The sequence below is a fragment of the Thermobifida alba genome (genome assembly GCF_023208015.1).
GTDB lineage: Bacteria > Actinomycetota > Actinomycetes > Streptosporangiales > Streptosporangiaceae > Thermobifida > Thermobifida alba.
Genome location: NZ_CP051627.1, coordinates 1421400 through 1536742, shown reverse-complemented (window position 1 = coordinate 1536742; position 115343 = coordinate 1421400). Strand labels below are relative to the sequence as shown.

78 protein-coding genes, 4 pseudogenes and 5 CRISPR repeat arrays (2 of these 87 cut by a window edge) are annotated in these 115343 nt (G+C 70.4%); of the genes and pseudogenes, 38 read left to right on the top strand and 44 right to left on the bottom strand.

Features of this window, described 5'->3' with window-relative positions; translation table 11 throughout:
* The 4 genes from FOF52_RS06830 to FOF52_RS06815 all read right to left on the bottom strand — a co-directional run.
* Positions 1-3966, bottom strand: partial view of a TIGR02680 family protein gene (locus FOF52_RS06830; protein ID WP_248592991.1) — the 5' portion only. The gene continues 246 nt to the left of window position 1, outside the view; 3966 of the gene's 4212 nt are visible here — the first part of the coding sequence; the start codon lies at positions 3964-3966; the stop codon falls past the left edge of the window.
* The gene (locus tag FOF52_RS06825; RefSeq protein ID WP_248592990.1) at positions 3963-5300 is read right to left on the bottom strand and encodes a TIGR02678 family protein; all 1338 of its coding nucleotides are present in this window, start codon (positions 5298-5300) and stop codon (positions 3963-3965) included. Before FOF52_RS06825 ends, FOF52_RS06830 begins: the two co-directional genes overlap by 4 nt.
* Positions 5297-6892 carry a TIGR02677 family protein gene (locus FOF52_RS06820; RefSeq protein WP_068755520.1) on the bottom strand — a complete coding sequence of 532 codons (1596 nt, stop codon included), beginning with the start codon at positions 6890-6892 and terminating at the stop codon, positions 5297-5299. The genes FOF52_RS06825 and FOF52_RS06820 overlap by 4 nt, the downstream gene beginning before the upstream one ends.
* A gap of 210 nt (positions 6893-7102) precedes the next feature.
* Positions 7103-8356, bottom strand: a complete 1254-nt coding sequence (locus tag FOF52_RS06815; protein ID WP_248592989.1) for an ROK family transcriptional regulator — start codon at positions 8354-8356, stop codon at positions 7103-7105.
* A 151-nt stretch (positions 8357-8507) separates the two neighbouring features.
* On the opposite strand from FOF52_RS06815, the gene xylB reads away from it, so the two are divergent.
* Complete coding sequence (gene xylB, locus FOF52_RS06810; protein ID WP_248592988.1) at positions 8508-9896, top strand: xylulokinase; 1389 nt, start codon at positions 8508-8510, stop codon at positions 9894-9896.
* A 35-nt stretch (positions 9897-9931) separates the two neighbouring features.
* Positions 9932-11089, top strand: a complete 1158-nt coding sequence (gene xylA, locus FOF52_RS06805; RefSeq protein WP_248593768.1) for a xylose isomerase — start codon at positions 9932-9934, stop codon at positions 11087-11089.
* An 81-nt stretch (positions 11090-11170) separates the two neighbouring features.
* Here xylA and FOF52_RS06800 read toward each other — a convergent pair.
* Positions 11171-12257 (bottom strand): annotated as a pseudogene (locus tag FOF52_RS06800) (LacI family DNA-binding transcriptional regulator).
* A gap of 553 nt (positions 12258-12810) precedes the next feature.
* Between FOF52_RS06800 and FOF52_RS22135 the strand changes: the two are divergent.
* Positions 12811-13041 (top strand): annotated as a pseudogene (locus FOF52_RS22135) (FGGY-family carbohydrate kinase); the annotation flags it as partial.
* Positions 13042-13294: 253 nt separating this feature from the next.
* Here the strand turns inward: FOF52_RS22135 and FOF52_RS06790 are convergent.
* The 4 genes from FOF52_RS06790 to FOF52_RS06775 form a co-directional block, all read right to left on the bottom strand.
* Positions 13295-13846, bottom strand: a complete 552-nt coding sequence (locus FOF52_RS06790) for a TIGR03086 family metal-binding protein (protein WP_248592987.1) — start codon at positions 13844-13846, stop codon at positions 13295-13297.
* A 76-nt stretch (positions 13847-13922) separates the two neighbouring features.
* Complete coding sequence (locus FOF52_RS06785; protein ID WP_248592986.1) at positions 13923-14732, bottom strand: SDR family oxidoreductase; 810 nt, start codon at positions 14730-14732, stop codon at positions 13923-13925.
* Positions 14733-14845: 113 nt separating this feature from the next.
* Positions 14846-17290 (bottom strand): FtsX-like permease family protein, encoded by a 2445-nt coding sequence (locus FOF52_RS06780; protein WP_248592985.1) that lies wholly within the window; start codon positions 17288-17290, stop codon positions 14846-14848.
* Positions 17290-18039, bottom strand: coding sequence for an ABC transporter ATP-binding protein (locus FOF52_RS06775; RefSeq protein WP_248592984.1), 750 nt, complete (start codon positions 18037-18039; stop codon positions 17290-17292). The genes FOF52_RS06780 and FOF52_RS06775 overlap by 1 nt, the downstream gene beginning before the upstream one ends.
* A 470-nt stretch (positions 18040-18509) precedes the next feature.
* Here FOF52_RS06775 and FOF52_RS06770 point away from each other — a divergent pair, with 470 nt between their 5' ends.
* The 3 genes from FOF52_RS06770 (at position 18510) to FOF52_RS06760 (ending at position 21618) form a co-directional block, all read left to right on the top strand.
* A complete protein-coding gene (locus tag FOF52_RS06770) occupies positions 18510-19283 on the top strand; it encodes an SDR family NAD(P)-dependent oxidoreductase (protein ID WP_248592983.1) in 774 nt (257 codons plus the stop codon).
* An 83-nt stretch (positions 19284-19366) separates the two neighbouring features.
* Complete coding sequence (locus FOF52_RS06765) at positions 19367-20554, top strand: acyl-CoA dehydrogenase family protein (protein ID WP_248592982.1); 1188 nt, start codon at positions 19367-19369, stop codon at positions 20552-20554.
* Positions 20551-21618, top strand: a complete 1068-nt coding sequence (locus FOF52_RS06760; protein WP_248592981.1) for a phosphotransferase family protein — start codon at positions 20551-20553, stop codon at positions 21616-21618. Before FOF52_RS06765 ends, FOF52_RS06760 begins: the two co-directional genes overlap by 4 nt.
* A gap of 75 nt (positions 21619-21693) precedes the next feature.
* On the opposite strand, the gene FOF52_RS06755 is transcribed toward FOF52_RS06760, so the two are convergent.
* From FOF52_RS06755 to FOF52_RS06715, 9 genes are all read right to left on the bottom strand, one after another.
* Positions 21694-22320, bottom strand: a complete 627-nt coding sequence (locus FOF52_RS06755) for a TetR/AcrR family transcriptional regulator (protein WP_248592980.1) — start codon at positions 22318-22320, stop codon at positions 21694-21696.
* A 450-nt stretch (positions 22321-22770) separates the two neighbouring features.
* Positions 22771-23583, bottom strand: coding sequence for an ABC transporter permease (locus FOF52_RS06750; protein WP_248592979.1), 813 nt, complete (start codon positions 23581-23583; stop codon positions 22771-22773).
* A complete protein-coding gene (locus FOF52_RS06745; protein WP_248592978.1) occupies positions 23580-24542 on the bottom strand; it encodes an ATP-binding cassette domain-containing protein in 963 nt (320 codons plus the stop codon). The genes FOF52_RS06750 and FOF52_RS06745 overlap by 4 nt, the downstream gene beginning before the upstream one ends.
* A 1562-nt stretch (positions 24543-26104) precedes the next feature.
* Complete coding sequence (locus tag FOF52_RS06740) at positions 26105-26524, bottom strand: hypothetical protein (protein ID WP_248592977.1); 420 nt, start codon at positions 26522-26524, stop codon at positions 26105-26107.
* Positions 26525-26564: 40 nt separating this feature from the next.
* Positions 26565-27074 carry a polymorphic toxin-type HINT domain-containing protein gene (locus tag FOF52_RS06735; RefSeq protein ID WP_282573917.1) on the bottom strand — a complete coding sequence of 170 codons (510 nt, stop codon included), beginning with the start codon at positions 27072-27074 and terminating at the stop codon, positions 26565-26567.
* A 157-nt stretch (positions 27075-27231) separates the two neighbouring features.
* Entirely contained in the window at positions 27232-28863 is a 1632-nt protein-coding gene (locus FOF52_RS06730; RefSeq protein WP_248592975.1) for a pyruvate, phosphate dikinase, read from the bottom strand.
* Positions 28860-29486: a transcriptional regulator gene (locus FOF52_RS06725; RefSeq protein WP_248592974.1), complete on the bottom strand. Its 627-nt coding sequence runs from the start codon at positions 29484-29486 to the stop codon at positions 28860-28862. The genes FOF52_RS06730 and FOF52_RS06725 overlap by 4 nt, the downstream gene beginning before the upstream one ends.
* Positions 29483-30586 carry a TetR/AcrR family transcriptional regulator gene (locus FOF52_RS06720; RefSeq protein ID WP_248592973.1) on the bottom strand — a complete coding sequence of 368 codons (1104 nt, stop codon included), beginning with the start codon at positions 30584-30586 and terminating at the stop codon, positions 29483-29485. Before FOF52_RS06720 ends, FOF52_RS06725 begins: the two co-directional genes overlap by 4 nt.
* 103 nt (positions 30587-30689) lie before the next feature.
* Positions 30690-31103, bottom strand: a complete 414-nt coding sequence (locus FOF52_RS06715; protein WP_248592972.1) for a hypothetical protein — start codon at positions 31101-31103, stop codon at positions 30690-30692.
* 515 nt (positions 31104-31618) lie between these two features.
* Between FOF52_RS06715 and FOF52_RS06710 the strand changes: the two genes are divergently transcribed.
* The 9 genes from FOF52_RS06710 (at position 31619) to cas3 (ending at position 46953) form a co-directional block, all read left to right on the top strand.
* A complete protein-coding gene (locus FOF52_RS06710; RefSeq protein WP_248592971.1) occupies positions 31619-32080 on the top strand; it encodes a carboxymuconolactone decarboxylase family protein in 462 nt (153 codons plus the stop codon).
* A 103-nt stretch (positions 32081-32183) separates the two neighbouring features.
* On the top strand, positions 32184-33107 hold the full coding sequence (locus FOF52_RS06705) for an RNA polymerase sigma-70 factor (RefSeq protein WP_248592970.1): 924 nt from the start codon (positions 32184-32186) through the stop codon (positions 33105-33107).
* Positions 33108-33654: 547 nt separating this feature from the next.
* Complete coding sequence (locus FOF52_RS06700) at positions 33655-34143, top strand: hypothetical protein (protein WP_248592969.1); 489 nt, start codon at positions 33655-33657, stop codon at positions 34141-34143.
* A gap of 334 nt (positions 34144-34477) precedes the next feature.
* Entirely contained in the window at positions 34478-34909 is a 432-nt protein-coding gene (locus FOF52_RS06695) for a PPOX class F420-dependent oxidoreductase (RefSeq protein WP_248592968.1), read from the top strand.
* Between the two features lie 1137 nt (positions 34910-36046).
* On the top strand, positions 36047-36511 hold the full coding sequence (locus tag FOF52_RS06690) for an Hsp20/alpha crystallin family protein (protein ID WP_248592967.1): 465 nt from the start codon (positions 36047-36049) through the stop codon (positions 36509-36511).
* Between the two features lie 925 nt (positions 36512-37436).
* A complete protein-coding gene (locus tag FOF52_RS06685; protein ID WP_282573916.1) occupies positions 37437-39152 on the top strand; it encodes a serine/threonine-protein kinase in 1716 nt (571 codons plus the stop codon).
* Positions 39153-39384: 232 nt separating this feature from the next.
* Complete coding sequence (locus FOF52_RS06680) at positions 39385-39846, top strand: hypothetical protein (protein WP_248592966.1); 462 nt, start codon at positions 39385-39387, stop codon at positions 39844-39846.
* 363 nt (positions 39847-40209) lie between these two features.
* Positions 40210-40881 carry a DUF6221 family protein gene (locus FOF52_RS06675; RefSeq protein ID WP_248592965.1) on the top strand — a complete coding sequence of 224 codons (672 nt, stop codon included), beginning with the start codon at positions 40210-40212 and terminating at the stop codon, positions 40879-40881.
* Between the two features lie 111 nt (positions 40882-40992).
* A CRISPR array of direct repeats spans positions 40993-43950; the repeat unit is 29 nt; unit sequence CGGTCCATCCCCACGTGCGTGGGGCTCAC.
* Positions 43951-44115: 165 nt separating this feature from the next.
* On the top strand, positions 44116-46953 hold the full coding sequence (gene cas3 / locus FOF52_RS06670) for a CRISPR-associated helicase Cas3' (RefSeq protein WP_248592964.1): 2838 nt from the start codon (positions 44116-44118) through the stop codon (positions 46951-46953).
* A 21-nt stretch (positions 46954-46974) separates the two neighbouring features.
* On the opposite strand, the gene FOF52_RS06665 is transcribed toward cas3, so the two are convergent.
* Positions 46975-47283 (bottom strand): ATP-binding protein, encoded by a 309-nt coding sequence (locus FOF52_RS06665; protein ID WP_248592963.1) that lies wholly within the window; start codon positions 47281-47283, stop codon positions 46975-46977.
* A 653-nt stretch (positions 47284-47936) separates the two neighbouring features.
* Between FOF52_RS06665 and casA the strand changes: the two genes are divergently transcribed.
* From casA to FOF52_RS06625, 8 genes are all read left to right on the top strand, one after another.
* The gene (casA, locus tag FOF52_RS06660; RefSeq protein WP_248592962.1) at positions 47937-49553 is read left to right on the top strand and encodes a type I-E CRISPR-associated protein Cse1/CasA; all 1617 of its coding nucleotides are present in this window, start codon (positions 47937-47939) and stop codon (positions 49551-49553) included.
* A complete protein-coding gene (gene casB / locus FOF52_RS06655) occupies positions 49550-50266 on the top strand; it encodes a type I-E CRISPR-associated protein Cse2/CasB (RefSeq protein WP_248592961.1) in 717 nt (238 codons plus the stop codon). The genes casA and casB overlap by 4 nt, the downstream gene beginning before the upstream one ends.
* A complete protein-coding gene (gene cas7e / locus FOF52_RS06650; RefSeq protein ID WP_248592960.1) occupies positions 50263-51381 on the top strand; it encodes a type I-E CRISPR-associated protein Cas7/Cse4/CasC in 1119 nt (372 codons plus the stop codon). Before casB ends, cas7e begins: the two co-directional genes overlap by 4 nt.
* Positions 51378-52142: a type I-E CRISPR-associated protein Cas5/CasD gene (cas5e, locus tag FOF52_RS06645; protein WP_248592959.1), complete on the top strand. Its 765-nt coding sequence runs from the start codon at positions 51378-51380 to the stop codon at positions 52140-52142. Before cas7e ends, cas5e begins: the two co-directional genes overlap by 4 nt.
* A complete protein-coding gene (gene cas6e / locus FOF52_RS06640; RefSeq protein WP_248592958.1) occupies positions 52139-52825 on the top strand; it encodes a type I-E CRISPR-associated protein Cas6/Cse3/CasE in 687 nt (228 codons plus the stop codon). Before cas5e ends, cas6e begins: the two co-directional genes overlap by 4 nt.
* Before the next feature lies 1 nt (position 52826).
* Positions 52827-53831 (top strand): type I-E CRISPR-associated endonuclease Cas1e, encoded by a 1005-nt coding sequence (gene cas1e, locus FOF52_RS06635; RefSeq protein WP_248592957.1) that lies wholly within the window; start codon positions 52827-52829, stop codon positions 53829-53831.
* Positions 53831-54160: a type I-E CRISPR-associated endoribonuclease Cas2e gene (gene cas2e / locus FOF52_RS06630; protein ID WP_248592956.1), complete on the top strand. Its 330-nt coding sequence runs from the start codon at positions 53831-53833 to the stop codon at positions 54158-54160. The genes cas1e and cas2e overlap by 1 nt, the downstream gene beginning before the upstream one ends.
* A 39-nt stretch (positions 54161-54199) precedes the next feature.
* Positions 54200-55143: a CRISPR direct-repeat array (repeat unit 29 nt; unit sequence GTGAGCCCCACGCACGTGGGGATGGACCG).
* 156 nt (positions 55144-55299) lie between these two features.
* Entirely contained in the window at positions 55300-55764 is a 465-nt protein-coding gene (locus tag FOF52_RS06625; protein WP_248592955.1) for a DUF1801 domain-containing protein, read from the top strand.
* A 263-nt stretch (positions 55765-56027) separates the two neighbouring features.
* Here the strand turns inward: FOF52_RS06625 and FOF52_RS06620 are convergent, their stop codons facing one another.
* The 5 genes from FOF52_RS06620 to FOF52_RS06600 form a co-directional block, all read right to left on the bottom strand.
* Positions 56028-57776 (bottom strand): serine/threonine-protein kinase, encoded by a 1749-nt coding sequence (locus FOF52_RS06620; RefSeq protein ID WP_248592954.1) that lies wholly within the window; start codon positions 57774-57776, stop codon positions 56028-56030.
* Between the two features lie 243 nt (positions 57777-58019).
* Complete coding sequence (locus tag FOF52_RS06615) at positions 58020-58406, bottom strand: VOC family protein (protein ID WP_248592953.1); 387 nt, start codon at positions 58404-58406, stop codon at positions 58020-58022.
* On the bottom strand, positions 58403-58696 hold the full coding sequence (locus FOF52_RS06610) for an ArsR/SmtB family transcription factor (RefSeq protein WP_248592952.1): 294 nt from the start codon (positions 58694-58696) through the stop codon (positions 58403-58405). Before FOF52_RS06610 ends, FOF52_RS06615 begins: the two co-directional genes overlap by 4 nt.
* A 726-nt stretch (positions 58697-59422) precedes the next feature.
* Positions 59423-62734 (bottom strand): type ISP restriction/modification enzyme, encoded by a 3312-nt coding sequence (locus tag FOF52_RS06605; RefSeq protein WP_248592951.1) that lies wholly within the window; start codon positions 62732-62734, stop codon positions 59423-59425.
* Between the two features lie 158 nt (positions 62735-62892).
* The gene (locus FOF52_RS06600) at positions 62893-63321 is read right to left on the bottom strand and encodes a hypothetical protein (RefSeq protein ID WP_248592950.1); all 429 of its coding nucleotides are present in this window, start codon (positions 63319-63321) and stop codon (positions 62893-62895) included.
* Between the two features lie 1008 nt (positions 63322-64329).
* On the opposite strand from FOF52_RS06600, the gene FOF52_RS06595 reads away from it, so the two are divergent.
* On the top strand, positions 64330-66420 hold the full coding sequence (locus FOF52_RS06595) for a heavy metal translocating P-type ATPase (protein WP_425265531.1): 2091 nt from the start codon (positions 64330-64332) through the stop codon (positions 66418-66420).
* Between the two features lie 1319 nt (positions 66421-67739).
* On the opposite strand, the gene FOF52_RS06590 is transcribed toward FOF52_RS06595, so the two are convergent.
* From FOF52_RS06590 to FOF52_RS06580, 3 genes are all read right to left on the bottom strand, one after another.
* Positions 67740-68348, bottom strand: a complete 609-nt coding sequence (locus tag FOF52_RS06590; RefSeq protein WP_248592949.1) for a DUF305 domain-containing protein — start codon at positions 68346-68348, stop codon at positions 67740-67742.
* A gap of 127 nt (positions 68349-68475) precedes the next feature.
* A complete protein-coding gene (locus FOF52_RS06585; RefSeq protein WP_248592948.1) occupies positions 68476-68871 on the bottom strand; it encodes a DUF6153 family protein in 396 nt (131 codons plus the stop codon).
* A gap of 2054 nt (positions 68872-70925) precedes the next feature.
* Entirely contained in the window at positions 70926-72503 is a 1578-nt protein-coding gene (locus tag FOF52_RS06580) for an MFS transporter (protein ID WP_248592947.1), read from the bottom strand.
* Between the two features lie 116 nt (positions 72504-72619).
* On the opposite strand from FOF52_RS06580, the gene FOF52_RS06575 reads away from it, so the two are divergent.
* On the top strand, positions 72620-75352 hold the full coding sequence (locus tag FOF52_RS06575) for an AfsR/SARP family transcriptional regulator (RefSeq protein ID WP_248592946.1): 2733 nt from the start codon (positions 72620-72622) through the stop codon (positions 75350-75352).
* Positions 75353-75556: 204 nt separating this feature from the next.
* On the opposite strand, the gene FOF52_RS06570 is transcribed toward FOF52_RS06575, so the two are convergent.
* From FOF52_RS06570 to FOF52_RS06555, 4 genes are all read right to left on the bottom strand, one after another.
* Positions 75557-75952, bottom strand: a complete 396-nt coding sequence (locus FOF52_RS06570; RefSeq protein ID WP_248592945.1) for a hypothetical protein — start codon at positions 75950-75952, stop codon at positions 75557-75559.
* Positions 75953-76008: 56 nt separating this feature from the next.
* Positions 76009-76479: an acyl-CoA dehydrogenase family protein gene (locus tag FOF52_RS06565; RefSeq protein ID WP_248592944.1), complete on the bottom strand. Its 471-nt coding sequence runs from the start codon at positions 76477-76479 to the stop codon at positions 76009-76011.
* 744 nt (positions 76480-77223) lie between these two features.
* Positions 77224-77745: a flavin reductase family protein gene (locus tag FOF52_RS06560; RefSeq protein WP_248592943.1), complete on the bottom strand. Its 522-nt coding sequence runs from the start codon at positions 77743-77745 to the stop codon at positions 77224-77226.
* A gap of 237 nt (positions 77746-77982) precedes the next feature.
* On the bottom strand, positions 77983-78441 hold the full coding sequence (locus tag FOF52_RS06555; RefSeq protein ID WP_248592942.1) for a TetR/AcrR family transcriptional regulator: 459 nt from the start codon (positions 78439-78441) through the stop codon (positions 77983-77985).
* Between the two features lie 743 nt (positions 78442-79184).
* A CRISPR array of direct repeats spans positions 79185-80259; the repeat unit is 29 nt; unit sequence CGGTCCATCCCCACGTGCGTGGGGCTCAC.
* A 29-nt stretch (positions 80260-80288) separates the two neighbouring features.
* Here FOF52_RS06555 and FOF52_RS06550 point away from each other — a divergent pair.
* Positions 80289-80543, top strand: coding sequence for a hypothetical protein (locus FOF52_RS06550; protein WP_248592941.1), 255 nt, complete (start codon positions 80289-80291; stop codon positions 80541-80543).
* A gap of 2114 nt (positions 80544-82657) precedes the next feature.
* On the opposite strand, the gene FOF52_RS06545 is transcribed toward FOF52_RS06550, so the two are convergent.
* On the bottom strand, positions 82658-83014 hold the full coding sequence (locus tag FOF52_RS06545; protein ID WP_248592940.1) for a hypothetical protein: 357 nt from the start codon (positions 83012-83014) through the stop codon (positions 82658-82660).
* Between the two features lie 48 nt (positions 83015-83062).
* Positions 83063-84975: a CRISPR direct-repeat array (repeat unit 29 nt; unit sequence CGGTCCATCCCCACGTGCGTGGGGCTCAC).
* 659 nt (positions 84976-85634) lie between these two features.
* Here FOF52_RS06545 and FOF52_RS06540 point away from each other — a divergent pair.
* The gene (locus FOF52_RS06540) at positions 85635-86375 is read left to right on the top strand and encodes a metal-dependent hydrolase (RefSeq protein WP_248593766.1); all 741 of its coding nucleotides are present in this window, start codon (positions 85635-85637) and stop codon (positions 86373-86375) included.
* Positions 86376-86768: 393 nt separating this feature from the next.
* The gene (locus FOF52_RS06535; RefSeq protein WP_248592939.1) at positions 86769-87905 is read left to right on the top strand and encodes a methyltransferase domain-containing protein; all 1137 of its coding nucleotides are present in this window, start codon (positions 86769-86771) and stop codon (positions 87903-87905) included.
* A 271-nt stretch (positions 87906-88176) separates the two neighbouring features.
* On the opposite strand, the gene FOF52_RS06530 is transcribed toward FOF52_RS06535, so the two are convergent.
* Together FOF52_RS06530 and FOF52_RS06525 are read right to left on the bottom strand one after the other, a co-directional pair.
* Positions 88177-88719, bottom strand: coding sequence for a dihydrofolate reductase family protein (locus FOF52_RS06530; protein WP_248592938.1), 543 nt, complete (start codon positions 88717-88719; stop codon positions 88177-88179).
* Between the two features lie 602 nt (positions 88720-89321).
* The gene (locus FOF52_RS06525) at positions 89322-89651 is read right to left on the bottom strand and encodes a histone-like nucleoid-structuring protein Lsr2 (protein ID WP_248592937.1); all 330 of its coding nucleotides are present in this window, start codon (positions 89649-89651) and stop codon (positions 89322-89324) included.
* 1689 nt (positions 89652-91340) lie between these two features.
* Between FOF52_RS06525 and FOF52_RS06520 the strand changes: the two genes are divergently transcribed.
* The 4 genes from FOF52_RS06520 (at position 91341) to FOF52_RS06505 (ending at position 102691) form a co-directional block, all read left to right on the top strand.
* Entirely contained in the window at positions 91341-92126 is a 786-nt protein-coding gene (locus FOF52_RS06520; protein WP_248592936.1) for a hypothetical protein, read from the top strand.
* Positions 92127-92225: 99 nt separating this feature from the next.
* Entirely contained in the window at positions 92226-94808 is a 2583-nt protein-coding gene (locus FOF52_RS06515; RefSeq protein ID WP_248592935.1) for a LamG-like jellyroll fold domain-containing protein, read from the top strand.
* Between the two features lie 79 nt (positions 94809-94887).
* Positions 94888-101982 carry an RHS repeat-associated core domain-containing protein gene (locus FOF52_RS06510; RefSeq protein WP_248592934.1) on the top strand — a complete coding sequence of 2365 codons (7095 nt, stop codon included), beginning with the start codon at positions 94888-94890 and terminating at the stop codon, positions 101980-101982.
* Between the two features lie 16 nt (positions 101983-101998).
* Positions 101999-102691 carry an Imm52 family immunity protein gene (locus FOF52_RS06505; RefSeq protein ID WP_248592933.1) on the top strand — a complete coding sequence of 231 codons (693 nt, stop codon included), beginning with the start codon at positions 101999-102001 and terminating at the stop codon, positions 102689-102691.
* A gap of 282 nt (positions 102692-102973) precedes the next feature.
* Here the strand turns inward: FOF52_RS06505 and FOF52_RS06500 are convergent, their stop codons facing one another.
* A complete protein-coding gene (locus FOF52_RS06500) occupies positions 102974-103342 on the bottom strand; it encodes a hypothetical protein (RefSeq protein WP_248592932.1) in 369 nt (122 codons plus the stop codon).
* Positions 103343-104624: 1282 nt separating this feature from the next.
* On the opposite strand from FOF52_RS06500, the gene FOF52_RS06495 reads away from it, so the two are divergent.
* Positions 104625-105509, top strand: coding sequence for an AAA family ATPase (locus FOF52_RS06495; RefSeq protein ID WP_248592931.1), 885 nt, complete (start codon positions 104625-104627; stop codon positions 105507-105509).
* A complete protein-coding gene (locus FOF52_RS06490) occupies positions 105478-105618 on the top strand; it encodes a hypothetical protein (protein ID WP_248592930.1) in 141 nt (46 codons plus the stop codon). Before FOF52_RS06495 ends, FOF52_RS06490 begins: the two co-directional genes overlap by 32 nt.
* Before the next feature lie 323 nt (positions 105619-105941).
* Positions 105942-107191: a CRISPR direct-repeat array (repeat unit 28 nt; unit sequence GTGCTCCCCGCGCACGCGGGGATGGTCC).
* Positions 107192-107209: 18 nt separating this feature from the next.
* Here the strand turns inward: FOF52_RS06490 and FOF52_RS22130 are convergent.
* Positions 107210-107430 (bottom strand): annotated as a pseudogene (locus FOF52_RS22130) (C40 family peptidase); the annotation flags it as partial.
* A gap of 253 nt (positions 107431-107683) precedes the next feature.
* Between FOF52_RS22130 and FOF52_RS06485 the strand changes: the two are divergent.
* The gene (locus FOF52_RS06485) at positions 107684-107950 is read left to right on the top strand and encodes a hypothetical protein (RefSeq protein WP_248592929.1); all 267 of its coding nucleotides are present in this window, start codon (positions 107684-107686) and stop codon (positions 107948-107950) included.
* On the opposite strand, the gene FOF52_RS06480 is transcribed toward FOF52_RS06485, so the two are convergent.
* The 7 genes and pseudogenes from FOF52_RS06480 to FOF52_RS06450 form a co-directional block, all read right to left on the bottom strand.
* Positions 107919-108191 (bottom strand): hypothetical protein, encoded by a 273-nt coding sequence (locus FOF52_RS06480; RefSeq protein ID WP_248592928.1) that lies wholly within the window; start codon positions 108189-108191, stop codon positions 107919-107921. The two genes, FOF52_RS06485 and FOF52_RS06480, sit on opposite strands and share 32 nt — an antisense overlap.
* 333 nt (positions 108192-108524) lie before the next feature.
* Entirely contained in the window at positions 108525-108854 is a 330-nt protein-coding gene (locus tag FOF52_RS06475; RefSeq protein WP_248592927.1) for an Imm51 family immunity protein, read from the bottom strand.
* A 212-nt stretch (positions 108855-109066) separates the two neighbouring features.
* Positions 109067-109363, bottom strand: a complete 297-nt coding sequence (locus FOF52_RS06470; RefSeq protein WP_248592926.1) for a hypothetical protein — start codon at positions 109361-109363, stop codon at positions 109067-109069.
* Positions 109364-109464: 101 nt separating this feature from the next.
* Positions 109465-110274: a hypothetical protein gene (locus FOF52_RS06465; protein ID WP_248592925.1), complete on the bottom strand. Its 810-nt coding sequence runs from the start codon at positions 110272-110274 to the stop codon at positions 109465-109467.
* 157 nt (positions 110275-110431) lie between these two features.
* Positions 110432-110899 (bottom strand): hypothetical protein, encoded by a 468-nt coding sequence (locus tag FOF52_RS06460; RefSeq protein WP_248592924.1) that lies wholly within the window; start codon positions 110897-110899, stop codon positions 110432-110434.
* Positions 110900-111064: a hypothetical protein gene (locus FOF52_RS06455; protein WP_248593989.1), complete on the bottom strand. Its 165-nt coding sequence runs from the start codon at positions 111062-111064 to the stop codon at positions 110900-110902. It abuts the gene before it with no gap.
* A 582-nt stretch (positions 111065-111646) separates the two neighbouring features.
* Positions 111647-111943: pseudogene (locus tag FOF52_RS06450) on the bottom strand (hypothetical protein); the annotation flags it as partial.
* A 679-nt stretch (positions 111944-112622) separates the two neighbouring features.
* On the opposite strand from FOF52_RS06450, the gene FOF52_RS06445 reads away from it, so the two are divergent.
* Both FOF52_RS06445 and FOF52_RS06440 read left to right on the top strand, forming a co-directional pair.
* A complete protein-coding gene (locus FOF52_RS06445; RefSeq protein WP_248592923.1) occupies positions 112623-112817 on the top strand; it encodes a hypothetical protein in 195 nt (64 codons plus the stop codon).
* 101 nt (positions 112818-112918) lie between these two features.
* Entirely contained in the window at positions 112919-113248 is a 330-nt protein-coding gene (locus FOF52_RS06440; RefSeq protein ID WP_248592922.1) for a hypothetical protein, read from the top strand.
* 399 nt (positions 113249-113647) lie between these two features.
* Here the strand turns inward: FOF52_RS06440 and FOF52_RS06435 are convergent, their stop codons facing one another.
* A complete protein-coding gene (locus FOF52_RS06435; protein WP_248592921.1) occupies positions 113648-113920 on the bottom strand; it encodes a contact-dependent growth inhibition system immunity protein in 273 nt (90 codons plus the stop codon).
* Positions 113921-114721: 801 nt separating this feature from the next.
* Between FOF52_RS06435 and FOF52_RS06430 the strand changes: the two genes are divergently transcribed.
* Positions 114722-115343: the start of an ElyC/SanA/YdcF family protein gene (locus FOF52_RS06430; RefSeq protein WP_248592920.1), read on the top strand. Its footprint extends 1031 nt past the window's final position; only the first 622 of its 1653 coding nucleotides appear in the window; the start codon lies at positions 114722-114724; the stop codon falls past the right edge of the window.

Sequence of the window (115343 nt, the reverse complement as noted above, 5' to 3'; positions counted from 1 at the left end):
GTGCGGCGCGGTCTCGGCCAGCGAGGTGAAGTGCGACGCCGCCGCCGCGAACAGCAGCAGGTAGCTGATCACCCGCTGTTCCCCCTGGCTGAGCGCGATGCGGTGGTTGAACGCGCGGCGGCTCTTGCCGTCCGCGCCGAGTACGTAGGGGTGGAACTCGAACCAGGTGCGGTAGTCCAGGGCCGCCCGCAGGTGCACCCCGTATCCGGCGGTGGGATCGTCGCGGCGGATCGTCTCGATGTGCCGCCGCAGCGCGTCGCGCAGCCGTGCGGCGTCGTCCGGGTGGCGGGTGGCGGAGGTCTCGTCCAGCAGTGCGACGGCGAGTTGGACGTCGGGAGAGGCGCCAGGAGAGAGCTTCCACTCCACGGTGGCTCCCATGCCGTGCGAGGAGCGCACGTCCTGCAGGGTCCGGTTCATCCGCTGCACCGCCTGGCGGGCCTGGAGCAGTTGGTGGGTCAGATGGTCACCCAGTTCGCCGAGCAGGTACCGCTGGAACACCTCCTGTTCCCGGGCGGAGACGCGGTCCCGGTCGGCTGCGAGGTTGGCTTCGAGCCGCTGTCCCACGGTCGCGATGTCGTGGGTTCCGGTGTCGTCGGCCAGCTCCCACATCTGGATGTCGCCGTGCGCCAGGCGGAACGTGGCGTCATAACCGCCGGCGAGCCGGTCCTTGAGTTCGTTGCCCCGGTTGAGCAGCGTGTTCGCGGAGACGTCGGACTTGGGCGGGCCGAGTGCCGCGGCGACCTCGTCGGCGAGTCGTGCCAGTGCTGCGATGCGGTCGCGTACCGGCCCCTCCTGGGCGGCGTCGAACCGGTCGACCATGTCGGTCGCACCGGTGATGCCCGCGGCGGCGGCCAGGCCGGGCGAACCGAGGGGGCCGAGCAGGCGACCGGCCGCCTCGACGGTGGCCGCCTCCTGCTGCGCGCGGGCCTCGGTGGCGCGCCGGTGTTCGACCTCGGCGGCGATCCGGCGGTCGTGAAGGTCCTGGACGTGCCTGGTCAGCCGGGGCAGGCGCTGCTCGGCGGCACCGATGCGCCTGCGCAACTCGGCTTCCCGCTGCCGCAGCTCCTCCTCGCCCGCACCCAGGGAATCGCGGAGAACAGCGAGCTTCCGCTGTTCGGTGGTGAGGCGGTCGAACGCGGAGGTGTAGTCGTCCACGGCGTGCTGCACCGTCTCACCCGTTGCGGCCAGGGCGGAGCGGGACGCCTCGAACTTCTCGACCGCCCCGGCCAGGCGTTCCACGTCGTCGACGAAACGGGCCAGTGTCCCCTGGAATCTCTCCAGCGCCACAGCCAGGCGGTCCAGTCCGTCCGCCTCCTCGGGGAGCCGTTCAGAGCTCGCCTTGGCGCGCGCTCTGGCGTGTGCGGCGGTGGCCTCGGCCCGGGTGGTCTCAGCCCGGCGGCGGGCCGTGCGCAGCTTTTCGGCGGCTGTTGCGATGTCGTCCTCGGTGAGCCGGTGGGCCTCCCAGGCGCTGACGAACGCGCGGCTGGACGGCAGAGCGCCCAGCGCCCGCCGCAGTCCTTCCCGGCGTTCGTCGATCGCGGCCAACTGGTCGGCGAACGCCTCGGCTGCGGCCCGGGCCTCCTCCAGCCGCGCGGTGAGGTCGGCGATCCGGCGGCGGCGGGTTTCGGCGCGCACCCCCGCGCCGACGTACTCGGCCTGCTGTTTGCCGTGCGTCCCACGCAGCGGGCCCAGTCGCCAGCGGCCGTCCAGAGCCACCCAGTGCTCAGCGGCCGTCTCGGTGTCGGCGAGCGCGATCGTGCGCAGCACGCCGGCGACGGCGGTCTCGGACACCGTTTCGGTGGCGACGGGGCGAAGCACGTCGGCGAGACTGGGACCGTCCACCGGCCGCCCCGGGACGGCGAGGAGATCGCGAGTGCGGGAGTCGCGCAGCCGCCCCGCCGGGTCCAACCACGCGGACAGCAGTCCGCTCGCCTGGAGAGCCGCTTCGAGCCCGGCGCGTTCGGCCGCGTCGAGGTGGTCGGCGAAGTCGACCAGCCGGTACAGCGCGGCCCCTGCGTCCTCGGGGCGTGGTGCCACGGCCCAGTCCGGGCGGGGTGGTTCCGGGTCGGCGCGCCGCTGCCACTCGGCGAGTTCCCGTTCCAGGTCGGCGGCCCGCTGCGCTGCCGCCTGACCTGCGGCGCCAACCCGGTCGCGTTCGGTGTCGAGCTCGGCCAGGCGCGGGGCCAGCAGGAGGCGGGCGGCCTCGGCGACCTGTTCGGGCGTTTCGGGGCCGGGGACGCGGTCGGCGACGCTGCCTTCGGTCTCTGCGCCGACCGCGGCGAGGGCCACGACGGGGCGGCTCTCCTGCGACGGGGTCTCGGGGAGCGCCGCGGCCCAGGAGCGGACGGCTTCGGCGTACCGCTCGGCGTGCTCCAGCAGCGCGGCGGCGTGTTCGGTGTGCCGTTCGTGGGCCCGCGCCAGTTCGTCCTCGCAGCGGTCGGCTTCGGCCTCGGCGCCACGGGCCACGTGCCAGGCCTGCTCGGCCCGTTGGAAGAGACTGCGGACGTCGGCGACGGTGCGGACGTGGTTGCGTCTGATCTGCTCCACACCGTGCAGCTTGGCGGCCGTGTCCCGCAGGTGTCCGGCCAGCCCGTCAGGCAGGGCGGCGAGCCGAGGACGGGCGATCTCGACCCGTTCGCCGTCGGGGGAAGTCAGCGGGGTGCTGGGGACGGCGGTGGACGTGTCGCGGACCGGTTGGGGGAGAGTGCCCAGCAGCGTCCCGTCGATGCCGCAGTGGTGCGCGGCGTCACGGAGGCCGCGCTGCCGGTCCCGGAGGTCGACAAGGGCCTTGGCGATCGTGGTGAATTCCTCGGTGAGCCGCTCCGCCTGACCGCGTTCGGTGGTGAGGGTGCGGTGCAGTCCCTGCCAGGTGTTCACCGCGCCGGTGTGCAGCGCCCGCACGGTTTCCTGCTTCTCGCGCAGGTCGCCGAGGGCCTGGTAGGCCGAACTGTTGACCAGGGTGGCCAGGTCGCCGCGGGCCGTTTCCAGTTGGGCGGCGACCGTTTCCGCCTCGGCCGCCGCCTCCCGTTCCCGCTCGACCAGTTCGGCGTGTTCGCGTTGCCGGTCTCCTGCCGCGCGCCGTCGCTGCGCCAGCTCCCCGAGGAAGCCGCGGACGTCGTCGACCCGCCCGCGCAGCACTCCGTGCAGGTAGCGGCGGTAGTCGCGGAGGAACTGTGCCACGGCCGTGGTGGTCTGCTCCAGCCGGGCCAGTTCGTCGCGGACGCTGTCCAGGTCGTTGAGGTTGCGGGCGACGGTGTCGATGATCTCGTCGTCGAGCGGGGGAAGGGATTCGTCGAGGATCTTGGTGAGTTCTCCGGCGAGCACCCGGTCGCCGACCGTCGGCTTGCGCAACTGGTAGAGCAGGTGCAGGAGATTGTGGTACTTGCCGCTGTCCTGCACACCGAACAGGCGGCGCATCACCTCGGCGCGGTAGGCGCTCGCCTGGGTGAAGTGGCAGCCCTCGCCGACGGTCTCCCGGAGTTCCCGGACGGTGGGCCTGCGGGTGCGGTCGTGCAGGGGCAGTCGGGGGCCGACGGGGATGTCGGTGATGAAGTACTCGGCGTCGGCGCGTTTCGCGCTCTGCGACGCGGTGATCGCTGCGCCGAGGGTCAGCAGGTGCTCCCGGCCCTCGGGGTCGGTGCGGTGGAACTCCACCCACAGGTAGCCGAGGCGGTTGACGCTGTCCCGGTAACCGTCGAGCATCAGCCACTTCAGCGTGGTCTTGCCGCTTCCGGTGGAGTCGATGGACCGGGTACGGCCGTCCAGCAGGAACGGCAGCAGCATCTCCAGCGCCTTGGACTTGCCCGCGCCGTTGGTGCCGCGCAGCAGCAGCCGTCCCGTGCCGAAGTGGAACACCTGGTCGTACTGCCACACGTTGTGGATACCGGCCCGGTGCAGGCGGAACCGGTGCGGGAAGCCGAGCGGGCGCGGGGCGGGCAGTGGGCGGACGGCTCCGGTGTCGCTCATCGGGCACCGCCTTTCGGGGAGGGGGTGGTGTGTCGGCGTGGCCGGTCGGTGCGGCCGGACGTGGTGGGGCGGTAGCGTGCCGCGGCGGCGAGGAGCACCCAGTGGCCTGCCTCGGGCCGGGGCGGTGGTGTGGCGAGCTGTCCGCGTGCGTTGCTCACGTCGGTGACCTGGCGATTGGGGTGTTCCGCGGCGGTGTCCCGCTCGCGAGCGGCGCGTTCGGCCCGAGTGGGGGCCACGGGGGCCATGAGCCGCATGTCGCACAGCAGGCGGCACACGTCGGCGCGGAGCGTGCTCACGTCGGTGACGTAGCTTTTGGCCCAGGCCGAGGCGTACTCGGCCGCGAGGTCGGTCAGGATCGCGTCGAGGCGTTCGGTGGGGACGGCCACCCCGATGACGAGTGTGCCGCCCGTGGCGGGATGGCCGGCCTGTTCGGGGCGCTCGGTCTCCAGCAGCCGTTCGACGAGCAGCAGCGCGGCCTGGGCGACCGTGCCCGTTCCGGGGAAGTCGATGTCGCTGAAGTCGTCCTGGTCACGGACCAGGGCGACCCCCTCGGCGCGGATCTCCAGGTCGGCGCCGAGGATCTCGTGGAAGTTGAGCTGTTCGCGGCGCTGGTTCCGGCGCAGCCAGGCGCGTTCGGCCTCGTCGAGGTCGTCCAGGTAGACGACGGGGGTTTCCACGATGCGCCGCCGTACCGCGAGCCGGGGGCTGTCGCGGTCCGGACGTTCGGCGGCGCGGAGGAACTCCTCGGGAGTGCGGGAAGCGCCGAGCGGGCCGCTGACGATGCGGCGTGCGAGGTCGGTGTCGATGGTGAGCAGGGCTTCGCGCTCGTCGTCGGCGAGCAGTGCGTCGACGCTGCCCTCGGTCTCGGTCAGCACGTCCCATTCGATGAGTGTGCGCAGCGCGGCGGTCAGGTGCCGTTTCTGGGCGCCGTCGGGGTCGCCGAGGTCGATCGCGGCGTCGGCCGCGGCGAGTCGGATCTCGGCGACGAGTTCGGACAGCAGCATCTGCTCGGGGGCGGTGACGGTGGCTGCGAGCGCGAGCACCAGGTAGGTGTAGGTGCGCGGGGAGAAGACGGTTCCGGTGGTGGCGCGGGTGAGCCTGCGGCCGCAGTCCGGGCCCAGACCGGGCTTGTGCAGGCGGGCGAAGCGGCCTTCGACGACCAGCCGGTAGCCGAGGAACTGGTGGAACTCGCTTTTGAGTTCGTCGGCATACCTGCGGACCAGGGCGAACCCCTCGGGGTCGCGCCGCGCGGTGAGGAGCGGGGTGCGCAGCAGCAGCCGCATCGCTTCGCGGATCTCGACCTTGGCGGCGCGGTCGTCGGCCAGTGGTTTCATGATCCGGTCGCCTCCCGGGTTCTGGAGGAGCTGAGGTGGACGGTGCAGCCCTCCAGGACGAGGTCGCCGCCGCGGCTGTGCACGACCGTGGTCCGGTCGGCCTGCTCACGCACTTCCAGGCTGAGGCGCAGACCGGCGTCGGCGGTGCGGAACACGCGGGAACCCGGTTCTCCCGACGGCTGGGCCATGGCGCGTCCGAGCAGTTCGTTGAAGAGTTCGAACGCTGCGGCGGAGAAGACGACCGTGTCCTCCCGGCCCGCGGCCGCAACCAGTTCGGCGGCTCCGGCCGCGCGCCGCTCCTCCCGTTCCCGGGCGGTGCGCAGCAGGTCCCGGCGTGCTTGCGTGTAGTCCTCGCCTTCGCGCCGCACCGCGCCCCGGGGCCTGCGGTCGCCGCGTTCGCGGATGCTGACGGGGACGTCGACGGGGTCGTCGTGCCACCAACTGGTGGAGCTGGTGGCGGTGTCCCGGTCACCGCGGGCGCCGCCGAGGTGGCGGACCCCGTACATGCCGAACGCGGCGGCGACGAGGTCGTGAGCCTGGGAGTCGTCGGCGGCGTCGACCCACCGGGCGAGCCGGAGCAGGTCGTTGCGGCGAGACAGTTCTCCCATGGCGGAGGAGCGCAGCATCCGCTTGGCGTTTCCCAGCAGCGACTGCAGCGCCTTCATGGTGGCCAGGCGCAGTTGGCCGACGCCGCTGCCCCGTCCGCCGGAGTCGATGAACCAGCCGCGCAGTTCCTGCCAGTCGCGCAGGTGCCGTCCGCTGCTGCGGCGGATGCGGACGTCGGAGTCGCCGAGAGCGCTCAGTCCTTGGTCGGCGGCGTCGATGCGGGCCAGCAGGTCGGGCAGCACCGGCCACAGCCCGTCGAGCGCTTCGCGGATCACCGGGGTCTGGCGGGCCACGTCCTCGGTGATGGTCTCGGCGTAGTCGAGCAGCACGTCCTTGAAGACGCGGAACTCGGTGTCGCCGAGGTCGAAGCGGTTGAGGACGTGGCCGAGGTAGGCGTAGAACTCGCGGACCGATTCCACGAACCGCTCGAACTGGGCGAAGATCGTGGAGACGCGGCCCAGGGCGTCCTGTCCGGCGACACCGCCGGGCTCCTGGGCGAGGTCGCGGAGGGCGGTGAGCCCCTCGGCGACCAGCCCCAGCAGTTCCCGGCTCACCTCGCGGACGGAGTCGGCGGCGAGGAGTTCGTCGCTGTGCCGCTGCACCATCTCCCCTGCGGGGGAGAGCTGGTAGCGGCCCCGACTGCGCTGGTACTCGGTGACGGTCGCGGCGCGCACCGGCCGTGCGCTCGGCAGCAGCGCACCCCAGGCACGGAGCTGGTCAAGGCGCAGCGCGACCAGGTCGACAGGCTTGGGGTCCCCGCTGTGCGCGAGTTTCTCGGCGACTTCGTGCGCGGACAGGTCGGCCAGCAGCGTGCCGGTGAAGACCCGCATGACAGCGATGTAGTCGGCCCGTTCCGGCACGGTGAGGTAGGTGTAGGCGGTCAGCCGTGCGTAGTCGGGCGGCGCGGCTCCGGACGGCCCGGTGGGGGAGGCGCCGTCACCGCCCGGACCGGAGGGCTCGGGTCCGGCGCCGTGGGGTTCGTCCATGTTCCGCACGATAAGCAACCAGACCGACTCTTTTGCGGGAAACCGGTGACTGGCCGGAAGCGGTCACGGTCCGGGGCTGCCCCGGGCGTGGGCGGGCCGCCTTCCCCACCGGCCCCGAGGGATGAACGGCCGGCGGCCCGCACCGGTATGGCCCTAGGGACAGGCCCGACGCGTGACCATGGCCCCCGGACCATGCCGGTGCGGGCCGGGTCAGGCCGCGTTGCTGCCCGGGGGCAGGGGGAGCGAACCGGTGTCCAGGGCGTCGATGAGGGCCATGGCCCCGCCGCGGGCGGCGGCGCTCAGCCCCAGGGTGGACGGCTCGATGCGGCAGTTGCCGCTGTCGGGGGCGAAGGAGTGCGCGGCCATCGCCTCGCGGCACGGCGGCAGCAGCCAGGGCGACAGCGGCACGAAGTAGCCGCCGAGGATGATGGCGCTGGGGTTGAGCAGGTTGACCAGGGTCGCCGCGGCGCGGCCCAGCCACTCCCCGGCGCTGGTCAGCGCGTCCAGCGCGGTGGGGTCGTCGGCTTCGGCGCGGCGCGCGGTCTCGGCCACCAGCGACTCCACGACGCTGCCGCGCACCGGTCCGTCGGGCACCAGGTCGGGGACGGCGCGGCGCAGGATGGAGTCGAGTCCGGCGAGCGCCTCCAGGCAGCCGCGCTGTCCGCAGGCGCACCGCGGCCCGTCCTTGAGCAGCGGGATGTGCCCGATCTCCCCGGCGAATCCGCTCGCCCCGCGCAGCGGTTCGCCGTTCATGAGCACGCCCGCGCCGATGCCGACCTCGCCGGTCAGGTACACCAGGTCCATGGTGCGGGCCAGGTGCCCGCCCCGGTACTCGGCGACCGCGCCCAGGTTGGCGTCGTTGTCGACCAGCACGGGCGCCCCGGCCAGCGCGGTGTCGGCCAGCAGGCCGGTCAGCCGCTGCTTCAGGGGGAAGTCGCGCCAGCCCAGGTTGGGGGCGTTGGTGACGGTTCCGGCGGCGACGTCGACGAGCGCGGGCACGCCCACGCTCACCCCCAGCAGCGGGCGGTCGCGCAGCAGCGGGTCGGCGGTGGCCTCCAGCAGCAGGTCGCGCAGCCGGGCCGCGCACTCCTCGGGGCCGGCGGCGCGGGCGTCGAAGGCCACGTGGCGGGTGATCACCTCGCGTTCCAGCAGGTCCACGGTGGCCAGGGCGAGGTAGTCGACGTTGACTTCCAGGCCGATCGCGACCAGGGTGGAGCCGTTGATGGTCAGCATCATGCCGGGGCGGCCCACCCGGCGCTGGTTGACCAGCCCGGTCTCGCACACCAGGCCCCGGTCGATCAGTTCGGCGACCAGGCTGGAGACGGTGGCCTTGGTCAGTCCGGTCGACGCGGCGACCACCGCCCGTGAACAGGGTGCGCTGGTGCGGATCGTGCGCAGCACGATGCCCAGGTTGGTCTCCCTGACGGCCTGGAATCCGGCCGGTCCCTCGGTAGCGCCCACCATGCGGCGGCTCCCCTCCCGCTCCACGCCCTCCACGGCGTTTCTCCGTGTTTTCCCACCAGTCTCCTGGTTACCGCCCCGCCGAGGATTGACAACCAATTCGTTCAAACACAAAACTAATAGATGTCCAGCCGTCCCACCAAAGAGAGGCAGCATGCCGCTCGTCGCCGGAGTCGACTCCTCCACCCAGGCCACCAAGATCGTCGTGCGCGACGCCGACACCGGAGCCCTCGTCCGGCAGGCCCGCGCCCCCCACCCCGACGGAACCGAGGTCAACCCCCAGGCGTGGTGGCAGGCCCTGCTCCAGGCCGCCTCGGGGGGCCTCCTCGACGACGTCGCCGCCCTCTCCGTCGCTGCCCAGCAGCACGGCATGGTCGCGCTCGACGCCGACGGCGTGCCCGTGCGCGACGCGCTGCTGTGGAACGACACCCGCTCCGCGGGCGCGGCATCCGACCTCGTCGCCGAACTCGGCGGCCCCGCCGAGTGGAGCCGGGCCGTCGGCTCGGTGCCGGTGGCCAGCTTCACCGTCACCAAGCTGCGCTGGCTCGCCCAGCACGAACCCGGCAACGCCGCGCGCGCCGAGAGCATCCTGCTGCCGCACGACTGGCTCACCCAGCGGCTGACCGGTGTGGCCGAGCCCGTCACCGACCGCGGTGACGCCTCCGGCACCGGCTACTACGACCCCGCCACCGGCGCCTACCGCACCGACCTGCTCACCCTGGCCTTCGGCCGGGAGCTGCGCACGCCCCGCGTGGCCGGCCCCGCCGAGACGGTCGGCGAGGTCAGGGCCCAAGGACTGCCGTCCATCGGCGTGGTCGGCGTGGGAACGGGCGACAACATGGCCGCCGCACTGGCCCTGGACGCCCGCCCCGGCGACGTCGTGGTCTCCGTCGGCACCTCCGGCACCGCCTTCGCCGTCGCCGAGAAGCCCACCGCCGACCCCAGCGGCGCCGTCGCCGGGTTCGCCGACGCCACCGGCCGCTTCCTGCCGCTGGTGTGCACCCTCAACGCCGCCCGCGTCCTGGACGCCGGGGCCGCAACGCTGGGCGTGTCCCACGCCGAGTTCGACCGGCTGGCGCTGTCGGCCGAGCCCGGTGCGGGCGGCCTGGTGCTGCTGCCCTACCTGGACGGCGAGCGCACCCCCGACCTGCCCGAGGCCACCGGTCGCCTGGACGGGCTGACCCGCGCCAACCTGACCCCCGCCAACCTGGCCCGCGCCTTCGTCGAGGGCATGCTGTGCGGCCTGGCCGACGCCGTGGACGCCCTGGTCGACCAGGGCGTGCCGGTCAACCGCGTGCTGCTCATCGGCGGCGGCGCCCGCTCGGCCGCGGTCCGCGCCATCGCCCCGCAGGTCCTGGGCCGCCCCGTCACCGTGCCCGCCGAGGGCGAGTACGTCGCCGACGGCGCCGCCCGCCAGGCCGCCTGGGCGCTGTCGGGCCGGCCGACCCCGCCCGAGTGGGAGAACGCCGTCACCGCCGTGAGCGAGGCCGACCCCACCCCGCAGGTGCGGGAGCGCTACGCCGCCGCCCGCGACCGGCTCTGAACCGCAAGTCCCGTACAACCATGAAAGAGGCACAGATGAGCAACTACCAGCCCACTCCCGAGGACCGGTTCAGCTTCGGGCTGTGGACCGTGGGATGGCGCGGCCACAACACCTTCGGGGAGGCCGTGCGTCCCGCGCTCGACCCGGTCGACGCGGTGTGGAAGCTGAGCGAGCTGGGCGCCTACGGCATCACCTTCCACGACGACGACCTCGTCCCGCACGGCAGCAGCGCCGCCGAACGCGACGCGATCATCAAGCGCTTCACCGGGGCGCTGGAGGACAGCGGCCTGTCCGTTCCCATGGTCACCACCAACCTGTTCAGCCACCCGGTGTTCCGCGACGGCGGCTTCACCTCCAACAGCCGCGACGTGCGCCGCTACGCCCTGCGCAAGGTGATGCGCAACATCGACCTGGCCGCCGAGCTGGGCGCGCGCACCTACGTGTGCTGGGGCGGCATGGACGGCGCCGAGTACGAGTCGGCCAAGGACGTCGCCGCAGCCCTGGACCGGCTGCGCGAGGCGTTCAACGTGCTGTGCGAATACGTCCGCGCCAAGGGCTACGACCTGCGGTTCGCCATCGAGCCCAAGCCCAACGAGCCGCGCGGCGACGTGCTGCTGCCCACCATCGGGCACGCCATCGCCTTCATCAACGAGCTGGAGCACCCCGAGATGGTCGGGCTCAACCCCGAGGTCGGCCACGAGCAGATGGCCGGGCTCAGCTTCACCCAGGGGGTGGCCCAGGCGCTGTGGCACGGCAAGCTGTTCCACATCGACCTCAACGGCCAGCGCGGCGTCAAGTACGACCAGGACCTGCGCTTCGGCGCCGGCGACGTGCGCGACGCGTTCTTCCTGGTCAACCTGCTGGAGAGCAGCGGCTACGACGGTCCGCGGCACTTCGACTTCAAGACCCCGCGCACCGAGGACATGGACGGGGTGTGGGAGGCGGCGCGCAACTGCATGCGCAACTACCTGATCATGAAGGAGAAGGCGGCGGCCTTCCGCGCCGACCCCGAGGTGCGGGCGGCCATGGAGGCCTCCCGGGTCTTCGAGCTGCAGCAGCCCACCCTCGACGAGGGCGAGAGCCTGGAGGACCTGCTCGCCGAGGACATCGACCTGGACGCGGTGACGCAGCGCGGCTACCACTTCGAGCGTCTCGACCAGCTCGCCCTGGACCACCTCCTGGGCGTGCGCTGACCCTGCTCGGCCCCTGACGGTGGGCGGCCGCGCGGCCGCCCACCGCTCTCCGCCGCGGGGGCGCGGAGAGGGGGCGGCGGGTCAGTCCCGGCGGGCGGCCGTGGACCCGCGCACCACGAGCCGGGGGTGAACACCAGGCGTCCGCGGGGGCGGCCGGGGTCGTCGATCCCGGCCGCCAGCAGACGCATCGCCGCCCGGCCGATCCCGTAGGCGGGCTGGGCGACGGTGGTCAGCCCGGGATGGACCAGGGCGGCCACGTCGGTGTCGTCGTAGCCCACCACCGACAGGTCCTCGGGCACGTTCAGCCCCCGGGCGCCCAGCCCCTTGAGCACAGGCCGAGCGCGAGCTGGTCGTTGGCGCAGAACACCGCCTGCGGGCGGCGGGGGCCGCCGCCCGCACCTCGTCGACGGCCTTCTCCCCGGAGTCGGCGGTCAGCGACGGGGTCTGCACCACCCGCACCGCGTCCTCCGCGGTCACGCCGTTCTCCGCGAGGGCGTCACGCAGCCCGGCCGGGCGGATGCGGCACTGCTCCAGCGCCGGCGGCCCGCTCACGAACGCGATCCGCTCGTGTCCGAGGCCGACCAGGCGGCGTCCGGCGGCCAGGGCGCCGCCGCGGTGGTCCACGCACACGCTGCTGCCCACCTCGGTCGCGACGTCGCCGCGGTCCAGCAGCACCCACGGGATGCCGCGCTCCCGCAGCCACAGCAGGTCGGTGAAGTCGTCGTCGACCGGCAGCACCACGGCCCCGGCCGCGCGGTGCCCGGCCGGCACGCGCAGCGACCGCCGCTGCCGCTCGGGGCTCTCGGCCGAGTTCAGCAGTCAGGCCGTACTCGGCGGCCTGGTCCTCCACGCCCAGCGCGACCGTGGTGAAGAACGGGTTGGTGACGTCCGGCACGAGCAGACCGACCGAGTCGCTGCAGCCGGCGCGCAGGCTGCGGCCGGAGGAGTCGCACACGTAGTCCAGCTCCCGGATCGCCTGCTCGACCCGCAGCCGGGTGGCCTCGGCCACCCGCTCGGGGCGGTTGAGGACGTTGGACACGGTCGCCGCGGAAAGCTCCGAACCGTCAGGGAGGACGCCGTGGCCCCGCGCCCGTCGACAACGCCGGGTCCTGGTCGTGGACGGGCCCGCCGCCGCGCTGTCGGGAGTGGAGGTGCAGCGGCTGTTCACCGCGGCGCGTTCGCTGCGCGGCTCCGGTACGGCGATCCGGTCCGTCTCCCACCGCTTCGGCGAGGGCCTCGCCCTGTGCGACCGCGCCACCGGGCTGCTGCCGGTCGTCTCGGTGGTCCTGCCCACCGTCGCGGCCCGCCTCCGGCGCCGCCGGAGCACGGCCCCGCCGACCGGCCGGGCCGCCACCCCTCCACCCCACCCGCACCACACAAGAGGTGAACTGGTGTCCGGTGCCCGACCGGTCCTCGGCGGCCCGCCACCTCAGCGACTCCGACCACAGGGGCAGGGGCGCCCTCAACCAGATGTGCGAGTACGTTGCCGACGGCACCGTCGAGGGGGTCGCGCTGTGGAACCCCAAGGACATGGCCTCCCCCGGGTACGCGGGCGCGGTACTGGTCGTCGGGCAGATCACCGGCGAGGCGGGCCAGACCTTCACCGCGCCGGACACCCGGGCGGCTACGAGATCGGTGAGAACGGCGAGATCGTCCTGGGCGAGCCCACCCGCTTCAATGCCGACAGCATCGACGACCCGCGTTTCCTGCCGCCCGGCGACATGCCCGCCCGCATCGCCGCCTACTGCCGCGACACCGGGCAGCAGCCCCCGCGCAACCGTGCGGCACCGCTGCGCTGCATCCTGGAGAGCCTGGCGCTGGCGCACCGCCGCGTCATCCGCACCGCGGCCCGGCTGAGCGGGCGGGACGTGTCGGTGGTGCACGTGGTGGGCGGGGGAGCGCGCAACGCGCTGCTGTGCCGGCTGACCACCGACGCGGTGGGCCTGCCGGTGCTGGCCGGGCCGGTGGAGGCCACCGCCGTCGGCAACCTGCTGGTCCAGGCGCGCGCCGCCGGACTCCTCGGCGACCTCGCCGCGATGCGCGCCCTCAGCGCCGCCACCCAGCCGGTGCGCCGGTACGACTCCTCCGGCGACGAAGCGGCCTGGGCGGCGGCCGCGGCCCGGCTCGGCGGGGGCGACCAGCCCGCCGCCGCCCCGACCGCACCGGGAGGCACACCGGCGGCCGGGGCGGTGCGGAGAGGACCGGTCAGGGGGTGCGGCCCAGGAACGCCAGCAGCCGGTCTTGGGCGGGGGCGTCGGCGGGCACCTCGACCGCGGGCCCGCAGACGCCCTCCGCGCGCAGGCTGTCGCCCAACGCTACGACGTCGGCGTACACGCGGGCGACCTCCGCGTCCGGCAGCGTCTCGTCCTGCCCGGTGGCACGCGCGATGTCCCAGCCGTGCACGAGCAGGTCGATGCCGAGGAAGCGGTCCACGGTCGCCTCCAGCCTGGTGCGGCCGAAGAACCCGTCGTACTCCAGGGCGGCGCGCGCCGGGTCGGCGAGGATCTCCCGCAGCGCGTCGCGCGCCTCGGCCCACGCCGCGGCCGGGTCCTCCGCCACCGACCCGGCCAGTTCGACGGTCAGGCCCACGTACCCGGGCATGGCCGCGCAGGTCTCGACCACGTGCCGCAGCACGTCTCGGGCGCTCCACCCGGCGCACGGCGACGGGGCGTCCCACGCCCCGGGGGAGGGGACGCCGGCGACACGGCGGGTGAACTCGGCGGCCAGGAAGTCGTAGCGTTTCAGTACCTGTGTCATGGGGTCGAGCCTGCCGGGGCCGGGGGCGTGCTGTCGTGTACGGATCGGACACGTGCGCCGGCCCCCGGCCCGGGCTTCACAGGCCGTGCCTGCGGGAGACCAGGCGCAGCACCGCGGAGTGGGGCAGCAGGCGGCGCAGCGGGAACACCACGGGCGCGTTGCTGCCCACCGCGTACAGCGGGCGCGGGTGGCGGGCCGAGACCGCCCGCAGCACGGTCTTCGCGACCCGTTCGGCGGAGATGCCGCGGGCCTCGTTGGCGTTGAGCGCCCGGAGCATGGTGTGGAACTCGGCCGTATACGGCGAGCCCTCACGCAGGTAGACGGTGCGGCGCTGGCTGATGCCGGTGTTGATCGACCCCGGCTCCACGGTCGTGACGGCCACCCCGTAGGGGGCCACCTCGCGGCGCGCGGCGTCGGCGAACCCGCGCAGCGCGGCCTTGGCGGCCACGTAGGAGGAGCGGTAGGCCAGCGGGAAGCTCGCCAGCATCGACCCGACCATCACCACCCGCCCGTACCCGCGCTCCCGCATCCCCGGCAGCAGCAGCTGGGTCAGCCGCACCGCCCCGAACACGTTGACGCGGAACAGCCGCTCCACCGCGTCGGCGGGCAGCTCCTCCAGGGGGCCGCTCTGGCTCTCCCCGGCATTGTTCACCAGCACGTCCACCGCACCGGCGGCCCGCGCGCACGCCTCCACCGACGCGGTGTCGGCCAGGTCGAGCGGCAGGTACTCCACCCCCGGCACGGGGTCGGGCACGGCCTCGGGGGTGCGGCTGGTGCCGTACACGCGCAGGCCCCGGGCGGCCAGCGCGGCGGCGACGGCCGCACCGATTCCCGAGGAGGCACCGGTGACCAGCGCGGTCCGGGCACGCAGAGCGGTGTGGGGCATGGAGGTGTCCTTTCGCGCGGCGGTGGGGACGGATTCTCGCCTCGCGCCCTTCCTACCGCCCCCACCGCCCCGCAGACCAGGGCGGGGCCGTGGAAGGGACGGCCCCGCCCCGGTCAGTCGCCGCCCAATCCCTCGGCGGGGGCGATCCGTGCCGCCCGCCGGGCGGGGAACAGGGTCGCCGCCAGTCCGACGACCAGGGCGGCCACGAGGACGAGCAGCAGGTCGCCCCAGGGGACCGCCACGACGAGGGGCGCGGTCTCCCCGATGACCGCCCCCACCCCCGCCAGGCCGTACGGAACACCGATCACGAGCCCCAGCACGGCGCCCAGCAGGGCGATGACCGCGGCCTCGACCGCGAGGGTGGCCCGCAGGCCTTCCCGGGTCAGCCCCAGCGCCCGCAGCAGGGCCAGCTCACGGGTCCGTTCCAGGACGGACAGGCTCAGGGTGTTGGCCACCCCGAGGCTGGCGATGAGCACGGTGACCAGGAGCATCGCCAGCGACAGGTTGACCAGGACGTCGAGGACCCCGGTGATGTCACCCCGTTCGCTGAGGGCTCCGCTCACGGCGATCTCGGGGTCCGCGCCGGCGACCCGGTTCATCTGCTCGGCGAGCACGTCCCTGTCGACGCCCGGGGCGGCGATGCCCCACACCATGCCCCGCTCCTCCCCGGGCAGCAGGGAGTCCAGGACGTCGGCGCGCACCACCGGACTCGCGGTGCCGGAAGCGGTGGCGAGGGTGGAGGCGTGCAGGGTGAAGCGGTGGGCCTCACCGTTGACGGTGAGGTCGACGCTGTCCCCGGACTCGGCGCCCAGCGCGGTCAGCTGGTCCCCCGACACCAGCATCACCGGTGCCCGGGAGTCGTCGGCGGTCAACGCCTCGGCTCCGGCGGCCCGCGCCAGTTCCGGGGAGATCCCCACCAGAGTGGTTTCTCCCAGGCCCCCGACACTCGCCCGCTGTGTGCGCGGCGCCTCCACCAGTTCCAGTCCGTCGATGCCGCGGACCATGTCCACGGTGTCGGGGGAGACCGAGCCGTGGGCCACCCGGGCGCTCACGTCCACCGGGAAACGCTCGTCGAGGTCGCCGTCGATGGTGGCGCGCCCGGTGCTGGCGGCCGTGGCCAGGGCGGTGATCAGTCCGAAGCCGAGCACCAGGGTGAGCGTGGCCGTGGCGGCCCTGCCGATGCTGCGCCGCAGGTTGGCCCCGGCCAGCTCCGCGACGCCTCCCCCGCGCCGCAGCAGACGGTCGACGCCCCCGAGGAGACGGGCGATCGCGTAGCGGAGGAACAGCAGCAGGCCGACCGCGCCGAGGAAACCGCCCGCGACGGCCACGGGCAGGCTCGCCGCCGCCGTGCCGGCCACCATCGCCGCCACGCCGCTCCCGGCCGCGACGAGTCCCACCGCGTGGACGGCACGGAAACGGACGTCGCTGGAAAGCGACGCCGACCGGAGCGCTTCGACCGGTGCGGTCGCCGCCGCCGTGCGCGCCGGGAACCACGCGGCGCACACGGTCGTGGCCACGCCCGCCAGGAACGCCCCGGCCAGGGCCGAGGCGCTCACGTGCAGCCCGTCCCCGGTCAGCCCCATCAGCGACGCGCCCGCGTACCCCACGCCCACGCCCGCGGCCACGCCGACCGCCGAGCCGAGGGAGCCGACGATCAGCGCCTCGGCGAGGACCAGGTTCCTCACCTGGGAGCGGTCCGCGCCCACCAGCCTCAGGAGCGCGGTGTCGCGGCGCCGCTGGGACAGCAGGATGGTGAAGGTGTTGGCGATGACCAGCGCGGCCGCGAGCAGGGCGATGAGGGCGAAGGTGAGCAGGAGGAGGTCCAGCTGCTGGGAGCCGCCCGCGAACCGGTCCGCCGCCAGTCGGGCCTGTTCCTGTGCGGTCATTGGGAACAGGCTGTCGGGGAGGACCGCGTCCAGGCTCTCCACCACCGCCTCGGGGGAGGCCCCGTCGGCGACGCGGGCCGTGACGCCCAGCGGGCTCTGGTCGGCGAAGAAGTCCTCGGACGAGTAGAACTGGTACTGCACCCCGGTCAGGGGTCGGAATCCGAGGTCGGCCACGCCGACCACGGTCACCTCGGTCTCCGCGCCGCCGTCGGAGCGGAGGCGCACGGTGTCGCCCACCGCGAGTCCCGCGGAGTCCAGGGTGGGCGCGTCGGCCACCACCTCGGTGGCGTCGGTGGGCCATGTCCCTTCGGCCAGGTCGAACCAGCGGAGTTCGGGCCGTTCGGAGACGCTGTAGACGGTGGTGGTGGCACGCAGGCCGTCGGTGACGAGCTGGACGGTGTCGGCGTGGACCGGCGCGGTGGCCGTGACGTCGGGATGGTCGAGGACCAGTGCGGGCCAGTCGGCGCCGGGGTCGGCGGCGGCAGGGTCGCGGTCCACGACCACGTCGGCCGCTGTCAGCGGGGCCGCGGCGATCGCGCGCAGGCCGGCGGAGGAGGTGGCGGCGAACACGGCGGTGGCCGCCAGGAACAGTGTGCCCAGGGCGATCGCGGACAGGACCGCGGACAGGCGGGCGGGGCGGGCGCTGACCTGCGCCCAGGCGTAGCCGAACATCAGCCCTCCATCCGGGCCATGGCATCCAGGACGGCGGGGGCGGTCGGCTGTTCGACGGTGCCCCGGACTGCGCCGTCGGACAGCAGCAGCACCCGGTCGGCGTGGGCGGCGGCGACGGGGTCGTGGGTGACCATGACGACGGTCTGCTCCAGCCGGGTGCTCGCCTGCCGTAGCCGGTCGAGGACCTCGCGGCTGGCGGAGACGTCCAGGGCGCCGGTCGGTTCGTCGGCGAAGACCACCGCCGGTCTGGTCAGCAGGGCGCGGGCGATCGCGACACGCTGCTGCTGGCCGCCGGACAGCTCGGCGGGGCGGTGCCGGAGCCGGTCCTGGATGCGCAGGGAGTGCACGATCTCGTCGAAGAACTCCCTGTCGGGGCGGCGGCCGGCGAGCGTGAGGGGGAGCAGGATGTTCTGCTCGGCGTTGAGGGCCGGCAGCAGGTTGAACGCCTGGAAGATGAAGCCGATGCGCCTGCGCCGCAGGCGGGTCAGTTGCCGGTCGTCGAGTTCGGTGAGGTCGACTCCCTCGATCACCACCCGGCCCGAGGTGGGGGTGTCCAGTCCGGCGAGGAGGTTCATCAGGGTGGACTTGCCGGAGCCGGAGGGGCCCATGACGGCGACGAACTCGCCGCGGCGGAAACCGAGGGTCACTCCGGCCACGGCGGTGACCGCTGTTTCTCCTGCCCCGAACCGTTTGACGAGGTCGACCGTTTCGAGGGCGGGGTCCTTTCGCCCGGGGATCGATGGGGTCATGGCGCCTTCCCGTTGCTGGACTCGGTGGAGGGCCACGCTAGGAAGGCGCGGTGCCCGGCCGACAGTGCCGACCGTTGGGGAGGGCCCCTGACGATCGTCAGGGGTGTCGTTGAAAGCTCGGTGTCCCGCGGGGGACGGCCGGTCCGGCCGGGGCGGGGCCGGGCGGGTTCGGTCGCGGTGCTCGGGCGGGAAGCGGCCGGCCGCGCGGGGGAGGCCGACACGGAAAGCCCGCCCGCAAAGGCCGCGGGCCGTGTTCCCGTCCGCGGCGTCCCGGCGAGCGGCGGCTCCAGGAGAGCCATAACCGACCGCCCGGACGGTCTACGGCGACCGCCCGTCGGCCGTTCCCGAATCGCGCTCCCCGGCCAGGAGAGGCAGCGCAGACGGCCCCCTCTGTTGCCACCCTCCACCGGGGCCTCGTATCGTGGTGTCGCCCGACCGGTCGGTCGAGAGAGTGGTGGTGAGGACTGGTGATGGTGCAAAGTGCCGCAGCGGAGCCCGCCGGGATGCGGGCGTGGGTCACCGGCGCGAGCCGCGGGCTCGGCCGCTCCATCGCCGTCGGGCTGGCCGCCGCCGGCTACGACGTCGCGGTGACCGCACGCTCGGGCGAGGCCCTGACCGAGGTCACGGCGGAGATCGAGGAGCGGGGCGCCAGGGCGCTGCCCCTGCCGGCCGACGTCAGCGACCCGGACTCGGTGCGCACGGCCGCCGGGCAGCTCGAACGCTCCTGGGGAGGACTGGACACGTGCGTCGCCGCGGCCGGGGTCTCCCCCTACCTCAAGGACGCGGTCGACATCACCGACGAGGAGTGGCGCACCGTCCTCGGCGTCAACCTGGACGGCACCTTCTGGACGGTCCGGGAGGCCGCCCGGATCATGCGCGCCACCAACACCCCGGGGTCGATCACCGTCGTCTCGTCGATCCACGCCCGGGCGGCGGGCTCGCGCCTGGGCGCCTACTCGGCGAGCAAGGGAGCGGTGGAGGCCCTGGTCAGGAACCTCGCCGTGGACTGGGCCGAGTTCGGGATCCGCGTCAACGCACTCGCCCCCGGCTACTTCGAGACCGACATGACCGCGGGCCTGCGCAACAGCAGGCGCTTCGCCTCCGCACTCCTGCAGCGGGTCCCGATGGGCCGCTTCGGAGACCCCGCAGAACTCGTCCCCGCCGCGGTGTTCCTCGCCTCCCCGGCCTCGTCCTACGTCACCGGATCGGTCCTGGCCGTCGACGGCGGGTGGACGGCGGCCTAGCGGCCCCGCGCGCACCGGACCCCGAACCGAGCAGACCGGGCACCCGGCCCCGGACAGGCGGAAAAGGAAGGACAGGGAGCACCATGGGATTCGACCTGGAACTGGATGAGCGGACCGTGCAGTGGCGGGACCGGATCCGGGAGTTCGTCGAGGAGTTCGTCATCCCCCGGGAGCAGCAGGCGTTCGCCCTCGGACTGACCGAGGAGCTGCGGACGGAACTGCAGGAGGAGGCCCGCCGACGGGGGATCTTCGCACCCCAGGCGGCCGCGGAGTGGGGCGGCGGCGGTTTCCGGCTGGACGAGGCCGCGGTCCTGCTGGAGGAGGCGGGCACCAGCCTGCTGGGGCCGCTGGCCCTCAACTGCGCCGCCCCCGACGAGGGCAACATCCACATGCTCACCCAGATCGCCACCCCCCAGCAGCAGGAGCAGTACCTCAGACCCCTGGTCGCCGGCCGGGTGCGCTCCTGCTTCGCGATGACCGAACCCGCCCCCGGCGCCGGCTCCGACCCCGCGGCCCTGCAGACCCGGGCCGAACGCGCCGGCCGGGGCTGGGTGATCAACGGCCGCAAGCACCTCATCACCGGCGCCGACGGCGCGGCCTTCGCGATCGTCATGGCCGCCGGGGGCCACGACGACGGCACCGGCGCGACCATGTTCCTGGTCGACATGGACACCGAAGGCGTGCGGATCACCGGACACGCCTCCACCATCGACCGGATGATGATCGGCGGCCACTGCCAGCTGGAGTTGCGCGACGTGTTCGTCCCCGACGAACGGGTGCTGGGCGAGGCGGGCCGGGGGTTCGCCTACGCCCAGGTGCGCCTGGCCCCGGCCCGCCTGACCCACTGCATGCGCTGGCTGGGCGCGGCCCGGCGGACCCACGAGATCGCAGTGGCCCGCGCGGCGGAGCGGGAGATGTTCGGCTCCCGGCTGGCCGAGTTGGGCATGGCCCAGGCGCTGATCGCCGAGAACGAGATCGACCTGCACGCCGCCCGCGCCCTGCTGTGGCAGACCTGCTGGCTGCTGGCCACCGGCGACCGCGGCTCGGAGTCCTCCAGCCGCACCAAGGTGTTCGTCAGCGAGGCCGTGGGCCGGATCGTGGACCGCTCCGTGCAGCTGTGCGGCGGTCTGGGCACCACCGACGACCTGGTCGTCGGCCGCGTCTACGCCGAGGTCCGCGCCTTCCGGATCTACGACGGCTCCACCGAGACCCACAAGATGTCCATCGCCAAACGCGCCGTCCGCCGCATCACCGCAGGAGCACACGCATGACCACCGACCAGCACACCCGCCGGCCGACCGAGGTCGCCGGACTGCCCCGCGAACAGGTCGCCGCCTGGCTGCGCGAGGCCGTGCCCTCCCTGGACCTGGGACCGCACTGGACGGCCGAGATCATCACCGGCGGCCTGTCCAACATCACCTACCGGCTGCACACCGCCGACGGCACGGTGATCCTGCGCCGCCCGCCGCTGGCGGGCGCCCTGCCCAGCGCCCACGACATGGTGCGCGAGTACACCGTGCAGGCGGCACTGGCGGCCACCCCCACCCCGGTGCCCCGCATGCTGGGCCTGTGCACGGACCAGAACGTCATCGGCGCGCCGTTCTACGTGATGGAGGACGTCGCCGGACAGGTGCTGCGCTCGGCCGCCCAGACCGGCTCCCTCACCGAAGACGTCCGCGCCGCGGTCTCCACCGCGCTCGTCGACGCCCTGGCCACCCTGCACCGGGTCGACCCCGAAGAGGTGGGCCTCGGCGGGTTCGGCCGCCCGGCCGGGTACACCGCCCGCCAGATCCGGCGCTGGGCGCAGCAGTGGGAACGCTCCGCGACCCGCGAACTCCCCGATATGGAGAAGCTGTTCGCCCTGCTCGACGAACGCGTGCCCGAGCAGACCGACAGCGCGATCGTCCACGGCGACTTCCGGCTGGACAACACGGTCATCGACGTCTCCGGGCCGAGTCCTCGCATCGCCGCGATCCTCGACTGGGAGCTGTCCACCCTCGGCGACCCGCTGGCCGACCTGGGCCTGTTCCTCACCTACTGGTACGACAGCCATCTGTCCGAGGACCCGGCCTTCGAGCCGACCGCCCACCTGACCGACCACCCCGGCTTCCCCGCCGCGGAGGAGATGGCCGAACGCTACGCGCGCTCCTCCGGCCGCGACCTGTCGCAGCTCTCCTTCTACCGGGCGTTCGGGGCGATGAAGCTGGCGGTCATCCTCGAAGGGGTGCACGCCCGCTACCTCAGCGGGAAGACCGTGGGCGAGGGCTACGGCCAGGTCGCCCGCGCCGTTCCCGTCCTGACCGCACGCGCCCTGTCGTTCCTGCGGCAGCGGTGACGGACTCCGGGTGGGGAGCGGCCCGCACCCCGACAGCGGCCCCTCCCCACCCGCGGGGCCGGCGGCCCGCGGCCGCTACGGACGTCCCGCGCCCACGCCGTGGACGAGGTAGTCCCAGAAGACGTAGGCGAGGTCGCGGGTCCGCATGGTCCCGTCCTTGCGGTACCACTGGTAGGCCCAGTTGCACATGCCGAACAGGGCCAGCGCGGCGGTCCTCGGGTCCACGTCCCGGAACAGCCCCTCGGCGGTGCCCGCGGCGAACGTCTCCTCCACCATCGTCTGGTAGCGGTCCCGTTTCAGGCGGATCTCGGCCTGTTCCCTCTCCGGCAGTTCCCGGTGGTTCTCGAAGAACACGCGGACATGGCCGCGGTGGGTCTCCATCAGTTCGAGGATGTCCGCCATCACTTCGAGGACCAGCTGGTCGGGCCGCAGCCGCGCCGCGAGGCGGTTCTCGTGCCGGCTCAGGAGCTGGTCGATGAACTCCTCGTGGATCCGGCACAGGATCTCGTCCTTGCTCGTGAAGTAGTGGTAGAGCGTCGGCTTGGCGATTCCCGCGGCACGGGCGATGTCCTGCATGGACGTGTTGACGTACCCGTTGCGGTCGAAAAGGTCGGCCGCCGTGGCGACGATGTCGCGGCGCCGTTGGTCGGTCGACAGGTGGCGTCGCTCCTGCCGGTCCCGGGCGGTGTCGGCCTTGTTCACGGGCTGTTCCTTCTCGACGTTGCGGTTCTCGGTGCTCAGGGTCCGTCCCCGGTTCCCACCGGGGCGGTGGTCGGCCGGCGCGGAAGTCCCCCGTGGACCGGTCCGCCCAGCCACCCGGTGGGGCAGCGGCGGGCGCGGATGCCCCGCCGACGCGCACAGGGGGCTCCCCGCCGTGCGCGGGGAGCCGCGCGGACGGGGGGACGGGTCCTGGTCGAAGACTACCAACACTTGTCGACCGCCCGGTCGGTCGATGTTCCGGCGGGGCGGAGGCGCGACACCTCCGCCGAGGCCACGCGGCCCGGGGCGGCGAAGCACCCGGGGCAGGGGACCGGGCCGCTCCCCGGACCGGCCCGTTCTCCCCGCCGGGTGCCCGGACGCCGCGGCCCGGCCAGGGGCTCGACGCCGCCCCGACGACTGCTCCGCACCGCCGGAACCGCCCCGGGGACCGGGTCACTCCCGGCGGCTGTAGGCGTACACGGCCAGTGGGCAGAACACGAGGAAGAGGGCCGCGCACCAGAGCAGCGTGGCGGTGACGGCGCCGCCGACCGGGGTGCCGTTGAGAAGGGCACGGCAGGCGTCCATGACGTGGGTGACGGGGTTGACCCCGGCCCAGGCGCGCAGCCACGGGGGCAGGGTCTCCACGGGAGCGGCGAGGCTGGTGCCCAGTTGCAGCGGCAGGAAGCTGATGAAGCTGACGGCCAGGACGGTGTCGGCGTTCCTGGCCAGGACGCCGACGAACACGGTGACCCAACTGAGGCAGAAGCCGAAACCGACGGCCAGCGCGGCGGCGGCGAGCGCGGCGGTGAGGCCGCCGTGGCTGCGGAAGCCGAGCAGCATGCCGATGCCGAACAGCAGGGCGACGGCGAGCAGGTAGCGGACGAGGTCGGCCAGCACGGAGCCGAGCAGGGGCGCCAGGCGGCTGATGGGCAGGCTGCGGAACCGGTCGGTGACGCCCTTCGTGAGGTCGATGGTGAGGCTGGTGCCGGTCGAGACCATTCCGGCCAGTCCGGCGCCCATGACGAGGATGCCGGGGAAGAGGTACTGGACGTAGTCGGCGGTGGAGCCGGCGACCGAGCCCTCGAACAGGAAGAGGAACAGCACCAGGAACAGGGCGGGGGTGACGACCCCGTTGACGATCGGGCCGGGGTTGCGGGCGCTCTTGGCCAGACTGCGGCGGGCCAGCACGAGGCTGTGCCGGAGCCAGGCCGGCGGCCGGAAACGGGACCGCAGCGGTTCGGTGACGGGTGCGGTGGTGCTCATCATGCGGCCTTCGGTGCGTCGTCGGTGGGGGCGGGGGATGCGGTCAGGGCGAGGAAGACCTCGTCGAGGCTGGGCAGGCGGAGCGACAGTTCGCAGACGCCGATGCGGTGCTCGCGCAGCCGGGCGGCGACCTCGAAGAAGTGCGCGCGGTCGGTCACGGGCGCGACGAGCCCGTGACGGGTGGAGCGCTCCGGGGGCCGTCCGGTGACGTCGGCCAGGATCGCGGCGGCCGTGTCGGCCTCGGCGGGGTCGTCCAGACGCACGGCGACGGTGTGTCCGCCGACCCGGCGCTTCAGGTCCGCGGGGGTGCCCGAGGCGATGGTGCGGCTCCGGTCGAGGACGGCGATGACATCGGCGAGGGCGTCGGCCTCTTCCAGGTACTGGGTGGTCAGCAGGACGGTGACGCCGTCGGCGCGCAGGCCGCGGATCATCTGCCACAGTTCGTCGCGTTTGCCGGGGTCCAGTCCCACGGAGGGTTCGTCGAGGAAGACGACCTCGGGGCGGCCGACCATGCTCGCGGCCAGGTCGAGGCGTCGGCGCATGCCGCCGGAGTAGCCGGCCACCGGCCTGTCGGCCGCGTCCTCCAGGCCGAACCGGGCCAGCAGGTCGGCGGCGCGCCGGAGCGCCTGGCGGCGGGGCAGGTCGAGGAGTCGGCCGATCATGACCAGGTTCGCCAGGCCGGTCAGTTCCTCGTCCACGCTGGTGTGCTGGCCCGACAGTGCGATGCGCCGACGGACCTGTCCCGGCTGGCGGGCCACGTCGAAGCCGGCGAAGCGGGCCCGTCCGCCGTCGGGGCGCAGCAGGGTCGCGAGGATGCGGATCAGGGTGGTCTTGCCCGCGCCGTTGGGGCCCAGCAGGCCGAGCACCTGTCCGCGCGGGATGGCCAGGCTGACGCCGTCGAGCGCGGTGACCCTGCCGAATCTTCTGGTCAGGTTCTCGGTTTCCAGTCCGTGGTCGCTCACCGTCACCGTTCCTCGTCTCGGATCCAACCGGATTTCAGATGTTAGCAGTATCTGAATGATGAGAGTATCTCGATGGTGAGAGTATTGACGGGGGTCGGTGGTTCGACCGGTGCAGGAGCGGCAGGGAGAGTTGGCGGACGCAGCCTGCGGCACCGGCCACGAGGACAGCAGCACAGCCCTCCTCGCCAGCAGTCCTGTCACCACGGCCGATGCCCGGCCCGCACCGGCGCGGTGCCGGACCGGGGGACGCAGTCCCGGCGCGGTCCGGTCGCTGCGGTCGGACACGGCTCCAACGGGCGAGTGAACGGTGCGAGAAACCGGAGGTCTCGTGGAAGAAGGTTGACGGGAGTGGTCCGAGGCGTGGTGAACGGGAAGTGGTTTCGAGACCATCGCCCCTGCCCCGCAGTTGCCTGCCACCGCGTCCACCGGTCGCGGTCACTCGAAGCACGGTCGTCGGCTCGGGCGCCAGACCGCGCCGACTCGGACAGCTCCTCCTCGCGGTCCTCCGCCACGGGAGCAGTGGGCGACCGCGGAGGACGGGGCAGGGCAGCGGTATCGCCTCCCGGACTCCGGTCGTCAACGCCTGTCCGGAACGGGTGTGGTCCTGCGGTGCCGACGCTTCGCTGCTCGGGCGTTGCGAAGGAACCGCGGACAGACGCAGCTCGTCAACGGGAGCTTGTGCCGTGCCCCAGCCGTCGTGTGACAGGGGCCGGTGCCTTCTGCGTGTCTGCCGGTCATGGACGGGGGAGTCCGTCGGGCTGGCTGTGTGGGGGCACGGCCCGGGGGTTGTCGGACGTGGTTCGGTGTGCTCGTAGGAGACGACACGGGGTGGGGGAACTCCCGCAGCATTCCGGCACCGCCGCGCTTGATCGCGTGCCTGTTGTGATCAGAGCCTGTGTGGTCGGTGACCTGACCGGTCCGGGAGCTCTGTGCGGAGCATCGAATTCCGGTCCTTGACTGGCCGGAAGGTTGTGCATGTTGCGGGGCGGACGGTTCTCATCGTCCCTGGTGTCGTCGGCGGTCAACCGCTGTGCGGCCGGTGGACCGGAGCCGTCGGAGGCGGACCCGGTCCACCGCTCTTCCCGGGTGGTAACCGATCCTCGTCGCGACGTCTGCTCCACCGATCGCGGCATGGTGGGTGGGCAGAGCGGCGGCGGGGCTGTGCGCCCTGCTGGTTCTCGACCAACCGGACGCCGAAGGCGGTCTGGACGTACGGATGTTCGGCGTCCTCACACGGAAACCGCCCAGAGGGTCGACAGGTCCGGGCTTCGCCGAGGAACCAGAGGGCACTGCTGTAGCGGAGACCGATCGGCCCGATGGCCCCTCACCGCCGCACCACTGACCTGTCGACTGCTGCCGTGCGGAGTAAAAACACCGGGGCGGGGAGCAGTCCCGCCCCGGTTCTGCGCTCCGGTCGCCGCGGTCCCGGTGGGACACGGCGTGGCAGTCCACCGTGAACGGTGCCCGCCACTCGACCGGTCATCCGGGAGGAAGCGGGTTCCAGGGCGCGGACGCGGCCCGGCCGAGAGGGCTCCGCCCCGGCGGGGGCACGGCTTGCCCTCCTACGGACCTCCCGCCTCAAGACAGGTGAGGAGCGTGTCGAACTCGGCCGGGGAGAAGCCCGTACGGGTTTGCAACTCGCTGTCCCCCAGACCGTCCCGGACCGCCACCGCCCCTGCGAGGATCCCGTCCAGGACCGCGGTCGGCAGGGACAGCAGCACCGAGTCCGCGTCCAGGCGCACCAGGCGTACCGCCTCCTCCCCACCGCCGGGAGGAGGACTCGGGTGGCTGTCCTGGCTGTGCCGCAACTGTTCGCGGACACCGCGCAGCGGTCCGCGTACCTCCCGCAGCCTTCCCAGGGCCGTTTGGGCCGGGGAAGTGAGAAACCGGTAGCCGGCCATGTTCTCCGTCTCCGCTGCGAGACGGTAGAGCAGGGAGAAACCGCCACGGGTGAGGAGAACGGCGGTGTGCTCTTCTTCCACTGCGGGCCCGCTACTCCAGTTCCTCGAAATACGTTCTCCCTCAGAGGGGCAGAGGGAGTGAACACGGTGCCGCCGTGAGGCGAGCCCGCATCCTCGATGACGACGACTCCCCGCTCAGGGCCCAGTAAGCGGTACGCCCGTTCCGCAACCCGTACCGTACCCCCAGGCCCGGGATCTCCTGGTTGAGGACGTCATCGACGTACTCCGCGAGTTCGGTGTGGGCAATGCCTCTGACGTAGTGGTCCGTGGCGCCCTGGTCGAAGCGCTCGTTGGCGTGCTCCGCGATCGCCCCCGCTTCAGGACAGAGGCCGCCGACACTGTCGTTGTGGACGGGCAGGTCGGCGTTTCCGGCGGCGACGCGGTAGGTGTGCAGGCCGTCGACGGTGAGGTTGTGCACCCGCTGGTTCTCGGCCGTCCGGACGGTGACGGCGCTGACCTGGACCCAGGGGCCCGCGCTGGTGCGTAGCCAGGTGCCCGGTTCCAGGTCGACCGCGTCCACCCACCGAGCGAGTTCCGGTGCCCAGAAGGGTGGGGCGTCGGTGGTCCCCACGAGGCCGTCGCGGTCGAAGCCCCTGCCCGCATCCGGCGGGCTGCTGCTCCCGGCAGCGGTGCCGGGAGCAGCCTGCGACGCCTGGGACGGGGCCGGCCGAGCCGGGGCGGACAGGAGTCGGGCGCGGCGGCCCCGGCCACCGCTCGGCCCGCGGGGCTCAGTCGGACTGCTGGCCGCGGAGCACGGCACGGGCCGCTTCGAGGCGCTGGACCTCGTCGCGGTCGGAGGGGCCGCCCGACACCTCGTCGGCCCAGGCGAGCAGTTGCCGCAGGGGCGCCTCGGCGCCGTCGGCGACGATGAGTGGACGGCCGAGCACCACCTGCCCGCTGCTGCCGTCGACGGCCACGACGGTCCCCTCCTCGATCGTGCGTCCCGCGACGTGGATCGCGGCACGGGCGGGGTCCACGAGGAGACCGCCGACACCGACGACGGCGGGCCTGCCCATCGCCCGGGCCACGACCGCGGCGTGGCTGGCCGCTCCGCCGCGCGCGGTGACGACCCCCGCGGCCGCGGCCAGGCCGTTCATGTCGTCGGGGGAGGTCTCCGGACGCACGAGGACGACCGGGCCCTCGGCGGCCATGCGGATCGCCGCGCTGGTGGTGGTCGCGACCCTGCCGACGGCCACCCCGGGACTGGCGCCCGTACCGCGGGCGAGGACACTCGTCTCCGCCGACGGTGCGATACGCGGTGTGCGGGCGTGCCGCAGCTGCTCGGGCGAGACCCTCAGCAGCGCCTCGCGCCGGGTGATCACGCCTTCATTGGCGAGGTCGGTCGCCAGGCGCACGGCGGCGGCGCCGACGAACCGGCCGGGACGGGCCTGCAGCAGCCACAGCCGACCGGACTGGAAGGTGAACTCCAGGTAGCAGGCGTCGCGGTAGTGGCGCTCGACGCGGCGCAGCGCATCGAGGAGCGCGGCCCACACCGCCGGTTCCCGCGCGCCGAGTTCCCGCAGGGGCAGGGGCCGGGACCGGCCCGAGACGACGTCCTCGCCCTGGCGGGTGAACAGGACGTCCCCGAAGGGGGTGTTCTCCCCGGTGTCGGGGTTGCGGCTGAACGCGACCCCGGTGCCGCTGCGCTCGTCGCGGTTGCCGAACACCATGGCCTGCACGATGACGGCGGTGCCCAGGCCGTGGTCGATGCCGTGGATCTCGCGGTAGGTCCGCGCGCGGGGCGTGTTCCAGGAGGCGAGGACGGCCTCGACGGCCAACGCCAGCTGTTCGGCCGCGTCGTCGGGGATCGCGCGCCCGTACCGCCGCTCGACGTCGTGTTCGACCGCGGCGACGGTGCGGGCCAGGTCCGCTGCCGTGGCCGCGGCGCCGCACTCCGCGGCCGTGCCGGGGCCGGGGGCGGGCAGGCCGGTGAGTGCCGAGGTGAAGGTCGACAGCAGCCGCAGCCGCGAGTCCAACGCGAAACGCTCGTCCCGGTGCTCGGCGGCCAGCGCCGCGGTGGCGCGGCGGGTGAGCCCGAGGTTGAGGACGGTGTGCATCATGCCGGGCAGCGGCACGCTCGCCCCGGAGCGCACCGACACCGCCAGCGGCGGTACGCCGCCGAACCGGCGCCCGGTCGCGGCCTCCAGTTCGCCCACGGCGGCGGCCAGCTCCGCACGCAGCCCGTCCGGAAGACGCCCCCGGTCGAGGAACGCCCGGCAGGCGGCGGTGGTGACGACGAACCCGGGCGGCACCGGCAGGCCCAGACGGTGGAGCGCCACCAGCCCGTGGGCCTTGGCCCCCAGGAGTTCCACCGGATCGTCGAGCCGCGCGTCCAGCGGACGGGTCCACCTCCTCCTCATCGGGGGATGCCGAGGGTGGCGAGGAGGTCTTCGTGGAGCTCGGCCCACACGGTGTGGTACGAGTCGGTGGTGTCGGCGACGCAGGCGACCTCGCCGCCGCGGGCGCGCTCCAGGGCGTCGGTGAGGCGGACGCGGTACCGGCCGAAACGGGGCAGCGCGGCCTCCAGGTCCGCACAGACCGGCACGGCCCGCTCGTGCAGCGCGGCGAACCGGTCCAGGACGCGGGCGTCGTAGGCGGGGTCGCTGTGGTCGTTGACGGTCGCCGTGCCGTCGACGGGCCGCAGCTGCCAGGCCGTGCACAGGTCGAGCAGTTCGGGGTTGAGCACCAGGAAACGCTCGTACCCCGCGGTCACCGCCTCGCGGGCACCGGCCGAGTCCAGCTCCTCGGCGATGCGCCGGGCGTCGGCGGCGCGGCCCTCCCCGGTCAGCACCCAGGCGCCGAACACGCCGGACACATACGTGATGAGGCCCTGGCGTGCGAGGTCGATCAGTTCGGACTCGGCCTCGGCGACATCCAGGCCGGTGGCCGCGGCCACGCGGGCGGCACCGGAAGAGCCCCCGCAGCGCAGGGCGTGGAGAACCAGCAGGTCCTGGGCCGTGCGCGGGCTGTTGGGCGGGGTCACGTCCCCACCTCGCGCGGGTGCGTGTCGTGGTCGGTGCCGCTGGTGGCGGCCGCGTGGGCGGCGCCGCGCCCGCCGGCGCGGGCGACGACGGCACCGTCGCGGACGCGCACGGCCGCTTCGGTGCCGTCGCCGACGTCGGTGAGGCCGACCGCCTCGGCCAGTCGGGCGGTGTCGTCGACGACCAGCCGCAGGGGCTCCCAGGTCCGGGGAGGAAACACGCGCCGCAGACAGGTGATGAGGTCGCCGGTCCTGAGCCGCACCAGAGCGCCGGTCTCGGCCGGGTCGCCGGTGACGGCGGCGACCGTGACCTGCTCACCGGGGCGGGCCGAGCGGACGGCCTCCTCGGCGGCGGCCAGGCGTTGGGCGCCCAGGACGACGACCAGGCCGTCGGCGCCCAGGTCGACGGGGGAGCCGGTGATACGGTCCACCAGGCCCGTGGGCGGGGTCCAGGGGTCCTGGCAGGGGGTGGCGGGGGTGACGTAGGGCAGGTGGGGCGGCGCCCAGGTGTCGGACAGGTCGAGGTGCGCCAGGTGGGCGCAGGCGCGGGCCCGGTCGAAGGGGTCGCCGAAGCCCGGCGCCAGCTCGGCCAGAAGCCCGGATCCGCCCAGCAGGGTCACCGCGATTTCGGCCAGCCGCACGAGCCGTGCCGGCCGCTCGGGCGAGCACGCCTCCAGGCCGAGGGCGAGCAGCAGCGCTTCCAGCCGCGCGAGCTGGGCGAGGACGGCGCGGTGCCGGTCGTCGTCGACGACGCCCACCAGTGAGCGCAGGTGCAGGCGGCCGCCCGCCGCGGTGTCCTCGGTCAGGGGCAGCCGCTCCAGCCAGACCCGGGCGAAGGAACCCAGCGCATCGCCCACCGACCCCGGGAGGACGGTGGCGTCGGCCCCGCCGGCCGTCTCGACGAGGTCGAGGAGCACCGCCAGGTACAGGGCGCGCTTGCTCGGGAAGTTCGAGTACACCGCGCCGCGGGTCAGTTCGGCCCGTTCGGCGATCCGGTCGACCTTGGCCTGGCCGTATCCGTGCTCGACGAACTCCTGCCTCGCCGCCGCCAGCACCGAGGCGCGGGTGCGTGCCTGCTGCTGGGCCCGTGTCAGCCGAGCCATCACCGTTCCTTCCTCCGACGACACCCACGACGATACTCGAAGAATCTGGATGATGTCACCATTCGGATGGTGGAGGCAGGCGAAGGCGCGGGGCCGGAGGGGCTCACCAGAGGTCGTAGTGCTTTCCGTTCCACGGTAGGTCGGCGTCGTCGACGTGCACGCGCCAGCGCGCCCCGGCCAGGCTCCGGCGCATCTGCGCCAGCGCGTCAGCCAGGTGCTCCAGCTGCACGAACATGGGGTCCAGGCCGCAGTCGAGGTGGGAGAGTTTGCTGGCCCCGGACAGGAGCTCCCCGGGGTTCAGGTGGGCGGGGCCGTACAGGTGCAGGCCCTCGTACAGTTCGCTGACGTCGGTCAGCGACGGCGGCACCTCGCCGCTGCGGTGCCAGTGCGGCAGCCGTTCGGTCAGGGCCTCGGCCAGGCGCCGGTTCGCGTCCTCGGCGATCCGCTCGACGAGGACCTGCTCGCGCGCGTCCAGCCCCCGGTCGCGGTAGGCGGTGTAGTACAGCGACACTCCCACGGAAAACCTCCTCCGACCGACGCGGTCCGGGCGGGCCCCGGTCCCGCCCGCTGCGGTCTGCGCACCACCCTGACACGGCAGTCGGACACTTTCTCCCGTCCCGCAGGACCGGCGCCCGGATGCGAGCCCCTGGGGACGGGCTCTCGGCGAAGCAGCGGAGTGGACCGGTGGGCGGTGACCGTCCTCACCGCCCCCGGTTCGGGAGCGGCCCGCGCACCGGCCTGCCCCGCCGTTGACGGTCGGCGCGCACCCCCGGCGGGACCACAGCAGCCGGTGGTCGACACCGCCGCAGCCCGGGGGCGACCGCACCGCCGCGGAACCCTCCGGTGGTGCGGTGCGGACCGGCAGGACCGCGGCCGGTGCGAAGAGGGGGAGCGGGCCGGCGCCTGTGCACCCGCCCTGTTCCCCAACCGCCCACAACGGGGAGACTCAGGTCACATCCACCGGTGTCACAGGGCCCCGGGCCACCTCGTCCCAGGGGGTGGAGCCGCCGACGAGCACGGAGGAACCCCCTCATGGAAGCGCGACCGAACGACTTCGCCGGCCCGATCGTCCACCATGTCACGGCGGCGGGCCGTGCCGTCGGGGACTCGCCGCTGCCGGCCACGGCGCAGGAACCGGTGGCGCTGCGCGTGAGCCAGCCCGACGGCTGCGCGTTCTGCGTCGACAGGCACACCAAGGAGACCGCCGCAGCAGGCGGAACCCCGGTGCGGCCGAACCCGGTGGCGGCGTGGCGGGAGGCCACGGTCTTCGGCGGGGCCGAACGCGCCGCACCGGAACTGGCGGAGCAGGGCGCCCGCATCGCGGACACGGCCACCGGGGGCACCGACGAGGTGGGGGAACGCGCCACCCGGCACCACGACGAAGAACAGCTCACCGCCCCGATGGCCCTGGCCGCCTTCGGGAACACGGTGAACCGGCCCGACGCCCTCACCCGGCCGCCCGCCGGACACGACGAACCCGGACAGTCCCACTGACGCCACGACCACGGGCCGCCGGCCCCGAAGCCGCGCCCCAGCCCGCCCGCTCCGGCGGGCGCCAACGGACAGCACCCCGAACCGGGGGAGAGGAGGCCGGGTGATGACCAAGGCCGAGGACTTCGAGGAGCTGCGGCCGCTGCTGTTCTCGATCGCCTACCGGATCCTGGGCAGCGTGAGCGAAGCCGAGGACGCGGTGCAGGAGACGTGGCTGCGTTTCGATCGCTCAACGACCCGCCCCGCCTCGACCAAGGCCTTCCTGGCGGCCACGGTGACCCGGATCTCCATCGACGTGCTGCGCTCGGCGCGGAAGCGGCGGGAGGAGTACGTCGGCCCGTGGCTCCCCGAACCGCTGCTCGCCGACCCCTACCAGGACCCGCAGCGGTCGGCGGAGCTGGCCGACTCGGTCTCCATGGCGGCGCTTCTGCTGCTGGAGCGGCTCACTCCACGGGAGCGGGCGGTGTTCCTGCTGCGCGAGGTGTTCGCCTTCGGATTCGACGAGATCGCCGAGGCGGTGGGCCGCTCGGAGGCGGCCTGCCGCCAGCTGCTGGTGCGGGCCCGGCGACACATGCGCGCGGGACGGCCGAGGTTCGCCGCGGACCGCCGGGAGCAGCGGGAACTGGCGGCACGGTTCTTCGGCGCGCTGCACCACGGCGACGTGGACGGGCTGCGGGAACTGCTGGCCGCCGACGTGCACCTGGCCGGGGACGGCGGCGGCAGGGCCCCGCAACTGGCCAGGACCGTCACGGGCGCACAGAACGTGGCCCGACTGCTGGGCGCGGCCTTCCCGTGGCTGGCCCGAAGCGGCGTGACGATGCAGCAGCACGAGATCAACGGCCAGCCCGGCGCGGTCTTCTCCGAGCGGGACGGAAAGGTCCTGTGCGTCCTGGTCCTGGACGTGCTCGACGGAAAGATCCAGGCCATCCGCGGAGTGATCAACCCCGGCAAACTCGCCCACCTCGGACCGGTCGCCGACGCCTGGGCCGTCGACCGCGAGGTGCGGCAGGCCCGTCGACGGACCGACTGACCCCGACGGCCGTTTGTGGGGCCCGTCCCCGCCGCCGAGAGGGCGCTCCCCGGTCCGGCGGCCCGCACGGCATCGCCCGCCCCCGGTCGAGAAGCACCCCCAAAGCCGCAGCCGTTGCCGCCACCGCCGGCTGGTCTTGCGGCGCAGCCGGGGCACCGTTCCGATGCCGGGCGTGGGCGTGCTGTCGGCGGGCCCGAACCGGGACCGGTCCGACCCGGCCCGGGCCGGCCCCCATCCGCCACCGGCCCCTTCCGCGGTGCGAGTCGCCGCGTACCTGCCCCCAGGGGCCGACAGAGCCGAAAGAGAGGGGAGGAGAGCAGTCACGCCCATCCCGGGGCAGCGTGCGTGCTCGACCCCACCCCACCGCAGAAGCCCCGGGGGTCGGCCGCCCCCGGGAAGCACGGAGGCGACTCCCGTGCCCCGCGCCGCGCCCGCTGTGCCGCCCACCGCGCAGCGGGCGCAGAAGCCACCGCGGAGATGACGATTTCCGGGGTACCGGCGTTTCCCACGGGAATCTCCACTGCCATGCAACGAGGGGGGCGCGCACATGACGGCGACGGTGTGGACACGTCGACTGCAGATCCTGGTGTTCTCCTGCTCACTGGTCTTTGCCGTCGGCACCGTCCTGCACGGCTTCGTGATCATGAACCCCCGGACCGTGGAGGCGACGATGCGGCTGGCCGGCATGGCGCCGGGCGAGGCCGCCGAGGCGGCGCCGGGGTTCCTGACCGGTTTCCGCACCGTCGGCGCGCTGTACGTGGCGGGCAACGCGGTGGGCATGCTGGCGCTGCGCGGCAGTGCCTGGGTGTTCTGGGTGGTGCTCGTGGTGAACGCGACACAGGCGGCGGGCCCGTTCGGCCTGATCCCCCGCGAGATGTTCCGTGCGGCGGCCGACACCTACGGCCCGGTCGGGCTGCTGCCGTCGCTGGTCACCGACGGCGGCGCACTCCTCCTCACCCTCGTGCTGCTGGGCTTCTGGGTCAGGTACCGCCACCCCTGGGCCCGTGTCCCGGCCACGACACCGGGGGACAGCTGAGGGGGCGCGGGCCGGAACCGGCCACCGGTAGCGGTGCCACCGGACTGTCCTCGCCGCCACCCGAGACGCTTTCCCGCGTCGGCCCTGACCAGCCCCGCCACCCGCCCCGAGCCCTCCCGGCGGGAAACCCCGACCGCGAGCGCTCGCCCCCGCAGTGTCCTTCTTCCCGTGGGCCGCGGTGTGGGGGATACTCGGCGGTGGGTCCGCACGGTGCCGCGGCCCGCCGTCTGCACCGCCGGGCCCGCCCACGAACCCCGGGGAGACGGCCGGGACACCTCGTCGGCTCCGTATCCGCCGGGACCGTCCGGCAACCGTTCGAGAGAGGATCTGCGACGTGACCGACGCACCGTTCGACCCGCGAGCGCTGCTCGCGGAGAGCCGACTCGGTGTCCTCGCGACCATCAAGTCGGACGGCCGTCCCCAACTCTCCCCCGTCACGCCCTTCTACGACCTGCAGGCCGACACCGTCTACATCTCCACGGCCGAAGGACGGGCCAAGACGGCGAACCTGCGCCGGGACCCGCGGGCCGCACTGGAGGTCACCAGCCCCGACGGCTGGTCGTGGGCCACCGCCGAGGGCACCGTGACCCTCACCGGCCCGGGAAGCGACCCCCACGGTGCCGAGGTCGAGGCCCTGGTGGACTACTACCGTGCCGCCGCCGGGGAGCATCCGGACTGGGAGGAGTACCGGGCAGCGATGGTCGCCGAGCGCAGAGTGCTCGTGGTGATGCAGGTCGAGCACGTCTACGGCGCCAGGGTCCGCTGACGGCGTTCCCGGCGCCGCCGCGCCGCGCGCCAGGGGGCAGGGGCGTCCGGCCGTGCGGCGGTTCGGGCGCGGTCGTGCCCCACCGGCCGCCCACTCCGATGATCCGCTGGGCCGCGCCGTCGACAGCGGCCGCACGGCGCGGGGCCGTGCACCCGCAGACGGCGGAACGTCGGCCCGTTCACAGCGCAGATGACGGTCCCCGGACGCAGCGGCCGGGAAACGGAGCCGGACACGCCCGATCCGCTACCGGCGAGTCCACCGGGACCCGCGGGGGATTCGGCGGCGGACACCACGACGTTCCCTGCACGGACGCTCCTCCACTCCGGCCCCCGCCCAACCACCGTCGGGGCGGCGTGCGGTGCGTCGGCCCCGCACCACCCCTGCCAGGCCTACGGCACCGACGCCCTCCGCAGCCTCGACGAGGAGGACGTGCAGATCCGCAGCCCGACCGACCCCGTCCCGAAGGGGCCACGGCAACCGCCGGGACCGGCCCGCAGGACGCCCGCCTGAAAGCATCCGCGCCACTGGTGAAGGCGGTCGAAGAAACCATCAGGTGCTACGACCGGCCGCCCCTGCGACCGATGACGGTCGAGACGGAACGGTTCGGCCTGCCGCTGGACGCCGGGGACTGGAGCGAGGCGCTCCACGCGGCGACACCGGGCACCCCGCACCACGGAACGAGGCACGCGAGCAGATCCCGGAAGAACCGGTCACGATCCTGGCCGCCAGGAACGACGATGACGGCGTTGCGTCCGGCCTTCTCTGCAGTTCACTGCTGCGCCGCACGGAACGGGGCAGGACACTCGACCGCGCCTGGCCGCTGCCGGGGGCGACCGACATCGTCGCGGAGGCCGGTGCCCGCCTCCCCGCGCAGGTGCGCTCCCCGGCGCAGCCCCGGAGAGAGCCGAAGACTGCAACGCCTGCACCCGCGTCCCGGCCGGTGACGTGACCGGTGCGGTGGGCGGGGCGCGGACCCCGGGCGCTCCGACAGCACCCAAAACGTGTGAAAACAGACACACTCAACAAACTTGAGTTTACGAGACTCAACAGGGGGAATGTCAGGCAGTGCAAGGAGCCACAGTCCCGCTGGACACGCCACCAACCCGGTGGCCCACGAGTTCCGAGGAGGTACCGACCATGGCACTGCCCGTCGTCCGTTCCTCTCAGACCCCGACCCACTGGGACCCCTTCCGCGAACTGAGCGACCTTCACGCGCAGATGCACCGGTGGATGGACGCGGTGTTCGACCGGACCGCCGCCGTCGGCACCGACCACTCGCTCTGGTCGCCGCCGGCCGACCTGTCCGAAACCGAGGACGCCTACACCGTCGAGCTCGAACTCCCGGGTGTCGCCCGCGACGACATCACCATCGACCTGTCCGGCACCGAACTGGTCATCGAAGGCGAGCGCAAGGAACGCGAGCGCGAGGGCTGGTTCCGCTACCGCACCCGCAGCGTCGGCCGGTTCTACTACGCGGTCACCCTGCCCCGGGGCATCGACCCCGACGGCGTGGAGGCGACCCTGTCCAAGGGCGTGCTGACCGTCCGCGTCCCCAAGAGCCAGGCCCTCAAGCCGCGCCGGATCGCCATCACCGAACGCTGATCCGGTCCCGCCCACCGGTCCACCCACGGCGCCGCACCGCGCGGCGCCGCGTGAGGGCCCGCACTCCGGTCGTGTCCGGAGTGCGGGCCCTCACGCGTTCCCGGCCCCGCCGGTCCCGGAAGACGGTGACTCCCATCTGTTGGAGGGGAGGCCGACTCCACCGGCGATGTCCCTGCGGGAAAGGTTCCGCGCCCGGCCGGTACGAGCGCGTGCAACCGGGACAGCCCTGGCACGGCCCACCCGACTCGGCCATGACGGCCGAAGCGGCCGGGGACATCACCGCCCGGACACCCCGGTGCTGGCCCGGCCGATGAGCGAAGGCGGTCCGGCACAGGCCTTCCCGCCGGGGCGGTCGTACGTTCCAGCGGCGGTCAACAGAGCACCGTGCCCAGGAGACGACGGGGGCGTCGACGCCGTCGCCGCGTCACCCGTGATGGAAGCGGTCGGCCGCCTCCTCACAGGGCAGACCAGGACGGTCGGTGCCATCTCTACAGGCAGGATGTTCGACCCGTCCGGCTTTCTGCATGCTGTCCACGCACACCTCGAACCCGCGTCTGGAACGGGACAGACCGGTGGAGACGGCCGGGGCCACCGCACCGGAGAGACGGAACCGGGCGTCGCTTCCCTGACGGAGGCGGCACCTTGGGCAAGGGAGAACTCGACCATCGGCCCGGTGCCCGGAGCATGAACAAGAAGACCGCCTCTCACCGACGACGGCAGGCCACCATCGGGCCGCGAGGAAAACACAGCCAGGCCAGCGAAAAGCAATTCGACCACGGGGCCGGAGAAACAGCGGGAGAAGAAACCGAGCCCGCTGCCAGAAGACGCACACCGGGCGCAATGCGGACAGGCCCGCATCCGTGATTCCCGGACAGGTTCCTTTTTGGGACCATTGAGTCCCCGCTCCCTGTACGGAAAGGGCGTCATGGCCCACCCCTTGCGCAACGGCGACCCTGCCCGGATCGGCCCCTACCGACTGCACTCCCGGTTAGGGGGCGGTGGGATGGGACAGGTGTTCCTGGGTCGATCACGTGGTGGGCGTTGGGTGGCGGTGAAGGTGGTGCGCCCCGAACTCGCCGACGATCCGGAGTTCCGGCGACGTTTCGCCGCCGAAGTCGAAGCCGCCCGCCGAGTAGGGGGCTTCTACACGGCCCCGGTGGTGGACGCCGACACCGAGGCCGATCCACCGTGGCTGGCCGCCGCCTACATCCCCGGCCCCAGCCTGCAGGCCGCCGTGACCGACCACGGCCCCCTCCCGCTGGAGTCGGTGGTGGTATTGGGCACCGGGCTGGCCGAGGGACTGACCGCGGTCCACGCCAGCGGCCTGGTCCACCGCGACCTCAAACCCGGCAACGTCATCCTGGCCGCCGACGGACCCCGCCTCATCGACTTCGGCATCGCCCGCGCCCTGGACACCACCAGCCACACCCACACCGCCACCGTGCTGGGCACCGCCGCATACATGTCCCCCGAACAGGCCCGCGCCGAAAAGGTCGGCCCGCCCTCGGACGTGTTCTCCCTCGGCTGCGTCCTCACCTTCGCCGCCACCGGCCGCAGCCCCTTCGGCGAAGGCCCCCTGCACGCGGTGGTCTACCGGGTCGTGCACGCCGAACCGGACCTGTCCGACCTGCCCGCGCCCCTGGTCGCCCCGATCACCGCCTGTCTGGCCAAGGACCCTGTCGAGCGGCCCTCCCCGCAGGACCTGCTGGCCGATTTGACCGCACTGGCCGCCCCCGAGCCGTCCCACCCCGAGAGGCGCTGGCTGCCCGAACCGGTCACCGAGATCATCACCCACCGCGCCACCCTGCTGCTGCCTCGAAACGACACCGGACCGGCCACCGGCGCAGCCAACCTCCCCACCAAAGAATCCCGACACCGACCCGCAGCGGACCAGGAGAAACAGGAGCAACCGGGCCGGGTGAGCCTGGTGATCGGCAACCTCGGCCCGACCGGCCTGGAGTTGGCCGTGGACGACGCCGCCCTGGGCACGGTCCCCGCATACGAGACCCGCACCTTCCCCCTCACCCCGGGCGTCCACTCCCTGCTGGTGCAGAGCACCAGACACCGCGGCGTCGTCCGACGCATCGAAGCAGCCGACGGCGCCACCGTCAGAATGGCCTACGACCTTCCCAGGAAGCGCGGTGCCGCGCCGCAAGCGGTTCAGGCCGTGACGTTCACTCCGAGTTGGACATCGAGAATGGAACTGATGTTCAAAGGGACGGCGGTGTCGGCCATCATCCTGTCGGCAGCGTCCCTCCTGCTGCTAGGAGGGCTGATGCCGTTCATGACCCTGGTGGCCAGCCTGGTCCTGGGCATCCTGACCACCCTGCTCAACATGGTGTCCTCTCGTCGGCTCACCTTGAACAACAGCGGAATTGTGTTCCCCTTCTCCTCCGAAGCCAATAAGCCGGTCAGGTGGGACAGTGTCGGACAGGTCAGTGTGATCGAAGAGAAACGGGGTTCCGTACTCGTCCTCTGGCCCCGTGGAGCCGACCACTGGCTGGAGGGGGCGAACAGCCCGGACGGCACCATCAGGTACCAGATCGACCGCCTCGGTTTCGTGAGCAGCGAGAAGAGGCGTCGACGGTTCCACGCGGCACTGCGTTGGTTCGCCGCTGACGCCTATTTCGAACAACTGTAATTCCCTCACCGCACACGCCGTTGGGGCAGGCGCGGGCGGTGAACCTTTTTCCCTTCCGCCCTGGCAGAGGCAGCGGGTTTCAGAAAGTCCTGTGGGGCAGGGGTCGCCGGATGCGGCAAAGTGGGTGGCGCAGCGGAACGGGGATGGCTAGCGTGAAGTTTCCACCGCCCGGACAAGACCGCATGGAAAGCATCGCGGCACACAACCGAATGCACGAAGGGGTCCGCAGGGGATGGACGGCAGTGAACTGGTGGCGGCCGGGACCACGGCCCTGGTCCAGTCCATGACCAGCACAACCTGGGAGACGGTGCGGCAGCGGATGGCCGCCCTGTTCGGCCACAACCGCCAAACCGTCGAGGCCGAACTGCAACAGACCCGCGACGAACTCACCAGCAACGAGAGCACGCCCGCCGAGGTCGAGAACGAATGGCGACCCAAACTGCGCCGCCTGCTCAAACACAACCCCGAGGCCGCCCGGGAACTCCGCAAGATCCTCGCCGACCTCGACTCCGTTTCAGGACCGGTGGTCAACACGGTCGGCGACGTGAGCGGAACCGTGGTCCAGGCCCACAGCATCTCCGGCGGGGTCAGAACCATCGTCTACCACGGCGACCACATCGACCAACGTGGTGCCCGGGCACGGGGCAACGTGATTGGAGTGCAGCACCACCACGAACCGGGCGGAAAGAGCTGAAAGCGCGGGCCGGGACAAGCCCAAGAAGAGGACGAAGAAACCGAAGACCGCCCTGAGGAACAGGGAAGCAGACCAACAGAAGGCGACGCGTCGTCGGCCAGTCGGGCGGTGTCCCCCACCGACGCCTGGGTCTTCGTCCCGTGCCACATCGCTGAGGCAGCAGCCAGCCCCGATCAGATCCACGACCCCGCGGATCCGGCCGGGGCCCACGTCATCCCCCAACGCCTCCCCGCGGACACGTGGTCCCGACATCCAGGAAGGCGACTCCGAAAGCGCGGAGCACACCAAGCCCTCCACAAGACCGGAACGGAACAGTCCGCGACACCGCGTCACACCGCGCCCGCAAACTCCCGGAGCCCAGTCGTGACCGGGCGTGCCGGTTGCAAAGTCGGCCGCACCCTCTACCATGCAGACCGGTCCCGAACCGTCCGACAGCGCCTCGCCGACCGGTCCCTATCCCGAGGCCATCCAGGCGGTGAACGCTGCCGACCGTGTCCGGGAGTCGCGGCCGACCGCCCACGACAGGGGAGGCCGCAACCCGCGCCTGCGAACTCAACCGCACACGACTATGCCGCAGGAGAACGGAGCACAACCCTGATCAAGTTCATCGAAGCCCGCCTCGACGAAGACGAGCGGGTAGCGCGCGCTGCCATCGATCCCGACCGGCCCGGCACGCACTGGCGGTGGATCAATCCGGACGATGACACCCCCGCCACACCCGACAGGAACGGATACCTGCGCGTCGCATCACTGCGCACCGTCGAACGCTATCTGACCAAACCCCTCAAAGACCTCCCAGAAATACCCCCCTTCAATCTCCCCGCGTTCGTCATCGACGAAGCCACCGAGGTCATGCCAGGAGCCGCGGACTACATCGCCCGATGGGCCCCGGCTCGAACGCTGCAGGAGATCGAGGCGAAGCGGCGCATGCTGAAGGAGTTGGACCTGACCTCCCAGACCCAACAGCACCTGCTGAAACTCCTGGCACTGCCCTACGCCGACCATCCCGACTACCGGCAGGAATGGAAGCCCTGACCCAAGGGCCCGAAACATTCGCCGGATCGGGGGCAGGCCGGCTTCGGTAGGCGGCCTGCCCCGCAGAACCCCCTGCTGACTGCACAGACAGGCACGTTCACCCCTTGGCGTCGGTCCATCCCCACGTGCGTGGGGCTCACGTGCGTCGTGTTCACCGGCGCGTCCTCCGTCCCGGTCCATCCCCACGTGCGTGGGGCTCACAGCTACCTCGCAGACAACGGTTTCGGCGCCGCCGGTCCATCCCCACGTGCGTGGGGCTCACGTCAGGCAGTCAGAAAGGCGGCTCTGCCGCCGCGGTCCATCCCCACGTGCGTGGGGCTCACAAAATCCCCACAGCGCCCGGACTGGGGGAGCACGGTCCATCCCCACGTGCGTGGGGCTCACGTCGACCTGCCCGAGTCCGCGAACCTTCACGTCGGTCCATCCCCACGTGCGTGGGGCTCACTAGCCGTCGACGAACATCTGCTGGGTCGTGGCCGGTCCATCCCCACGTGCGTGGGGCTCACCAGTTCGACGCCGACGACCTCGACGAGGACGGCGGTCCATCCCCACGTGCGTGGGGCTCACCATCTCCAACCGCACACCGTCGGGCACGGGGTACGGTCCATCCCCACGTGCGTGGGGCTCACCGCGCGGGTCTCGGCGGTGCGGGCCATCTCCGCGGTCCATCCCCACGTGCGTGGGGCTTACCCTGTATGCGCTGGGCCGCCCCAGCCGCGACGCGGTCCATCCCCACGTGCGTGGGGCTCACGTCAGGCAGTCAGAAAGGCGGCTCTGCCGCCGCGGTCCATCCCCACGTGCGTGGGGCTCACGGTGTCCGCGCGATTCGGGAGCGACGTCCCCGCGGTCCATCCCCACGTGCGTGGGGCTCACGAGGCCAGTATTTTCTCTGCGCATCCAGTGATCGGTCCATCCCCACGTGCGTGGGGCTCACACAAACCCCGCCTCCGCCAACAACCGGATACCCGGTCCATCCCCACGTGCGTGGGGCTCACGAGGGCTCCGTCGAGTTTGCGACGCACCCAGGAGGTCCATCCCCACGTGCGTGGGGCTCACTGACCAGCGAGTTTAGGGCGCGGTAGAAACTGCGGTCCATCCCCACGTGCGTGGGGCTCACGACCGGCGCGGGCAAGACCACCCTGATCGAGACGGTCCATCCCCACGTGCGTGGGGCTCACGGAGACACCCAGCGCTCTCACCGAGGTGCCTGAGGTCCATCCCCACGTGCGTGGGGCTCACCCAGCGCCCGAATCATCGCGTTGACGTCCGTACGGTCCATCCCCACGTGCGTGGGGCTCACTCGGTCAGCACGGTCAGGGCGCGCTCCCGCTCCGGTCCATCCCCACGTGCGTGGGGCTCACGGTGCGCATGGCGCGGGCGCGTTCGGCGATGGCCGGTCCATCCCCACGTGCGTGGGGCTCACCCCACGCACCGGTAGGACGGGACCTTGCCGTTCGGTCCATCCCCACGTGCGTGGGGCTCACTCCCGTCCTCGTGGTGGTCGGTAGTAACTGGGCGGTCCATCCCCACGTGCGTGGGGCTCACGTACCGACCACTGCCACGGCGGACACCGCCACCGGTCCATCCCCACGTGCGTGGGGCTCACAGCGAAAGCCCCCCAGAAACGCGTCTGAGGGGCGGTCCATCCCCACGTGCGTGGGGCTCACACGGCGACCACTACCGTCACGGTGGCGCGGCCCGGTCCATCCCCACGTGCGTGGGGCTCACTCTAAGGGGCTTCACGAAGTTCTTGATTCCGTAGGTCCATCCCCACGTGCGTGGGGCTCACCCACCCCCGACGGGCGGGCGGCGTGGCCACGGCGGTCCATCCCCACGTGCGTGGGGCTCACTGTGTGATGCGCACCCCCCGCCCCGGGGGGCGGTCCATCCCCACGTGCGTGGGGCTCACACGACACATGTCGGAACTGATTCAGTTGTACACGGTCCATCCCCACGTGCGTGGGGCTCACCCCTTACCATCCAGGTAGATCACGGCGGTCGGCGGTCCATCCCCACGTGCGTGGGGCTCACCACGTTCGGGGAGTCGTCGATGACCATCGGCGCGGTCCATCCCCACGTGCGTGGGGCTCACCGGGGGTCTGGTGGAGCAGCATGATGTTCCTCCGGTCCATCCCCACGTGCGTGGGGCTCACCAGGTTTGCAGGCCGCAGGCGCACTGGGAACTCGGTCCATCCCCACGTGCGTGGGGCTCACCGGACATAGGCCCCGAGTCCGGGGCCTCGGGTCGGTCCATCCCCACGTGCGTGGGGCTCACGCGGAGGGCCGCCTGCGCCGCCACGCCGTCCGCGGTCCATCCCCACGTGCGTGGGGCTCACCACCGCGAGCAGCCCGTTGAAATCCGAGACCAGGGTCCATCCCCACGTGCGTGGGGCTCACCCGCCAACGCCCCCCAGACCGACACCTGGGGGGCGGTCCATCCCCACGTGCGTGGGGCTCACAGTACCGGTAGGTTTTCGTTACCGACACAGTCCGGTCCATCCCCACGTGCGTGGGGCTCACCCCCAGTGTTTTGGCAGGCACCCCAAGCGTTGCGGTCCATCCCCACGTGCGTGGGGCTCACTAGGTCCCGAGTCCGGGGCCGGTGCGGGTTCTCGGTCCATCCCCACGTGCGTGGGGCTCACTGTGGTGTCTTCTGTGCTGCCTGCGTGTGTGCCGGTCCATCCCCACGTGCGTGGGGCTCACGAACCGTCACTGCCCACCCGGGGACTCCTCCACGGTCCATCCCCACGTGCGTGGGGCTCACCCTCCCCACGGCCCTGGGTACCAGGGGAGGCCCGGTCCATCCCCACGTGCGTGGGGCTCACGGGCGCGGGTGAGGGGCCGGGCGGGGTGGGTGCGGTCCATCCCCACGTGCGTGGGGCTCACCCACGGCTGACGCACCTGACCTGGACGGCCTACGGTCCATCCCCACGTGCGTGGGGCTCACAGTGTCCGTTTCGTATGCAACACTGGGACCGCCGGTCCATCCCCACGTGCGTGGGGCTCACTCAGCGATCGCGAGGAGGAGCAGCCGCTCCTCCGGTCCATCCCCACGTGCGTGGGGCTCACAGAAGCTGACCTGCGGTTTTGCGGCACGTTATCTCCGCGTTACCTATCCTGCGGGCAGCCTTCTCACTGGCACCACTTTAGGCCATTTTCGTGAAAGCGCCCCGCTCGCGGCGGTTTGCTCGCTACGTTCTGCGCGTACCGAGACAGCAGAATGGGGGAGGAAACGTGCCCGAGCACGACCCCGCAGACGGGAAGCGCGGCGCCCCGTCGGTCGACTTGAGGTTCTGGGCCAAGGAACGCGGACTCCGGGGGAAGGTGTACCCGCTCGCCTGCCATTCCCTGGACACCGCCGCTGCGGCACTCGTCTTGTGGCGCGAGTACCTGTCTCCTGGGCTGCGGAAGACGATCGCCTCGGCCATGGAGACGGACGAGGAGCACGCGGGGCGCTGCATCGCTTTCTGGGCGGGGCTGCACGACATCGGGAAACTGACCCGCGAGTTCCAGCAGCAGATCGCCGTGGACCTGTCCGACTATCCCGGAGAGGAACTCAGCGGCGAACGACGGTCCCACGCCGCAGCCACCGGACAGTGGCTGCCGTTCGTGCTGTCCTCGGTCGGCTACCCGCCCACGGGACAGGCCGCGTGGCTGGCCGCCCAGCTGCTCGGCGGCCACCACGGTCGTTTCCACGAACACCCCACTGCCCACAGTCGCAGTCCGCTGGTGGAACTCGGCTTCTCCTCCGCCCGGTGGGAGGAGCAGCGTCGCGCACTGCTGCACGCGGTCTTTGACGCGACAGGCTGCCCCGGAGCACCGGACATGCTGGACGGGCCGACGGCCGCGGTCGTGTGCGGGCTGGTCATCCTCGCCGACTGGCTGGTCAGCCAGGAGGACTTCATCCTGGAACGCCTCGGCTCCCTTCCCGCCGACGGTTCTGTGTCCGCGCTGCGCACCCACTTCGAGGAGTCGCAGCGACGAGTCCCCGCTCTGCTGGACGCCGCCGGCCTGCGGCCGATCACGGTTCCCCCGGCCACGTTCGCCAAGTCGTTTCCCCACATCGACGAACCCAACGGCCTGCAGACCTCGCTGGCCGAACACCTGCCGTCGCTGTGCACCGGCCCGGGGCTGGTGCTGATCACCGCCCCCATGGGCGAGGGCAAGACCGAGGCCGCCTACCACGTGGCGGACCTGCTCGGTGCGGCGACCGGACGCCCAGGCCGTTTCCTGGCGCTGCCCACCACAGCCACCGCCGACCAGATGCACTCCCGTTTCAAGGAGTACGCGCGGCACCGCACGAAGGGCACCGATCCGGCCCGTCCCTCAACCCTGGCCCTGCTGCACTCGATGGCGTGGCTGAATCCCGACTACGCCCCCGCCGACGCGCCGGGAGTGTCGACCGTCCTCTCCGACGGCGCCGACCACCGCGATCCGTTCGCCGCGACCGAATGGCTGATGGGCCGCAAACGCGGTCTGCTCGCCTCTTGGGCGGTGGGCACGATCGACCAGGCGCTCATGGCGGTGCTGCGCGCCAAGCACAACGCGCTGCGCCTGTTCGGGCTCGCCGGGAAGGTGGTCGTCGTCGACGAGGCGCACGCGGTCGACCCCTACATGCAGCTCCTCCTGGAGCAGCTGCTGCGCTGGCTGGGCACGCTCGACACGCCTGTCGTGCTGCTGTCGGCGACCCTGCACCACAGCATCGCGAACTCGCTGGTCAAGGCGTACCTGGAGGGCGCCCGGGGATACCGCTGGCGCAGGTCTGAGCCGCAGCCCGTCCCCGAGGTCTCCTACCCCGGCTGGCTGCACGCCGACGCCCGTACCGGGAAGGTGACCCGCAGCGCCGACGTCGATCCCGTGCCCATCACCACGACTCCACGCGAGCCGCTGGCGGTGCGGCTCGTCGACATACCAGTCAGGAACGGAAGCCCCGACCGGTCGGAGGCGCTGCGCAGGGAGCTGACCCCGCTGCTGGAGGGAGGCGGCTGCGCGGCGGTCATCTGCACCACGGTCGCCGAGGCCCAGGAGGTCTACGACCTGCTCGCGGGCTGGTTCGCGGAGCGGGGCGGCAACGCCCCCGAGCTCCACCTGCTGCACTCGCGGTTCCCCAACCGGCAGCGCACCGAGATCACCGAGACCGTCGTCGACCTGTTCGGCAAGGACGGCGCGAAGCACGGGAAACGGCCGACGCACGGCGCCGTTCTGGTGGCCACGCAAGTCGTGGAACAGTCCCTCGACCTCGACCTGGACCTGATGGTCAGCGACATCGCGCCGGTGTCGCTGCTGCTGCAACGCGCGGGCCGCTGCTGGCGGCACGAGCACCTGGACGTCGTCGAACGTCCCGCGTGGGCCGAGCGTCCCGAACTCGTGGTGCTCACTCCCGAGCAGGACGCCGAGGCCGACGGTCCGCCGCGGTTCCCCCGTTCCTGGCAGGCGGTGTACCCGCTGTCGCTGCTCCAGCGCACGCATGCGCTGCTGCGCCGCCGGGACGGGGAACCGGTGCGGATTCCCGAGGACGTGCAGTCACTGGTGGACGACGTGTACGACGACGACTCGCTCGCCGAGGACCTGGACGCCGACCTGGAACGCATGGGGGACGAGCTGGCCAAGCGCGGCCTGGCCCGCAACGCGGTCATCCCCGACGTGGACGAGGTCGAGGACAGTCTGCACGGGCTCACCCAGTTCGACTTCGACGTGGACGAGCACCTGCTCGCGACCCGGTTCGGTGCCGGTTCGGTGCGGGTGCTGTGCTACTACGTCGACGCGGCGGGGCAGCGCTGGCTCGACCGCGACTGCACGGTCGAACTTCCCGAGAAGGGGACGGGCCAAGGCGGCCGGTTCACCGTGGCGGACTGCCGTGACCTGGTGGCCCGGACGGTTCCGGTGCGCATGGGGCTCTGGTTCGACCGGCTGTCCGAGGCCTACCGGTCGCCCGAGGCGTGGCGGGAGTCGTTCCACCTGCGCGACCTGGTGCTCATCCCCCAGCAGGTGACGGAGGAGGGCACCGTGCTCCCCACCGAGGCGGGCGGGCGCGAGTGGCTGCTCGATCCGCGTAAGGGGCTGGTCTTCTAGCCAACGATCTTGGCACTGCGGTCAGAATCGCTGGCCTTTCTGACCGCAGTGCCAAAAACGTGCGGGCCTTGTGGTGGAGAGTTGGTCGGCGAGGTGCACGCCGCGGGTGTTGGTGCACACCCGGACGGTGAACGTCTCACCGGGGTCGCCGGAGTGGGTGTGGCGCAGGGTGTTGGTGGCCAGTTCCGAGGTGATCAGGACGGCCCGGTCCACCACCTCGTCCGGGGCGGTGGCCTGCGGGCACAGGCAGGCGGATCGCCGCGGCGACGAACCGGCGGGCGGCGGCCACACGGGCCGGGACGCCGGAAAGGACGTGGACGCGACGGTCACCGGGCCGTCCCCGGCACGGAGCACAGCACGTGGGCGAGTCCCCGGGAGGTGCGCCGGGGCGGGGGAGATGATCCACGTGGTTCCGATGTCGACCGAGTTCCACCCCGAACTCATGGCGGGATTCCAAGTGATCACGGTTCCCGATCGAGGCAGATCCCTGTCCAGAGACACGGATCTCCGGAACAGCGGTCGATACACCCGACGAGCTGCACCACTATGCGCACCCCTTCGGGGAGCTGCGCTCCCACCCGATGCGTCGCGCAGGCTGATCGAAAGGATCAGAGGAGAGTTCTCGTGAACTTCCTCGCCGACCTGAAGAACGACCGGCCATGCCCCTGTTCCCCGTGGCTCCAGGCGCATGATCGGTAGACGAGTGTGACCCTGGGGACAGGCTCTCTGCCCAGATCTGGAACGGCACGATTAACCAAACGGAGGGCCCTGGCAGTGGCGTCAGGGCTTTCCTGTTCTTTGCAGTCCGTTTTCGTTCTGAAACGAACGTGCAAGGGGTCGCATTTAGTCAATTGAGGGGATTTTTCGCAGATCTCCCTCGCCTGCTCCGCAGCCCTGACATTCTTGTCACCGCAGGCGGCTACCGTGCCGTCCATCTCGTCCGATCCAGCCGACCGTGCCCGTCGGCTGTCCCGTATGTCCCTGTGGGAGGAGCCATTTCCTCACCGCCGTCATTCGACCTGACCGCCGCGCCGTGGCTCGTCGCGCGCGGCCGCGACGTCCTGGCCGCGCCTGAGATGCTGGGGCTGCGCGACGTCCTCGTCCGCTCCCACGAACTCGCCGACGTGGAGCTCCCGCTTCCCCCCGCCTCGGCCGTGCTGTGGCGACTGCTCGCACTGGTCACCGCCCGGATCACCGGACTCGACCAGGCGCTGGGCAAGAACCCGAAGTCGAGGTGGCAGGCCCGCCGCAGCCGGCTCCTCGGCGAGGGCCGCCTCGACCCCGCAGCGGTCGACGCGTACTTCGCCGAGCATGCGGGCCGCTTCGACCTGTTCCACCCGGAACGCCCCTGGTTGCAGGACCCGCGCCTGCGTGAGGAGTGCCCGAAGAGCTCGGGCGTCAACAAACTGGCGTGGGGGCGCACCGCCGGACAGAACCAGGTGTGGCTCGGCGGCCACCACCACGACCTCGACCCCCGTCCGCTCGACACCGCCGAGGCGGCCTGGCACCTGCTGGCGACCCTGGGCTACGGGCCGTCGGGAATGTGCTCGACCCGTGTTGTCCGAGGAAGAAGCGAACGCAACGTCACCGCCGGTCCGCTGCGCGGCACCGTCTCCTACCACCCGCTGGGCCGCACCCTGTTCGAGAGCCTGATTCTCAACATCCCCTATCCCGGCACCGGCGAGGCCGACCTCGCCCCGTGGGAGCGGCCCGACCTCAACGACCCGCTCGGCCTCCCGGAGGAGCCCACCGGCCTGGCCGGGCTTCTGGTCAACCAGTTCCGCCACGCCGTCCTGCTGCAGCCCTCGCCCGACGGCTCGCAGGTGGTGGACGCCTGGGTGACCTGGGCATGGCGGGAACGCGGCGCCCCACCGGAACTCGACCCCTACTTCATCCACCAGACCAGCAAGGAGGGACGGGTCTACCCGCGCCCCGCCCAGGCCGAGCGCGCCGTGTGGCGCGACCTCGACTCCCTGCTGCGCCACGGCGAGGACGGCAACTACCGGCCCCGCATCCTGGACCACTGCACCCGCATGGCACAGGTTCCCCAGGAGGTGCTGGACGCGCTGCGGCTGCGCGCCTTCGGGTTCGACCAGGACGGCCAGACCCGCGACAAGCAGTGGTTCACCGCCACCACCCCCGCCGTGCTGCGCTGGCTGGTGGACAGCGAGACCGACGACACCGAGAACGCCCGCACCGTGCGCCGCATCGGCCTGGCCCGCAAGGCCGCCGAGGCGCTCGGTCGACGCTTGGAGAAGGCGTTCAAGGAGGCGTGGAAGGAGAGCAACAGCCCCGGCTCCAGTAGTTCTTCTGGCGGTGGCGCCAAGACCGAGACCGGTGTCGGGCCGTGGGTCCGGCACGGCATGAGCCGCTACTGGTCGCAGGCGGAGCCGGTCTTCTGGGACGTCGTCTACGACCGGCCCGCCCGCGGCTACACCCCGGGCACGGCGGGGCCCGGCAATGCCTTCAACCTGGTGGCGCTGGCCGCCTACGACGAGGTGACCGGCCCCTACTGCGAACGTCCGCGCGTGGCCGAGGTCGTGGAGCGGCACCGCAGCGCCCTGTTCGACCACTGGACACCGCGACAGGAGGCCGCGTGAACGGTAACTACGTACTCCAACAAGCCGACGCCCTGGTGGAGCGGGTGAGCAAACTCGTCGTCGAGGAACCGGCGGCACGGGCCGCACTGCGGCGCGGCGTGGGACTGACACCCGACGATCCGCGCATGCTGGCCGCACACCGTGTGGTCGCGCCCCACGTTCCCGTTCCCCGAAGCGACGAGGACCGCCGCGGTCCCGTGTCCGCGTGGGAAGCCCAGGCCGTGGAGCGCGCCTTCTACGCGGTGGCGGCGATCATGGCCGCCCAGCCCAGAAACGCCCGAGACCAGGGCGCGGAGACCGCCGAGGAGGAGCGGGACAGCGCGGCGGCCGCCGAGACGCCCCCCGCCGAGCAGGGCGGCGGCAGCGCGGACGAGAAACCGCGGCAGCGACCCAACCTGGGAGTCTCTCTCGCGGAAGCGGTCTTCAAGAGAGGCCTCAACGCCGACACCACCGAGCAGCGCCTGCACCTGCTGGCCCGCCAGAACCTCGACGGCGTCCACCGCCACCTGCCGCGCCTGGTGCTGCACCTGCGCGGCGACGACGTCCACGTCGACTGGGGCCTGCTCACCCGCGACCTGGCCCGCTGGGGCCGCACCCCCCGACAGGTCGCCAAGGAGTGGGTGCAGAGCTACCACCGCACCCTGGAGACCCTGCGCCGCGAAGCGGACCGAGCCAAGAACGACGACACCACCGAGGGGACCGAAGCAGCATGACCTACCTGGACATCCACGCCATTCAGACCCTGCCCTACTCCAACATCAACCGCGACGACCTGGGCTCCCCCAAGACGCTCGTGTACGGCGGCAAGGAACGCACCCGCGTGTCCAGCCAGAGCTGGAAGCGCGCGGTCCGCCACGAGGTGGAGGCCCGCCTCGGCGACAGGGCCATCCGCACCCGCCGCATCATCAGCACGATCGCCGAACGGCTCCGGGAGCGCGGCTGGGAGGCCGAGCTCGCCGAAGCCGGGGCCCGCCAGGTCGTGCTGTCGGTCGGCAAGAGCGGCATCAAGCTGGAGAAGGAGAAGGACGGCGAGCTGCCCGCCACCTCCGTCCTGTTCTACCTGCCGCTTCCCGCGATCGACGAACTGGCCGCCATCGCCGAGGAGCACCGGGACGCCGTCGCCAAGGAGGCGGCCAAGAAGACCCCCAAGGGGGTGCTGCCCGCCGACCGCATCACCGAGGTCCTCAAGAGCCGCAACGTCTCGGTCAACCTGTTCGGCCGGATGCTCGCCGAACTGCCCTCCACCGAGGTGGACGGCGCGGTGCAGTTCGCGCACGCGTTCACCGTGCACGGCACCGCCGTGGAAGTCGACTTCTTCACCGCCGTGGACGACGTGCCCAAGGACAACGACCGCGGCAGCGGCCACATGAACGCCGGGCAGTTCAGCGCCGGAACGTTCTACCGCTACGCCAACGTCAACCTCGACCAGCTGGTGGACAACACCGGCGACGCCGAGGCGGCCCGCACCGCGATCACCGAGTTCCTGCGTGCCTTTGTGAGCACCGTGCCGTCGGGCAAGCAGAACGCGACCGCCGCCATGACCCTGCCCGACCTCGTCCACGTCGCCGTGCGCTCTGATCGGCCCGTCTCGTTCGCGCCCGCGTTCGAGACCGCGCTGTACGGCAGCGACGGCTACACCGCCCGCGCCTGCCAGGAACTGGACCGCTACGCCGGGCGGCTCCGCGAGGTGTGGCCCGACGACGCGGTCCGCGGCTACGCGACCGTGGAGGACAAGAGCGACTTCGCCGCACTGGGCGGGCGGCACGACTCCTACCCGGAGCTCATCGAGGCGATGGTCGCGGCCGCCTTCGCCGGGGAGCGGGCGTGAACGGGTTCCTGATGCGGCTGGCCGGGCCCATGCAGAGCTGGGGCGAGCACAGCGTTTTCGGGGAACGCGACACCCTGCCCTACCCGAGCCGCTCCGGTCTGGTCGGCATGTTCGCCGCAGCCCAGGGGGTGCGCCGCGGCGACCCCCTGGACCGCTACGCGGAGTTGGACCTCACCGTCCGCGTCGACCGGGCCGGGGTGCGGCTCAGCGACTTCCACACGATCGGCGGCGGCCTACCCAGGGAACGCACCGTGCCCACGGCTGAGGGAAAACGGCGCCCTGAGGGGCAGACGACCATCGTCACCCGCCGCTCCTACCTGGCCGACGCGGTGTTCACCGTCGCCGTCACCGGACCGGGCGCGGACGAGGTCGCCGACGCGCTGGCCGCACCGCACTGGCAGCCCTACCTGGGACGGCGTGCGTTCGTTCCCGACCCGTTGCTGGTGCTGCGCCGCCGCGTCGCCGACCCGGTACGGGAACTGGTACAGGCGGTCCCGCTGCCCCACCGCAGGGTGGAGGAGGGAACGACGACCGTGGTCGTGGACACGATCCACGAACACGGCGAGCACACGAACGCACGCGGTACCGCCGTACTCAGCGACGTCCCGCTCTCGTTCGAGAGCGGGAGCCGCCGCTACGCCCGGCGACAGATCAGCGTGGTCCCCACCGAGGTCCCCTCGGCGCTGGTGGCCGGCCCCGGCAGGGACTACCAGGAAAAACTCTTCGCATACGTCGGACAGTACGCCGGGGAGGCGGCATGACGTGGCTCACCAAGATCGTCCCCGACCTGCGGCACCGCCAGACACGGGCCGACTTCCGCACGGCCGGTGACCTGCACCGCACACTGATCCGGCTCTCCGCCGACCTCGGCGAGGAACGGGTCGCCAACCCCAGCCAGCAGTCGGGCCTGCTGTTCCGGATCGAAGAGACCCGGACCGGTCTGCACCTGCTCGTGCAGAGCCGCTCCCCGCTGCGGCTCGACCGGCTCGGCCCCGGATACCACGACGTCCAGACGCGTGACCTCGATCCCTTCCTGGCCCGGCTGGAGAAGGGCGGCCACGTCCGCTACCGGATCGTGGCCAGCCCCACCAAACGGCTCGGCAGGTCCGAGAACAACACCAGGCGCCTCGGCCTGGAAGAGCCGCCACCGAAACCGAAGGAGTACACCTGGGCGCTTCGCGGAGCGGACGCCGACCAGTGGTGGCACTCCCGGGCCGCCGCCAACGGCTTGGACCTGCGCAGCGCCTACGCGCAGGCGCTCGACGACGCCCGCGACCCCGGCACCGCCCACCGCCGCCGCAAGATCCGGCACCCGGCCGTGCGCTTCGAGGGCAGCGCCGTCATCGCCGACGCCGACGCGGTGCGTGCCGCCGTGCTCAACGGCATCGGGCGCGGCAAGTCCTACGGCTGCGGACTGCTCAGCCTCGCCCTGGTCGAGGAGTGAGATGAGCACCGACAACGCCCGCAAGGCGCTGGCCCGTCCGACACTGGCGATGCTGCCGCGCGTGTCGGACGGGCTGTCCTTCCTGTTCGTGGACATCTGCCGGGTGGTGCAGACCGACACCGGGGTGTGCGCGGAGGTCGAAACCGACGCCGGAGCCGTGCACCGAGTCCCCATCCCCACCGCGTCGCTGGCATGTGTCCTGCTGGGGCCGGGCACCTCGATCACCAGCCCGGCCATGGCGACCTTCATGCGCCACAACACCACGGTCGTGAACTGCGGTGCGGGCGGCATCCTCAACTACGGGAGTTTCCCCGCCCCCAACCGCACCACGAAGTGGATCGACCGGCAGGCCCGCGCCTACTCCGACGACCAGCGCCGCCTGGAGATCGCCACCCGGATGTACGAGATGCGGTTCGGCGCGGAACCGCCTCCCAGCACGTCCGTCGAGAGACTGCGGCAACTCGAAGGGGCCCGCATGAAGGCCCTCTACCGGAGTCTGGCGACCAAGAACCGGGTGAAGCCGTTCAAACGCAACTACGATCCCCACGACTGGGACGACCAGGACCCTGTCAACAAGGCACTGTCGGCGGGCAACGCCGCCCTCTACGGGGTGGTGCACTCGGTGCTGGCGCACCTGGGCTGCCATCCCGCGCTCGGATTCGTCCACTCCGGCAAACAGGACGCGTTCGTCTACGACATCGCCGACCTCTACAAAGCGCAGACCACCGTTCCCCTCGCCTTCTCCCTGAGCCGGGCGGAAAACCCGGAACGGGAAGCGCGTTTCCGGCTCCGCCAGGACCTGAAGCTGTACCGTCTCATCCCGCAGATCGTCCGGGACGTGCAGGCCCTCCTCTCCCCGGACTCCCCGGACGAGGACCGCTCGGAAGAGGAGACGCCGAGGTCGGGAGGACCGTGGCAGGTCGTCGACCTGTGGGACCCGGTGGCCGGAGCCGTCGCCGGAGGCGTGAACTACGCGGAACACACCGCGGATGACAGGGAGTCCTGATGGCCAGGCTCGTGATGATCGCAACGACAGCCGTCCCCGACCACGTGCGAGGCGCACTGTCGAGGTGGATGCTCGAACCGGTCGCCGGCGTGTACGTGGGCACGATGAGTGCCCGCGTCCGGGACGAGTTGTGGTCGGTGGTGAGCGCCTCGGTGGGTGTCGGAGCCGCCGTGTGTGTTCACCCTGACGACAACGAGCAGGGCTTCACCATCCGCACCGCAGGGGAGCGTCGCCGCACAACTGTCGATTTCGACGGGCTCCAGCTGATCCAACTGTCAGCACTGGAGGAAGCGGAACAAGAGATGCCCCCGGTCCCGGAAGGGTGGTAACGCGGAGATAACGGCCTGCAAAGGTGCAGGTCATCAACGGTGAGCCCCACGCACGTGGGGATGGACCGTCGCCCCGCGCCGCGAACGCGCCCGCGCGGTCGTGAGCCCCACGCACGTGGGGATGGACCGGCACTCCCAGTCGCATCCCTCATCATCCTCATGTGAGCCCCACGCACGTGGGGATGGACCTGCCCTCGCCGGGCTGGCACCCCGACGAGGGCGGTGAGCCCCACGCACGTGGGGATGGACCGTGGCGAGTCAAATACTGTCCCCGGTGGAGGTGGTGAGCCCCACGCACGTGGGGATGGACCGCGGGTACTGACCGGCAGGGTCCTGCCCGCCGTGTGAGCCCCACGCACGTGGGGATGGACCGACGCCGACATCCTGGCCTCTCGCGGCCTGGTGGTGAGCCCCACGCACGTGGGGATGGACCGCCCCCACGTGTGGGCGCACGTGGGGGCTGACAGTGAGCCCCACGCACGTGGGGATGGACCGCGACCCAGGCGGTTTTGGTCGCCGACCGCGCCGTGAGCCCCACGCACGTGGGGATGGACCGCACGCCAAGGTCACCAACTGGGTCGCGTTCGGGTGAGCCCCACGCACGTGGGGATGGACCTCCGGCATCCACGCCTGCACAATAGGCACCCCGGTGAGCCCCACGCACGTGGGGATGGACCGACGCGACGGCAGAGCTCACGGACTCCTCGTAGGTGAGCCCCACGCACGTGGGGATGGACCGGACCACGACGAGTTCGCTCCCATCGATCTCCGGTGAACCCCACGCACGTGGGGATGGACCGAAACTGGCGGTGCTCATCCCCGTGTCCGAGGAGTGAACCCCACGCACGTGGGGATGGACCGTCCTGGCCCAGGTCCTGAAGACCCTCGAAACCGTGAGCCCCACGCACGTGGGGATGGACCGGACCGCGGTTGGTACGCCAGCAAGAAGGCCGAGTGAGCCCCACGCACGTGGGGATGCGCAGATCGGTTCCTCGCAGACAGCACTACCTGTCGGGGAGGGGCCGTCTCCGGTGGTCGGGGACACCGTGGTGCTGGTCAGGAATCGAGAAGCATTGGGCGTCTCGGCGGGGTTAGCGTGACGGGTGTCCCGCACTGGCCACGAGTAGGGGAGGACGACCATGAGTACCCATGCCTCGGGGAAGAGCACCAGGAGGTCGGAGGGCTTCTCCGAGCAGGAGCGCGCTTCCATGAAGGAACGCGCGGCCGAGTTGAGGAAGGAGTCGGGGCGCGGTCGCGGCAGCAAAGCCGCCGCCGACGAACTGGACGTGCTGTCGAAGATCGCCGAGATGGAGGAACCCGACCGCGGGGTGGCCGAACGCATTCACGCCATCGTCACCGGCACCGCACCGGAGTTGGCGCCGAAACTGTGGTACGGGCAGCCGGCCTACGCCAGGAAGGGAAAGGTGCTCTGCTTCTTCCGTAGTGGGAAGGTGGACAAGGAGCGCTACTCGTCGTTCGGGTTCACCACCGAGGCGAACCTCGACGACTCCAGCGGTCTGTGGCCCACTTCCTACGCCGTGACCGAGTTGACCGAGAAGGCTGAGGAGATGATCGCGGCCCTCGTCAAGCGGGCCGTGAGCTGACCCCCGGCCGGGGAAAGGCACGGAGAAGGTCTGGCAGGCGAGCCGATTGGCCTGCGGTAGGAGGCCCGGCGCGGCCTTCACAGACATGCCGGGCACCAACAGTGTCGAACAGCGTCAACGTTGTGCCGTCACGATGACCGGAACCGCTGCCCAGCCACCCGTCATCGTGCCGGAACGACTGTCCGGATCGCCTGGTCGGAAGATCCGGCTGCTCCCGGCGCGATGAACCGGGCGGCGGTCCGAGGGCAGCGCAGGTGATGGAGTCACTCCGGCTGTTCGAGGTAGAGGTCGTTGGCGAACCAGCGCAGGACCAGGTGGAACCGTTCCCGGGCCTGCGCGTTTCGCACTCCGAAGCCCTTGATGTGGTATCTGACGGTCCCGTCCGGACCGTTCGCTCCCCGCAGCGGGGTGTCGGCTTTGCGGGGCCAGAGGACGAGCATGTCGCTGCGGCCGTAGTTGATCACGCTGACCTGTCCGATGCTGTTCCAGCTCCACTTCTGCGGGGTGGCCAAGAAGGTCGCCGTCATCGCCATCCCGCTGCTGCGCACAGTGAGTCGGGAGGGATGGGCAGCGGCTCTGAGCCCGAGGAACAGGCCGAGGCCCAGGCCGATCATCCCCACGGTCGACAGCGTTTCATCCCATTTCCAATCGGGCAGGCCTGCCTCTGCCAAAGTGGTTGCCAGCACGATCATCCCGAAGACCACCGCGACCAGCAGCAGTCCGCTCACCGCTCCGAAGACCAGCTCTCGCAACTTGCTTTCGGTGAACGTCACCGCCTGCACGGGGTGCGGCTCGGCGCGGCGCGCCTTGGGGAGGTCGAAAGCCAGTCTGGTGGTGGCACCGGTCTTCACTTCGACGCGTCGGAGCACGTCGCGGCGTCCGGGGGCCTGGACCAGCAGCGCGTGCCATCCCGGAGCGAGGGAGAAGGTGCGGATCTCGTTCGGGGGGACCGTGTCCAGTGCCGTGCCGTCCACGGTCACGCTCAGGAAGGCGGGACTGAAGTTGCCGATCGTCAGGCTCCCCCGGCTGTCCGTTTCCTCGGCTGCGCCGGATCTGGGCTGAGGGCCGTCGTCCCGGGATTCGCCTGCGCTGGCGGGCGGTTCCGTCGGTGGGCTGGTCAAGGTCAGCAGCAGGGTGCGCTGCCGCGTGATGACTTCGGTGACCTGGTCGGGAAGCCAGCCGCCGTGGAGCGGGGTCTGCCCGGGCGGGGCCAGGGCGGTCAGGTCGGCCAGCAGGTGGTCCAGGGTGGGGCGGGCCGCCGGGTCCTTCGCCACGCAGGCGGCCACCACGTCGACCAGTGGTGCGGGCAGATCCGACAGGTCGGGATCAGCGTGCACCACCCGGTAGACCACCGAGTGCAGGGGGCCCTCGCCGAAGGGACTGCGGCCGGTGGCGGCGAACGCCAGCACACAGCCCAGCGAGAACACGTCCGAGGCCGGACCCACCTGTTGGGCCGTGACCTGTTCGGGAGACATGAACGCGGCGGTGCCCAGCACCGTGGCGGTCCGGGTGTGGGAGGTGGTGTCCAGAGCCCGGGCGATACCGAAGTCGATGAGCCGGGGCCCGTCCTCGGCCACAAGGACATTGGCCGGTTTGAGGTCGCGGTGCACGAGGCCGTGCGCGTGGACCGCGGCCAACCCCTCGGTCAGCCCGGCCCCCAGTCGAGCCACTGCCGCGGGCGGCAGAGGACCGTGCTCGGTCACCGCGGCCTGCAGGGACGGACCGGGGATGTAGGCGGTGGCCAGCCACGGTTGGTCCCCGTCCGGATCGGCATCCACCACCTGGGCCGTGTAGAAACCACCCACTTTGCGTGCCGCGGCGACCTCGACCGCGAAACGACGCCGAAACTCCGGATCGTCGGCGAGCTCGGGGCGCACCACCTTGACCGCCACCAGGCGGCCGCCCGGTGAACGGCCCGCGAACACCCTGCCCATTCCACCCCCGCCCAGCCGGGCGAACAGCTCGTACGGGCCGATCCGGGTGGGGTCACCATCACCCAGGGGATGAACCACGACACCGCCTCCAGATAGGGGACGGGCCCAGATGATCCCAAAGAAAGCACGCGACCGGAAGGCGGATGCCCGCATTCGGTCATCCCCACCGAAGTGGATCAGGCGGCGGGAATGCAGGTCCTCGCAGAAGGAGTTCGCTGCTTTCCCTGCGGCGGAGTTCGGTAAATGAGCAGGCAGAGGTTCCTTCTGGAGACGCGGTGGGGAGCGGAGCCCGTCCGGTCCGCCGGGGCTTCGGGTGCCGTGTTAGGCCTGGTGCACGAGCTGGATCAGGTTGCCGCAGGTGTCGTCCAGGACCGCGGTGGTGACCGGGCCCGCCTCCAGGGGCTCCTGGGTGAAACGCACTCCGAGTCTGCGGAGCCGGTTGAACTCCGCGTGCACGTCGTCCACGGCGAAGGCGGCGGCCGGGATGCCGTCCCTGACCAGTGCCTCCCGGTACGGTTTCACCGCGGGGTGGCGCGCGGGTTCCAGCAGCAGTTCGGTTCCGTCGGGGTTCTCTGGTGAGACCACGGTCAGCCACCGGTCCTCGCCCAGCGGCACCTCGGTCTTCTTCACAAAGCCCAGCACCTCGGTGTAGAAGCGCAGAGCCTTGTCCTGGTCGTCGACGAAGACGCTGGTCAGGTGGATCCTCATGGTGTGCTCTCCGGCTCGTGGGGCGTGGTCCATCGTTCGGTGATGTGTTTCAGCGGTGCCGTGTCCAGGTCGTGGAACTTGTAGCGCCCCTCTCGTCGGCTCTTGACCAGTCCGGCGTCCTCCAGGACCGCGAGATGCTGGGAGACCGCCTGACGCGAGATGCCGATGTTGTGTTTCATGCTCAGCCGCGAGCAGATCTCGAACAGGGTCTGTCCCGACCGCTCGGCGAGTTCGTCGAGGATCGTGCGGCGGGTGGGATCGGCCAGGGCCTTGAAGAGTGCGTCGGCCACACCCCCACTATAGGCAAGTGGCCACTTGCCTATCAAGGTGTGGACCAGCTCCTTCACCCCACGCCAGGAACCACGGCCCACTCGTCCGGGGAGCCGTGTGAGAAGGGTTCGGTGGGGTTGCAGGGGTGAGCCGGGCTGTCGAGGCCGCTGCTTCGCCCGACGCCGTACCGGGGGTCGGCGATGGGGCCGGTCCAACCGGACAGCGGTGAAGAGGGAAGAAGAGAGAACGCGAAGACCGCACGCCTCGCCGGGCCCCCGCGGGGAACACGGAGTGGCTTCGGCCCCGGCCGTGCCGGTCGGCGATAGGGACCACGCCGGCGCGGAAGCAGGAGATCCCTGTGGGGTGTGTCCTGGTAACAGCGCACACCCGTCCTGTCCGCGGGCTCCCAGCGCCAGAGGAGGCGAGGAGCCGCACCGGAGGCCCGGACTTGCCGACCGGTCCTGCTCCTCACCGCTGCCATGACAGGCCGGAACCGGAGGTGTTCTACCGTGACACCGTGTTTCGACCGGTTTCCTTCCTCCGAGAGCGGATGGCCGCGACCGCGGAGCTGGCCGCGGGATGGGCCTCCACCCAACTCCGGGGCGTGCGGGAAGCTGTGCGTGTACGGTGGCGGACCACGCCCCTGGAGACAGGGGAGTCGGGCAGGGCTGCCGGCGTCGGCAGCCCTGCCCGACGAACCTCCGAGCGACTGCGGCGCAGTCCCGAGGCGGGACGTCGTTTCGGTCTCACAGGAGCGTGCCCTGATCGCTGCCGGTGTCGCCGGGAAGCAGAGTACGGCGGGGTTTGCGGTCCTTGGAGGTCTGCGGGAACTGCACCCCTGCGGCTGCGAGTTCCTTGGTGGTGAGGAGCGGGCCGGCCAGGACGCGGTCCAGCAGGTCGGCCTGGGCGGGTTCCAGGTCGGTGATGCGGCGCAGCGCGGTGAGGAGTTCGTTGAACTCGGTGATCCACTCGCGCGGCCAGGCCGCCAGGTGGATGTCGTCGAGCGGGCTGGTCCTCTTCCCGCCGGGGTTGGCCTTGCGGTAGGAGAACCACTTGCGCAGGACGTTCGTCCCCGCCACGTCGTAGGCCCACATGCGCGGAGTGACCGGGCCGAACGTGCCCTGGCCCACGTGAACCGTCCCACCCCCAGGAGATTCGGTGTAGGTGATCGTGCCGGGCGGCTCCTTGCCGATGGGGGTGAGGTTCTTGGGACGCCGCGGGTCGCCGGGAGCGAAGGCGATGGTGCCCTCGGGACGTCCGGCCTCGGGGGCGGCGCAGGCCTGCCCGTAGGTGGCTGCCCAGACCACCTCACGGCCGACCGTGACAGCCTCCTGCCACAGGCTGGTATCGGCGGTGAGGGGAACGCGGATGCCCGGGGTGGTCAGTTCGTCGGCGAACCGCTTGGTGAAGGCAGGGTGCGCAGTGACGCCGGCGATGTAGGCGGCCACATCCACAGCCGTCACAGGGACCCCGAGTATGCGGCCGAGGTGGACGAGAAGACCGGGGGCGAGGTTCGGGGCACCGTCGGGATGCCGCAGCGGCAGGATGCGGCCCCCTTCACTGCCCTTGAAGTGGTCCATGTCGGGGATGAGCGTGGAGAAGACCACCGCCGGGCCCGAGGAGACGGGCTGGGAGTGCTGCTCGTTCAAGAAGACTTGGCCCGGGACAAGGCGCGCACGCCACAGGTCTGGGCTGGGACCGTGGAAGAGGCGGTTGTCCGGGATAGTCCACTGGCGGTCGAATGACCGGTAAGCAATGCGGATTGGTTCGAGAAGGGGACCTGTCTCAGTTTCAATCGTTGAGGGACGGTCGGGGAACCCGGGCAGGGGCCCCACCACTGTGTCCAGCTTCCTGTCGCGGCTTTCCTTGAAGAGAACGCGTTTCTTTTCGGCATCGGGTTCGCTGACGAGCCGCTGCCAACGGCGTTCCAACAATTCTGGGGAAGGAGCGTAGACCCAGGTGCGGTTGGGTTTGATACCGGGCGCGGTCCAGCAGAACAGGTCGCCCAGCGCGGGGAAGGCGTCCCAGGCCGAGTCGGCTGCGGGCAGGAACGGGGCATCCCAGCCGGTGCGTACCGGTTTCCAGGCGTCGCTGCTGAGGGTGAGGGCGGCGAGTTGGGTGTACTTGTCCTCGCGGTGTCCGGTGACCTGGGTGTAGCGGATGTCGGCCGGAACACCGGGGTCGGTGTCGGCACGGCGCACGAAGATGGCGATGGCCAGCGGGTGCTGCACGCCGGGAAAGACTCGGGTGGGCACGTCGGGGCGCATGCCCTCGGGGGAGACGTTGATGATCCAGCCTTCTGAGCAGGTGCGGCGCAGGTATGCGCGCATGCCCTTGAAGCCGGGGCCCCTGAGGTAGCCGCTGGTGGTGATGAAGCAGATCACCCCGTGCCGGTCGGTGGGGTGGGCGTCGAACACCTTCCAGCACGCCCAGGCCCAGAAGTAGACGTAGAGGTTTTTGAGCACGTACTCGACACGGCCGTTGCCTTCCTTGCGGAACCGGTCCAACGGAACGAGGGCGTCGGTGTTGGCCGAGCCGCGCTCCACCCAGCCGCCCTGCCCTTCGGCGCGTTCCCGGTAGGGCGGGTTGCCGATGACCACGGTGACGGGGGTGTCGGCCTTGATCCGGTTGGCCTGCTTGTGCGACTTCGACAGCGCGGTCAGCCCGGGCAGGGCCACCACGTCGGCGTAGGGGTCGTCCAGGGTGTTGGTGACGTGCAGCCGCAGCCCGGTGGGGGGCGGGGCGGCACCGTGGCTTTTCAGCAGGTCCACGGTGCGCATCTCCGCGACCGTGTAGGGGCCCATCTGCAGTTCGAAGCCGATCAGGCGGCGGGCCAGGTCGCTGACGGCCGCCCCCGCCGCGCCGGGACCGTCGGTCTGGGCGGCGCGCGTGGCGGTGTGGTCGATGATGGCGTGCAGGAAGGTGCCGGTACCCATGGCCGGATCCACCGTGGTCACCGCCGGCGACAGGAAGCCGTCGGTGGCGTCGAGCCGGGTGGTCAATACCTCGTCGGTGAGGCGCACCATCGCTTGCACAACCTCGACCGGGGTGTAGTACGACCCGGACTCCTTGCGTAACTCCGGGTCGTAGACGGACAGGAACGACTCGTACAGGTGCAGGTAGGCGTCGTCACGGTCGGCCCAGATCGGCTCCCACGCGACGGCGCCGACGATGCGGCGCAGAAGGTCGAGGGTGAGGTGGAAGGACTCGACCGCGCTTTCGGAGAGCAGTTTGAGGGCCTGGCCCATCAGCGAGTGGTTCTGGTGTGCCCCCAACCGCTGGGCGATCTCGGTGGGCGGCAGGCCGGCGACGTCGATGCCTTCGGTGCGGGCCAGCAGCAGGGCGAAGGTGAGGGTCTGGGCGTAGCCGTCGGCGAACACCTCGTCGGTGGCGCTGGGAAACAGCAGGTTGCGCCAACTGCGGGCCAGGACCGAGAAGGGTTGGTCGTCCGGGTCGGCTCCGGCTTTGACGGCCCGGTGTTCGGCATCAAGCTGGTCCAGCACCGATGCGCGTAGCAGTCGGCACAGCGGAGCCACCGCCTCCACCAGGTGCGTGGCGGTGGTGATCGGCGGCGGTGTCCAGCGTAGAAACGCCTTCAGCAGGGTTTCCGCCTCCAGCCTCTGGCAGGTCAGGGTGCGTCCTGCCGTGGTCAGGTCTCCGGTGAAGGTGGTGGCGGCGATCAGGTCGCCGTGGCGGTACAGCCGCCACGAGGTGCCGTTGGTGTAGAGCAGGTTGGGGAGGTCCTTGAGGCGTTCCCACTGGCGCCGGTTGTGGCCGGTGAAGGCGGACGGGGCCAGGTTCGTTCCGGGCTTCTTCAGCTCCACATGTCCGGTGATCAACCCGTCCACCCGGACCGCGAAATCAGGTCTGGCCCCGCTGGCCGTGGCGGCTTCGTCGTGGGCGACCACTTCTAGCCCCAGGGCCCGCCCGACCGCGGTCAGTAGGTGCTCGACCGGGCCGCGGATCGCTGCCTCCTCCTGTCCCACCCCCCGGTGGAGTTTTTGTGCGCACCGTTCACCGAATTCCGCCACGACCCGTTCCAGCCACTCTGGTGCCATGCCGGCCCTCTCGCTCAAACGGATTTTTCTTGTCAGAAGACAAGCATTTTCCGTGGAGAGGAAGATGGCAATCCCTAAAATGGGTGTTGCCTTTCCAAGAGGGAGAGGGAGAGGTCTTGCGGTCGACGGCGGTCGGTGGCAGCTGCACCGAACCGCGGCTACTCCCGCAGGTGGTCCACGGGAGCGTCGAAAGTGACGAGTGCGTCGAAGAGGTGGAATTCACACAGGGAGAAACCCTCGACCTTGGGGGCGCCGCAGTACGTGCTCTCCCCAGGTCCTCCATAGCCCATCTGGTGGGCGCACTCGCCCGGTCGGAGGTCACGCAGGGCAACTCCGCGACACTGTGAGTCGTCGGGGACGGGGCCTTCTGTGAAGGCTTTCAGTTGAGCCTCATCCATCACTTCTCCCTCTAAGAGAACCAAAATGTAAGATTTTCCCAATTTCGACAGGAAAAACTTCGACACATTGGCCAGTCCGGTGCCGCCGATGCGCAGGGTGCCGTGGTCGAGGAGGGGCAGTCCCGGTGTCGTGGAAGAGCAGGTCGCCGGACCGGGTCCGGTCGCTCCGACCGGGGTGTCGAACCGCACCTGCCTCGCCGGTGGCCGACATGTCCGGGCAGAAGAAACCCGCGGTCAAGATACCGACGGAAGGGGTCCGATTCCATTCGGTGACGGTGAGGCTACCAGTTTGAGGATCTTCGGCCACCGCCCCACCGGGCTGCACACCACGCGCGGGCTCGCTGTCCCAGGGCGTTTCGGCTCCTCACGGTGTGGCGGCGACACCGAAGACGAGTCCGTCGTTCCCCTGCCCTGTTGCCACGGGACGGTGCGGCTCTTCAGAAGCACCGGAAGGTCCTCCTGCTGACCGAGGGGACACGAGGGACAGCCCGGTGGCGGTGGGGAGTGGAGGCCCTCCCCGCGACGGTGTTCGTCCAGGTCGGCGCGCTTTCCTTCCAGGAGGGAACCGGGGAGGCGAGCGGCGGGTCCCACCGGACGCCGCGACAGGCGCTGCGGTGTCCCACGAGGGAAGCTGCTTCCGCCCGTGTCGGTTGAAGGCCGGCGGCCGGGCAGTCCTCGCTGGGACAGGGGGACGAAGCGGTGGACGGGGTCGGGTGGCGATTCGTGCCGGACATCGAGCGTGTTCTTCACGAGCTCCCAGGGCGCCGCACCCTGGGACGGAGACTTGAGGGCCGGTCCCCGAGGGGGCGTGCGGTGTGGACGGCGTGGTGGAGAGGGCCGCGGCGGGAAGTGACAGTCCCGGGCGCTTTGGGACCCGTCCTTGACCGGTCCGGGAGACTGCTCGGGGGTCCACGGGTTTCCAAAATACCCCCATGGGGTATCTGGGGTGGGTGGATGCGAGGATGAGAGAAGCACCGACCACCGCACACGCCGCGGTTCTGGCTGCGTGCAGCACCCGGGACAGGCGCCACCGTGGCGTCGCACGACTCCGCTCCCACAGCAGGCCCCCTCCCGGAACACCCCACGAGGAGCCACACACGAGCACCGTCACCGTGCTTCGAACACGAGGTGCGGCACGGACGAACCCGCCGAGCACCCGGTGACGGCCGGGGCACAGCCGTGAAGGCCGAGACGGACATGACTTCCCACGACCACCACGCACACACCGGGCACCTCCACCACCCTCCGGGCGGGGCCCCCGATCCCCACGCCGGCCACGCGGCTCACGGCCGCCATACCGCGACGGGGCACCCGGGCCACGGCGACCACGCGGGACGGTTCCGACGACTGTTCTGGATCATGCTGGCCCTGGCAGTACCCACGGTTGCGGCCAGTGGTATGTTCGCCGACCTGCTTGGCTACTCCCTGCCGCCCGTCCCGGGACTGCGGTGGGTCTCCCCGCTGCTGGGCACCGTGGTCTTCCTCTGGGGCGGACGGCCGTTCCTGACCGGCGCGGTCGACGAGATCAGGGCACGCCGCCCCGGAATGATGCTGCTGATCGGACTGGCCCTCACCGTGGCGTTCCTCGCCTCCTGGGGAGCCGGCCTGGGCGTCCTGCCCCACCACCTGGACTTCTGGTGGGAGCTGGCGCTGCTGGTCGTCGTCATGCTGCTGGGCCACTGGATCGAGACGCGCTCCCTGGCGCAGACCTCCTCGGCCCTGGACTCGCTGGCCGCGCTGCTGCCGGACGAGGCGGAGAAGACCGTCGACGACACCGTGGTCACCGTGGCACCGTCCCAGCTGGTGGTCGGGGACCTGGTGATCGTCCGCCCCGGAGGCAGGATCCCCGCCGACGGACAGGTGGCCGAAGGGGTCGCCGAGGTCGACGAGTCGATGATCACCGGCGAGTCGCGACCGGTCCGGCGCGGCCCCGGCGACCCGGTCGTCGCCGGAACCATCGCTACCGACACCGCGCTGCGCGTCCGTGTCACCGCCGTCGGCGGCGACACCGCCCTGGCGGGAATCCAACGGCTGGTCGCCGCCGCCCAGAACTCCTCCTCCCGGGCGCAGCGGCTCGCGGACCGCGCCGCGGCCGGGCTGTTCTGGCTCGCCCTCGGCGCCGCCGCGGCCACCCTCACCGTCTGGCTGGCGGCGGGCCTGCCCGCGGACGCCCTGACCCGCACCGTCACCGTCCTGGTTATCGCCTGCCCGCACGCCCTGGGACTGGCCATTCCGCTGGTGGTGGCCATCGCGACCGAACGCGCCGCCCGGGGCGGAGTGCTCGTCAAGGACCGCCTGGCCCTGGAGAACATGCGCACCATTGACACCGTGCTGTTCGACAAGACCGGCACCCTGACCAGGGGACAGCCCGCGGTCACGCACGTCACCGCCGCGACCGGACACGACGAGCAGGAGGTGCTGGCACTGGCGGCCGCCGCGGAGGCCGCCAGCGAACACCCGCTGGCCGGGGCGATCGTGGCCGCCGCCCGCCACCGCGGCCTGACCATCCCCCGGGCCGTCGACTTCCGGGCCGTCCCGGCTCTGGGCGTCTTCGCGACCGTCGACGGTGCGCGGATCGGTGTGGGTGGCCCCGGCATGCTCGCCGCCCATGAGGCCATCGAACTGTCCGGCACCCAGGCCTGGGCGGCCGGAGGAAGCACGGTCCTGCACGTGCTGGCCGACGAGATCCGTGAGGAGTCCCGCCAGGCCGTCCACGCCCTGGGCCTTCAGGTCGTGATGATCACCGGCGACGCTGAGGACGTCGCCCGCGCGGTGGCCGGTGAACTGGGGATCGACCAGGTCTTCGCCCAGGTCAGGCCCGAGGACAAGGGCCGGCGGGTGGCTGAGTTGCAGCAGCGGGGCCATCGGGTGGTCATGGTCGGCGACGGCGTCAACGACGCCCCGGCGCTGGCCCGGGCCGACGTCGGACTGGCCATCGGCGCGGGCACCGACGTCGCGATCGCTTCTGCCGGGGTGATTCTGGCCAGTGATGATCCCCGGTCGGTGCTCTCGGTCATCGAGCTGTCCCGGGCCGGATACCGCAAGATGAAGCAGAACCTGTGGTGGGCCGCCGGCTACAACCTCGCCGCCCTTCCTCTGGCAGCCGGGGTGCTCGCCCCGGTGGGGTTCGTCCTGCCGATGAGTGTGGGGGCGCTGTTGATGTCGCTGTCCACCGTCGTCGCGCTCAACGCCCAGCTGCTGCGCCGTCTCGACCTGAGCCCGCACACCAGCACCCGGAGTGTGCTGGACACGGTGCGGACGCGTCCACGCCAGAGTGCGGGAGTCTAGGGCGTCCCCTGGGACGCGGATCCCGTGGGGGCAGGGCTGGTGCGGGGCGCCTGTGTGGGAGCGTGACGATGACGGTGTCCGGGCCCGGGGCGTCGCGGACGGGGGTGTCGGGGCCTGCTACCGCCCTGCGGTGTTGGTCCGTTCGGACCGCGGTCCGGCAGCACGCGGGGGAGCAGGGCGGCCTCCGGGTGGTTGCGGACACGGGGCGTGGTGATGGGGCAGAGAGGGGACGCTCGTGCGGGGCGTCGTGGGGGCGGGTGCCGTCCGCGGTCGGCAGCGGTGTGTCGGTGGCGCACACGGGGCAGTGGCGTGCCCCGTCCGATGTGGGGGCAGTCGTGGAAGGGCTCGCCGGTGACGACGTGGTTGAGTTCCTCCGGTACCAGGCGGTGCAGGTGGCCGTCGCGCAGCCGGTGGATGACGTGCCGGGACTGCTTGCGGGACTCCACCAGACCGGCCAGGCGCAGTTTGGCCGGGTGCGGGGAGACCGCGCGGTGCGTGAGGCGCCGCAGGCCTCGGTCAGTTGGCTCACGTCCGCCTCGCCTCCGGCCAGGGTCCACAGCAGGCGGAGTCGGGTGGGGGCGGACAGCAGGGCGAACACTCCGGCGGCCACGGCGAGTTGTCCGTGCCCGGGGGAGTCGGGTGCACGAGGCTGGGATGTCCTGCTCGTCGCCGGTGCGCACGGGCGCAGTCTGGGACGGGTGGGGTGGGGGAAACCCACCCGGCACGAAGTCATGTGCGTACCTGCGCACATCAATGATGTGCGTGGTGTCTCTCCTCCTCGCAGGTGGTGGTCGCGGTGTGGCGGGTACTGGCGGACTTCCGCTCCTACCGCAGACTGTTCTACGCCCAGGTCACAGCTCTGGCGGGCACGGGGCTGGCCACGGTCGCCCCGGCGCTGCCGGCCTGCGACCTGGCTCCGGAACAGGCCGGAGACAGGTGGTGGCACCGCCCTGACCATCAAGATGCTTGCCTACGTGGGCGCCGGCCCGCTGCTGATCGCGGCCCTGGCCCGCGTCCCGCGCCGCGCCGTGCTGGTGGTGGCCCTGGACGCGGTGCGGGCCCTGGCGGTGGCCACTCTGCCCCTGGTCGCCCAGGTCTGGCAGGTCTACGCGCTCATCGCCGTCCTGCAGTGCGCCTCGGCCGCCTTCACCCCCACCGTCCGGGCGGTCATCCCCGAACTGGTCGACGACCGCGGCTCCCCCTCGGCACTGGCGCTGTCCCGCCTGGCCTATGCCCTGGAGGCGCTGGCCTCCCCGCCGCTGGGCCGGGACTGTGTCGGCCCCGGTGGTGGACGCCGACCGGCGTCCACCACCGGGCGGTCAGCGGCCGTCGTTGTCGGGGGAAGAGGTTTCGAGCATGCCCCGCATCTGCTCGATCTCGGCCTCCTGGGTCTCGACGATGTCCCGGGCGAGTTGCCGGGCCTCGGGGTTGACGCCGTCGGCGAGTTCCTGTTCGGCCATCTCCACCGCGCCCTCGTGGTGGGCGATCATCATCTCCAGGAACCGGGTGTCGAAGGCGTCGCCCTGCAGGCCCCGCAGTTCGGTCATCTGCTCGTCGCTCATCATGCCGGGCATGCCGTGGTCCGCGTGCGGCATGCCGTGGCCGCCACCCGCGGGCTCTTCGCCCCAGGACTCCAGCAGCGTGGTCATCTGCTCGATCTCCGGTCCCTGGGCGGCCTCGATCTGCTCGGCGAGCTCCCTGACGTCCGCCCCGGCGCGTTCGACGGCCAGGCGCGACATCTCCACGGCCTGTTCGTGGTGCGGGATCATCATCTGCGCGAACGCCACGTCGGTCTCGTTGAACTCGGCCGTGGCGGTCTGCTCGGCGGTCGGCGGGGCCGGGGTGTCGGTCTCCTGGCCGGTGGTGCAGGCCGACACCAGCAGAGCGGCGGACGAGGCCAGCAGGAACACGCGCATGCGGATGGTCATGATCGGTCTGTCCTTCTCGGGTCGTTGTCCGCCCGCGACGACGGGGGTGTCGGGGCGGTGGAAAGCGGACGGATCGTGTCCGGAGGTGACGGCGCACGGGTACAGGTCACCCCGGACGAGGGGGTTTCTAGATCCGCAGCACCTGAAGACGGGCCAGAGAAGGGGGAGGGGGCGGCGGGGCGAAGCGCAGGGCCAGCCGGTGCAGCCAGGACGGGGGAGGGGCGAGGAGGCCGGGCCAGGCCAGCAGTGCCACCGAGGTCAGCGACAGCAGCGCCACCACGGTCACGTTGAGAGCCGGGCACATCGACGTCGGGTCGGTGTCGGGCAGGTCGGAGGCGTCGTGCACGGACGGTACGGCGTGCACGGCCGCTGCGGCAACGGGAACGGGGTGGCGCTCGGAGGGGGCGTTGTGGTGGCCGAGGGTGTGCATGGCGCCGAACCCGAACAGCACGGAGAGCAACAGGAGCAGGCGCACCCAGGCCGGTACCGGGTGGCGAACGCGTGCGGGCGTTGTCCTGCTCACAGGGCCATGATAGGCAGCCCCGCGGCAAAGTCCGGGGAGTTGTGAAGCCTGCCGCGGGACGGGCCAGGTGTTTGTGGGGCGGTTCGGTGACTGGTGACCGAATTTCCCCTCTCCGCGAAGCAGTGGAGCGGAGAGGACAGGCCCCTGGAGGCAGGCGGGAGTGGAGGCCTTCGTCCTGACGTTGTCTGTCGAACGAAGAAATGAGCACCCAAGCACTGCGGAGGTGTGGTGGCTGGAATGGTTTGAGCCATGACGGGCGCGGAGTGGTTCGAGTCCATCGCTCCCCCGGAGAGGGGGAATGCTCCGGAGTTTCCCTGGGAGCGGGTCACCTTTCTGGAGGGGCCGGGTCTCCCAGCGGCGACAGGGCGTTGACGGGCGGTCCGGTTCTTTCGTGCTCGACGCCCTCGCCGTCGTCAGCCACCCCGAGGGGATCCTCAACCACATCGAAAAGGCAGAAGCGACGCCGGGACAGCCGCGAATGGGGAACAGTCGCTCCTCGGGAACGGGTACGGGCCTACTGGGAGCTCTGGCAACGGGGAGGAGGCTGGGGTTGCGTGGTCTCGTGTTCTGGGAAGACGTCGACTCCGAACACGAGCTCTGCCGGCACGCGGTGGACGATCCGTATGACTGGAGGGCCGTGGGCAGGACCACTCCCCGGCAGGCCCCGGGGCGACATCGCCGGTTGCCGTTTTCTGGCCTGGAGTGGCACACAGGGCTTCAAGAAAGGCGCTCGGCCCCCGAAATCCCGGTGTTTCTCTCATGGTTCCCCTGCGCTTCGTGGTTGTGCTGGCCACCAAGGAGATATTAGCGTCCTTCCTGTCAAGAAAAGCGAAAAAAGGAGGTGCTGGTGTCGTATATGAGGATTTCGTTCAGATGGGAGGCGCACAAAGGATGCCTGGTTCTTTCCGGGGTCGACAGTTGGGGGGCGTCTCCGAGTGGGACCCGGAACGGGAGTCCTGGTTCAGAGACGAGGATTCCTTCATCTTCCCCGTCGCCTCCGCGGCCGAAGGGGAGGTCGAAGTTGAGGTCTGGAACGGAAGGCCGGATCCACTGCTCCCCAGAGAGGTTTTTTCTCGGTAAGAGGTCGTCGACGTGGAAGAAATGGAGATATTCGATCCCGGGGGCAGGCCAACGTGAGATTTCGGGTGCCCCGGAAGTTCCACGTCTCCCTGTTCGCGGACAACCAAGAACATCCGGGCAAGGTGCAGATTTTTGTCGAGTAGTGGCCCATGAGACTTTCCTGGTGAAGCGTGTAGTGCGGAGGGACGGTGTGCTCCTTGGAATCCTCCGAAACCCTCGTCTTCGAGGGATGGCCTGAGGCAGGTGTTCGCCTTGTGCAGTACGACGACGAGACTGGAGGTCCTCTGAAGGGGGCCTGACGCAGGCTGCGTCAGTGGCCGTGTCGAAGCGCTTCGGTGAATGAAGAGCCTCGGGGAATGGCAGATCGGGGACACGGCGCTCTGTCAACAGCCGGATCTGTTCCGAGCACCGTCCAGGCAGGGCCGAAAGCGCGTGACGGCCCCGCGTGCACCGTGCGTCCCAGGCGTCGATCCCGGTTTCCATGACCTGTTCGCACCCGTCTCTGGTGGAGGCCGGTACGCGGGCGGACTGGCGACGGTGCCGGTCAGGGCTGGCCGGGCCGGTGGGCCGTGCCGTAGACCAGGTGAGCCGATGAACGCGGTGAACAGCCGCAGAGGCCCGTTCCAGCAGGGGCAGGGTGCTTTCGGGGGCGGTGCGGGCACCGCTGCAAGGTGCCGCCGGGGCCAGGCCGACGGTGCCGGAGTGCCCGGTGTTCGGCCGATCCGATCAGTTCCTTGAACCGTCGGGCTGAGACCGGGAGGGCCGGTGAACTTCCTGGGTGAGTTGGAGCGACCGAACACCCCCGGATTCCGGCCACCCCGGATTCTCGGCCGCCCGCAGGACCGCCGAGAAAAAGGCGGGTGCTTGGACACCCCGGCAGTACCGGCCCGCCGCGGTCCACGAAACCTGCCGCCACAGGCCCTGTGCACCTTTGACCCCCGCCCGGTCCCGACCGGACGGAGGATCTCCGGCTCTCACCGCGCGGGGTCGACGGCGGAGCGGTCCGCCGCCTCGACGCCGCCGGAGACGGGCGGCTCCTCCCCAGCGGCGTCGGCGCCGATGTGGCGGAGCATCACCGCGGTGGCCGCGGCCAGGGCGAGGATGACCACGGCCCCCGTCCAGCCAGCCGCGTTCATCCCCGCGATGAACGCCTCCTGGGCCCGCTCGAACACCGGCGCGGGGATCTCCTCGGCCACCGACGTGGCCCCCGACAGGCTGTTCTCCACGGTCCGGGCCGTCTCCGCCGGCAGCCCGGCGAGGGCCTCCGGATCCATCCTGCTGCTGTAGACCGCGGCGGACAGACTGCCGACCAGGGCGATACCGGCCGCCAGCCCGAGCTCCTGGACGGTCTCCGACATGGCCGAGGCGGACCCGGCCTTCTCCTGGGGAGCGGCCCCCACCACCAGGTCGGTGCCCAGCGCCGCGATCGCTCCCAGCCCCAGGTACACCAGGCAGAAAGCCCCCACCACCAGGAACAGCCCGCCGGAGGCGCCGGCCAGCCCCAGCAGCGCGTACCCCACCGAGGACAGCGCCAGCACCCCCGCCACCACGTACCCGGGGCGGACCCAGCGGGTCAGCACCGGCGCGACGATCGAGGAGAACATCATCATCAGCGCGGGCGGCCCGTACCACAGGCCGGCGGCCAGGGGCGAGAGCTGCTCGATCAGCTGCAGGTACTGCGTGGTGAGGAACATGGTCCCGCCGACCCCCACCAGGCCGACCAGCATCATCGCCAGGGCGACGCTGAAAGCACGGTTCCGGAACAGGGTCACGTCCAGAAGCGGACTGGCCACCACGAGCTGGCGGCGCACGAAGACGACGCCGAAGACCGCGCCGACCACGACGGCGGCGAGGACCGGCAGGCCCGGCCCCTCCTTGGCGAACTCCTTGATCGCGTAGACGAGCGGCAGGATGGCCAGCAGGGACAGGAGCACACTGAGCAGGTCGAAGCGACCGCTCTGCGGGGCGCGGTACTCCGGCAGCAGGACCGGCGCCAGCACCAGCATCAGACCGATCATCGGAACGGCCAGCAGGAAGGCCGCACCCCACCAGAAGTGCTGCAGGAGCACACCGCCGACCAGCGGCCCGGCCGCCATGCCGCCGGCGAAGAAGGTAGCCCACAGGCCGATCGCGAGCGCACGCTGACGGGGATCGTGGAACATGTTGCTAATCAGCGCCAGCGTGGAGGGCATGAGCGTGGCGCCGGCCACGCCCAGCGCGGCGCGGGCGGCGATGAGCACCTCGGGCGTGGGCGCGTAGGCGGCCGTCAGCGACGCGGCGACGAAGGCGAGCCCGCCGATCATCAGGAGGCGGCGGCGGCCGATCCGGTCCCCGAGCGTGCCCATCGTGATGAGGAAGCCGGCGATCAGGAACCCGTAGGCGTCCACGATCCACAGCTCCTGGGTGCCGCTGGGCCGAAGGTCCACCGCCAGGGAGGGCAGGGCCAGGTGCAGAACGGTGAGGTCCAGCCCCAGAAGAACGGTCGGCAGGGACAGCACGGCCAGACCGGCCCATTCCGCGGGGCCTGCCCTGCCACTGCTCGGGCGGGTCATGTCACGGCTCCTTTACTCGTGTCGTCAGGGCAACGGCCTCAGCTTCGAGGGGAGCGTGCACGCGGCGCGCACGGAACGCGCACGGGACCCTGGGGGCCGACTTGTATGCTGAGGGCATGCGTTTTGGGGTGCTCGGCTCGCTCACGGTGTGGGATTCCAGTGGCGGCCAGATCCCGATCACCGAGACGAAGGTCCGGGCCGTCCTGGCCGACCTGCTGGCGCACCACGGCCGTTTCGTCTCCGCCGACCAGCTCATCGAGGACCTGTGGGAGGGGCGCCCGCCCGGCCGGCCCCGCAACACCCTGCAGACCAAGATCTCCCAGCTGCGCAGGGCGCTGGGCGCCGAACGCATCCTGCGCTCCCCGGCCGGCTACCGGGTCCGCGTCGACGACGACGAGCTCGACGCGGCCCGCTTCAGACGGGCCGTCGCGGAGGCGGACCGCACCGAGGACCCTGAGGCGCGCGGCCGGCTGCTCACCGAGGCGCTGGACCTGTGGAGGGGCCCGGCCTTCGCGGACTTCGCCGACGCGGCGTTCGTCCGCGCCGAGGCCGCGCGACTGGAGGAGCTGAGAATCGAGGCGGCCGAGCGCCTGGCCCAGGTGCGCATCGGAGCCGGACAGTGGGCCGCGGCGCTGGCCGTGCTGCGGGAACTGGTCGAGGAGAACCCGCTGCGGGAACGGCTGCACGGCCTGTACATGCTGGCCCTGGCCCGCTCCGGACGGCAGGGGGAGGCGCTGCGGGTCTTCCACGACCTGCGCGTCAGACTCCGCGACCAGCTGGGCGTCGACCCGGACCCGGCCATCAGCGAACTGCACACCTCGATCCTGCGCCAGGAGTCGGGATCGGTCCCGCTGCCGCGCGTCGCGGACCGCCCACGCAGCAACCTGCCCAGTCCGCTGACGGCGCTCATCGGCCGCGAGACGGAGAGCGCGTGCGTCCGAGAGGCGCTCTCCGCATCCCACGGCCCGCGCCTGGTGACCCTGACCGGTCCCGGCGGAGTGGGCAAGACCCGCCTGGCGATCGACGTGGCACGGTCACTGGTCGCAGACTTCCGCGACGGCGTGTGGATCGTGGAACTGGCCGGGATGGACCGCAAAGCCACAGCGGCCGACCTGGCCGAACGCGTGATCGCGACCCTGGGCCTGTGCGAGGGGGCAGCGGACTTCGCGGTCGACCTGGTGGAGTGGCTCCGCGGGGCCCTGGAGGGGTGGCGGACCCTCGTCGTCCTGGACAACTGCGAGCACGTGGTGGCCCAGGTCGCCGAGCTGACCGGGGCACTGCTGGCCGCCGACGGGGTAAGGGTCATGGTGACCACCCAGGAGGCGCTCAACGTCCCCGGGGAGACCGTCTTCGCGTTGGCGCCGCTCACCCTTCCCGAACACGCGTGCGGCCCGGAGGAGATGGCCGCCTCCTCCAGCGCGGTGCGGCTGTTCGTCGAACGGGCCCAGGCCGCCTGCCCCGGGTTCGCCCTGACCGAGGACAACGCCCCCACCGTCGCCACCATCTGCCGCCGCCTGGACGGCATCCCCCTGGCCATCGAACTGGTCGCGGCCCGGCTGCGCGCGCTGACCGCCGAGCAGATCGCCGCCGGCCTGGACGACCGCTTCACTCTGCCGACCGGGCCGGGACGCGGCCGCCCCGGCCGGCAGCAGACGCTCAGAGCGATGATCGACTGGAGCTGGAACCTGCTGACCGGCCGGGAGCGCAGGGTCCTGCGCCGACTGGCGGTCAACAGGGACGGGTGCACCCTTGAGGGGGCGCAGGCCGTCTGCGCCGACGGAACCGACGTGCTCGACGTGCTGTCCAGCCTGGTCGACCGTTCGCTGCTGGTGCGTGAGGGCGAACGGTACCGGCTGCTGGAGTCGGTCGCGGCGTACTGCCTCCACAGGCTGGAGGAGACCGGCGAAGTAGCGGAGGTGCGCCGCAGGTTCATCGCCTTCCACGCCCGCGAGGCCGAACGCAGGGACCCGCTGCTGCGGGGCGCCCGGCAGCGCGAGGCGCTGACGTGGTTCGACACCGAGACGGTCAACCTGCGCCACGCACTGGAGCTGGCGGTGCGCGCCCAGGACGCCGAGGCGGCGCTGCGGCTGGTCAACGCGATGGCGTGGTACTGGGTGCTGCGCAACCGGACGGCCGAGGCGCGGCGCTCGCTGCAGGCCGCACTGCGGTTGCCGGGCACGGCCTCGCCCGCACGGCACGCCGCCGGGGGCTGGCTCGCGGCCTTCGAGGGCCGCGAGCACCACCAGGACGGCACGGCGGGGGAGCCGGAGGCCCGGCTGCTCTGGTTCACCGGGGCGGCCCTCTACCGCGGCGGCGAGTCGGAGGCCGGGCGCGGCCGCGTCGAGGAGGCGCTGGCGCACGCCCGCAAGGTCGGCGACCGCTGGACGGAGGCCGCGGCCCTGGCCGAGCGCGCCGGGCACCGCCTCGACGACGGCGACGTCCCCGCCTCGCGCGCCGACGCCCGGCACAGCGCCGAGATCTTCCGGGAACTGGCGGACCGCTGGGGGCTGCTGCGGGCGCACGCGCCGCTGGCCCGGGCCGCGGAGACCGAACACGACGACCCCGGACTCACCGACCTGCTGGAAGAAGACCTGCGGGCCGCCGAGGAACTGGGCCTGTGGGTCGACGTCATCACGACGCTGTTCCGCCTCGGCCGGCTCGCGGCCGCGCGCGGTGAGCGCTCCCGTGCACGCTACCTCCACGAGCGGGCGCGCCAGATCGCCGCGGAGCGCTCCTACACCCCGGGGGTGGCCGAGGCCGACGCCTGGCTGGACCAGGATCGTGCTTCTGCGCAGGACGGCGCGCAGCCGGACGCCTGCCTGTCCGGCGGGAGAACCAGCGCCGCCTGAAAGCGGTCCGGTCGCGGCGGCCGGGAAAGGCCGGCCCCACGCCCCCGACAGGCCGTGCCGCTGCTCCTCGGCCGCCACACCAGGGCCAGAGGCACGACGGGACCGGCGCTCTCCCCCGCAGATGCCGTCGTCAGCCCCGGACAGGCACGGGGAGGGCGGGGGACCAGCCCCCGCCCTCCCCTCGCGTCCGGCCCCGGGCCCGGGTCAGTCCGCGGGCGGACCGTCCACCGGCTGGAGCGCTTGGGCCTGCGCCTTGGACTCCGGGGTGGAATCCCAGATCGGATAGGTGGCGAAGGCGATCCAGGTGGTCTCCCGGCCGGCCCGGAAAGTGACGGGAACGCTCGCCCGCACCCAGACCAGCTCGCCGGGACCGGCGGTGGTGGACCCGTCCTGGGAGTCGACCGTGAACTCCCCCGACCGCACCACGATGACCTCGTCGTAGCTGGGGGTCCACGTCATGGCGGCCCCGGGCAGGAAGCAGGCGAATCCCGCCCCCATCGACGTGGAGTTCTTCTCGTGCAGCACGTTGCCGATGTAGACCCCGGCGTCGCCGAACCGGACCCACGCCGCGTCGTCGGTGGTGAACCTGCTGGTGGACATGACTACCTCGATCCGTGGAGAAGAAGGGAAAAAGGGAAAGGGGAAACGGGGGCCGGTCAGGCCATCGGCGAGATCTTCTCGTCCACGCCGAGCAGCGCCTTGCCGTAGATCTCCTTGCCGATGGAGGGCTGGACCACGGCGTGCCGGGCGGCCATGTGGGCGTCGCGCCACACGCGCTGGAGCGGGTCGGCCTCGGCGAAGCCCCCCGAACCGTGGACGTGCATGAGGCCGTCGACCGCCGCCGTGACGTTCTCGACGACGTGGCCGAGGACCGCGCGGATCCGCGCACGGGTGAGGGCGTCGGGGTGGACCCCCTGCGCGGCGGCCCGGTCCACGGCATCGGCGGCACGGTAGGCGTGCAGGTGGGCGGTGTCGATCCGCAGGGCCGCCTCGGCGACGGCGACCTGGTAGGCCACCGAGTCGGTCTGTTTTTCGAAGAAGGTGAAGGCGATGGCCTTGTCCGGGGCCCTGCGGGTCACCGTCTCCAGGGCGGCTCTGCCGAGACCGAGCAGCGGTCCCACGATCACGGTTGAGACGAAGGGGGGCGAAAGCCGACCGGTAGACGGGGGTCTGCCCCTCCTCGACCGGGTGGGTGCCGGCGAACAGGGGCGGGAGCGACACGACGCGGTGGTCCGGCACGAAGACGTCCTCCACCACGAGGGTGTTGCTGCCGGTCGCGCGCAGCCCCGTGGTGAACCACGTCTCCTCGACGGTGTAGTCGCGGGCGGGCACCAGAGCCAGTCCCTGGTCGACCACCTCGCCGTCGGCGTCGGTGAGGGGGACGCCCAGCACCGCCCAGTCGGCGTGCCAGGAACCGGAGTTGTAGTTCCAGCGGCCCGTCACCGTGAAACCGCCGTCGACACGCCGCGTCGTGGAGGTCGGGGCGACGACACCCGAGACGATCGGAGCGCCGCCGGAACCGAACACCTCGTCGCGTGCCTGTTTCGGAAACAGGCACGCCATCCACGCACAGGAGTTGCACACGGCCACGAGCCACCCGCTGGCGCCGTCGCCCTCGGAGAGCGTCGAGGTCACGTCGAGGAAGGTCCGCAGAGGAGTCTCGTAGCCGCCGTACCGCCGGGGGAGGAGGAGCTTGAACATGCCTTCCCGGGTGAGCGCCTCGACGACCTCGTCGGTGAGCCGGCGGTCCTGCTCGGCCCGGGCCGCGTTGGCCTGCAGGAGCGGGATCAGAGCCCGGGCGCGTTCCACTGCCGTGTCGGAGGAAAGAGGGGTCGCGGTGTCCATGAGTGCCCCAATCGATGGTGAACGCCTCAGTGGCGTGTGAAGGCCAGAAGGTGGTCGGTGAGAACGCGTGGCATACGGGCGTATCCGGAATGGGTGCCGAACTCCCGGTTGCCGTAGACCAGCGAGGCGGCACCGGTGCTGTCGGCGTGCGCCACCAGCCCCATGAGCAGGACGTGGTCACCGCCCGGAACAGCACGGTGGAGCTCGCACACGGCCCACCCCGCCACGCCGCCCAGGCGGGGCAGCCCGTGCTCGACGCGCCACGCCGCACGGCGGAAACGGTCCTGCCGCCTGCCCGCGAACAGCCGGGCCGTCTCCTCGCCCCCGGCACCCAGGATGTTGACCCCGAACCGGCGCGTCCGCAGAATCCGCACGAGCAGCCGCGAGTCGCGGTCCAGCGCCACGGTGACCATCGGCGGCCGCAGCGACAGCGAACTGAAGGAACTGACGGTCGTACCGTGGGGGGTCCCGTCGTCCATCGCCGTCACGACCGTGACAGGGGCGCAGACGCCGGCCATCAGGTCTCGAAACGCTTCTTCGCTCAGCACAGGCGTTCCCCTGAACCGTCGTGGAAACCGTGCGGGGACTCTCCCCGGCACGGGTGGCGATCCCCGGTGCGGTGCCGTGGACGCGCGGCCGGAACGGCGGTCCGTCCGGCGGATCGTCACGTTCTCGTTTACGGAACGTAGTCGTCCGGGGGAGCGGGGAACCAGGAAAGCCGTCCACCACTACTCGAACACGCAGCGGCACCCGACCAGGGGAGCTGTACGGGGGAGGAGAGGCCGCTACCGGGGGTCGGGCAGCAGGTCCTTGAGGAACTCCTCGAACTCGTCCGCGCTCGGTTTCTGCTCGGTCAGCAGGCTGTGCAGGAGCAGACCGTCGATCGCGCCGGCGACGACACGGGCCCGGACGGGGTCGTCGGTGTAGCAGTGGGCGAACGCCCGGACGGCGGCGAGCCACCCGTCGGTCGCCTCGCGCAGGTGCGGGCGTCGGGCGGCGAGGAGGAACAGCTCGTACTCGGCGAGAAGCCGCCCCGGCTCCCTGACCACCTCGGCGAGGAGCACGGCGAGGTCGCGCCGGCGGTCACCGCCGGAGGAGAGCCGGCGCATCCGCTGGGAGTCCTCCTCCATGACACTGGTCAGGGCCGCGGTGAGCAGGTCGTCCAGGCTGGAGAAGTAGTACGTGGTGGCCGAGGTCGGAAACCCCGCTTCCTGGGAGACGACCGGATGGCTGACCCCTGCCACCCCGTCGCGTTCGATGACGCGCAGGGTTGCCTCGATGAGCGCATTCCGGCGGCGCAGACCCTTGAGCCTGCGTCCGTCCGTGATGGGCTCGTCCAGTGTTCCTCCTCAGCTCGGGGGCTGCCGCGCGTGGACCACCGCGGGGCGGCCGAGGCGCTGTCCGGCTCCGCGCCACGTCGGGCCCTTCCCACGGGCCACTCGACTTTCTCCCGCATTCTCCCATACCAGGCAATTTGAAGATGTACGCCTTTTTCTCACCAAACGCTTCGATGGGGAGGGCCTCTCACGCAGAGCAGTGCCGCGCCGGCTTCCCGACCCACCCCCGCCTTCGGTGAGACCCGGTTCCGCGGCCGAGGACTCCACCGGAGACGCCGTGTTGTCCAGCGGAGACCACCGCTACGGGGCGGTGGCCGGCGCCTCGGGAGGAGAAGGCCCGGACGGGAAGCTCCCCCCATGCAGCGGGGAGAGGCCGGTAGGGCCGGGCAGTGGTGGAGCGCGCTGCTGAAGCGGGTGGCCTCAAGGCTGTGAACAACCTCAGCATCCCGCTGGAGCGGCGGGAGGAGGTCGACGTGGCCGAGACGTGGCACTGGCGTGCCGTTGAGGCAGGCGATACCGGCGGTGCGAAGGTCAATCTCGGTGTCCTGCTCAAGCAGCGGGGAGACGTCGCCGAAGCGGAGTTGTGGTGTCGGCGTGCCCCACGTGCGTGGGGCTCACTCAAACGTCAGCTCACTGGACAACTCCGCAGCCGGTCCATTCCCACGTGCGTGGGGCTCACCGGCCGGCCGTCACCCGCGGTGCGCATGCGGGCGGTCCATCCCCACGTGCGTGGGGCTCACCGGCCGGCCGTCACCCGCGGTGCGCATGCGGGCGGTCCATCCCCACGTGCGTGGGGCTCACTTTCGGACCGAAGCTGAAGGCTGAACTGGGCGCGGTCCATCCCCACGTGCGTGGGGCTCACTGCCTCCTCGGCGCGGTCGGCCACGTCGCTGTGGGTCCATCCCCACGTGCGTGGGGCTCACATATCTGCCCCGGGAGCAGCACCCCCGGGGCACGGTCCATCCCCACGTGCGTGGGGCTCACCTGACCCGGCGTCAGGCACTCTGTTCGCCCCCCGGTCCATCCCCACGTGCGTGGGGCTCACGCCCCCGCGTGGTTCAGGTACCGCTGGAGGGCCGGTCCATCCCCACGTGCGTGGGGCTCACCTGGCAGGGGTGCTGGAGCCGCCCACACCGAGCGGTCCATCCCCACGTGCGTGGGGCTCACGTGCCGCGCCGGGCGCGGACGGCGCGGGGGGGGGGGGGGGCGGTCCATCCCCACGTGCGTGGGGCTCACTGGGCTCGTCGGTGCGGTCGCACGTGTGATCGCGGTCCATCCCCACGTGCGTGGGGCTCACCCCGGCAGACCTGTCCAACATGGGCTGGGACGACGGTCCATCCCCACGTGCGTGGGGCTCACCGCATGCCGGACCAGGTCCATCCCGACCACGGAGGTCCATCCCCACGTGCGTGGGGCTCACTCATCCACCCGCTGAGCTGCCCGGTACGCCCCCGGTCCATCCCCACGTGCGTGGGGCTCACGGGGTTGGGGGTCGCCGGTTTTCCTCACAGGGCGGTCCATCCCCACGTGCGTGGGGCTCACGGAGCCGGAGGGGCCGGTGAGGGCGATTCGGGCGGTCCATCCCCACGTGCGTGGGGCTCACAGCACCGGAGCCGCCGCCGGGTCCGTGGTCTGGGGTCCATCCCCACGTGCGTGGGGCTCACCGCACCTTCACATTCCGAAGCACGCCACACGACGGTCCATCCCCACGTGCGTGGGGCTCACTGGATGATGCGCGCTACCGCGGCGAGCTGGTGCTTGTAGGGACGAAACTCGGGGTTGAGACCGGGCAGGGTGAGCTGGACGTCGTCGTAGGAGCGCAGACGGAAGGTGAAGAGGTCGTTGTAGATCTCCTGGAGCCGTTCGGCGCGCTCGGGGTCCTCCCAGATCCATTCGGAGAACCGCGACCGCAGTTCTTCGAGCTTGGCGCGAGCAGCCTCGGTGGCCTCGTCGTCACGTTCGTAGATCGTCTGATCGCCTTGGCGGATCGCACGCTCCACGACGATTGATTCTTGCTTCAGGCCCTTGGTCAGCAGTTCGTAGGCGTTGAAGTCCTTGGTGCCGTAGGTCTGCTGGGCGACCACACTGTCGGAGGCACTGCCACGCACCGCCCACAGCCCCGGCGCGGGATACTCGACCACTGCCTCGTTGTCTTCGAGGACCTCGCGGACGAACTGCTCGACATACTCGGTGGGAATCCAGGGTGCCCCCAGCTTGGCCTCGATGTCGGCGGGAGTCAGCGCTTGGGGCTGGACCTCTTCCAACGCCTGGACATTGGCCGTGAACTTGGGGTCGGCCGCAGCCGCGGTGAGCGCCGCGCGCAACTTGAGACGTACGTTGCCCGAGAGGTACTCAGCGGCGGGGACGACCTTACCGCTTTGGGGATCGTCGAAGACCAAGGTGCCCAGGGCGCGCCGCGCTGACTCCTTGTCGGGCTCGCCCAGCAGGGTGGCGATGAAGTCCAAGTCCACGCCTCCGCGCACGTCCATGGAGAGCGTCAGCGCATCGGCAGGGGAATCGGCGCGCTCACGGGGCCTGCGCGGGGCGATGATCCGCTGGGTGAACACCTTGGACTTGGTGGCCTGCTGGGTCTCGGCGTTGAAATGCTCCAGCGCATAGACCACCGACGACAGCGGATCGCGGCGGAATCCGCCCTGCTTGGGGCGCTGCTTGCCCCCCCCCCGGGAGTCGACCTTGAACCGGTTGATCGGCCCATAGCGGCTCACGTAGGCGTCGTACTGCTGGTTGAGGCTGGCGCGCAGCCTTCTGATGGTGTCGGTGTCCTCGGCGGAGGCCTCCTCGGCGTCCAGCAGGTCCATGTAGGTGTCACGCAGCCGGATGAGGGCCTTCAGTTCCACTCGGTCCTTGGCGGGCTTGACCTCATAGGGGCGGGGCAGACCGCGGTCCAGCCTGGTGATGGAGCCGTCCTCGGCGATCTGCAACAGCCCGTCCGGGAGGTGGTTGCGCCCGACGGGTACCAGCCTCAGCGGGGACGTGTCGGGAGCGGGCGGCACAGCCAGCAGGTCCTGACTGCGTGCCCGCTCGGCGATGGCGGTGAAGGCCTGCCGGACCCTCTCGCCCAGCGGCTGTCCGCTGGGCGAGGAATCCACGGTCAACTCCGGCCCGAACCGGCCACGGCGGACGCCGAGGGTGCCCAAGACGTGGTCGGGGTTGTCCAGGAAGTACTGGTTGACCCACACCGGCGCGTCTACGTTCAAGTCCTGCTCGGCTAGGTCGACCGTCGTCTTCCAGGACTGGCCCGCCGGGGCCTGCCCCGGAAGACGGCGGCGCAGGACGAGGATGTCGGTGATCACCCTGGTGCCGGCCGCGCGCTGGTGGGCGTCGGCGGGCAGGCGGATCGCCCCCAGAAGGTCGGCCTTGGCGGCGATGGCATCGCGGGCTTGGGGGGCCTCGGCATCCATCGTCCAGTGGGACGTGATCACCGCGACCACACCCCCGGGTTTCACCGCGTCCAAGGCCTTGCTGATGAAGTGGTTGTGGATGCTGAGGCCCTCACGGTTGTGCTCCGGATCGTAGATCCGGTAGTTGCCGAAGGGCACGTTGCCCACGGCCGCATCGAACTCCCCTTCGGGGATGAAGGTGTCTCCGAAGGACTCGTGCAGCACCTGGGCGTCGGGGTACAGGTAGGAGGCGATGGCCGCGGTGGTGGCGTCCAGTTCCACCCCCACCATGTGCACCGGCACCGGGGTGTCTTGCGGAGCAAACCCGATGAAGTTGCCCGATCCGCAGCCCGGCTCCAAGACGTTGCCGCCCGCGAAGCCGAGATCGCGCAGGCCCTGCCACATCGCCTGCACCAGCGAGGCGTCGGTGTAGTGGGCGTTGAGGGTGGTGCGACGCGCAGCGGCGTAGTCGGCCACGCTCAGCAGGGACCGCAGCTCGGCGCGTTCGGCCACGAACTCCTCGTTGCGGGGGTCGAAGACCTGGGGGACTGCTCCCCAGCCCGACCAGCGGGCCAAGATCCGCTGTTCGTCCGCGGTGGGCGGGGTCTGCCGGGACCGCAGGACGCGCAGCAGACCTAGCGCGTCCAGGTTGGCACGCACCCGCTCCTTGGCCCCCTCGGGGGCCAAGGCGTGCTGTCCGGTGGGACGGAACCGCGGCCCGCTTAGGTGCGGAGACCCGTCCCCAGCTCCCCGGTCAGCCCGTCGAGGCCGTTCTCCTCCAGCTCCTCTGCGGTTTCCCAGCTCTCCTGTTCTGCCGTCGGGCCGAACAGTTCCTCCAGTCTCTCCTCCATCACCTGGGAGGCCGCCTGCTGGCGTGCCCAGTTCAGCCGCTGCAGCTTCTCCAGGTGTGTCTCCTGGTCCGGATCCGGTCCTGCCAGCTCGGGCCACCGCTCGGCGATCTGCTCCTCGATCTCCTCGCCCAACTGGGTCAGGAAGGCCTCCGCGTCGGCCATCTGCTCGATCTCGCCCGGCCGTACCCTGCGCCAGGTCTCCTCGATGGTCCGGGCGTAGTGGTTCATCAGCGGTCTCCTTGTCCTTGAAGGCGTCGAAGTCCAGTGCGGTCTGCTCGGTCCATCCCCACGTGCGTGGGGCTCACGAGGCGGCCATCCCGGCGGACATTCCGCCGAACGGTCCATCCCCACGTGCGTGGGGCTCACATTCCCTGTTCCCTGTTCCCTGTTCCGGTCCATCCCCACGTGCGTGGGGCTCACATGCCGCTCTGCCGCCAGGAGCTGTAGTGGCTCGGTCCATCCCCACGTGCGTGGGGCTCACACGGGGTGGTCGGCGCCCGGCCAGTACAGGGCCGGTCCATCCCCACGTGCGTGGGGCTCACGCTCTCCTTCCTGGGAGTAGGACCAGTTCCAGAGGTCCATCCCCACGTGCGTGGGGCTCACGATTTTTCAATGCGGTGCACTACCTCGAGCAACGGTCCATCCCCACGTGCGTGGGGCTCACGTCGACCCGCACGGGCTTGAAAGCCCAACGTTCGGTCCATCCCCACGTGCGTGGGGCTCACCCGGTGCCGCCATGTCAGCCCTAGCCCTCCTGCGGTCCATCCCCACGTGCGTGGGGCTCACGTGTCGACCGGAACGAACAGACGCTCCCGGCCCGGTCCATCCCCACGTGCGTGGGGCTCACTACAGATAGAGGAGACACCATCCTATGTTCGGCGGTCCATCCCCACGTGCGTGGGGCTCACCGCGCTGGAGGTGTACTCGCCACCCGAATCGGCGGTCCATCCCCACGTGCGTGGGGCTCACACGCTCCTGGCCTGTTGGCGGATCCTCGCACCCGGTCCATCCCCACGTGCGTGGGGCTCACGTCGCGTAGCCAGTCGCGTAGCCAGTCGGCGCAGGTCCATCCCCACGTGCGTGGGGCTCACGGGCTTGTTCCCCGCTGTTGCCACAAACCTAGCGGTCCATCCCCACGTGCGTGGGGCTCACAGATACGTCTCTTGCAACGTGGGGTCCGCGCGCGGTCCATCCCCACGTGCGTGGGGCTCACCGCGGGTCTCCACCCGCCAACCCGGCGACATCCGGTCCATCCCCACGTGCGTGGGGCTCACGTGTTCTCCGCGTGCAGCTCCTCGCGGGGGGTCGGTCCATCCCCACGTGCGTGGGGCTCACAACCGAGGCCCCCGCCACCAGCGTGGCGGGGGCGGTCCATCCCCACGTGCGTGGGGCTCACTGGTGGGTGGGCCGCCGGACTGGGCCGGGAAAAGGTCCATCCCCACGTGCGTGGGGCTCACAGAACGCCAAGGGTGGCGGGGAGATTCTCCGCGGTCCATCCCCACGTGCGTGGGGCTCACTGTACTGGCTCCATCATTCAACACCCCCGCTCCGGTCCATCCCCACGTGCGTGGGGCTCACAGGATCCAAATGCCTCGGTTCATGCGATGATTCGGTCCATCCCCACGTGCGTGGGGCTCACCGACGCGGGGTCTGCCACCCGGCGCAGCCGGGCGGTCCATCCCCACGTGCGTGGGGCTCACGGGTTCCGGCATGGGTTTCGGCATGGGTTCCGCTGGTCCATCCCCACGTGCGTGGGGCTCACCGACAGCCCAGGTGTGTGAAGCGCCTGGGCTGCGGTCCATCCCCACGTGCGTGGGGCTCACCGGGCCAGCAGGCGGGCCGGTGCGCTGGCCGCCGGTCCATCCCCACGTGCGTGGGGCTCACCTGATCGGAGAGCGCCCACAGGACGCTGACAGAGGTCCATCCCCACGTGCGTGGGGCTCACTCCTCGGCGCGCTGCTGGCCGTGCTGCCACGGCGGTCCATCCCCACGTGCGTGGGGCTCACGTGGCCTACCTCGCAGGCCACCACCTCGGCGACGGTCCATCCCCACGTGCGTGGGGCTCACATCGCGGCCGCTCTGGCCGCCGGGCGCCCCGTGGGTCCATCCCCACGTGCGTGGGGCTCACTCCTTGCCCTTGGCGCGGTTGGAGCACCACACCGGTCCATCCCCACGTGCGTGGGGCTCACAGAAGCTGACCTGCGACTTTGTGGCGCGTTATCTCCGCGTTACCTATTCTGCGGGCAGCCTTCTCCCTGGCACCACTTTAGGCCATTTTCGCGAAAGCGCCCCGCTCGCGGCGGTTTGCTCGCTACGTTCTGCGCGTACCGAGACAGCAGAATGGGGCAGAAAACACGCCCGAGCACGACCCCGCAGGTGGGGGCACAGCGCTCCGTTGGGTGCGGGGCTCACCATGTGGGGCCGGGCGCTCCTGTCGGGACAAGGACGGTGCCCCAGCATCATTCGGTTGTCTTCCCCGTCGCAGGGCGAGGGCGGTGAGAAGCCGATTCCCGAGGAGGCCATGCGGCATGTCAGGGCCGGGGACCGCGCTCCTGAGGAGATACGGAACACTTTGTGCGGCTCCACCGGGCACCGGCGGAGAAAACTGCTCCGGTAGTCCCCCTGAGCTGCTGATGCGGCGTGGAGTCCCCACGGTCGAAACCCCCTGGAACGGGCTCTCGGAACCCCTGCCCCGGGCCCTGTCGTGGGGGAGCGGGGAGAAAGCGCCCGGTTGTGGCCACCTTCGGCCATTGTTCTCCTGGGGCCGACTGATCCGGGTACGTCTGGTTTCGGCCGCTTCCTCCTTCGCTCTCCTGTTCCTTCTTCCCCCTCGTGGAGTCCTCCGGTGATGGGTTCATCTCACGCTGCCACTGGTGTGGCTGCGGGCGCTGCCGTGTTGGCCGGGTTGTCGTGGGCCGGCGCTCCGATCGGGTTTGCTGATGTGGCGTTCGGTGGGATGGTGTGCGCGGGTGCGGCCCTGCTGCCCGACCTCGACCATCCGACCTCGACGGCGACCCTGTCCCAGGGGCCGGTGTCAGCCGCGGCCTCTCGGGGGGTGCGTGCCCTGTCGTCGGTGGTGTGGCGGGCGACGCGGACACCGCAGGATCGGGGCGGTCGGGACGCTGACGGGACGCACCGGCACCTGTCGCACACGGTTCCCGCAGCGGTCGCCTGTGGGGCTGCGGTGGCCGCGGCCGGACTGTGGTGGCCTGCCCTGGCCCTTGTCGTGTGGGTCGTGTTCTCGTTGGCTGTGCGCGGCCTGGTGGCGTGCTGGAAAGATCGGCGGATGAGGTGGGCCGAGGCGAGCGGTGCCGCGCTGTTGTTGACGATCGGGGTGTTCGGGTTCGGGGTGGGACCGCTGGTGGTCGCGGGCATGGTGGCCTTGGGGATGGTGGTGCACGTGCTCGGGGACGCGTTGACGGTGGCGGGAGTCCCCCTGGCCTGGCCGCTGCGGGTACGGGGTGCACGGTGGCGGATGGTTGGTGCGCCGCTGCGGTTCCGCACGGGCCGGGAGAGCCCTGTCGAGGAGGTCATCCGTTGGGGGGCGCTCGGCACGACCCCGGCCTGGCTCCTGGTCGGACTGCTGTGAACTTCGAGGATTCCGGACGGTTTCTGGCCTGATGAGAAGGAGCGGGGTGGATGCTGCTGCTCCAGCAGGCCGGGACAGGCGGAACGTCGACCGGGGCCGGTGGAGACGAGGGCTGCACCGTGTTGAGCGACTGACCCGGCCGAGGAGGCGCCACCGGTGCGCGACGTCGCCGGGCACCGGCGCGTGAACGGTGCGCCGGACGTGCCCCGGGACGACCGTGGATCCACCGGTGGTGGTGTCCCCGCCGGGGCGACGCCGCCCCGGCCCCGCGTGCGTGGGACTCGGGCGTGTCGTCCGGCTCGCCCTCGCCGGATTCCGACAACTGCGCCCCGGCGCATCGGTCGGAGAGGCAGGCTCATGGGGAGAAGCCGCTGATCTGACCGGGGAGGCCGGATGGACTGGCAGGAGCACACGACCATGCTGGCCGACCAGGTGACACCGTCCGGGTCGGCGTGGCGTGACGCGGTGCTGCACGTGCCCAGGCAGGCACTGGTACCCGCCTGGTTCGAGCGGGACGGTCACGGGTGGCGGGTGCGGCGCGGTGTCGACGACCCGCAGGCATGGGCCGAGGCGGCCTACGCGGATCGCAGTCTCGTCACCCGGGTGGGGAGGCTGCACGCCGACCACGCGACGCCCGGTCAGACCGTGCACGGCCGGCCCACGTCGTCGGCGACCATGCCCGGTCTGACCGTCCGCATGTACGAGCACGCGCTCATCGCACCGGGCATGCGCGTGCTGGACGTCGGCACCGGCTCCGGATACGGCACCGGCCTGCTCGCCCACCGGTTCGGCGCCGACCAGGTGGTGTCGGTCGACGTCGACGAGTACCTGGTGGACGCGGCGGCCGCCCGGCTGGCCGCCGTCGGCCTGCGCCCCGCTATCTACCGCTGCAACGCACTCGGGGAGGAGTTGCCGCGCGGCGGCTACGACCGGATCGTCGCGACCGTGGGTATGCCGAGGATTCCCCCCGCATGGATCAGGGCGCTGCGAACCGGTGGCCGGGTGGTGGCCACACTCGCCGACACGAGCATGATCGTGGTCGCCACCAAACAGGAGGACGGGACCCTGCGCGGCCGCACCACCTGGGACCGGGCCGGGTTCATGCCCGCCCACTCCGGGGGTGGGCACCCCGACGACGGCGTGGACTGGGCAGCGGCGGCCACCGCATCGGGGATTTGTGAGACTGGCCGGTACCCGGTGCTCGACGTCGAACAGGCGTGGGACGTGCAGTCCATGATGGCGCTGCTCGCCCCGGGGATACGACACCGGTACTCGGTGGACGGGAACCGGCGGGTCATGGTGATGGCGCACCCGGACGGGTCATGGGCCCGCGCCGAAGCGTGGGGTGATCAGTCACCGGCGGTGCGGCAGGGCGGCCCGCGCCGCCTGTGGGACCTGTTGGATCACGTGCGGGACTCCTGGGTGCGGTGCGGGGAGTTGCCCGTGCGGGGCGCGTCGGTGCTGGTCGCCCCCGACGGGCGGATGGTGCTGCGCCGCGGTTCGTGGAAGGTGCTGGTGGGACACGAGTAGCCGGTCCCGCGGTGAGATGCTTACCCCCGCAGGGAGGGGCGGTATGTCCGCGGCACCACCGCAGGCACCCGGGTCCGGGAGCAGGGGCAGTAGTGGTCGTCCCGCTCCGGTACGGCGATGGGTCGGCCACCCTGTGGCGTCGTGGACGCCGGGGACGAACGTGTCGACGGACACCGCCCTTTGCGTCAGCGGCCCGTCCACCGCGCACCGGGCACCGAGGGGCACGTGGTCCACGACCGCGGGAGCTCCCACCCCTCTGGCCCCGTCCACGTCAGCGGAGGACGCGGAAGACGAAGGTGGCGGCCCCGGGGGTCTGGGTGAGTTCGAGCTGTTCGAGTCGGATCCGGGTGCCGCCCGGGTGGTCGAACAGCCGGGTGCCGTCGCCCAGCAGGACGGGCACGACGGACACGTAGATCTCGTCGAGCAGCCCCGCCCGGAGGCATTGGGCAGCCACCTGGGCGCCCAGGACGCCGACGTTGCGGTGACCCGCGGCCGCCTTGGCTGCGGTGACGGCACTGTCCAGGTCGGTGACGAAGGTGACACCGGGGACCGGGGCGTCGGGTACGTGGTGGGTGAGGACGAACTGGGGTCCGTCCCAGCCGCCGCCGTAGGGTTCGCCCTCGTGCTCGGTGCCTTTGTAGGGGTCGTCGCCGCCGAAGGTGCGCCTGCCCACCAGCAGGGCACCGGTCTGCCGCATGATGCGTTCGGCCGTCGGATCGGGGCCGAGGTGGGCGGCCAGCCAGGACATGTCCCCGCCCGGTCCGGCGATGAAGCCGTCCAACGACATGGTGCACTGGTACTGCAGCTTGGCCATGGGATGCCTCCGCCAGGATCGGGTGGCCGCTGTCGAGGTGACCGATCGTATGGGGAGAGCACGGCCGTGTCCTGCTCCCACGAGGACTTCACCGGCACCCGTTCCCGCCTCTTCCGGCTGGAGGCCCCGGGGGCAGGGGCATGCGGGACTCGGGGGCGCGTGCCGCAGGTGCTTTTGGCAGGGCTCCGGTGCTCAACAGCCGCTGGACGGCATCCCGGAAGAGGGAGTTGGCTGCGGGGCACAGCCCGAGTGCGCCGGGAGGCGAAAGCGTTCGGGGCCCTTGCTCTCCGGTCTGGGGAGAAGGGGAGACTCCTGTGCAGGGTGTGACGCTGGGGGAGAGCGGGCCGATCCCGTTGGCCTGACCGTGCGAACCTCCGCACAGAAGCCCGGGGGTGTCCGCAGGCGGAGGAGAACGGCGAGAACCGCCCCTCCCCGAGCTCCGCGGGGAGACAGAGACGCCGGGGACGGGCCAACGGCATCGGGAGGGCGTCTTCGCGTCGGACACGCCGCTGCGGAAACAGCGCCCCCCGGCTCGCCGTCGGCCCACCCGTGTCAGGAAAAGAACGAGGGGACCCGCGTCCCCACGGCGGGGGGCGGGCCGGTCATCCCTGGGCAGCGTGGTAGGCGTCGATGATCTCCTGAGGAAGGCGGCCCCGGTCGTTGACCTGCTTGCCGTGGGCTTTGGCCCAGGCCCGGATCCGGGCGGTGCGGTCCTTGTGGGGGAGGGACTTGGCGGTGAGGGCCGCGGAACGCCGGACGGGGGCCTTGCGGGCGGCGGTGACGAACGGGGCGAGCGCCTCACGGAGCCGGGCCGCGTTGGCATTGTTGAGGTCGATCTCGTAGACGGAGCCGTCCAGGGAGAAGGAGACGGTCTGTTCTGCCTGGCCGCCGTCGATGTCGTCGATGAGAAGAACCTGGACTTTTTGGGCCACGGGAGGATCTCCGTTCATGGGAGGGAAATCTTTTATATCTCCCACAATAGAACCCTGCGGGGTGGTGTGAAGGGTCTTCGTGTCACGAATCAATGATGGTTGTGGTCACGGTTTCCGTCACATCTGTAAAAGCTGAATAAAAGAGCGGGTTGTCTTGGGGGAGCCTGTGTGCCGATCGCTTTCCTTGTCGGATTTTTCAGACGGAAAGCATGATTCGGAACTTCTCTTCCCACTCCTCCACGACCCGCTTCCCGGCAGCGGCGAGAACCATGGGAATGAACGGCACAGCCATGCGCCCCCGGGCACTGACGAGCACGAACACGGCCAAGCCTGCGGTGAGCTCCTGGCAACCCGCTACGCGAAACCCGAAGGACCGGCACCACCCAGACGAGTACGCCGCCCCGCCACGGGAGAACACCGCAGCCGACGTACGACCTGCCGCCCCCTGAACGAGAAGAGCCCGCCCAGGAACACGCGGCGCGACACCGCCACCCCGCCCCTGCGGGGGCCTGGACCGAGCAGCCGGCCCGCAGTATCCAGGTTGGCCCTCACCGACCTGAGCGGCACCTCAAAACGACAGGACACTCCCACGGAAACGGGGACGAAGTCCCGAAGACCAGGGCCGAAGCGTGGCTGGAAGCGGCCGTTTTTCGGGGTTGACGACCACGAAAAAAGAAAGCTCGCGCGGCTCCGGTGACGCCCCGACGGTATGAGCGCCTCCCGCGTCGTCGGGTTCGGTTTACACGTGATCTCGGCCCGGCTGGTTTCACCCGGTACGACAACCCTTTGCCGGACCACCCGGATCCGGCGGAGTTGGCGCGTGCCGGATCAGGAGGATGGTGTGCTGCGCGGTATGAGCACGGGAGTACTGGCGGTGTGGCGGCGGGACTGCTGTGGGCGGTCCCGGCGGCAGCCGACGACGATACGGGCCCGAAGCACCCCCCGGAGTGCGGGGCGACACCACGCGCAGCAGTGACCACCCCGACGACGAGCGGTTCCACGGCGAGCCCGACCAGCCCGGGGAGTTCACCTTCTCCAGCGTCGACAGGGGACACCGAAACCCACTACTGCAGCCTCGACGACGACTCCTGCACCGCTTCGCCCGTCCCGGACACCCCGGCGCTTCGGGCACCGTCACCCTCACCCCGCACAGAGACGGCCCCGCCGTGGTCTACGCGCGCTGTCGACCCCCAGGGGCGTTCCTCGACTTCGGGGCACCTCGGGCAGGGACCGAAGAACGGCCCCACTCCGAGGATGAAGAGCGGGGTGAGGACAGGGAAGTTCGCTGAGGAGCACCTGGTCGGCCCCTGTGTGCGGCCGCCTCCGAGAAGCCGGCCAGTCGTTGGGCGTCGACTGCGGCGCCCGGTCAGCGGCGAACGAGTCAGACGACCACACGGTCCAGCACGTACGCACCGGAGGATGATGCGAGCGAAGGTTGAGGCACCGGTAGGCGACTCCCTGCACAGTGGGGAAGTGCGCGGGGAGGAGCGAGGAGCATGGCCGGATGTGGCCATTTTTGTGGTTGACGGTCGTGAAGGAGGAAATTTCCACAGCTCGTGGCGACTCCCTGGAAGCCTCGTTCACCCTCCGTGTCTTTAGGTGTGATTTACAAGTGATCTTGACCTGGCTACCTTGAGCCCAACCTAACGGAATATCGGCCGAGTCGCCCCGATTCGGCGGATGTGACGCGTGCTGGATCGGGTGGAGTTCGTGCTGCGCAGGACGGGTGCGAGTGTACTGGCCGGTGTGGTGGCGGCGGGACTGCTGTGGACGGTCCCGGCATCGGCCGACGACGAGGAACCGACGGAACCGGATCTGACATCCGAGGAAGAACAGGCCCTGGCCGAAGCCGCGGAGACCGGCGAACCGGTGGAGGTGGCCTCGGCCACCGACGAACGCTCCCAGGTCTTCGCCAACCCCGACGGCACCTTCACCCTGGAGACCCACGCCTCACCGGTGCGGGTACGCACGCCTGAGGGGTGGACCGACGTGGACACCACCCTGGTGCACACCCCCGACGGGAAGGTGCGGCCGCGCGCGGCCGCCGTGGACATGGCCTTCTCCGGCGGCGGCGACGGCGCACTGGCCCGCGTCACGCTGGGCGGCCGCTCGGTCGAGCTGGGCTGGCTGGGAGCGCTCCCCGAGCCGGTGCTGGACGAGGACCGCGCCACCTACCCGGACGTGCTGCCGGACGTCGACCTGGTGCTCACCGCCGGCGTGGACGGCTTCGCCCAGGTGCTGGTGGTGCACACCCCCGAGGCCGCGACCCACCCCGAACTGGCCGAGCTGGAACTGCCGCTGCGCGGCGAAGGGGTGGAGGTCACCACGGACGCGGGCGGCAACATCAACGCCGTCACCGCGGACGGCGAGAGCATCTTCACCGCCTCGGCCCCGGCCATGTGGGACTCCGCCGGCGAGGACCTCAGCACCGAGGAGAAAGCCGCGGCCCCGGCCACCGGCGCACGCGTGTCCTAACTCGACACCCGCCTCAACAGCGAGGCGATCACTCTGGAACCCGACCAGGACCTGCTCACCGACCCCGCCACCGAGTACCCGGTCTACATCGACCCGTCGGTGTCGGTGACCCGCCAGGCCTGGGCCTACGTGGACAAGAAGTTCCCCAACACCGCCTACTACAACCGCTCCGACGCCGACACCGGCGTGGGCTACGAGCCCCAGTACGGCCACACCAAGCGCGCGTTCTGGCGGTTCGCGGTCTTCGAACGCACCCGCAACGCCACCATCCAGTCGGCCACCCTGCGCACCGAGGTCACCCACGCCTTCGGCTGCACCAACGCCAAGGTTGAACTGTGGCGCACCGGCAACATCAGCTCGGCCACCACTTGGAACAACCAGCCCGACAAGCTCACCAAACTCGACACCCAGACCGTGCGCAAGGGACGGTCCGGCTGCGAGGGCTCGGGGGTGGAGTTCAACGCCACCGCCGCCTACGAGTGGGGCCGCGCCAACAACAAGACCAACATCATCCTGGGTCTGTACGGCAACGAGACCGTCTCCGGCTCCAACTACGACTGGCGGCGCTTCAAGAAGAACCCCTCCCTGGTGGTGGTCTACAACAACGCGCCCGCCGTCCCGGACGCCTCCACCATGCGCGACTCCCACGGCGGAGCCTGCTCCACCAACTCCGCGCAGCCCAGGCTGATCAACACCACCACGCCGCGCCTGTACGCCCAGGTCCGCGACACCGACTCGCAGTACGCCACGCAGAAGCTCAAGGCCCAGTTCCAGATCCAGTCCGACGGCACCACCATCCAGACCAAGGACTCCACCTCGGCCAACGTCGCCAAGTGGCCCGCGGGCAGCGAACGCTCGGTCACCACCGACACGCTGCCGGAGAACACGCTGATCCGCTACCGGGCCCGCGCCCACGACCAGACCACCTGGGGCGGCTGGTCGTCCTGGTGTTACCTGCGGGTGGACACCACCAACCCCGAGAGCGGCCCCGAGGTCACCTCCACCGACTACCCCGACGACGAGCAGTTCCACGGCTCCCCCGGGCAGCCGGGCGAGTTCACCTTCTCGGCCAACGGCGTGACCGACGCCGCCGGCTACCACTACAGCCTCAACGACGACACCTGCACCACCGTGCTCGTCCCCGACACCCCGGGCGGCTCGGTCACCGTCACCCTCACCCCCCGCACCGACGGCCCGAACCTGATCTACGCGCGCACCGTCGACGGGCACGGCAACTCCTCGGCGTGCATGCTGGTCCACACCTTCCTGGTGGCCCCGCCCTCAGCCCCCGTCGCCCACTTCACCTTCGACGAAGGCACGGGGACCGTGGCCGCCGACGCCGAACGACCCGGCGAGACCGCCACCGGATCGGGAATCTCCTGGATTCGCGGCCGGGTCGGCCCGGTGGAAGGCTCCATGCACCGTCTGGAAGGAACCGCCGTTCACACCGACGGCTACGTTCCCTCCGAGCCCGAATGGGACGAGATCACCACCAGCGGACCGGTGGTGGACACCAGCCGGACGTTCACGGTGGCGGCCTGGGTGAAGATGGACGACACCGACGCCCACCACACCGCGATCGGCCAGGACGGCGTCCAGCAGAGCCCGTTCCACCTGGGCTACCAGAAGAACGCGGACGCCTGGGTGTTCAAGATGTCACCCGAGGACGCCCCGGCAGCCCCCGACTCCGCCGGCTGGAGCTACGCGCTGTCCACCGAGCCCGCCAAGACCGGGGTGTGGACCCACCTGATGGGCACCTATGACGCGGCCACCGGCGAGATCGCCCTCTACGTCAATGGTGAGAAGCAGGGCAGTGCCGTGCACGAGGGAGCCTGGGCGGCCAGTGGACCGGTGACCATGGGCCGCAGCAAGTACCAGGGCGTCAAGAACTACTACTGGCCCGGCGGCATCGACGACGTCCGCTTCTACGACCGCCTCGTCACCGACATCCCGCTCAACAGCGGCACCTCCGAGGCATGGGAGCTGGCCAACCGGCCGGTGTCCTTGGACGGCTGGTGGAAACTCGACGAGACCGGCGGTGCCACCGCCGCCGACGCCAGTGACCACGGCCTGGACGCCGCCCTCACCGGGGACCCGGCCACCGTGTGGAACACCGCGTTCAACGACGTGGTCTACATCCCCGGCGCCACCCTCAACGGCACTGACGAGTACCTGACCACCACCGGCCTCGCAGTCCGCACCGACGCCAGCTTCAGCGTGGCCGCCTGGGTGCGCCTGGACTCCACCACCGCCAACCTGGCCGCACTCAGCCAGGACGGCAGCCAGCACAGCGGTTTCTCCCTCGGCATGCAAAGCACCCAGGACACGAACAACTGGGTGTTCACGATGACGCCGTCCGACACCGCAGACGCCTCCGACTGGTCCAGGGCCCTGTCCACCGGACCTCCCGAACTGGGCGCCTGGACCCACCTGGCCGCCACCTTCGACGCCACCACCCGCACCCTCACCCTGTACGTGGACAGCATCGAACAGGGCAGCGCCGTCCTGGACACCCCCCGGCACGCTGACGGGCCCCTACGCATCGGCGCCGCCACATTCGAAGGAACTCTGAGCGACCTGTGGCACGGCGACCTCGCCGACGTCCACGTCTACCAAGGCGTCCTCAACGAAGACGACATCGAATACCTGAGGTACGGATTCGGACCACCCGTGGCCCGATAACCCCTCCTGCCCCCGACCCCTTCCCCCTTGCTGAACAGTGGTCCGGCGGCCAGTGGAGCCGCCGGACCGGAGGAGCCTCATGTCCGAGTCCGCTTCTTCGCCGGCCCAGCCCCGCCGCACCCCCGTACGCAGTCTGCTGTCGTTCCTGCTCTCCCTGGTGATGCTCACCGGGATGCTCGTCGCGGTTCCCGCCTCCGCGATCGCCCGCAACCCCAGGCCCGACGTCCAGGATGACATTCCCGTCGAGGGCTACGACTTCGTCGCGGCCGGGAATGCGGAACCGAGTCAGACCGCCGAGGCTGCGGTCACCGACCTGGGCACGGCCGACTGGCCCGAACCCGACACGGTCGAGATTGACCTGGCCGCTCCAACGCAGGCACGGGCCAACCTCCTGGCCGAACCGGAAGAGGGCGAGACGGTCACTCTTGCCCCGGTCGACGAGGAAGTCTTCGAGGAGTGGGTTTCCCCGCTGCCCCAGGACAACCCGGACAGCAGAGCCGAGGCCAACGAGGGCGGGGACACGCAGAACACCCCCGCCCCCAGCCCGTCGGCGACCCCCGAACCGACACCGTCGTCCTCACCGGAACCCACCCCGCAGAACACCGAATCGGCAGAGGAAACCGACAAGCCCGAGCAGACCGAAAGCGACACCGAAGAGGACACCGACGAACCGGAAGCCGACTCCGAGGAACCGGAACCGGTGCGCAGCGCCGCCGTGGAGATCCTCGACCAGCAGGTGGCCGAGGACGCCGGAATCACCGGTCTGCTGATGCGGGTCAAGCGCACCGACGGAGCCGACACCACCGGTCCGGTCCAGATCGGCGTCGACTACTCCGACTTCGCCCCCGCCTTCGGCGCCGACTACGCCTCCCGACTGCGCCTGGTCGCCCTCGACGACTGCGTCCTGGACGCCAGCGTCCCCGAATGCGCCCCCCAGATCGAGTTGGACTCCACCAACAACACCCAGGCCATGACGCTCAGCGCGGTGGCCCCGGCCTCGGCTGGCAGCGGCACCCTGCTGGCGGCGGCTCCGGACAGTGAGGGCGAGACCGGCGACTACAAGGCAACCGAGTTGAACGCCGCCTCCAGTTGGGACGTCGGACTGCAGACCGGCGACTTCAACTGGTCGTACCCGATCACCGTACCCAAGACCGCAGGAGACCTTGCTCCCACCATCGGTCTCGGCTACTCCTCCGGCTCGGTGGACGGACGCACCGCCTCCTCCAACAGCCAGACCTCCTGGATCGGAGAGGGATTCAGCTACACGTCGGGCTACATCGAGCGCCGCTACAAGCCGTGCGCCGACGACGGCCAGGCCACAGGCAGCAAAACCGGAGACCAGTGCTGGTCCAGACACAACGCCACACTCTCGCTGAACGGCAAGGGCGGCGAACTGATCCTGGACTCCGACGGCACCTGGCGGCTGCGCAGCGACGACGGCACCCGGATCGAACGGCTGACCGGCGCCAACAACGGCGACAACGACGGCGAGTACTGGAAGGTCACCACCACCGACGGAACCCAGTACTTCTTCGGCCGCAACCGCCTGCCCGGCTGGTCCTCAGGCGACCCCGAGACCCAGTCGGCGTGGACCGTGCCCGTCTACGGCAACAACTCCGGTGAACCCTGCCACGGCTCCACCTTCGCCAACTCCTGGTGCCAGCAGGCCTGGCGGTGGAACCTCGACTACGTCGTCGACGTGCACGGAAACGTCATCACCTACTGGTACGAGAAGGAACGCAACCACTACGGCCGCAACCTGACCACCACCGCCACCCCCTACGACCGCGGCGGCTACCTCAAACGCATCGACTACGGCCTGCGCTCCGACGACGTCTACGCCACCGCCCCAGCCAGGGTGAACTTCACCGTCAGCGAGCGCTGCATCCCCACCGACAGCTTCGACTGCGCACCCGCCAAACTCACCAAGGCCAACGCCTCCCACTGGCCCGACGTGCCCTTCGACCAGAACTGCGACGCCGGGACCCAGTGCACCAGCCAGCACTCACCGACCTTCTGGACCCGCAAGAAACTCGACAAGATCACCACCCAGGTCCACAACGGCACCTCCTACACCGACGTGGACTCCTGGACCCTGGAGCACGCCTTCCCCGCCCCGGGAGACGGCACCACACCGGCACTGTGGCTGGAGTCCATCACCCACACCGGCCACGTCGGCGGCACTGCCACCTCCCCGAAGGTGCGGCTTGAGGGCACCGCACTGGAAAACCGGGTCGACGGGCTGGCCGACGGCCTGGCGCCGATGCTCAAGTACCGCATCACCTCCGTCTACACCGAGTCCGGCGGCCAGATCGACGTCTCCTACTCCGAACCCGAGTGCACCCGCGGCTCCACCCCGCAGCCGCACAGCAACACCAAACGCTGCTATCCAGTCCGGTGGACCCCCGAGGGGGAACCGGAGATGGTCGACTGGTTCCACAAGTACGTCGTCACCCAGGTCGCCGAAATCGACCTGGTCACCGACCAACCCGACATGGTCACCACCTACGAGTACCTCGGCGGAGGTGCGTGGCGCTACGAGGAAGCCGACGGCTTCACCAAGGACAAATACCGCACCTGGTCGGACTGGCGCGGCTACGAACGGGTCCGGGAAATCTCCGGGGCACCCGGTGAACAGCGCTCCGAAGTCGAGCACGTGTTCTTCCGCGGCATGCACGGCGACAAACAACCCTCCGGCACCCGCTCGGTCACCATCACCGACTCCGAAGGACAGACCCACACCGACCACGACGAACTCAACGGAGTCACGCTCGAGGAGATCGTCCGCAACGGCGTGGGCGGAGAAGTCGTCACCAAAACCATCTCCATCCCGTGGCGCAAGAAAACCGGGGAACGCACCTACTCGTGGGGCACCGTCTCCTCCTACCTGGTCGACACCGCCTCAGAACGCGAGTACACAGCCCTCCACGGGGGAGGCTGGCGCCAGACCCGAGTCGACACCGTCTACGACGACTACGGGTTCCCCATCCAGATCCACAACCACGGAGACGTCGCCGACCCCGACGACGACGAGTGCACCCGCACCACCTACGTGCGCAACATGGGCGCGTGGCTGCTGGACGCAATCACACGCGAGGAGACCGTAGCCGTCGCGTGCTCACAAACCCCCGAGCGCCCCGCCGACGTGATCCGCGACGGCCGGACCTTCTACGACAACCAGGCCTACGGAACCGCCCCCGTCCGAGGGCTGGCGACCAGGACCGAACGCCTCGCCGACTACGACAACGGCGAACCCGTCTACGAACTCGTGAAGGAGACCAGCTACGACTCCTACGGGCGACAGACCGAAACCACCGACGCCGCAGGCCACACGACCGAGACCGCCTACACCTCAACCGTGCCCGGCGGCGCGCCCACGGTCGTCACCGACACCAACGCCCTCGGACACACCGCCACCCAGTACTTCGACCCCGCACGGTCCACGCTCATCGCGACCGTGGACGCCAACAACAACCGCAACGACCTGGTCTACGACCCGCTGGGCCGGTTGACAGAGGTCTGGCTGGCCGACCGGAACAAGACCACGCAATCCCCCAACCTCAAGTTCGAATACCACATCCGCAACGACGCCCCCACCACGGTGGTCGCCCAAACGCTGCGCAACGACGACCAGAGCTACACCACCACCTACACGCTCTACGACGCTTTCCTGCGCGAACGCCAAGTCCAGACACCGGCGGTGGGCGGCGGGCGGCTGGTCACCGACACCTTCCACGATTCGCGCGGCCTGGTCGTCAAGGAACGCGAACCCTACTACAACACCGAAGACCCCTCCGGCACTCTGCTGGTCGTCAACAACGACGACGACATCCCCCGCCAGACCGAGACCGTCTACGACGGCGCGGAACGGCCCACCGACGTCCTGCACGTCTCACGGGGCGAGGAGCAGTGGCGCACCACCACCGAGTACCGGGGCGACCGCACCCTGACCACCCCACCGGAAGGCGAGACCGCGACCACGGCCATCACCGACGCCAAGGACCGGATCGTCGAACTACGCCAGCACGAAGGCCCCACTCCCACCGGCGCCTTCGACGCCACCACCTACACCTACGCCAAGAACGGGGAACTGGCCACCGTCACCGATCCCGCGGGCAACGTGTGGGAGAACGTCTACGACCTGCGCGGCCGCAAGGTCGAAAGCACTGACCCAGACACCGGGACCACCACCTACACCTACGACGCACTGGACCGGCTGGCCACCCAGACCGACGCGCGCGGTGAGACGCTGGCCTACACCTACGACGCGCTCGGCCGCAAGACCGGACTGTTCGACGACTCCCCGCAGGGCACCCGGCGCGCCGAGTGGGTCTACGACACCAAAGCCAAGGGACAGCTCACCTCGTCCACCCGCTACATCGACGGCAACGCCTACACCACCGCGGTTCTGGCCTACGACAAGATGTACCGGCCTCTCACCGAGGTGATCACCATCCCCGCCTCCGAAGGCGCGCTGGCCGGAAACTACCGATACATCTACTCCTACAACCCCGACGGCACCCTCAAAAGCATGGCCTTCCCCGCGGCAGGCGAGCTCAGTGCCGAACCGGTGATCTTCGGCTACAACGAACTGGGCATGCCCACCACGGTCAAGGGGCGCAGCACCTACGTCGCGGAGACCATCTACTCCAAGACCGGCAACCTGCTGCAGCGGACGTTCGCAGCAGGCAGCAATGCAGACCAGACCTGGATCACCCGGGCGTTCGACATCGCCACCAACCGTATGGCCTCGACCAGCGTGGTGCACGAGGTTGGCTACGGGTCGTTGCTGGAGCAGCACTACACCTACGACGACGCAGGCAACATCCTGCGCATCAGCGACACCCCCACCAGCACCGGACTGCCCAGCGACACACAGTGCTTCGCCTACGACCACCTGCGTCGCCTCATCGAAGCCTGGACCCCCGGCACCCATGACGCCACCGCGTGCGGGACCGCACCCGACGTCAACAGCCTCGGTGGCGCGGCACCCTACTGGCACTCCTATACCTACGACGCGGTGGGCAACCGTCTGAGTGAAACCAAGCACTCCGCCAGCGGCGACACCGTCCGCACCTACACCCACCCCGCAGCCGGACAGCCCCAACCGCACACTCTCACCCAGGTCGAGCAGACCGGCCCCACCGGCACCCAGCTGGAACAGTACGGCTACGACGAGGCGGGCAACATGACCAGCCGCCTCACCCCCAACTACGACCAGGAACTGGAATGGGACTCCGAAGGCCACCTGGTTCGGGTGGTGGAAAACGGTGCCGAGACGGAGTTCCGCTACAACGCCGACGGACAGCGTCTGATCCGTGAAACACCCCAAGACACGACCCTGTACCTGCCAGGTATGGAGGTGCGCCTGGACAAGATCGCCCTGCTGAGTGAGGCCACCCGCTACTACGACCATGCCGGCGAGACAGTCGCGCTCCGCCAGGACGACGAAACTCCCCACTGGCTGTTCTCCGACCACCACGGCACCGGCGAACTCAGCATCGACGGGCAGAGCGGGCAGACCGTGCAACGCCGGTTCACCGCGTTCGGCTCGATCCGTGGCTCTACCGGGCAGTGGGTGGACGAGAAGGGATTCGTGGGCGGCACCATCGACGAGACCACCGGGTTGGTCCAGTTGGGCGCGCGTGCCTACGACTCGGCGATCGGCCGGTTCGTCTCCATCGACCCGGTCATCGACTTCACCGATCCCCAGCAGGTCCACGGCTATGTCTACGCCAACAACAACCCCGTCAGCTTCAGCGACCCCGACGGGCTGAAACTGGTGAAGAAGTACAAGAGTCCCGCCATCTTCACCAAGGTCAAAGTTACCCAAGGCGTTGCGGGATCGTCGGTCGGTCGGCGGCTTCCGCCCCGCCCGACCTTCCAGCAGGCGGTCCATACCGGTCTCCGCAGAACGAACACGGTGATGAACCGGATCCCGTTCTACCCGCAGTTCAGGGATGCCAATGCGGGTGCCATGGTGGCCCTGTACGAGTCATCGCTCATCTCGTTGGCAGCCGATCCGGCGATGGAGTACTTCACCGGAATGTCCATGTCCGAAAGCCTGCGGATTTTCGGGGTGAACAAGGACTCCGGTTGGTACAAGGCGGGCTACATCCAGTCCTTCGTCGGCACGCTCATCACTCCGGGAGGATGGGGCAGCGCCGGTGCCAAGGCGGCTTCCCTGGGTGGCAGGGCGATGAGTGGGCTGAAAGGCTTCGGCTCGGCGGTGGCGAATGGAGCCAGAAGCGCGGGAAGCGCTATACGAAGCGGTGTCAACAGGCTCTTCGGCAAGTGCAACAGCTTCGTTCCCGGCACCCGGGTGCTGATGGCCGATGGCACGTCCAAGCCGATCGAGAACGTCAAGGTCGGCGACCAGGTGCTGGCCACCGATCCGGAGACCGGTGAGCAGATCGCCAGGACGGTGCTGGCCACCATCGTCGGTGTGGGCGCCAAGACCCTGGTTGAGATCACCGTCGACACCACCACCGAAAAACCTGCGGGGGACGAGGACAGCGGCAACGGTGCTCCCGGGCCGACCGCGGCCGGTGACGTCATCATCGCTACTGACGGCCACCCCTTCTGGGTCCCCGAACTCGGCCAGTGGGTTGATGCCATCGACCTGGCCCCCGGGATGTGGCTGCAGACCTCGGCCGGCACCTGGGTCCAGATCACCGCCATCAGAGCGTGGACCCAAGCTGCCACCGCCCACAACCTCACCGTCCAAGACCTGCACACGTACCATGTGCTGGCGGGCAAGACGTCGGTCCTTGCGCATAACTCTTCCTGCTGGGCAGGAAAAGGTGGACCGGGGGTTTGGGGAATTGTCAATGAAGCAATGTCGGCGCGGGCTGCTGCCTACCAGACAAGAGTAACTGGAGTACCACTAGGGTTTGGCTACATTGTCAACGGAGTGAAGTTCGACGGATTTCGAGGCGGAGTTCTCTTGGATGCCAAGGGGCCCGGCTATGCGAGATTTGTTCAGGATGGCGAATTCCGTTCCTGGTATACTGGAGCAAAAGCGTTGCTGGAGCAGGCGCGGCGTCAAGTTTCTGCTGCAGGGGGAGTGCCTATTAATTGGCTTGTCGCTGAGGCTGATGCCGCTAATGCAATGCGAAATCTATTTGTTGGGGAGGGAGTGTCCTCCAGGATCAATATTTTGTATAAGCCCTAGGTGAAAGGAGTGAGGTATGGTGGATGCTTTTTATGTGGGCGCCTACTGGGGGCCCCGCTCCGAGTCGGTTGGTGGGTGTGCCCAGCAGTTGGCTCTGTGTCTGAGTCGGCTTGGGGAGGCGCATCCGGCCTTGGCGACGTGGTTTCGGCAGGGAATGAGCAGGGCTGAGGCCTCTTCTGGTGGTCCTGTGGGGACCAGCGCAGAGGCTCTGGAGAGCATGCTCAAGGCTGGTCGTAATCGCAGGGATACTGATGGTCAGGTTATCAGTGAGCTTGGATTCAGTTTGTCATTGTGGAACAACAATCCTGCCGAAGCCTCCTTCTCGGTCACATGCTGTATCGCTCCAGCGATGGATTTCATGAAGAACTGCTTCGTTCTCAAGCTTCCTAAACCGGTTGGAGTCGCTGCTGAGCTGTATGATCCAGAGATTGTGAGATCTGTTTTCTGCTCGGTGGTCGATATTTGGGATCCTCAGTGGGCAACGTTTACGAATCGCTCAATGAGGGAAGCTCAGTATAAGGATCATGGGCATCCAATTGGCGGCTGGATGACGTATGTTTCGGGAGTTCGGAAAGCAAAGGCGGATGAAGTGACCGGACTGTCTGCGGAAGAGTTCTCAAACGGGACTCTGTTGGTGGCTGGGGCCAACCCTCTGCAGATGTCAGATTCGCATCTTTCGAGTGTCGTTGATTTCCTTTCACGGCTCTGAAGAGGAGGTGAATAGCGTCAGCCTCTCGACCTGCTCGTTGCACCTGTTACCGCTGTTTCAGAAGCCTGATCCGCTGCCGCCTGGCCGCAAGGACGAACTGGCTACGTGCCCGGCGGTTTGGCCGAGTCCGTCCACGCAAGCACGCTCACGTTCCCTTGCTGGGGCAACTTCCAGTACGGCGTGTTCCCCGCGCATGCGGGGATGGCCCCCTGGGCGATGTCCGCACCCATGCGGATCGCCTGTGTTCCCCGCGCATGCGGGGATGGCCCTGCAGATCAGGGGTCAGCGGGGCTGGTCGGGAAGGTCGTGCTGCTTGCCGATGATGTCGCCGCCAGCGCGGGCGCGGCGCTGGATGATCCGGTCTCCGCCCAGGGTGGCCGGACCGCGTTTGCCGGTGATGCTGCCCTGGGCCCGGGCACCGCTCTGGTCGATGTCATCGCCTGTCGGTGAGGAGTCCTGGGGGCGGCGTGCGGCCCAGGCGGCAGCGGTGGCGATCAGGGCCAGGGCGCTGATGATCCCGGCCGCCCACCCGGCGGCCTCCCAGCCGCTGCGCTGGGTGGGGCCGCCACCCAGCCACAGGGCCGCGGCCAGGGCCACCGTCACCGCCACCGCCGCTGCGGCGGTCAGAAGCCATTTGATTTGAGAGGGCATGAACCGATTCTGCCCTTCCAGTCTCTCCATACTCCTGGAGACGGCCGAAACCAGCAGTTGGCAAAACCGACTAGGCCTCCCCTTCGTCGATGCCCTCGGCACCGCCGGCAATCCCTGTACACGCAGGATCACCGGTGGCCTTCATCTGCTGCGCCGCTGCCTCACAGGGCGGACCCCGTCCCCCGTGACCTGTCCGACCACAGGTGACCTGGTTTCTATGGCTGATGTGACCAACTCGGACTTCCGTGTATTCCGGATCGATTGTGAAGTGCTGGTCGAGTAAGCAGCGGCCTTTCTAGCCAGGGCTTGACATTCGCCTCTGATCGAAGCGGGGCCGTCGCACCATCGGCGCTTCCGCAGCTTCCGGGAACTGCCCCTGCTGCCCCCAGCGGTTCTGGTGCTGCGCCACTTTCGTAACGGCAGCCACATCACCTCCTGACCTGCGGACACGCCGTCAGCCAGGCCTCCTCGGCACCCCGGTTGATGAGACGGACGTCTACCGGCAGCCGCTCCCGGCCGAGCTCGCCGTGGTTTTGAGCTGCCCAGAAGAAGTCGTCCGGGCCATCCAATCCTGGTGGGCCCCGGTAGGGGGCGACGACCCACTCGTGATCTGGAATGGCGACAGGGTCCGGGAAGAACGAACGTGACCGGCGAGCTGGGACCGACACCGCGGTCGTGGGGATATCAACTCGTTCCCCTGGTGCGGCCGACACCGGAGAAGGGGGACCTGCTCTTGGAGGGCTGTAGTAGTCCTCCGGTTCACCGATGGCAAGCTGTGCGGGGGACCGAGACGTCTGAGGTTGCTCGTCGACCCGGCACACGGACGGGCCGATGCGGTGCTCGACAGTATCGAGACCTGTTCGCCCCGGACTTTCGGACTGCCGGAGAAGGATGGGACAACAGGCCAGCCCTCGGCAGCGCCTTCTTACCGGAGCACGTCCGGCAAGCGCCGGAGGTACCGGGCGCCCCGACCGGCTTCGGCGGCCTGACCGGCGTCTTCGAGAAAACGGGGGCACCCACCTCCCCAACACCCTGCTGACCAACAAGCTCCTGGGGCTCCTCAACCGGTGACCTCACGATCGGGCCAACCCACGACGAGAGTCCGCTGGCAACGCGGGTGCCGTCCGTCCTGGGACCCGAAGGAGGACTGCTGTTGCACTCCGCCGACCGCAGCCACCGCCGCCAGCCTGACCGGCAACAACTGCGAAGTCTGCGACGGGCCCCATACCCACCTCATGGACGAACTCGGTGCCGAACCGCTGGTTCCCTTCGACGGGTCCACATGTCGATCCCTCCCAGGCGGACGGAACTGGACCTGCTCAGAAGCGCACGGTGTCCAGGAGCTTTGCACCGGTCCTTCCAAGCCGGAGGGCGGTCCGCCCTCCACTCGGCCTTCGCAGCCGCAGCCTCCTCCTCGACCATCGCCACCAGTCCGGCCAACCCCTCCTCGAACTCGGCGTCCCACTCGGCGTCCCAGTCGACCGGAAGGTCCAGCACCTCTCCCAGGCAGTGGTGTACCGGCAGCTCCCCGGGTCCCAGACGATCGCGCCGCTCCTTCGTGCCCAGGTTCCCCTCCTCGAAGCGGCCGCTCACCTCCGAAACCGCGAAACCCAGCACGAACGCGCTGAACATCCGCCTTCAAGCGGCCACCCGTTCAGCCGGGATCCCCGCGTCCATCAGGGCCTCGCAGAGGGGCCACCACGCGCATCGCCTCCGGCAGGACTACCGGCCTGCTCAGCAGCGGGAACATCAGCGGATACCGGTGCGCCACGGCCCTGGCCCCCGCGTGCACGCGAGTGGACTGCAGGGACTACGCCGACGTGAACTCGGCCGCGCCGTCAACGAGATCTCCGAAGTCCTCCAGATCACCGGCTACCTCGACCGCAGAGTCGGTGTCCTCTCCGGCGGTCAGCAACGCAGGGTCCAAGCCGCCGCGGCCATGATCCACAAGCCCGCACCCCTCCTTTTGGACGAGCCCACCGCGGGCATGGACCCCGAGGCCCGTCAGTCCTTCCTTAAAGCGGTCCGTGACCACGCCCACACCGGGGCGACGGTCATCTACACCACCCACTACCTTCCCGAACTCACCGAACTGGGCGCAGAGCATCGCACCGATCTCGCCCGGATACTGGGCGGTGACCATGCTCAAGGCCGCGGTGGCGGGTGAGCCCGACACCGTCACACAGGCCGCGCTCATCCTCACAGCCGTCGGCATTGTGGCGGGCGCACTGGCCTGCGTCCGCATCAGCCGCGGTCTGAAGGAGCTCCAGGGATAAACAACATCGCGCCGCACGGTCCACCCCCATCACGTTGCACCACCGCCCCCTCCAGCCGACCCAGGGCGTACGCGTCGACCTGATGGCGTGCGGAAGGGGCAGCCACCCGCTTTCGGTGAATCCAGTACCATCCCGGCCCCAGCCCTCCGCAGTCGGCCGTGTCGACCGGACAACCCTGATCCTTCAGCAGCACGAGCACTCAAATCATGGAGAAGACCCCACGAGAAGCTTTGATCAAAAGTTCTTTTTGTGGATTTTTGTCCGTTTTTCTGGAAGTGAATGAAATCAGCGTTGAACGCTGGTAAAGTCGCAGGTCGTTCAGTGTGCTCCCCGCGCACGCGGGGATGGTCCCACGTCGGGGACACCGAGCACGAGCAGGGCGTGGTGCTCCCCGCGCACGCGGGGATGGTCCCACGGCGGTTTCGGGCCGCCAGGTGTTCGCAGCGGTGCTCCCCGCGCACGCGGGGATGGTCCCTGCAACGCGACGACCTGGGCGCGGACCGCTGCGTGCTCCCCGCGCACGCGGGGATGGTCCCCATTCCGGGTCCACCTCGGGGTTGCGGCACGCGTGCTCCCCGCGCACGCGGGGATGGTCCCTCTCGGGGGTTCCGCCGTCACCCCGCTCGAACGTGCTCCCCGCGCACGCGGGGATGATCCCCTGGTCGTGTTCCGGGGCGTGGACCGGGTGAGGTGCTCCCCGCGCACGCGGGGATGATCCACGCTGCCGCGAACTCGTCTGCGCTGAACCCGGCGTGCTCCCCGCGCACGCGGGGATGATCCCTCAACCCCGGCTGGTCCTGGACGCACGCCAGCGTGCTCCCCGCGCACGCGGGGATGATCCCTCAACCCCGGCTGGTCCTGGACGCACGCCAGCGTGCTCCCCGCGCACGCGGGGATGATCCCTGCTGCACGAACACCCGGATTCTCAGCAGGTCGTGCTCCCCGCGCACGCGGGGATGGTCCCGATCACCCCGAGTCACCCGTACACCGCCAGGTGTGCTCCCCGCGCACGCGGGGATGGTCCCGTGTGCTCGGTCGGCACCTGCAACCGGCCCGTGTGCTCCCCGCGCACGCGGGGATGGTCCCGACATCTGCGCCCGGGCCTGACTCCAAAAACCGTGCTCCCCGCGCACGCGGGGATGGTCCCGACCGGCTGATCTCCATCCAGCCCGAGGGCCGGTGCTCCCCGCGCACGCGGGGATGGTCCTCTCTGCGGGGATCCACATAGGTGCCTATGGCAGTGCTCCCCGCGCACGCGGGGATGGTCCATCTGTAAAGGGCGGGTTGGCCCCAGTGTGGGAGTGCTCCCCGCGCACGCGGGGATGGTCCGGAGACACTGGTAGTGGACTCCCCGCACGTGGGGTGCTCCCCGCGCACGCGGGGATGGTCCCGATCACGGTGGACGGGGAATACGGGCCGAAGTGTGCTCCCCGCGCACGCGGGGATGGTCCCTGGTGGTCGATCTCCTCACGCAGCCGCTCGGCGTGCTCCCCGCGCACGCGGGGATGGTCCCCGCATGCCCAGTTCTTCCAGGGACGCCTGCTCGTGCTCCCCGCGCACGCGGGGATGGCCCAGTGTGGAGGGCGTTGACCATCTGGCCGCCGCCGACGTGCATGGTGACGTGGCTGGGGAAGGGGTCGGAGCCGGTGTCGTAGAACAGCAGGTCGCCGGGCTGCAGTTCGTCGAGGGAGACCGGGGTGCCGATTTGACCTGGTCGGTGGTGATGCGGGGAATACTGACGTCGGCTGCGGCCGAGGCGGCCTGGGTGAGTCCCGAGCAGTCGAAGCCGTGCGGGCCGGTGCCGCCCCAGATGTAGGGTTTGCCGACCTGCTGCAGTGCCCACTCGGCCGCGGCCCGACCAGCCCGGCTGCCCGGCCTCCAGCAACGGTGACGGGCTGGAGGGTGGTGTAGGTGTCGATCCAGCCCAGGACGTTGGCCACGTGGGCGTCGCTGTGGTTGTAGCGGAACAGTGCCTCGGAGAGTTGGCTGTGGTCGGTGAAGTCGACCTTCTCGCCGCCGCTGACGAGGACTGGTGGCAGGGGTGGGGCCGGTCGAGGAAGAGACCGTGGTTGAGGGCCAGGTGCGGCTGGACCGCGAAGGTGTCGAGGGCCTCGTTGAAGGGCTGGGCGGCCTGTTCGGGGCTGGTGGACGCGGACTCGCCGTGGGTGACGGTGATGGCGGTGAGCGCGGGGGCGGTGTTGCGGATCTGGCCCAGCAGTCTGTTCTCACCGAGGAGCAGGTCGGCGGGGTGGGCCAGCACGGTCACGGCCAGGGCGGCGATGAGGACGCTGACGGCGAGTTCACCCGCGCCCCGGAAGATGCGGCCGCGTAGCATCTGCACCCCGCACCAGGCCGAGCCGAAGAGCAGGAACACCGTGGACGGGGAAGGCACGGACGGCCTCCCGCAACACCACGACCACCAACTGCGGGCGCTCCTTGGTGCCGCGGACTAGGCCGCGCAGTGCGTGGGCGGTGATCACGGCCCGGCTCGGCATCAACTGGACCACGATCCGCGCGGCCAGGTCGCGCTCCTCGCCGTGCTGCACCGCGCGCTCCAGCAGCGCCGACAGCATCAGGTCGGTGCGGTGGTCGATCGGCCACCTGGAGGCGGCCTCGATCGCCTACAGCGAACCCAGCCCGGCCAACCGCTCATCGGTGTCGGCCCCCACACCGCCGCTCCCACTCGCGGTTGAGCTGCCCGATGACCGTCGTGGTGCTCCACTGCTTCGTTCATGAAAACCTCAGGAGGAAGGAATGAACGCCCCTGGGCATCACCGCTTGCCCGAACGAGGCAAGCTGCCGAAAGCCACGGGACCGCAGCGACTCCAGCAGAGCGCTGAGCCCATGGTTGGAGGAGTTGGGCGACTGGTTCGTGACGAGACCGGTCTGCGTCTGGAGGACTCTGGTCAGTCGTCGAACTCGAATCCGGCAGCTTTGGCGGACAAGACGAGTTTTCGCATCCGGTCCCCGTCCCGGGCGACGGCGCTCATCAGGGCGCCGAGCTCTTGGAGCGCTGTTCGGTCGTTGCCGTAGGCGCAGAACATGCCGGCCTCCGGATCATAGGAGAAGCGTCCTTCGAGGGTGCTGGCCTCTGTGCTCACGAGGAAGCGCGCGACGCCTGCCCAGAAGTAGCCGTTGGGGTCGTGGCCGAGCTGCTCGACGAGTTCGTCCACTTGGGTTGTCCCTGCGTCCAGCAGCAGCGAGAATGCCCCGGGGCTGGTCTCGATCAGTTTCAACGGAGTCATGGGCAGAGCATGGCACCCGGGTATGACAGAGCATCGGCCTCGGCGTCAGCAAGCACGACACACATGCGGGCCCCGTTCTCTGCCCGCAGCCGCTGGGCCCAAGCCGTGACGTCCTGGTCGATGTCGACCATGGTGACCTGGCCGGAATCACCGACGAGTTCAGCGAGAGGGCTGCGTTGCAGCCGCCCGAACCGGCCTCGCGGTCAACACAGCTGAAACCACGGGCGGTCGCGGTGGGGGTGTCCGGAGAGGTCTGCCAGCAGCCATGTCCGGCTGTCTGCGGGCAGCAGTGCCAGCGGTCGGCGTTCCGCGGTGCCGGTCACCACGACCTGCTCCGCGGTGCCGGTGAGCAGCCGGGTGAGGAGTTCCCGCATCCGGTTGGGATCGGTCAGCGGCAGCGAGCGCACCGCGTCCTGGAGGCCGTGGGAGGGCGGTACCACGTGGGCCAGGGCGGTGAGGAGGCGGTCGTGGACGGTCGCAGCGGTGGAAAGAGAAGGCATGGTCGCCCTTTCGAGGACAAGGGGGCCGCGGGCCGGTTCCGGGGCATGGCGGCGGGGCCCGGTGGCCGCGGTGCGGTCGGGCTGTGCGGGAGGCCGGGGAGTCAGCTGGTGGCCAGGACGGTGGTCATCGCGGCGTGGTCGCTGAGCCGCAGGTCACGGGGGGCGTGGTCGTAGGTGCAGGAGCGGATGCGCCCGGGGGCGGTGGTGAAGGTGTGGTCGAAGCGGTAGCCGTCGCCGGAGCGCCCGTACCAGGAGTGGTCGAGCAGGTCGGGGTGCAGGTGCCGGAACGCGTCGGTGAAGCGGTGGGCGGCGAAGGCGCGGTAGAAGTCGTACTCCCAGGCCCCGAAGACCCTGTGGTGGGGGCGGTGGCCGGGCTCCACCACGTTGAGGTCCCCGGCGGCCACGGCGATCTCGGCGTCTTGTCCGGCCAGGGCGGGCAGGAGGGCGGCGATGGATTCCTGGACCAGGCGTTTGTCGACGTTGCGCCGTTCGCGCGGACCGCGCGAGGGCACGTACAGGCCCATGACCACCAGCCGGATTCCGTCCACGGCCAGCTGTGCGGTCACCGCCCGGTGCGGCAGGTGGGCCAGCCGCAGTTCCGGCACCGGCGAGAGTGTTCCGGTGCGGGAGGCGAGGAGGACCCGGTAGTCCCCGCCGCTGTCGGGGGCCAGGACGTCGTAGCCGTGCTCGGTGAGCGCCTGGGCCAGCACGGTGTGCGTGCCGGAGACCTCGCTGGCCACCACGATGTCGGCGCGACCGTGTGCGGCGAGCCAGTCGGCCTGGGCACGGGACCGCTCGGGCGAGGCGTGCTGGGCGTTGAAGACCACCAGCCCCGCTTCGCCGGTGCCGCGCCGCCGCGCGGGTCCGGCCGTGTCCAGCAGGCTCATCTGGGCCGGGAAGATCTCGCTCATGTCGCTTCCACTCGGTCGGTTCGTCGCAGAACACTTCGCCGTCGACGCCGAGTCTCCGTTGACCAGAGGAAAACGCATCGACCCACAGCGGCACCGGACAGACCAAAAGTCGTGGTGGACGGCTTTAAGACCTGTTTTCACGGTCAGGAGAACTCGGTCAGGTCCGGGCCCCTGCCGTTCTCGTCTGGTTCGAGAGTCTGGATGCCGTACCGTTTGGGGTGCCGAAGAGGGTGTGCTCTCCCGGGCAGGACTCCACGCCGAGGACATCCTCCAGTTCCCTGAGCGCGGCCTCCAGGCGGGGCGCGTTGGCGCGGTACATCTCGGGGTGGGGGTTGCCAAAGAAGTCGTAGTAGACCCACACATCATGGTGCACGCTCAGTCTTACCCGGGCCGCGATCGGGTTGGTGTACACCTCCAGCTCCACCAGGTGTGATTCGCGGCGGCGCCGGCCTTCCGCGTCGATCCAGATGCCAGGGCCCAGCAATTCGATCCAGTCGACTGCGGCGTCGGGGCAGCCCACAGGACGAGAAGACAGGATGCGTTCGACGGTCTCAGGCGAGTCCAGGGGATGGTCACTCAGAGAGAAGGAGGTGACGATACCGGTTCCCCCCTTTCCGGGGATCACTCATGGGCATCTGATTCCGTATGGTTGGAGGAGGTCGTGTCTGGCGAGCACGTCCATGGTGTGCCTGGCCAGGCGCAGGCCGGTGGCCAGGCCGGGGTCGGGCATGTCGTCAAGGTCGAAGCTCCACGAGCCGTTCTCCTTGGGAGAACTGATCAGAAAAGCCATGAAACCCTTCTTGTCCTGGCGGTGCTGAGCACAGCCTCGCACCGGTTGCCCTGACTCTCTACTGAACGGCAGAAAGTCTTCGGTAAGCGGGGCTTCCACCAAGAAGGACCAGCAACAGAAGCTGCCCCCGCCACCTGTTTGTGGACCGCGCCTGCCTGCCGTTGGCACATCCACGCCCTGACCCTGATAGTCCGCACCGTCCCCAACCACCAGGTCAGGATGGCGCTGCCAGGAATCGCCGTCCAAGTCTTCACGCGCTTGCCTGCTCGCCCGGCCGGGGTCCTGCGGAGCAGGGGACTGGTCAGACAGCGAAGACACGTCTGTGCGGTGGGGCGGCACCCTCCTCACCGGTGACCACCAGACGACCCGGGGGCATCCTCCTGCCAGGAATCCAGCCGGACGCATGCGGATGATCCCCTCGTCCTGCCCTGCGACGACTCCTATCCGCCAGGCCGGGGGACAGCGGATGCAGAAAGGCCGATGGTGTCCACCCCTGCTACGGGGCCTGTCTCCCAGCACCCCTTTTCGGGGAGCGCGGTGCAGGGGCAGGCAGCGGGTCAGGCCCCGGATCCGCATGGGTACCATCAGGAGCCCGTCCTCGACCAGCTGCTCCGCCCAGGCCGGGGGCAGGTCCCAGGCTCCCGCGGTCACGAGGATCCGGTCGAAGGGCGCCCGGGCCGCGAACCCGTGGGTGCCGACACCGAGCAGAGTGCCACGCCCCGCTCCTCGTCGCGTTTGGTCACCACTGCCTGGTGCGGGTCGTAGGCCTCGGCCAGCGGCAGGCCGGGCAGGCCCCGCCGCGCGGGCAACGGCACACAGGGCCTGGTCGACGTTGTGCGGCAGCGGCGGCACGCCGAACCGGACACGCTCGGCCGTCATGGCATCGACCATGGCCATACACGCCTGTCCGGGAGTGAGCAAGAGGAGCTGAAGACACAGATTCTCTTCCCAACATCAGCCGTATAGGTCCGGCATGTTGCTCGTTTGACCCTGACAGAGACCGCACGGCCAACACGGGCGTTCGAAACAATCAAGCTGTTTCAGTACGTCATGGAAGGGCGTCTATCCCGGGCCCAGCGGCGCTCTGGTGCACATCAGCGACGGAGTGGTCGCCGTGGACACCGCCACGGGTGGGGAGCGCGAGCCGACGTCACTCCGGACGGCACGACCGCATTTCTCTCCCACTCTCTGGAGGACGGAGACGACCGGGTGCTTCGGGCACAGTCGTCCTCTGCGTAGAAACCGGGCAGATCCTCGAAGAAAACGAACTCGACGCTGCGGGCCGATCGGATTTTCTGGTCTCTGAAGTACGCACCGGCCGTGAAGGAGAGCTCTGAGATGCCTCGGCGTACGACCTGGTTGGCAACACGAGGGCATGGCGTCGGCAGGGCGATCCGGAATGCGTTGTGGATCATACGGCCGTGTTCGGTGACCTGCTCCCGCAGGCGAGCGTGTACGCAGAAGCACTCCGCGAAGACGACCCGATGGAGCGGGCGGAGTCCCTGGACGAAGTGGAGGCACGGGTTATCGCCCTGGACGCCGCCACGGGAGAGGAGCGGTGGCGCCGCGTCTGGACGACGAGGGGCTTTCTTCCCGACCTCCTCATGCCACGAACGGCCGCACACTCCCCGAGGCGGTGGACGGCGGCCCCTACGTTCTGGTCACGTACGGCGGCAGCAACTTGGCAGGCCTGGTGGAACAGGTGAGCAACCTTGAGACTGGTGAACCTGTTGCCGGGATGTGGAGCAGTTGAGAAGCGCGTCGAGCATCGGGGAGTCACCCCGGGCCGGACTCGCCCGTGTTGGGTGCGGAGAAAGGCAGGGAAGTCGAACGGCGGATCCCGACCGGGGAGAGGTGCTGGAGACGGCCAGGAAAACGGAGACCGTTGCCGACCACGGTCCGGAGTCGGCTCTGCTGTCCGGTGCCGTGGTCTGGTGCCCGCGGAACGCAGCGACAGAGGCCGGTGGCTCGACGTTCACATCATCCTGTGGGGCGGAGCAAACAGAACGGGTGATCGATCTCGAAGAAGCCCTGGAGATGGTGATCCCACCGTATTCCGGCGACGTGATGAGGCGCTTTCGGGTCCTGTTGGCCTCCGGGGCGGTGATCGCGTACGCGCAGGAGGATAACGTGAGCGGGGTCCCGGACGGAGCAGACAACACCAGAATCGTGGGAATCCCGTAGAAGGATTCTCACGCGATGGAACAGGGGATTTTCCTGCGACGGGCCAAAACGGCGGCGAAACCGAGGAAAGCCGGGAGGTCAACGACCGGGCAGCCTTGCCGTGGGCAAGACCATCGCAGCGCGTATGGCGGCCGACTCCGGCCACGTGTGACAGTGACGGCAGACCTGGCCGAAGTCAGCGCTTTGGGCCGCGGCGAAGCGCCCGTCATCCCCACAGCAGACGCCCCCTGGCCAACTGCCGCAGCACCTGCACCGGCTGACCGACTCGGATCCGACTCCCCGGTTCAGGCAGTTGCCCTGCCCAAGAAGCGACCTCTGACTCCTCCTCGGGAGTTGCCCTTGTTACGCTTTCCCCTCGGCGCTAATCACCAGGCATGCCCCAATGATTTCCTGGACCACTCAGGTCCACGTCTCCCCTTCGTTGCAATCAGGCTCATACTCGCTTTTCCAGGACCTCTCGAAGAGATCCCCCGGTTCGCCTTCAGAAAACCCCTCGCTCAGAAGTGTCTCCGCATCCCTTTGGATCTCTGAATGAATAGAAGCAAGTTCTCTCCTGCTCCTCGGAATTTCCAGAATATTTTCACCGTCAATATTCCAATCCTGTTGGAGGTAGGCTTCAACGAAATATCTTAGGCTCTGGAACCTCTCCGGAGAGATCCTTTCGGTGGTCACCCGAATTCTCCTCCTTGGACGGGTGGACGAAACTCGAATTCTCTTGCACCTGAAGCTGGTGGGGAGAGGGGGCGTGACTTCCCTACAGATCCGTGCCCGTTGGCGGACGGCATCACGGTCCCGTGTCGGTCGACGGACCGTCTGATCGAACACGGCCCAGCGCACTATCGCCTTGGACACTGCCGCTCACCGCCGTTGCTCCTCTCAGTCGCGTCACAACCGCATATGTCCGGGGCAGCAGTGCCAGAGCCTCTTGCGCTCTGAAGGTCGGCGGCCGCGGTTTCACCGCCACGGTTGGAGGTGGTGTGGACCCATCGGCGCAGAACTGTGGTGATCCGTCCAGTGACCGTGCCCTCCTAACGGGAGGAATACCGGTACACGGTCTGGTGGAGGCAGGAAGTCCACCTGAAAGCGTTGCCAGGCGTAGGCAGCGCACATCACGTACAGACCCTGTTGGCCGCGCCACGGTGGGGATCGGGTGCCCGGGTTGGTCGGTGGAAGCAGGGGCTCGAACAGAACCCACCGGTCATCAGTCAGGGCTGAAGGATATGTCGGACGTCGTGGTATGGCGGCCATGGTCGTGAAGACACCCCCACGAGCGGGGGTGTCTTTCGTGCAGAGCGTCGTCCCCCTGCGCACAGATGGCCGGTTTCGACCATTGGTGCGACAGTTCTCCGTGCGTTTTCCGATGTGATGTGGACTGATGCGCTTTTCGGATTCTTCGGTGTTGTCTGGAGAGCTGCCGTTTTTCTCTACAGTGGTGCCGCTCGGTGGACTACCTAGAGGCGCGGAGGCTGTCGGGTGAGCGGCGACGGAGTGATCAACCCCGACAAGATGCTGATTCCCAACGCGGCCCCGGACGCGATCGAGGCCGCGGGTAAGGCCCTCAAAGACGACGCCACCGACATCGCCCAGGCCGGCCACGACATCAAAACGGCCCGGTCTGGCCTGGAAGGCAACTACGTCGCCCCCGAGTCCGAGGAACTGCTGGCCGCGGCCGATCCGGTCGCCGACGACGGCGACGAGATGGAAGACAAGATCACCACGATTGGTCAGGCGCTCATCGACTTCGTTGAGGAAATCCGCCCCCTACTGGCCAAGTGGAAAAGTCTCAAAGCCGACGCTGAGACCATGGCCGCCGAGATCAGGGAAATCGGCGAGGAGTGCAACAAGGACGAGGCCAAGGTCGAAGAGCACAACCAGCTCAACAACGACCTGGCTGCGGTCGACACCGAATACCGGGCGGCCGAACGTGACTGCGCCAACGCCATCACCGCCCTGGTCGAGGGCGGTACCCGTTTCATCGCCGCCGAGCTGGACGGCTCCACCGTCGCAGGCGACAACGAGGTGATCTACGGTCTGGCCAAGGCCCCCGTGGACATGATCACCGACTGGGCCACCCCCAGGAGTACGACGCACCCTG

Excerpts from the sequence above, each read along its gene's own strand:
- FOF52_RS06605 (WP_248592951.1), bottom strand. The coding sequence starts at position 62,734 with ATGGCACCAGAGTGGCTGGAACGGGTCGTGGCGGAATTCGGTGAACGG.
- FOF52_RS06765 (WP_248592982.1), top strand. The coding sequence starts at position 19,367 with ATGGGATTCGACCTGGAACTGGATGAGCGGACCGTGCAGTGGCGGGAC.
- FOF52_RS06505 (WP_248592933.1), top strand. The coding sequence starts at position 101,999 with ATGGTGGATGCTTTTTATGTGGGCGCCTACTGGGGGCCCCGCTCCGAG.
- xylA (WP_248593768.1), top strand. The coding sequence starts at position 9,932 with ATGAGCAACTACCAGCCCACTCCCGAGGACCGGTTCAGCTTCGGGCTG.
- FOF52_RS06770 (WP_248592983.1), top strand. The coding sequence starts at position 18,510 with ATGGTGCAAAGTGCCGCAGCGGAGCCCGCCGGGATGCGGGCGTGGGTC.
- FOF52_RS06510 (WP_248592934.1), top strand. The coding sequence starts at position 94,888 with ATGTCCGAGTCCGCTTCTTCGCCGGCCCAGCCCCGCCGCACCCCCGTA.
- FOF52_RS06540 (WP_248593766.1), top strand. The coding sequence starts at position 85,635 with ATGGGTTCATCTCACGCTGCCACTGGTGTGGCTGCGGGCGCTGCCGTG.
- FOF52_RS06580 (WP_248592947.1), bottom strand. The coding sequence starts at position 72,503 with ATGACCCGCCCGAGCAGTGGCAGGGCAGGCCCCGCGGAATGGGCCGGT.
- FOF52_RS06470 (WP_248592926.1), bottom strand. The coding sequence starts at position 109,363 with ATGCCTTCTCTTTCCACCGCTGCGACCGTCCACGACCGCCTCCTCACC.
- FOF52_RS06680 (WP_248592966.1), top strand. The coding sequence starts at position 39,385 with ATGGACGGCAGTGAACTGGTGGCGGCCGGGACCACGGCCCTGGTCCAG.
- FOF52_RS06780 (WP_248592985.1), bottom strand. The coding sequence starts at position 17,290 with ATGTTCGGCTACGCCTGGGCGCAGGTCAGCGCCCGCCCCGCCCGCCTG.
- FOF52_RS06785 (WP_248592986.1), bottom strand. The coding sequence starts at position 14,732 with ATGCCCCACACCGCTCTGCGTGCCCGGACCGCGCTGGTCACCGGTGCC.
- FOF52_RS06570 (WP_248592945.1), bottom strand. The coding sequence starts at position 75,952 with ATGTCCACCAGCAGGTTCACCACCGACGACGCGGCGTGGGTCCGGTTC.
- FOF52_RS06535 (WP_248592939.1), top strand. The coding sequence starts at position 86,769 with ATGGACTGGCAGGAGCACACGACCATGCTGGCCGACCAGGTGACACCG.
- cas6e (WP_248592958.1), top strand. The coding sequence starts at position 52,139 with ATGACGTGGCTCACCAAGATCGTCCCCGACCTGCGGCACCGCCAGACA.
- FOF52_RS06500 (WP_248592932.1), bottom strand. The coding sequence starts at position 103,342 with ATGCCCTCTCAAATCAAATGGCTTCTGACCGCCGCAGCGGCGGTGGCG.
- cas2e (WP_248592956.1), top strand. The coding sequence starts at position 53,831 with ATGGCCAGGCTCGTGATGATCGCAACGACAGCCGTCCCCGACCACGTG.
- FOF52_RS06595 (WP_425265531.1), top strand. The coding sequence starts at position 64,330 with ATGACTTCCCACGACCACCACGCACACACCGGGCACCTCCACCACCCT.
- FOF52_RS06690 (WP_248592967.1), top strand. The coding sequence starts at position 36,047 with ATGGCACTGCCCGTCGTCCGTTCCTCTCAGACCCCGACCCACTGGGAC.
- FOF52_RS06700 (WP_248592969.1), top strand. The coding sequence starts at position 33,655 with ATGACGGCGACGGTGTGGACACGTCGACTGCAGATCCTGGTGTTCTCC.
- FOF52_RS06730 (WP_248592975.1), bottom strand. The coding sequence starts at position 28,863 with ATGAGGAGGAGGTGGACCCGTCCGCTGGACGCGCGGCTCGACGATCCG.
- FOF52_RS06480 (WP_248592928.1), bottom strand. The coding sequence starts at position 108,191 with ATGCTGTCGGCGCTGCTGGAGCGCGCGGTGCAGCACGGCGAGGAGCGC.
- FOF52_RS06590 (WP_248592949.1), bottom strand. The coding sequence starts at position 68,348 with ATGACCATCCGCATGCGCGTGTTCCTGCTGGCCTCGTCCGCCGCTCTG.
- FOF52_RS06705 (WP_248592970.1), top strand. The coding sequence starts at position 32,184 with ATGACCAAGGCCGAGGACTTCGAGGAGCTGCGGCCGCTGCTGTTCTCG.
- cas1e (WP_248592957.1), top strand. The coding sequence starts at position 52,827 with ATGAGCACCGACAACGCCCGCAAGGCGCTGGCCCGTCCGACACTGGCG.
- FOF52_RS06750 (WP_248592979.1), bottom strand. The coding sequence starts at position 23,583 with ATGATGAGCACCACCGCACCCGTCACCGAACCGCTGCGGTCCCGTTTC.
- FOF52_RS06790 (WP_248592987.1), bottom strand. The coding sequence starts at position 13,846 with ATGACACAGGTACTGAAACGCTACGACTTCCTGGCCGCCGAGTTCACC.
- FOF52_RS06775 (WP_248592984.1), bottom strand. The coding sequence starts at position 18,039 with ATGACCCCATCGATCCCCGGGCGAAAGGACCCCGCCCTCGAAACGGTC.
- FOF52_RS06720 (WP_248592973.1), bottom strand. The coding sequence starts at position 30,586 with ATGGCTCGGCTGACACGGGCCCAGCAGCAGGCACGCACCCGCGCCTCG.
- FOF52_RS06495 (WP_248592931.1), top strand. The coding sequence starts at position 104,625 with ATGTCGATCCCTCCCAGGCGGACGGAACTGGACCTGCTCAGAAGCGCA.
- xylB (WP_248592988.1), top strand. The coding sequence starts at position 8,508 with ATGCCGCTCGTCGCCGGAGTCGACTCCTCCACCCAGGCCACCAAGATC.
- FOF52_RS06710 (WP_248592971.1), top strand. The coding sequence starts at position 31,619 with ATGGAAGCGCGACCGAACGACTTCGCCGGCCCGATCGTCCACCATGTC.
- FOF52_RS06685 (WP_282573916.1), top strand. The coding sequence starts at position 37,437 with ATGGCCCACCCCTTGCGCAACGGCGACCCTGCCCGGATCGGCCCCTAC.
- FOF52_RS06625 (WP_248592955.1), top strand. The coding sequence starts at position 55,300 with ATGAGTACCCATGCCTCGGGGAAGAGCACCAGGAGGTCGGAGGGCTTC.
- FOF52_RS06455 (WP_248593989.1), bottom strand. The coding sequence starts at position 111,064 with ATGGCTTTTCTGATCAGTTCTCCCAAGGAGAACGGCTCGTGGAGCTTC.
- FOF52_RS06820 (WP_068755520.1), bottom strand. The coding sequence starts at position 6,892 with ATGGACGAACCCCACGGCGCCGGACCCGAGCCCTCCGGTCCGGGCGGT.
- FOF52_RS06545 (WP_248592940.1), bottom strand. The coding sequence starts at position 83,014 with ATGAACCACTACGCCCGGACCATCGAGGAGACCTGGCGCAGGGTACGG.
- FOF52_RS06825 (WP_248592990.1), bottom strand. The coding sequence starts at position 5,300 with ATGAAACCACTGGCCGACGACCGCGCCGCCAAGGTCGAGATCCGCGAA.
- FOF52_RS06615 (WP_248592953.1), bottom strand. The coding sequence starts at position 58,406 with ATGAGGATCCACCTGACCAGCGTCTTCGTCGACGACCAGGACAAGGCT.
- cas7e (WP_248592960.1), top strand. The coding sequence starts at position 50,263 with ATGACCTACCTGGACATCCACGCCATTCAGACCCTGCCCTACTCCAAC.
- FOF52_RS06530 (WP_248592938.1), bottom strand. The coding sequence starts at position 88,719 with ATGGCCAAGCTGCAGTACCAGTGCACCATGTCGTTGGACGGCTTCATC.
- FOF52_RS06760 (WP_248592981.1), top strand. The coding sequence starts at position 20,551 with ATGACCACCGACCAGCACACCCGCCGGCCGACCGAGGTCGCCGGACTG.
- FOF52_RS06575 (WP_248592946.1), top strand. The coding sequence starts at position 72,620 with ATGCGTTTTGGGGTGCTCGGCTCGCTCACGGTGTGGGATTCCAGTGGC.
- FOF52_RS06465 (WP_248592925.1), bottom strand. The coding sequence starts at position 110,274 with ATGAGCGAGATCTTCCCGGCCCAGATGAGCCTGCTGGACACGGCCGGA.
- FOF52_RS06815 (WP_248592989.1), bottom strand. The coding sequence starts at position 8,356 with ATGGTGGGCGCTACCGAGGGACCGGCCGGATTCCAGGCCGTCAGGGAG.